General features: G+C 70.7%; 106 protein-coding genes (1 of these 106 running past the window's edge). 67 read left to right on the plus strand and 39 right to left on the minus strand.

The window, feature by feature from the left end:
- Window positions 1–1,277, minus strand: a 1,277-nt coding sequence (locus P0084_RS11700) for a hypothetical protein (RefSeq protein WP_308917036.1), incomplete at its 3' end; no start/stop codon positions are given.
- A 118-nt stretch (window positions 1,278–1,395) separates the two neighbouring features.
- On the opposite strand from P0084_RS11700, the gene P0084_RS11705 reads away from it, so the two are divergent.
- From P0084_RS11705 to P0084_RS11730, 6 genes are all read left to right on the plus strand, one after another.
- Window positions 1,396–2,079 (plus strand): thiamine diphosphokinase, encoded by a 684-nt coding sequence (locus P0084_RS11705; RefSeq protein WP_308917037.1) that lies wholly within the window; start codon window positions 1,396–1,398, stop codon window positions 2,077–2,079.
- Between the two features lie 39 nt (window positions 2,080–2,118).
- On the plus strand, window positions 2,119–2,907 hold the full coding sequence (rpiA, locus tag P0084_RS11710) for a ribose-5-phosphate isomerase RpiA (RefSeq protein WP_308917038.1): 789 nt from the start codon (window positions 2,119–2,121) through the stop codon (window positions 2,905–2,907).
- Window positions 2,908–2,951: 44 nt separating this feature from the next.
- The gene (gene gorA / locus P0084_RS11715) at window positions 2,952–4,313 is read left to right on the plus strand and encodes a glutathione-disulfide reductase (RefSeq protein ID WP_308917039.1); all 1,362 of its coding nucleotides are present in this window, start codon (window positions 2,952–2,954) and stop codon (window positions 4,311–4,313) included.
- A gap of 72 nt (window positions 4,314–4,385) precedes the next feature.
- The gene (hflK, locus tag P0084_RS11720) at window positions 4,386–5,570 is read left to right on the plus strand and encodes an FtsH protease activity modulator HflK (protein ID WP_308917040.1); all 1,185 of its coding nucleotides are present in this window, start codon (window positions 4,386–4,388) and stop codon (window positions 5,568–5,570) included.
- A complete protein-coding gene (gene hflC / locus P0084_RS11725; protein WP_308917041.1) occupies window positions 5,570–6,688 on the plus strand; it encodes a protease modulator HflC in 1,119 nt (372 codons plus the stop codon). The genes hflK and hflC overlap by 1 nt, the downstream gene beginning before the upstream one ends.
- Window positions 6,689–6,884: 196 nt before the next feature.
- The gene (locus P0084_RS11730; protein ID WP_374213645.1) at window positions 6,885–8,366 is read left to right on the plus strand and encodes a Do family serine endopeptidase; all 1,482 of its coding nucleotides are present in this window, start codon (window positions 6,885–6,887) and stop codon (window positions 8,364–8,366) included.
- A 91-nt stretch (window positions 8,367–8,457) separates the two neighbouring features.
- On the opposite strand, the gene P0084_RS11735 is transcribed toward P0084_RS11730, so the two are convergent.
- Complete coding sequence (locus P0084_RS11735; RefSeq protein WP_308917042.1) at window positions 8,458–9,267, minus strand: heparan-alpha-glucosaminide N-acetyltransferase; 810 nt, start codon at window positions 9,265–9,267, stop codon at window positions 8,458–8,460.
- Between P0084_RS11735 and P0084_RS11740 the strand changes: the two genes are divergently transcribed.
- From P0084_RS11740 to P0084_RS11750, 3 genes are read left to right on the plus strand one after another with little or no spacing between them, the layout of a single operon-like run.
- On the plus strand, window positions 9,254–9,577 hold the full coding sequence (locus P0084_RS11740) for a 2Fe-2S iron-sulfur cluster-binding protein (protein WP_308917043.1): 324 nt from the start codon (window positions 9,254–9,256) through the stop codon (window positions 9,575–9,577). The two genes, P0084_RS11735 and P0084_RS11740, sit on opposite strands and share 14 nt — an antisense overlap.
- 14 nt (window positions 9,578–9,591) lie before the next feature.
- On the plus strand, window positions 9,592–10,356 hold the full coding sequence (locus P0084_RS11745) for an FG-GAP repeat domain-containing protein (protein WP_308917166.1): 765 nt from the start codon (window positions 9,592–9,594) through the stop codon (window positions 10,354–10,356).
- A complete protein-coding gene (locus P0084_RS11750; RefSeq protein WP_308917044.1) occupies window positions 10,349–10,744 on the plus strand; it encodes a hypothetical protein in 396 nt (131 codons plus the stop codon). Before P0084_RS11745 ends, P0084_RS11750 begins: the two co-directional genes overlap by 8 nt.
- Here P0084_RS11750 and P0084_RS11755 read toward each other — a convergent pair.
- Together P0084_RS11755 and purD are read right to left on the minus strand one after the other, a co-directional pair.
- The gene (locus P0084_RS11755) at window positions 10,741–11,109 is read right to left on the minus strand and encodes a DoxX family protein (protein WP_308917045.1); all 369 of its coding nucleotides are present in this window, start codon (window positions 11,107–11,109) and stop codon (window positions 10,741–10,743) included. The genes P0084_RS11750 and P0084_RS11755 overlap by 4 nt on opposite strands.
- Complete coding sequence (gene purD, locus P0084_RS11760) at window positions 11,106–12,365, minus strand: phosphoribosylamine--glycine ligase (RefSeq protein ID WP_308917046.1); 1,260 nt, start codon at window positions 12,363–12,365, stop codon at window positions 11,106–11,108. Before purD ends, P0084_RS11755 begins: the two co-directional genes overlap by 4 nt.
- Window positions 12,366–12,464: 99 nt before the next feature.
- Between purD and xseA the strand changes: the two genes are divergently transcribed.
- Window positions 12,465–14,078, plus strand: coding sequence for an exodeoxyribonuclease VII large subunit (xseA, locus tag P0084_RS11765; RefSeq protein ID WP_308917047.1), 1,614 nt, complete (start codon window positions 12,465–12,467; stop codon window positions 14,076–14,078).
- A 13-nt stretch (window positions 14,079–14,091) separates the two neighbouring features.
- On the opposite strand, the gene P0084_RS11770 is transcribed toward xseA, so the two are convergent.
- Complete coding sequence (locus P0084_RS11770) at window positions 14,092–14,508, minus strand: hypothetical protein (protein ID WP_308917048.1); 417 nt, start codon at window positions 14,506–14,508, stop codon at window positions 14,092–14,094.
- 176 nt (window positions 14,509–14,684) lie between these two features.
- Here P0084_RS11770 and ftsY point away from each other — a divergent pair, with 176 nt between their 5' ends.
- A complete protein-coding gene (gene ftsY / locus P0084_RS11775) occupies window positions 14,685–15,818 on the plus strand; it encodes a signal recognition particle-docking protein FtsY (RefSeq protein ID WP_308917049.1) in 1,134 nt (377 codons plus the stop codon).
- Between the two features lie 110 nt (window positions 15,819–15,928).
- The gene (locus P0084_RS11780; RefSeq protein ID WP_308917050.1) at window positions 15,929–17,155 is read left to right on the plus strand and encodes a glycerophosphodiester phosphodiesterase family protein; all 1,227 of its coding nucleotides are present in this window, start codon (window positions 15,929–15,931) and stop codon (window positions 17,153–17,155) included.
- Between the two features lie 43 nt (window positions 17,156–17,198).
- On the opposite strand, the gene P0084_RS11785 is transcribed toward P0084_RS11780, so the two are convergent.
- The 4 genes from P0084_RS11785 to rbfA form a co-directional block, all read right to left on the minus strand.
- Window positions 17,199–17,687 (minus strand): hypothetical protein, encoded by a 489-nt coding sequence (locus P0084_RS11785; RefSeq protein ID WP_308917051.1) that lies wholly within the window; start codon window positions 17,685–17,687, stop codon window positions 17,199–17,201.
- A 494-nt stretch (window positions 17,688–18,181) separates the two neighbouring features.
- Complete coding sequence (gene truB, locus P0084_RS11790; protein ID WP_308917052.1) at window positions 18,182–19,108, minus strand: tRNA pseudouridine(55) synthase TruB; 927 nt, start codon at window positions 19,106–19,108, stop codon at window positions 18,182–18,184.
- A gap of 4 nt (window positions 19,109–19,112) precedes the next feature.
- Window positions 19,113–19,829, minus strand: coding sequence for a phosphodiester glycosidase family protein (locus P0084_RS11795; RefSeq protein WP_308917053.1), 717 nt, complete (start codon window positions 19,827–19,829; stop codon window positions 19,113–19,115).
- On the minus strand, window positions 19,826–20,239 hold the full coding sequence (rbfA, locus tag P0084_RS11800; protein ID WP_308917054.1) for a 30S ribosome-binding factor RbfA: 414 nt from the start codon (window positions 20,237–20,239) through the stop codon (window positions 19,826–19,828). Before rbfA ends, P0084_RS11795 begins: the two co-directional genes overlap by 4 nt.
- A 117-nt stretch (window positions 20,240–20,356) precedes the next feature.
- Here rbfA and dapB point away from each other — a divergent pair, with 117 nt between their 5' ends.
- The gene (gene dapB, locus P0084_RS11805; protein ID WP_308917055.1) at window positions 20,357–21,178 is read left to right on the plus strand and encodes a 4-hydroxy-tetrahydrodipicolinate reductase; all 822 of its coding nucleotides are present in this window, start codon (window positions 20,357–20,359) and stop codon (window positions 21,176–21,178) included.
- Here the strand turns inward: dapB and P0084_RS11810 are convergent.
- The gene (locus P0084_RS11810) at window positions 21,175–21,480 is read right to left on the minus strand and encodes a DUF1674 domain-containing protein (RefSeq protein ID WP_308917056.1); all 306 of its coding nucleotides are present in this window, start codon (window positions 21,478–21,480) and stop codon (window positions 21,175–21,177) included. The two genes, dapB and P0084_RS11810, sit on opposite strands and share 4 nt — an antisense overlap.
- A 45-nt stretch (window positions 21,481–21,525) precedes the next feature.
- Here P0084_RS11810 and P0084_RS11815 point away from each other — a divergent pair, with 45 nt between their 5' ends.
- The 9 genes from P0084_RS11815 to P0084_RS11855 all read left to right on the plus strand — a co-directional run bounded on the left by P0084_RS11815 (window position 21,526) and on the right by P0084_RS11855 (window position 29,525).
- Window positions 21,526–22,788: an RsmB/NOP family class I SAM-dependent RNA methyltransferase gene (locus tag P0084_RS11815; protein WP_308917057.1), complete on the plus strand. Its 1,263-nt coding sequence runs from the start codon at window positions 21,526–21,528 to the stop codon at window positions 22,786–22,788.
- Window positions 22,789–22,855: 67 nt separating this feature from the next.
- Window positions 22,856–24,424 carry a bifunctional phosphoribosylaminoimidazolecarboxamide formyltransferase/IMP cyclohydrolase gene (purH, locus tag P0084_RS11820; RefSeq protein WP_308917058.1) on the plus strand — a complete coding sequence of 523 codons (1,569 nt, stop codon included), beginning with the start codon at window positions 22,856–22,858 and terminating at the stop codon, window positions 24,422–24,424.
- A complete protein-coding gene (lspA, locus tag P0084_RS11825; protein ID WP_308917059.1) occupies window positions 24,424–24,921 on the plus strand; it encodes a signal peptidase II in 498 nt (165 codons plus the stop codon). Before purH ends, lspA begins: the two co-directional genes overlap by 1 nt.
- A gap of 37 nt (window positions 24,922–24,958) precedes the next feature.
- The gene (locus P0084_RS11830; RefSeq protein ID WP_308917060.1) at window positions 24,959–25,477 is read left to right on the plus strand and encodes a DUF3035 domain-containing protein; all 519 of its coding nucleotides are present in this window, start codon (window positions 24,959–24,961) and stop codon (window positions 25,475–25,477) included.
- A gap of 197 nt (window positions 25,478–25,674) precedes the next feature.
- A complete protein-coding gene (locus P0084_RS11835; RefSeq protein ID WP_308917061.1) occupies window positions 25,675–26,136 on the plus strand; it encodes a hypothetical protein in 462 nt (153 codons plus the stop codon).
- Between the two features lie 124 nt (window positions 26,137–26,260).
- Complete coding sequence (locus tag P0084_RS11840) at window positions 26,261–26,935, plus strand: cyclic nucleotide-binding domain-containing protein (protein ID WP_308917062.1); 675 nt, start codon at window positions 26,261–26,263, stop codon at window positions 26,933–26,935.
- Window positions 26,932–28,143 carry a patatin-like phospholipase family protein gene (locus tag P0084_RS11845; RefSeq protein ID WP_308917063.1) on the plus strand — a complete coding sequence of 404 codons (1,212 nt, stop codon included), beginning with the start codon at window positions 26,932–26,934 and terminating at the stop codon, window positions 28,141–28,143. The genes P0084_RS11840 and P0084_RS11845 overlap by 4 nt, the downstream gene beginning before the upstream one ends.
- Before the next feature lie 43 nt (window positions 28,144–28,186).
- Window positions 28,187–28,474 carry a DUF6958 family protein gene (locus tag P0084_RS11850; RefSeq protein ID WP_308917064.1) on the plus strand — a complete coding sequence of 96 codons (288 nt, stop codon included), beginning with the start codon at window positions 28,187–28,189 and terminating at the stop codon, window positions 28,472–28,474.
- A 64-nt stretch (window positions 28,475–28,538) separates the two neighbouring features.
- The gene (locus P0084_RS11855) at window positions 28,539–29,525 is read left to right on the plus strand and encodes a phosphatase domain-containing protein (protein ID WP_308917065.1); all 987 of its coding nucleotides are present in this window, start codon (window positions 28,539–28,541) and stop codon (window positions 29,523–29,525) included.
- 66 nt (window positions 29,526–29,591) lie between these two features.
- Here P0084_RS11855 and P0084_RS11860 read toward each other — a convergent pair whose 3' ends face one another.
- Window positions 29,592–29,921: a hypothetical protein gene (locus tag P0084_RS11860; protein ID WP_308917066.1), complete on the minus strand. Its 330-nt coding sequence runs from the start codon at window positions 29,919–29,921 to the stop codon at window positions 29,592–29,594.
- Window positions 29,918–30,472 carry an ActR/PrrA/RegA family redox response regulator transcription factor gene (locus P0084_RS11865; protein WP_308917067.1) on the minus strand — a complete coding sequence of 185 codons (555 nt, stop codon included), beginning with the start codon at window positions 30,470–30,472 and terminating at the stop codon, window positions 29,918–29,920. Before P0084_RS11865 ends, P0084_RS11860 begins: the two co-directional genes overlap by 4 nt.
- Window positions 30,473–30,571: 99 nt before the next feature.
- On the opposite strand from P0084_RS11865, the gene regB reads away from it, so the two are divergent.
- The 8 genes from regB (at window position 30,572) to trxA (ending at window position 42,430) form a co-directional block, all read left to right on the plus strand.
- Window positions 30,572–31,936, plus strand: coding sequence for a sensor histidine kinase RegB (gene regB, locus P0084_RS11870; RefSeq protein ID WP_308917068.1), 1,365 nt, complete (start codon window positions 30,572–30,574; stop codon window positions 31,934–31,936).
- A gap of 76 nt (window positions 31,937–32,012) precedes the next feature.
- Window positions 32,013–33,545, plus strand: a complete 1,533-nt coding sequence (locus tag P0084_RS11875) for a PAS domain-containing protein (protein WP_308917069.1) — start codon at window positions 32,013–32,015, stop codon at window positions 33,543–33,545.
- Between the two features lie 48 nt (window positions 33,546–33,593).
- Window positions 33,594–34,076 (plus strand): tRNA (adenosine(37)-N6)-threonylcarbamoyltransferase complex ATPase subunit type 1 TsaE, encoded by a 483-nt coding sequence (tsaE, locus tag P0084_RS11880; RefSeq protein WP_308917070.1) that lies wholly within the window; start codon window positions 33,594–33,596, stop codon window positions 34,074–34,076.
- Entirely contained in the window at window positions 34,073–35,038 is a 966-nt protein-coding gene (locus P0084_RS11885; RefSeq protein ID WP_308917071.1) for an aminoglycoside phosphotransferase family protein, read from the plus strand. The genes tsaE and P0084_RS11885 overlap by 4 nt, the downstream gene beginning before the upstream one ends.
- Entirely contained in the window at window positions 35,035–35,706 is a 672-nt protein-coding gene (locus tag P0084_RS11890; protein WP_308917072.1) for a nucleotidyltransferase family protein, read from the plus strand. The genes P0084_RS11885 and P0084_RS11890 overlap by 4 nt, the downstream gene beginning before the upstream one ends.
- A complete protein-coding gene (gene addB / locus P0084_RS11895; RefSeq protein ID WP_308917073.1) occupies window positions 35,703–38,636 on the plus strand; it encodes a double-strand break repair protein AddB in 2,934 nt (977 codons plus the stop codon). The genes P0084_RS11890 and addB overlap by 4 nt, the downstream gene beginning before the upstream one ends.
- Window positions 38,633–42,058 carry a double-strand break repair helicase AddA gene (gene addA / locus P0084_RS11900; protein ID WP_308917074.1) on the plus strand — a complete coding sequence of 1,142 codons (3,426 nt, stop codon included), beginning with the start codon at window positions 38,633–38,635 and terminating at the stop codon, window positions 42,056–42,058. The genes addB and addA overlap by 4 nt, the downstream gene beginning before the upstream one ends.
- A 51-nt stretch (window positions 42,059–42,109) precedes the next feature.
- On the plus strand, window positions 42,110–42,430 hold the full coding sequence (trxA, locus tag P0084_RS11905; RefSeq protein WP_308917075.1) for a thioredoxin: 321 nt from the start codon (window positions 42,110–42,112) through the stop codon (window positions 42,428–42,430).
- A 207-nt stretch (window positions 42,431–42,637) separates the two neighbouring features.
- Here the strand turns inward: trxA and P0084_RS11910 are convergent, their stop codons facing one another.
- From P0084_RS11910 to P0084_RS11930, 5 genes are all read right to left on the minus strand, one after another.
- On the minus strand, window positions 42,638–42,853 hold the full coding sequence (locus P0084_RS11910; RefSeq protein ID WP_308917076.1) for a hypothetical protein: 216 nt from the start codon (window positions 42,851–42,853) through the stop codon (window positions 42,638–42,640).
- A gap of 2 nt (window positions 42,854–42,855) precedes the next feature.
- Window positions 42,856–44,340: a hypothetical protein gene (locus tag P0084_RS11915; RefSeq protein WP_308917077.1), complete on the minus strand. Its 1,485-nt coding sequence runs from the start codon at window positions 44,338–44,340 to the stop codon at window positions 42,856–42,858.
- Window positions 44,340–44,843 carry a hypothetical protein gene (locus tag P0084_RS11920; protein ID WP_308917078.1) on the minus strand — a complete coding sequence of 168 codons (504 nt, stop codon included), beginning with the start codon at window positions 44,841–44,843 and terminating at the stop codon, window positions 44,340–44,342. Before P0084_RS11920 ends, P0084_RS11915 begins: the two co-directional genes overlap by 1 nt.
- A gap of 781 nt (window positions 44,844–45,624) precedes the next feature.
- Entirely contained in the window at window positions 45,625–46,971 is a 1,347-nt protein-coding gene (locus P0084_RS11925) for an ammonium transporter (protein WP_308917079.1), read from the minus strand.
- 22 nt (window positions 46,972–46,993) lie between these two features.
- Complete coding sequence (locus P0084_RS11930) at window positions 46,994–47,332, minus strand: P-II family nitrogen regulator (RefSeq protein WP_308917080.1); 339 nt, start codon at window positions 47,330–47,332, stop codon at window positions 46,994–46,996.
- Between the two features lie 248 nt (window positions 47,333–47,580).
- Between P0084_RS11930 and P0084_RS11935 the strand changes: the two genes are divergently transcribed.
- The 9 genes from P0084_RS11935 to P0084_RS11975 all read left to right on the plus strand — a co-directional run bounded on the left by P0084_RS11935 (window position 47,581) and on the right by P0084_RS11975 (window position 58,228).
- Entirely contained in the window at window positions 47,581–49,740 is a 2,160-nt protein-coding gene (locus tag P0084_RS11935) for a transglycosylase domain-containing protein (protein WP_308917081.1), read from the plus strand.
- A 101-nt stretch (window positions 49,741–49,841) separates the two neighbouring features.
- On the plus strand, window positions 49,842–51,584 hold the full coding sequence (locus P0084_RS11940) for a type I secretion system permease/ATPase (protein ID WP_308917082.1): 1,743 nt from the start codon (window positions 49,842–49,844) through the stop codon (window positions 51,582–51,584).
- The gene (locus P0084_RS11945; RefSeq protein WP_374213646.1) at window positions 51,581–52,966 is read left to right on the plus strand and encodes an HlyD family type I secretion periplasmic adaptor subunit; all 1,386 of its coding nucleotides are present in this window, start codon (window positions 51,581–51,583) and stop codon (window positions 52,964–52,966) included. The genes P0084_RS11940 and P0084_RS11945 overlap by 4 nt, the downstream gene beginning before the upstream one ends.
- Before the next feature lie 70 nt (window positions 52,967–53,036).
- Window positions 53,037–53,495, plus strand: a complete 459-nt coding sequence (locus P0084_RS11950) for a RidA family protein (RefSeq protein WP_308917083.1) — start codon at window positions 53,037–53,039, stop codon at window positions 53,493–53,495.
- Between the two features lie 31 nt (window positions 53,496–53,526).
- The gene (locus tag P0084_RS11955) at window positions 53,527–54,285 is read left to right on the plus strand and encodes a glycerophosphodiester phosphodiesterase family protein (RefSeq protein WP_308917084.1); all 759 of its coding nucleotides are present in this window, start codon (window positions 53,527–53,529) and stop codon (window positions 54,283–54,285) included.
- A 25-nt stretch (window positions 54,286–54,310) separates the two neighbouring features.
- Window positions 54,311–55,492 carry a GNAT family N-acetyltransferase gene (locus tag P0084_RS11960; protein WP_308917085.1) on the plus strand — a complete coding sequence of 394 codons (1,182 nt, stop codon included), beginning with the start codon at window positions 54,311–54,313 and terminating at the stop codon, window positions 55,490–55,492.
- A 26-nt stretch (window positions 55,493–55,518) separates the two neighbouring features.
- The gene (locus P0084_RS11965; RefSeq protein ID WP_308917086.1) at window positions 55,519–55,749 is read left to right on the plus strand and encodes a 4a-hydroxytetrahydrobiopterin dehydratase; all 231 of its coding nucleotides are present in this window, start codon (window positions 55,519–55,521) and stop codon (window positions 55,747–55,749) included.
- A gap of 49 nt (window positions 55,750–55,798) precedes the next feature.
- Entirely contained in the window at window positions 55,799–56,647 is an 849-nt protein-coding gene (locus tag P0084_RS11970; RefSeq protein WP_308917087.1) for a mechanosensitive ion channel family protein, read from the plus strand.
- A 3-nt stretch (window positions 56,648–56,650) separates the two neighbouring features.
- Window positions 56,651–58,228 (plus strand): gamma-glutamyltransferase family protein, encoded by a 1,578-nt coding sequence (locus P0084_RS11975; RefSeq protein ID WP_308917088.1) that lies wholly within the window; start codon window positions 56,651–56,653, stop codon window positions 58,226–58,228.
- 375 nt (window positions 58,229–58,603) lie between these two features.
- Here the strand turns inward: P0084_RS11975 and serA are convergent, their stop codons facing one another.
- On the minus strand, window positions 58,604–60,196 hold the full coding sequence (gene serA / locus P0084_RS11980; protein ID WP_308917089.1) for a phosphoglycerate dehydrogenase: 1,593 nt from the start codon (window positions 60,194–60,196) through the stop codon (window positions 58,604–58,606).
- 63 nt (window positions 60,197–60,259) lie between these two features.
- Window positions 60,260–61,384 (minus strand): phosphoserine transaminase, encoded by a 1,125-nt coding sequence (locus P0084_RS11985; RefSeq protein WP_308917090.1) that lies wholly within the window; start codon window positions 61,382–61,384, stop codon window positions 60,260–60,262.
- Between the two features lie 111 nt (window positions 61,385–61,495).
- Between P0084_RS11985 and serB the strand changes: the two genes are divergently transcribed.
- Window positions 61,496–62,359: a phosphoserine phosphatase SerB gene (gene serB, locus P0084_RS11990; RefSeq protein WP_308917091.1), complete on the plus strand. Its 864-nt coding sequence runs from the start codon at window positions 61,496–61,498 to the stop codon at window positions 62,357–62,359.
- Window positions 62,360–62,541: 182 nt separating this feature from the next.
- Here serB and rlmN read toward each other — a convergent pair whose 3' ends face one another.
- Both rlmN and P0084_RS12000 read right to left on the minus strand, forming a co-directional pair.
- Window positions 62,542–63,732 (minus strand): dual-specificity RNA methyltransferase RlmN, encoded by a 1,191-nt coding sequence (rlmN, locus tag P0084_RS11995; RefSeq protein WP_308917092.1) that lies wholly within the window; start codon window positions 63,730–63,732, stop codon window positions 62,542–62,544.
- 72 nt (window positions 63,733–63,804) lie between these two features.
- Window positions 63,805–64,320, minus strand: a complete 516-nt coding sequence (locus P0084_RS12000; protein WP_308917093.1) for an invasion associated locus B family protein — start codon at window positions 64,318–64,320, stop codon at window positions 63,805–63,807.
- Between the two features lie 138 nt (window positions 64,321–64,458).
- Between P0084_RS12000 and P0084_RS12005 the strand changes: the two genes are divergently transcribed.
- On the plus strand, window positions 64,459–65,424 hold the full coding sequence (locus tag P0084_RS12005) for an asparaginase (RefSeq protein ID WP_308917094.1): 966 nt from the start codon (window positions 64,459–64,461) through the stop codon (window positions 65,422–65,424).
- Window positions 65,425–65,443: 19 nt separating this feature from the next.
- Here P0084_RS12005 and P0084_RS12010 read toward each other — a convergent pair whose 3' ends face one another.
- On the minus strand, window positions 65,444–67,525 hold the full coding sequence (locus P0084_RS12010; protein WP_308917095.1) for an ATP-binding protein: 2,082 nt from the start codon (window positions 67,523–67,525) through the stop codon (window positions 65,444–65,446).
- 73 nt (window positions 67,526–67,598) lie between these two features.
- Window positions 67,599–67,925: a heat shock protein HspQ gene (gene hspQ, locus P0084_RS12015; RefSeq protein ID WP_308917168.1), complete on the minus strand. Its 327-nt coding sequence runs from the start codon at window positions 67,923–67,925 to the stop codon at window positions 67,599–67,601.
- Between the two features lie 92 nt (window positions 67,926–68,017).
- Between hspQ and P0084_RS12020 the strand changes: the two genes are divergently transcribed.
- Both P0084_RS12020 and P0084_RS12025 read left to right on the plus strand, forming a co-directional pair.
- The gene (locus tag P0084_RS12020) at window positions 68,018–68,899 is read left to right on the plus strand and encodes an AEC family transporter (RefSeq protein ID WP_308917096.1); all 882 of its coding nucleotides are present in this window, start codon (window positions 68,018–68,020) and stop codon (window positions 68,897–68,899) included.
- A gap of 83 nt (window positions 68,900–68,982) precedes the next feature.
- Window positions 68,983–69,564: a transglycosylase SLT domain-containing protein gene (locus P0084_RS12025; protein ID WP_308917097.1), complete on the plus strand. Its 582-nt coding sequence runs from the start codon at window positions 68,983–68,985 to the stop codon at window positions 69,562–69,564.
- A gap of 299 nt (window positions 69,565–69,863) precedes the next feature.
- Here P0084_RS12025 and P0084_RS12030 read toward each other — a convergent pair whose 3' ends face one another.
- A complete protein-coding gene (locus P0084_RS12030) occupies window positions 69,864–70,169 on the minus strand; it encodes a hypothetical protein (protein WP_308917098.1) in 306 nt (101 codons plus the stop codon).
- Between the two features lie 79 nt (window positions 70,170–70,248).
- Between P0084_RS12030 and P0084_RS12035 the strand changes: the two genes are divergently transcribed.
- Both P0084_RS12035 and P0084_RS12040 read left to right on the plus strand, forming a co-directional pair.
- Entirely contained in the window at window positions 70,249–71,640 is a 1,392-nt protein-coding gene (locus tag P0084_RS12035; protein WP_308917099.1) for a flagellar hook-length control protein FliK, read from the plus strand.
- A gap of 24 nt (window positions 71,641–71,664) precedes the next feature.
- Window positions 71,665–72,360 carry a flagellar hook capping FlgD N-terminal domain-containing protein gene (locus P0084_RS12040; RefSeq protein ID WP_308917100.1) on the plus strand — a complete coding sequence of 232 codons (696 nt, stop codon included), beginning with the start codon at window positions 71,665–71,667 and terminating at the stop codon, window positions 72,358–72,360.
- An 18-nt stretch (window positions 72,361–72,378) separates the two neighbouring features.
- Here P0084_RS12040 and ubiB read toward each other — a convergent pair whose 3' ends face one another.
- Together ubiB and ubiE are read right to left on the minus strand one after the other, a co-directional pair.
- Window positions 72,379–73,929 carry a 2-polyprenylphenol 6-hydroxylase gene (gene ubiB, locus P0084_RS12045; RefSeq protein ID WP_308917101.1) on the minus strand — a complete coding sequence of 517 codons (1,551 nt, stop codon included), beginning with the start codon at window positions 73,927–73,929 and terminating at the stop codon, window positions 72,379–72,381.
- Window positions 73,930–73,933: 4 nt separating this feature from the next.
- Window positions 73,934–74,686 carry a bifunctional demethylmenaquinone methyltransferase/2-methoxy-6-polyprenyl-1,4-benzoquinol methylase UbiE gene (gene ubiE / locus P0084_RS12050; RefSeq protein ID WP_308917102.1) on the minus strand — a complete coding sequence of 251 codons (753 nt, stop codon included), beginning with the start codon at window positions 74,684–74,686 and terminating at the stop codon, window positions 73,934–73,936.
- A 128-nt stretch (window positions 74,687–74,814) separates the two neighbouring features.
- Here ubiE and mutM point away from each other — a divergent pair, with 128 nt between their 5' ends.
- Together mutM and P0084_RS12060 are read left to right on the plus strand one after the other, a co-directional pair.
- Window positions 74,815–75,666, plus strand: a complete 852-nt coding sequence (mutM, locus tag P0084_RS12055; RefSeq protein WP_308917103.1) for a bifunctional DNA-formamidopyrimidine glycosylase/DNA-(apurinic or apyrimidinic site) lyase — start codon at window positions 74,815–74,817, stop codon at window positions 75,664–75,666.
- An 87-nt stretch (window positions 75,667–75,753) separates the two neighbouring features.
- Window positions 75,754–76,530 carry an enoyl-CoA hydratase-related protein gene (locus P0084_RS12060; protein WP_308917104.1) on the plus strand — a complete coding sequence of 259 codons (777 nt, stop codon included), beginning with the start codon at window positions 75,754–75,756 and terminating at the stop codon, window positions 76,528–76,530.
- 33 nt (window positions 76,531–76,563) lie between these two features.
- Here P0084_RS12060 and P0084_RS12065 read toward each other — a convergent pair whose 3' ends face one another.
- Window positions 76,564–78,399 carry an extracellular solute-binding protein gene (locus P0084_RS12065; protein ID WP_308917105.1) on the minus strand — a complete coding sequence of 612 codons (1,836 nt, stop codon included), beginning with the start codon at window positions 78,397–78,399 and terminating at the stop codon, window positions 76,564–76,566.
- 194 nt (window positions 78,400–78,593) lie between these two features.
- Between P0084_RS12065 and P0084_RS12070 the strand changes: the two genes are divergently transcribed.
- Together P0084_RS12070 and P0084_RS12075 are read left to right on the plus strand one after the other, a co-directional pair.
- Window positions 78,594–80,150 carry a GMC family oxidoreductase gene (locus P0084_RS12070; RefSeq protein ID WP_308917106.1) on the plus strand — a complete coding sequence of 519 codons (1,557 nt, stop codon included), beginning with the start codon at window positions 78,594–78,596 and terminating at the stop codon, window positions 80,148–80,150.
- Entirely contained in the window at window positions 80,150–81,358 is a 1,209-nt protein-coding gene (locus P0084_RS12075; RefSeq protein ID WP_308917107.1) for a glycosyltransferase family 4 protein, read from the plus strand. Before P0084_RS12070 ends, P0084_RS12075 begins: the two co-directional genes overlap by 1 nt.
- Before the next feature lie 12 nt (window positions 81,359–81,370).
- Here the strand turns inward: P0084_RS12075 and P0084_RS12080 are convergent, their stop codons facing one another.
- Both P0084_RS12080 and P0084_RS12085 read right to left on the minus strand, forming a co-directional pair.
- A complete protein-coding gene (locus P0084_RS12080; RefSeq protein ID WP_308917108.1) occupies window positions 81,371–82,795 on the minus strand; it encodes an oligosaccharide flippase family protein in 1,425 nt (474 codons plus the stop codon).
- A 17-nt stretch (window positions 82,796–82,812) separates the two neighbouring features.
- A complete protein-coding gene (locus P0084_RS12085; protein WP_308917109.1) occupies window positions 82,813–83,826 on the minus strand; it encodes a glycosyltransferase family 2 protein in 1,014 nt (337 codons plus the stop codon).
- A gap of 100 nt (window positions 83,827–83,926) precedes the next feature.
- On the opposite strand from P0084_RS12085, the gene P0084_RS12090 reads away from it, so the two are divergent.
- Genes P0084_RS12090 through P0084_RS12120 form a run of 7 tightly spaced genes read left to right on the plus strand, consistent with a single transcriptional unit; the run spans window position 83,927 to window position 92,131 of the window.
- The gene (locus P0084_RS12090) at window positions 83,927–84,913 is read left to right on the plus strand and encodes a UDP-glucuronic acid decarboxylase family protein (RefSeq protein ID WP_308917110.1); all 987 of its coding nucleotides are present in this window, start codon (window positions 83,927–83,929) and stop codon (window positions 84,911–84,913) included.
- Between the two features lies 1 nt (window position 84,914).
- Window positions 84,915–86,405: an NAD(P)/FAD-dependent oxidoreductase gene (locus P0084_RS12095; RefSeq protein WP_308917111.1), complete on the plus strand. Its 1,491-nt coding sequence runs from the start codon at window positions 84,915–84,917 to the stop codon at window positions 86,403–86,405.
- Complete coding sequence (locus tag P0084_RS12100) at window positions 86,386–87,843, plus strand: hypothetical protein (RefSeq protein ID WP_308917112.1); 1,458 nt, start codon at window positions 86,386–86,388, stop codon at window positions 87,841–87,843. Before P0084_RS12095 ends, P0084_RS12100 begins: the two co-directional genes overlap by 20 nt.
- 29 nt (window positions 87,844–87,872) lie before the next feature.
- A complete protein-coding gene (locus P0084_RS12105) occupies window positions 87,873–89,105 on the plus strand; it encodes a glycosyltransferase (RefSeq protein WP_308917113.1) in 1,233 nt (410 codons plus the stop codon).
- A 1-nt stretch (window position 89,106) separates the two neighbouring features.
- Window positions 89,107–90,237 (plus strand): glycosyltransferase family 2 protein, encoded by a 1,131-nt coding sequence (locus P0084_RS12110; RefSeq protein WP_308917114.1) that lies wholly within the window; start codon window positions 89,107–89,109, stop codon window positions 90,235–90,237.
- Window positions 90,237–91,229 (plus strand): glycosyltransferase, encoded by a 993-nt coding sequence (locus P0084_RS12115; RefSeq protein ID WP_308917115.1) that lies wholly within the window; start codon window positions 90,237–90,239, stop codon window positions 91,227–91,229. Before P0084_RS12110 ends, P0084_RS12115 begins: the two co-directional genes overlap by 1 nt.
- Window positions 91,226–92,131: a glycosyltransferase family 2 protein gene (locus P0084_RS12120; protein WP_308917116.1), complete on the plus strand. Its 906-nt coding sequence runs from the start codon at window positions 91,226–91,228 to the stop codon at window positions 92,129–92,131. The genes P0084_RS12115 and P0084_RS12120 overlap by 4 nt, the downstream gene beginning before the upstream one ends.
- A 3-nt stretch (window positions 92,132–92,134) precedes the next feature.
- Here the strand turns inward: P0084_RS12120 and P0084_RS12125 are convergent, their stop codons facing one another.
- From P0084_RS12125 to P0084_RS12145, 5 genes are all read right to left on the minus strand, one after another.
- The gene (locus P0084_RS12125; RefSeq protein ID WP_308917117.1) at window positions 92,135–92,974 is read right to left on the minus strand and encodes a carbohydrate ABC transporter permease; all 840 of its coding nucleotides are present in this window, start codon (window positions 92,972–92,974) and stop codon (window positions 92,135–92,137) included.
- Window positions 92,967–93,914 carry a carbohydrate ABC transporter permease gene (locus tag P0084_RS12130; RefSeq protein ID WP_308917118.1) on the minus strand — a complete coding sequence of 316 codons (948 nt, stop codon included), beginning with the start codon at window positions 93,912–93,914 and terminating at the stop codon, window positions 92,967–92,969. The genes P0084_RS12125 and P0084_RS12130 overlap by 8 nt, the downstream gene beginning before the upstream one ends.
- Before the next feature lie 67 nt (window positions 93,915–93,981).
- Window positions 93,982–95,304: an ABC transporter substrate-binding protein gene (locus tag P0084_RS12135; RefSeq protein WP_308917119.1), complete on the minus strand. Its 1,323-nt coding sequence runs from the start codon at window positions 95,302–95,304 to the stop codon at window positions 93,982–93,984.
- 48 nt (window positions 95,305–95,352) lie between these two features.
- Window positions 95,353–96,453, minus strand: coding sequence for an ABC transporter ATP-binding protein (locus tag P0084_RS12140; protein WP_308917120.1), 1,101 nt, complete (start codon window positions 96,451–96,453; stop codon window positions 95,353–95,355).
- Window positions 96,450–97,724 (minus strand): FAD binding domain-containing protein, encoded by a 1,275-nt coding sequence (locus P0084_RS12145; protein WP_374213647.1) that lies wholly within the window; start codon window positions 97,722–97,724, stop codon window positions 96,450–96,452. The genes P0084_RS12140 and P0084_RS12145 overlap by 4 nt, the downstream gene beginning before the upstream one ends.
- Window positions 97,725–97,833: 109 nt before the next feature.
- On the opposite strand from P0084_RS12145, the gene P0084_RS12150 reads away from it, so the two are divergent.
- Entirely contained in the window at window positions 97,834–98,805 is a 972-nt protein-coding gene (locus P0084_RS12150; RefSeq protein WP_308917169.1) for a LacI family DNA-binding transcriptional regulator, read from the plus strand.
- A 47-nt stretch (window positions 98,806–98,852) separates the two neighbouring features.
- Here the strand turns inward: P0084_RS12150 and P0084_RS12155 are convergent, their stop codons facing one another.
- Window positions 98,853–99,449: a hypothetical protein gene (locus tag P0084_RS12155; RefSeq protein WP_308917122.1), complete on the minus strand. Its 597-nt coding sequence runs from the start codon at window positions 99,447–99,449 to the stop codon at window positions 98,853–98,855.
- A 215-nt stretch (window positions 99,450–99,664) separates the two neighbouring features.
- On the opposite strand from P0084_RS12155, the gene rpsT reads away from it, so the two are divergent.
- From rpsT to gyrB, 6 genes are all read left to right on the plus strand, one after another.
- Window positions 99,665–99,937, plus strand: a complete 273-nt coding sequence (gene rpsT, locus P0084_RS12160; protein ID WP_308917123.1) for a 30S ribosomal protein S20 — start codon at window positions 99,665–99,667, stop codon at window positions 99,935–99,937.
- Between the two features lie 211 nt (window positions 99,938–100,148).
- Window positions 100,149–100,595 (plus strand): rhodanese-like domain-containing protein, encoded by a 447-nt coding sequence (locus P0084_RS12165; RefSeq protein WP_308917124.1) that lies wholly within the window; start codon window positions 100,149–100,151, stop codon window positions 100,593–100,595.
- Window positions 100,596–100,629: 34 nt separating this feature from the next.
- A complete protein-coding gene (gene dnaA, locus P0084_RS12170) occupies window positions 100,630–101,982 on the plus strand; it encodes a chromosomal replication initiator protein DnaA (RefSeq protein WP_308917125.1) in 1,353 nt (450 codons plus the stop codon).
- A 67-nt stretch (window positions 101,983–102,049) separates the two neighbouring features.
- Window positions 102,050–103,186: a DNA polymerase III subunit beta gene (gene dnaN / locus P0084_RS12175; RefSeq protein WP_308917126.1), complete on the plus strand. Its 1,137-nt coding sequence runs from the start codon at window positions 102,050–102,052 to the stop codon at window positions 103,184–103,186.
- Between the two features lie 15 nt (window positions 103,187–103,201).
- Window positions 103,202–104,302, plus strand: a complete 1,101-nt coding sequence (gene recF / locus P0084_RS12180) for a DNA replication/repair protein RecF (RefSeq protein ID WP_308917127.1) — start codon at window positions 103,202–103,204, stop codon at window positions 104,300–104,302.
- Window positions 104,303–104,399: 97 nt separating this feature from the next.
- Window positions 104,400–106,811, plus strand: coding sequence for a DNA topoisomerase (ATP-hydrolyzing) subunit B (gene gyrB / locus P0084_RS12185; protein ID WP_308917128.1), 2,412 nt, complete (start codon window positions 104,400–104,402; stop codon window positions 106,809–106,811).
- A gap of 89 nt (window positions 106,812–106,900) precedes the next feature.
- Here the strand turns inward: gyrB and P0084_RS12190 are convergent, their stop codons facing one another.
- The 4 genes from P0084_RS12190 to P0084_RS12205 form a co-directional block, all read right to left on the minus strand.
- On the minus strand, window positions 106,901–107,698 hold the full coding sequence (locus P0084_RS12190) for an IclR family transcriptional regulator (RefSeq protein ID WP_308917129.1): 798 nt from the start codon (window positions 107,696–107,698) through the stop codon (window positions 106,901–106,903).
- Window positions 107,699–107,702: 4 nt separating this feature from the next.
- Complete coding sequence (locus P0084_RS12195; protein ID WP_308917130.1) at window positions 107,703–109,070, minus strand: TRAP transporter large permease; 1,368 nt, start codon at window positions 109,068–109,070, stop codon at window positions 107,703–107,705.
- The gene (locus P0084_RS12200) at window positions 109,067–109,735 is read right to left on the minus strand and encodes a TRAP transporter small permease (protein ID WP_308917131.1); all 669 of its coding nucleotides are present in this window, start codon (window positions 109,733–109,735) and stop codon (window positions 109,067–109,069) included. Before P0084_RS12200 ends, P0084_RS12195 begins: the two co-directional genes overlap by 4 nt.
- 89 nt (window positions 109,736–109,824) lie before the next feature.
- Window positions 109,825–111,057, minus strand: a complete 1,233-nt coding sequence (locus tag P0084_RS12205) for a TRAP transporter substrate-binding protein (RefSeq protein WP_308917132.1) — start codon at window positions 111,055–111,057, stop codon at window positions 109,825–109,827.
- A 119-nt stretch (window positions 111,058–111,176) separates the two neighbouring features.
- On the opposite strand from P0084_RS12205, the gene P0084_RS12210 reads away from it, so the two are divergent.
- The 4 genes in view from P0084_RS12210 to P0084_RS12225 are tightly spaced (at most 28 nt apart) and all read left to right on the plus strand, a layout consistent with a single transcriptional unit that may run on beyond the window.
- Entirely contained in the window at window positions 111,177–112,820 is a 1,644-nt protein-coding gene (locus P0084_RS12210) for a GMC family oxidoreductase (protein ID WP_308917133.1), read from the plus strand.
- Window positions 112,821–112,848: 28 nt separating this feature from the next.
- Window positions 112,849–113,148 (plus strand): hypothetical protein, encoded by a 300-nt coding sequence (locus P0084_RS12215; RefSeq protein WP_308917134.1) that lies wholly within the window; start codon window positions 112,849–112,851, stop codon window positions 113,146–113,148.
- A gap of 9 nt (window positions 113,149–113,157) precedes the next feature.
- Window positions 113,158–113,373 carry a hypothetical protein gene (locus P0084_RS12220; RefSeq protein ID WP_308917135.1) on the plus strand — a complete coding sequence of 72 codons (216 nt, stop codon included), beginning with the start codon at window positions 113,158–113,160 and terminating at the stop codon, window positions 113,371–113,373.
- Window positions 113,366–114,272 carry the 5' portion of an HNH endonuclease gene (locus P0084_RS12225; protein ID WP_308917136.1) on the plus strand. The gene runs 104 nt beyond the window's last position, so only the first 907 of its 1,011 coding nucleotides appear in the window; it begins with the start codon at window positions 113,366–113,368; its stop codon lies off the right edge, out of view. Before P0084_RS12220 ends, P0084_RS12225 begins: the two co-directional genes overlap by 8 nt.

Raw genomic sequence — 114,272 nt, forward strand, 5'->3', positions numbered from 1 at the left:
GCGGCCGCCTCGATCAGGTCGTGCAGGCCCTTCGCGCCCAACTCGGCGGCGTAGGCGGGGAACGCGTCGTCGTCCCCGTCCCCGGCGGAAGCGCCGACGGCGGCCAGGATCTCGCGCTCCGCATCGTCGGATTCGGTGGCGCGGCGGACGCGCCGGGGCCGGATCGGTCCGTCGCCGTCCGCACGCTGTTCGGATACCAGCATCAGCGTGCCGGCGCGGTCGGGTTCCGCCCGCGGGGCGGTCGCGTCCCCGGCCCCGCCCTCCGGCGCGCCGCCGGGCACGCGGCGCACGACGCGGGCGGCGGCCCGGGGGCGGTCGCCGTCGCCGCCGGGCAGCGTGTCGCCGCCCACGTGGCGAGGCTGGATGCTGTGGCGCAGGTCGTCGCGATAGGATTGCTGTTCCGCGACATGCGCCCCGTCGAGGGACTCGTCGTCGCGCCGGGCGGCGACCACCGCCTTCATGCGCGAATGGCGGTCGCGGGCCTGGGCGTTGTCGTCGCCCGACAGGCGGCTGTCGGTGGCGGCGAAGAGGCGTTCGACGTCGTCCACGGGATCGGCGCCGTCCCCCGCGTCGTCGCCTTCGCCCCCGTCCGCGTCGCGGACCGCGACCGTGCGTGCGTTCGCAGATGTGTCGTCGTCCCAGTCGTCGTCGTCATCGTCCAGGACGTCGAGGATCGCGTCGTCGGCGTCGTCATCGTCATCATCATCATCGCGCGTGGCCCGCGCTTCGTCCTCCTCGTCGTCGTCCAGCGGCCGGCCCAGCACCAGCGTGTCCCCGGCATCCGCGTCCTGCGCGGGGTCGTCGGCGAACTCGATCGTATCGACGGGCTCGCGCAGGGCATCCTGGGGGCGGCCGTCGCGCACGGCGTCCAGCATCTGCCGCTCGCGCGCGGCCTCCGCGTTCCAGCGTTCGATGTCGTCGGCGTCCTCGTCGTCCCAGGCCTCGTCCGGCCGGGGCGCGTCGGGCCGGCTTTCGGTGACGGCGACGGGTCGCGGGGCACCGTCGCCGGTCGGGGCGTCCGCGGCGGGCGTGTCACCGGAGGGTTCCGCATCACGGGCGGCGTCCTCGGCGCGGAAGCGCGACAGGGCGGCGGAGACATCGTCGTCCGTATGGACCCCCGCGCCGGGCAGGGCGCCGAACCGGCGGTCCGCGGCGACGGTGTCGCGGAAGAAGGCCGCGACGCGGATCACCGCCTCCACGGGGTCGTCGTACCCTTCCAGCCTGCAGGTGAACGTCCCGTAGGAGACGGTCAGAACCTTGTTGGATCGTTCGGTCACGTCGCACCACCTTCCCCGTCACGGGGTCTGTTCACCGTTCCACCGATCCGGTTAACAGGGCAAATCCATTCGGATGTTGCCCGAAACGGGACCATTTCGGGAAGCGGAGGCCCCATTCTTGACAGAATCGCCGGGACCGGACCACTCCGCCGCGCCGGGGATCACCCTGGTCGGCGGGGGCCCTGCTGACACGTCCGCCCTTAAAGCGGCGTTAAGCCGCGCCCCCCGCGTGGTGGCCGCCGACGGGGGCGCCGACGCCTGCCTGGCGCACGGCCTGCGGCCCGCCGCGGTGGTGGGCGACATGGACAGCCTGTCCCCGGCGGCGCGGTCGGCCTTCCGGGACGTCCTGGTGCCCGTGGCGGAACAGAACAGCACCGACTTCGCCAAGGCCCTGCGTCACGCCGATGCCGATTTCGTGCTGGCCGTGGGTTTCCTGGGCGGGCGGATCGATCATGCGCTGGCCGTGTTCAGCCACCTCGCCGAGCGCGGGTCCGGGGCGCCCGCCGTCGTGCTGCTGTCGGCCGAGGACTGCGTCTGCCTGGCCCCGCGGCGCCTGGCGCTGGACCTGGCGCCCGGATGCCGCGTGTCGCTGTGGCCGCTGGGCCGGGCGCGGCTGCGATCCACCGGGCTGCGCTGGCCCCTGGACGGCCTGATGCTGGAGCCCGCGGGGCGGGTCGGGACGTCGAACCGCGCGACCGGGCCCGTGACGCTGCGCTGCGACGGACCCTGCCTGCTGATCGTCCCCCTGGATGCGTTGGACGCCCTGGCGTCGGGTCTGGGCATCGGCGCGGGGTTTGCATAGGGTCGCGGCCGAACCGACGATCCTGGACGCGCGACTGCCATGACCACCCCACCCGACCCCATCGACCGCGCGAAGGCCGTCGCCGCCCGGCGGGCCTGCGACTACGTCGAGGCGGGGATGCGCGTGGGTCTGGGCACCGGGTCCACCGCCGCGTGGATGGTCCGCCGCCTGGGCGAGCGCGTCCGCGCCGAGGGGCTGTCGATCACCGCCGTTCCCACCTCCGCCCGCACGGCGGACCTGGCGCGGGACTGCGACGTGCCCCTGACTACCCTGGAGGAGGCCGGCTGGCTGGACCTGACCATCGACGGGGCCGACGAGGTCGACGCCGACATGAACCTCATCAAGGGCGGGGGCGGCGCGCTTCTGCACGAGAAGATCGTCGCCGCCGCGTCCGACCGGATGGTCGTGATCGTGGACGACGCGAAGGTCGTGGACACGCTCGGCGCCTTTCCCCTGCCGGTGGAGGTGATCCCCTTCGGCCATCGCGCCACGCGGCAGCTGATCGAGGAAGGGTTGGAGGGGATGGACGTGGACGGCCACGCCATCGCCCTGCGCATGACGGGCGACGCGCCCTTCCGCACGGACGAGGGGAACCTCGTCCTGGATCTGTCGCTGGGCCGCATCGGCCGTCCCGGCCTCCTGTCGGCGATGCTGAACCGCATTCCCGGCGTGGTTGAGAACGGCCTGTTCCTGGACATGGCGGACGTCGTGGTGTCGGGACGCGACGACGGCACGGTCGAGATCCGCGACCTGAGCGACGGCAGCCTGCGCGAGGAGGGGGGCGACGTCACGGCCGCCGACCTGCTGTACGGCGAGCTGGAAGACTGAACCACGGCTGGACGGCGAGGCGCGCCGCGCGGGAGCATCATAACATGGCATCGTTCGACTACGACCTCTTCGTCATCGGCGGCGGATCGGGGGGCGTGCGCGCCGCGCGGCTGACCGCGCTGGACGGCCACAGGGTCGGCCTGGCCGAAAGCAGCCGGATGGGCGGCACCTGCGTCATCCGCGGCTGCGTGCCCAAGAAGCTGATGGTCTATGCGTCCGAGTACTGCGAATCGGCCGGCCTGGCACGGGAATACGGCTGGGACATGCGGGTCGGGGCGTTCGACTGGGGCCTGTTCCGCGATCACCTCAACGGCGAATTGGACCGGCTGGAGGAGACGTACACCACCAACGCGGAGAAGGCGGGCGTCACGATCCACAAGGCCCGCGCCCGCCTGACGGACCCCCACAGCATCGAGCTGGACGACGGAACGATCGTGACGGCGCGCCACATCCTCCTGGCGCTTGGCGGCCGGCCCAACGTGCCGGACATGACGAACGCCCATCTGGGCATCGTGTCGGACGACATCTTCCACCTCGACGCCCTGCCCCGGAAGATGCTGATCGTGGGCGGGGGCTATATCGGGTGCGAGTTCGCGGGCATCTTCAACGGGCTGGGCGTCGAGGTGCAGCAGTTCGTCCGCAAGGCGCAGATCTTGCGCGGCTTCGACGACGAGGCCCGAGGCCACGTCGCCGACTGCATGACGCAGCGCGGCATCACGATCCACACCGGCTGCTCGCCCACCGCGATCGAGGAACGCGACGGGCGGATCTGGGTGAAGGGCTCGAACGGGCACGAGGACACGTTCGACACGCTGCTCTGGGCCACCGGACGCAATCCGAACACGGTGGACATCGGCCTGGAGGAGGTCGGCGTGAAGCTGGACCGCCGCGGCGCCGTGCGCGTCGACGACCACCTGCAAACGGACGTGCCGTCGATCTTCGCGTTGGGCGACTGCATCGGTCGCGTCGAATTGACGCCGGTCGCCATCCGCGAGGCCATCGCCTTTCACAAGACCGTGTTCGGGGGCGAGCCTACGAAGATGGACTACGACCTGATCCCGTCGGCCACCTTCACCCAGCCGGAGATGGGCACCGTCGGCCTGACGGAGGAGGAGGCGGAGGAGCGCGGCCCCACCCTGGTCTATGCGACCGCGTTCCGCCCCATGCAGATGGCCTTCGCGGGCGGAACCGAGCGGGTGCTGTTCAAGATGCTGGTGGACCGCGACACCGACCGGGTGCTGGGCGTCCACATCGTCGGCCCCCATGCCGCCGAGATGATCCAGTTCGTCGCCGTGGCGTTGAAGATGGGCGCCACGAAGGCGGACTTCGACCGGACCTGCGCCGTGCATCCGACCATGGCCGAGGAGATGGTGACCCTGAGGGAGCCGGTGCGGACCCTCGCTTGAACGAGGGGGCGCCGACGCCATTTGTGGGTCAGAGGGAAGACACATGATTCTGAGAGACGAGGAACGGACCTGATGGCAGGACCCAGTGGCCCCTGGGGGGGTGGCGGCAATTCCAGCGGCGGCGGTGGCGGCGACGAGCGCCCGCCCCGCGGCGGACCGAACGGACCCGGCGGCCCGCGCCGTCCCAACCGGGGCGAGGGGATCCCCGAGATCGACGACCTGGTCCGCAAGGGTCAGGACCGCCTGCGCGTCCTGATGGGCGGCCGCGGCGGCGGCCCGAACCGTCCGAACGGCGGCGGGGGCAACGGCGGGTTCGAGATGAACCGCACCACCTGGGGCCTGCTGGGGGTGGCGGCGCTGGGCCTGTGGCTGTTCGCGTCCTTCTATACCGTGCGTCCGGAAGAACGTTCGGTCGAGCTGTTCCTCGGCGAGTTCTCGGACGTGGGCGATCCCGGTCTGAACTTCGCGCCCTGGCCCATCATCACCAAGGAGGTGATCCCCGTCACGACCGAGCGGTCCATCGACATCGGCGTGAACCGCGGCAACCGCGGCGAGCAGGGCTTGATGCTGACGGGCGACGAGAACGTGGTCGACATCGACTTCCAGGTCGTCTGGAACGTCCGCGATCCCGCACAGTTCCTGTTCAACCTGCGCGACCCGGACGCCACCATCCGCGCCGTGTCCGAATCCGCCATGCGCGAGATCGTGGCCCAGTCGCAGCTGGCCCCCATCCTGAACCGCGACCGCGGCATCATCGCGGAGCGCCTGGACGACCTGATCCAGTCCACGCTCGACAGCTACGACGCGGGCGTGAACATCCTGCGGGTCAACTTCGACCGCGCCGATCCCCCGCGCGAGGTGATCGACGCCTTCCGCGAGGTCCAGGCGGCCGAGCAGCAGCGCGACCGATTGCAGTCCGAGGCCGACGCCTATGCCAACCGCGAACTGGCCGGTGCGCGCGGTACCGCCGCGCAGGCGTTGGAGGAGGCGGAAGCCTACCGCGCCCGCGTGGTGAACGAAGCCCAGGGTGAAGCCAGCCGGTTCTCCGCCGTCCTGACCGAGTATTCGGCGGCCCCGGAAGTGACGCGCAAGCGGCTGTATCTGGAAACCATGGAGCAGGTCTTCGGTGACGTGGACAAGATCATCATCGACGACAACGTCGGCGGCGGCGGTGCGGGCGGCGGACAGGGCGTGATCCCGTTCCTGCCGCTCAACGAGTTGCGCGGCGGCCGATCCGCCCAAGGGGGGACCAACTGATGCGGAAATCCGCTCTCTATCTGATCGTGCCCGTGGTGTTGATCGTCGTCCTGGCGTTCACGTCGCTCTTCGTCGTGGACGAACGCCAGAAGGCGCTGGTCCTGCAGTTCGGGCGCGTGGTGGCGGTGAAGGAGGATCCCGGCCTCGCTGTGAAGATCCCGTTCATCCAGAACGTCGTGTACTACGACGACCGGATCCTGGCACGCGACGTCGAACCCTTGGAGGTCACGCCGTCGGACGACCGGCGCCTGGTGGTGGACGCCTTCGCGCGGTACCGCATCACGGACGTGGAACGCTTCCGTCAGGCCGTCGGCGTGGGCGGCGAGTTCGCGGCCGAGCAGCGGCTCGACTCGATCCTGCGGGCCGAGCTGCGCGAGGTGCTGGGTTCGGTGTCGTCGAACGAGATCCTGTCGGAGGACCGCGCCGCGCTGATGGCGCGGATCGCGGCGGGCGCCCGGGCCGACGCCCAGGCGCTGGGCCTGCAGATCATCGACGTGCGACTGATGCGCACCGACCTGCCGCCCCAGAACCTGGAGGCGACCTTCGCCCGGATGCGTGCCGAGCGCGAACGGGAGGCCGCGGACGAGATCGCGCGGGGCGAGGAGGCCGCCCAGCGGATCCGCGCCCAGGCCGACCGCACGGTGGTGGAACTGACGTCGGAAGCGCAGCGCGAGGCGGAGATCACGCGCGGTGAAGCCGACGCCCAGCGCAACAACATCTTCGCGCAGGCCTTCACGCAGGACCCGGAGTTCTTCGAGTTCTACCGTTCGCTGACGGCGTACCAGCGCGCGCTGCAGGGCAGCAACTCGACCCTGGTGCTCAGCCCGGATTCGGAGTTCTTCGACTACCTGAAGACGGACCGGCTGGACGGGGACCCGCTGAACGCCCGCCCGGTGCCGTCCAGCGTGCCGCAGGCCGCGCCCGCGGCCGCGCCGCCGGCGGACGACGCCGCGTTGCAGGCGCCGGCCGCGGACGGTGACGCGGCGGGCACCGACGATGCCGCGGCGTCGCAGGCGCCGGACTCGTCCGACGCCGGCGCGGCCCCCGCGGCGGTCGCGGCTGACGCATCCGACGGTGGCGCCGATAGCACGGGAACGATCGTTCCGATCGCGCAATAGGAACCCGCGGAGGCCCCCCCGGGGGCCTTCGCCGACCACCCGCGCCCGACGCGATGCGGGCGCCCGTGTGTCACGGCCATGTGAACGCACCCTCCGTTGAATGCCCCCGATCTGCGGCGGATATGCAACGGACGCCCGAACGGGCACGGACCGTCGAAACGACGGCCCCTGAACGAGATTCCTGGAGGGACGAGACTTGTTCGAATCAACCCCGACGATAACCCCGCTCCGCCGCCTCGCGGCGCCGGCCACGCTGGGGCTGGCCCTGGCGCTGACGCCCCTGGCCGCCGACGCGCAGAGCCGCCCCGACACGTTCGCCGACCTGGTGGACCAGGTGGACGACGCGGTCGTCAACATCACCACGACGAACACCGTGGCCGCCGGCGCCCGCGGGCCCAATCGCGGCAACCCCTTGGAGGACTTCTTCGACGAGTTCCGCCGCCGCGGCGTACCCGAGGGCGAGGAGCCCCGCCCCCGCACCCGCCGCGGGTCGGCGCTGGGGTCCGGCTTCGTCATCTCCGCCGACGGCTACATCGTCACGAACAACCACGTGATTGAGAACGCCGACGAGATCCTGATTGAGTTCTGGTCCGGCGAGGAGCTTCCGGCGGAGGTCATCGGCACCGATCCGAACACCGACATCGCGCTGTTGAAGGTCACCACCGATACGGACGACTTGCCCTTCGTGCCGTTCGGCGACAGCGACGACATGCGCACGGGCGACTGGGTCATGGCCATGGGCAACCCCCTGGGCCAGGGCTTCAGCGTCAGCGCGGGCATCGTGTCGGCGCGCGAGCGCGAGCTTCAGGGCGCCTATGACGACTACATCCAGACGGACGCGGCCATCAACCGCGGCAACTCCGGCGGTCCGCTGTTCAACATGGACGGCGAGGTCATCGGCGTGAACACCGCGATCCTGTCGCCCAACGGCGGCTCCATCGGGATTGGCTTCGCCATGGCGTCCAACGTCGTGACGAACGTGGTCGAGCAGTTGGAGGAGTTCGGCGAGACGCGGCGCGGCTGGCTGGGCGTGCGCATCCAGGACGTCGACCCCGAGCTGGCGGAGGCCCTGGGCCTGGTCGAGGCGCGCGGCGCCCTGATCACGGACGTCCCCGACGGACCGGCGCTGGACGCGGGCATCGAGCCGCGCGACGTCATCCTGACCTTCGACGGCGTCGACATCGCGGACACGCGGCAACTGGTCCGCACGGTCGGCAGCGCGCCCGTGGGCGAGGCCGTGCGCGTGGTCATCTTCCGCGACGGCGAGACGCAGACGCTGCGCGTCACCCTGGGCCGCCGCGAGGAGGCGGAGCGCGCGGTGCCCGCATCGTCGAGCCAGGAGGATCCGGCCGAGCAGACGCTTCTGGGCATGACGGTCGCCACGCTGAACGACGAGCTGCGCGAGCAGCTGGGCCTGGACGCGGACGCCGAGGGCCTGGTCGTGTCCGACATCGACGTCGATTCGCCGGCCTACGAGAAGGGCCTGCGCGCCGGCGACCTGATCGAGGAGGCGGGACAGGTCCGCGTCTCGACCATCGGTCAGCTGGAGGATCGGGTCGAGGAGGCCCGCGAGGCCGGCCAGACGTCCTTCCTCCTTCTGATCCGCCGCGGCGGCGACCCGCGCTTCGTCGCGCTGTCGCTGGAGGAAACGGACGCCGAGACGTCGAACGACGACTGATCGTCCCCCGACCGGACGGACCAGAACGGGCGCCCCATCGGGGCGCCCGTTCTTCGTTCGGCGCCCCCGCCCCGCACGGGGGCGTGCCCCGTCACGATGCCAGCCTCTGCCACGCCAGGATCGTTCCCACGATCATGGGTTGATGCACCAGATACACCGCAAGCGAATGACGGCCCGGCCAGCCCAGCCGGTCCCATCCCGGTCCCGCCGGGCGGCCGCGCAGGCGGTCCCACCACCCCGCCGGGTCCATCGCCTTCGCCACCCCCAACCCGAGCAGGAACGGCCCCGTCCAGGGGAACACCGGCTCCCAGTCCATCATCGCCGGCACGTCGCGGCCCAGGCCGATCACGACCTGCAGAACGGTCGGCAGGTCCACGGCGACCGTGGACCCGATCCAGACCATCGCGGCGCCGGCCCCGACGCAGCCCCAAGCGGGCACGCGGAGGAAGGCCAGCCCGATCACCGACGACAGCGCGATGGAATGGAGGATCCCGAACCGCACCCATTGCGCGGGGAACGTGGCCCAGGTCGCCAGCGACACCAGCGCCGCCGCCGCCAGCAGCATGCCCAACCGCCGCAGGAACGGCCCCCGTCGCAGGCCGCGCCCATGCCCCAGCCACAGGCTGACCCCCGCCAGGAACACGAAGCTGCCCGCGATCAGGCGCGCGGACCATTGCCAGGCGGGCGTGAAGCTGGATCCGGGCGCGGTCACGCCCATCACGTCCAGGTCGCGCCCGACGTGGAACACGGCCATCGCCAGCAAGGCGCCCGCGCGGGCCAGGTCGATCGCCGGTATCCGTCCTGCGGCCATGCCGTCCCCGCTGTTGAACCCCGGCCCGCCGGCCGCTACCTCTGCGCGGATCGAAGCCAGATGCCGGAGGCCCGCGATGCCCAAGATCACCTATATCGAGCATGGCGGGAAGGAACACGTCGTCGACGTACCCCTGGGCCTGACCGTGATGGAAGGCGCCCGCGACAACGGCATCCCGGGGATCGAAGCCGATTGCGGCGGGGCCTGTGCCTGTTCGACTTGCCACGTCTACGTGGACCCCGCCTGGACCGACAAGCTGCCGGCTAAGGACGCGATGGAGGAGGACATGCTCGACTTCGCCTACGAGCCCGACCCCGACCGGTCCCGCCTGACGTGTCAGCTGAAGGTGACCGACGACCTGGACGGCCTGAAGGTGCAGATGCCGGAGAAGCAGATCTGACCGCGTTGCGCGCCGTGGTCGTCGGGCTCACGATGATGGCCGGTCCGGCGATGGCCTGCATCGGCCAGGGCGAGGGCAGCCAGACGGGTGGCGTCCAGCTCCAGCCCGGACCAAGCGGTTTCTATGCTGCCTTCTATGGCTCACCTACCGACATCTACGGCCACGACGTGCTGGGCCGTGCACGCGACGGGCTGACATTGCACCTGCGCTTCGTAAGCTACGAAGGAGGATGCCGTGATTGGGTCGTGCAATCGGGAGACGGTCACGTATTCGAGGATACCCGTCCTCGGATCACGGATGTTGATAGCGATGGCCGCCCTGAACTGGTAGCGGTCCGGTCCTCGTTGACCCAGGGGGCACAACTGGTCGTATATCGGATCGACGACGACAGACTAACGCCTCTCGCCGCGACCCCCTACATCGGCACCCGCCATCGCTGGCTGGCCCCCGCCGCCTGGGGCGATCTCGACGGCGACGGTGCGTGGGAGGTCGCTTATGTCGACCGTCCCCACCTGGCGAAGGTGCTCCGGGTCTGGCGGCTGGTGGGCGACGAACTGCGACCGGTCGCAAGCCTCGAGGGCGTGACGAACCACGCCATCGGCCAGCCCTTCATCGAAGGCATCCAGGCGGACTGCCTCGATGGCGTCCGCTTCACCCTGCGCGACGCCGCCCGCACCCGCACGCTGTCCGTCGCCCTGCGCGGCGATGTGCTGGATGTCCGCGACCTGGGCACCGGTACGAATGGCCACGCAACGCTCGGGGACCCATGCGATGCGTAAGGTCGCCGCCCTGATCGCGTTGCTGGCCGCGCCTGCCGCGGCGCAGGAAACGCCGGTATCGCCAGCCGAATTCCTGAACCTGGCGGCGGGCAACACCTTGACCTTCGTGATGGCCGGGTCGGGCGACCTGGTAGGGATCGAGCGGTTCCTATCGCGCGAACGCTCCATCTGGACGCGCGCCGACGGCACCTGCGCCTATGGCGAGATCACGACCGACGACGCGCAGGTCTGCTTCCTCTACGACGACGATCCGCTGCGGCTCCATTGCTGGCTGCCGTTCGAGGCGGACGGCAGCACCTTCGTGCGCTCCACCGCCAACGCGGAGGTCCAGCGCATCGCGGAGGTCGGGCAGTCCCTCCTGGGCTGCGAGGGGGAGCCGATGTCCTAGCGGGCCTCCCGCCGGGTCGCGTCCCACGCCACCGCGAGCGCCAGGCACCCGCCCGCGATCGCCCAGTTCTTCACGAAGATCGACATCTGCCAGGGATCGTCCGGGATCAGGTGGAACACGCTGGTGACCGCGCAATAGGCCGCCAGCGACAGCGCCACGGGCGCGACCCTCCACCCCGCCAGCAACGCCAGGGCCGCCGCCGCGTTGTAGGCGGTCGCGGGCCAGACCAGCCAGTCGGGCAGGCCCCGGTCCGTCAGCAGACCCATCGCCCCGTCCGGGGACAGCGCCTTCTGGAACGTGCCCGCGGCGAACAGGGCCGCGATCAGGATGCGGGCCGCCAGCAGGGCGGTGCGGTGCCACGTCATCCCAGCGCCCGCCATCCGATGTCGCGGCGCACGAAGCCGCCCGGCCAGTCGATCCCGTCCACGATGCCGTAGGCCGCGTCGCGCGCCGCGCGCAGGTCGTCCCCCCGCGCCGCGACACCCAGGGTCCGACCGCCCGCCGACACGTATCCCCCGTCGCGCCGTTCGGTGCCCGCGTGGAACACCATGCGGCGGCTGTCGCCCTCGAACCCGTCCAGGCCGCCGATGGGCTCTCCCGTCGCGTACCGGCCGGGATAGCCGTCCGCCGCCATCACCACGCAGATCGCGTGGTCGTCCGCCCAGCGCACCTGCGCGTCCGCCAGCCGGCCTTCGGTGCAGGCGACGATCAGGTCCAGGACCTGCCCCCCCAGCCGCATCGTCAGGCACTGGCATTCGGGGTCGCCGAAGCGCGCGTTGAACTCGACCAGCGACGGAGCGTCGTCCTCGATCATCAGGCCGGTGAACAGGACCCCGCGGAAGGGCGTCCCCCGCCGGACCATCTCCGTCGCCACGGGCTGCACGATCTCGCGCAGGGCGCGGGCCTCCACTGCGGACGTCATCACGGGGGCGGGGGAATAGGCCCCCATGCCGCCGGTGTTCGGCCCCGTATCGCCCTCGCCCACCCGCTTGTGGTCCTGCGCCGTGCCGATGGGCAGCACCGTCTCCCCGTCGACCAGGCAGAAGAACGACGCCTCCTCGCCCCGCAGGACGGCCTCCAGCACCACCTCCGCCCGGCCGTGCGCACCGGCGAAGACGTCGCGCAGGGCGGCGCGGGCGGTCGATGCGTCCTCGGCCACCGTCACGCCCTTGCCCGCCGCCAGGCCGTCGGCCTTGACCACGATCGGGGCGCCGACGCGGGCGAGATGCGCCAGCGCCGCGTCGAGGGCGTCGAACCGGGCCCAGGCGGCGGTGGGGGCGCCCACGGCATCGCAGATCTCCTTCGTAAACGCCTTCGACGCCTCCAGCCGCGCGGCGGCGGCGGTCGGCCCGAAGCAGGCGATGCCCGCATCCGCCAGCGCGTCGGCCACGCCCGCGGCCAGCGGCGCCTCCGGCCCGATCACCACGAGGTCGATGCTCTCCTCGTCGGCGAAGGCCGCCACCGCCGCGCCGTCGCAGATGTCCAGATCCGCCAGGTCCGCGACGCGCCCGATGCCGCCGTTGCCCGGCGCCACGATCAGGCGGTCGCAGCGGGGGTTCTGCAGGATGGCCCAGGCCAGCGCGTGCTCGCGCCCGCCGGAGCCCAGGATCAGGATGTTCATGGCCACGCCTCCCCCGGTGTCGGCCGGTCCGCGATACGGCGCCGCCCCGCGCCCCGCAACCGCTGGCACCCGCGGAACGCCCGCGCTAGCTGTCGGGCCATGGACGACCTGATCGACGACCCCCGCCCCGGCGCGAACGAGCCGGAGTTCTCCGTGGCCGAGATCTCGGGCGCGGTGAAGAAGACGCTCGAAGGCACGTTCGGCCGCATCCGCGTGCGGGGCGAGGTCGGGCGCGTGTTCCGCGCCCGGTCGGGCCACCTCTACTTCGACGTCAAGGACGACCGCGCCGTCCTCGCCTCCGTCGTGTGGAAGGGCCAGATCCCCGCCCTGTCCGTCGTGCCGGAGGAAGGGCTGGAGGTCGTGGCCACCGGCAAGCTGACCACCTTCGGGTCGCAGTCGAAGTACCAGCTGACCGTGGATGAGGTGCAGGTCGCCGGCGAGGGCGCGCTCCTGGCGATGTTGGAGAAGCGGCGCAGGCAGTTGGGGGCCGAAGGGCTGTTCGACGATGCCCGCAAGAAGCCCCTGCCCTTCCTGCCCGACGTCATCGGCGTCGTGACCAGCCCCCAGGGCGCGGTGATCCGCGACATCCTGCACCGCCTGCGCGACCGCTTCCCCCGCCACGTCCTGATCTGGCCCGTGGCCGTGCAGGGCAAGAACTGCGCGCCGGAGGTGTCGCGCGCCATCCGGGGCTTCGACGCGATCCGGCCCGGCGGCCCCGTGCCCCGGCCCGACCTGGTGATCGTCGCCCGGGGCGGCGGGTCGATCGAGGATCTGTGGGGCTTCAACGAGGAAGCCGTCGTGCGCGCCGCCCACGACTGCACGATCCCCCTGATCTCCGCCGTGGGGCACGAAACGGACACGACGCTGATCGACCACGCCGCCGACCGCCGCGCGCCCACCCCCACCGCGGCGGCCGAGATGGCGGTGCCGGTGCGCGCGGACCTGGCGGCGCACGTGGCGACGCTGGGGATGCGGCAGGGGCGCGCGCTGATCGGCCTGACGCGCGCCCGGCGGCAGCGGCTGGGCGACGTCGCCCGCGCCCTGCCCCGCGCCGACCGCCTGCTGGACCGGCCCCGCACGCGCCTGGACCGATCCGCCGACCGCCTGCCCCAAGCGTTGCGCGCCCGTGCCGGGACCGCGCGCCTGGCGCTGTCGCGGCTGTCGGCGCGGGCCGGGCCGCAGGCGCTGCGGACGCGTCTGGCCCGGGCGCGGGGACGGCTGGACGGGCTGGCCACGCGCCTGGACCGGGCCCCCGCCGCGCGGCTGGACCGCGCGCGCGCGGCGCTGGACCGCCACGCCCTGCCGCGCCCCGCGCAACTGCTGGACCGCCCGCGCTTCCGCTTCCGCCAGACCGCCTCTCGCCTGACGGCGGTTCCCCTGCTGCGCCGGATGGACCGCGACGGCGACCGCTTGCGCGCGGCGCTGGCACGCCTGTCCCGGGCGGCGCGCGTGCGCCAGGACCGCCTGTCCGACCGCCTGGCGGCGCTGGACCGCCTGCGCCGGTCGCTGGGCCACGCCGCCACCCTGGAACGGGGCTATGCGGTCGTGCGCGGCGACGACGCGGTCGTCACCACGGCGAAGGCCGCGGGGGCCGCCGCCACCTTGGAGATCGAGTTCGCGGACGGTCGGGTGAAGGCGGGCGGCCCCGGCGGCGGCGGGGCGCGCAGGGCCGCGACGAAGGCGAAGGCCCCCGAGCAGGGCAGCCTGTTCTAGGGGGCGCGCGCCTTCAGACCCCCAGGTCGGGGGCCGGGCATTCCAGCGCCTCGTCCCCCCAGTCGCGGGCGACCAGGTCGGCTGTGGGATCGGCACCCTCGGCCCGGGCGTGGAACGCGCCGGACGGCATCTCCAGAAAGGTCCAGCATTGCGGCACGGGGTCGGAATCGTACACGAAGCAGATCCGGTCGGATCCGCCCGCGTACCAGATGCCCCGCTCGCACGCGCCGTCGTCGAAGGCCCAGATCACCCGGTTCCCGTCAAGGTACTGCTCGGCCCCATAGGGCGCGCCGAAGCGGTCGAACGTCACCGTGCGCCCCTCCACCATGCGGGCGAACGCGTCCGCGCTGACGGCCCGTTCCGCGGCGGCGGGCGCGGCGGCGACCAGGGCGACCAGGGCGACCGAAAGGCAGGCGGCGGCATGGCGCATGATAGGACCCCACGGATATCCAGCGACGACGCCCGGTATCCGACGCGGGGGCCGGATCGTCCAGCGGGTTTGCGTCCGGCGGGTTTGCATCCGCCGGAACCCGCGTCCGGCCTGCCGGCCCCCGGTCCCTTTTCCCCGTCCGCCGTGCCGGCTAGATGGACCCAAAGGGGTGCCCGATGTCGTTCTTCCGCAAGCTCAAGGACCGCCTGACGCGGTCGTCCTCCCGCCTGGAGGAGGGGTTGGAGGCCATCGTCGAGGATGCGCCCGACGACGCCCCGGACCCCGGCCCGGAAGCGCAGCCCCCCGACCCAGACCCCACGCCCGCGCCCACACCCCAGCCCGTCCCGACCTCGGCCCCCGCGCCGGCCCCGCCCGCGCCCGCCGCGCCCGACCCGGAACCGGCGCCCGCGAAGCCGGGGCTTCTGGGTCGCCTCCTGGGCCGGAAGGCCGACGACGCGCCCCGGCGCGTGCTCGACGACGACATGCTGGAACAGTTGGAGGATCTGCTCGTCGCCTCCGACATGGGGGTGGACGCCGCCACCCGCATCGCGGCCAACCTGGCCGAAGGACGCATGGGCCGCCGCCTGTCCGTGCCCCAGATCCGCGACCTCCTGACCGCCGAGATCGCGCGCGTGATGGAACCCGTCGCCAAGCCGATGCCCCTGTTCCCCCACAAGCCGCAGGTCGTCCTGGTGGTGGGCGTCAACGGGTCGGGCAAGACGACGACGATCGGCAAGCTGGCCAGCCAGTTCAAGGCGGCGGGCAAGACCGTCGTGATCGCGGCGGGCGACACGTTCCGCGCGGCGGCGGTGGAGCAGTTGAAGGTCTGGGGCGACCGCGCGGGCGTGCCCGTGCTGGCCGCCGACCAGGGCACCGACCCGGCCAGCCTGGCCTTCACGGCGCACGAACGCGCCGAACGCGACGGCGCCGACCTCCTGATGATCGACACCGCCGGACGGCTCCAGAACCGCGCCGACCTGATGGAGGAATTGGCCAAGATCGTCCGCGTCCTGCGCAAGCGCGACCCCGACGCGCCGCACAACACTCTGCTGGTCCTGGATGCGACGACGGGCCAGAACGCGCTGGAGCAGGTCAAGGTGTTCCGCCAGATCGCCGACGTCACGGGCCTGGTGATGACCAAGCTGGACGGCACGGCCAAGGGCGGCGTCCTCGTGGCGCTGGCCGACCGCTTCGGCCTGCCCATCCACGCCATCGGCGTGGGCGAGCAGATCGACGACCTGTCCCCCTTCGACCCGGAGGAGTTCGCGGTCGCCCTCACCGGCGCGGAAATCGGCGACCCCCCCGCCTGACGGTCCGAAGATCGCGCTTGGCGGATGTCACGGACGCGTCATACGCTCGTCACGCGATGTTCGTCCGCCGGGCGGACACGAACGCATCGCGACCCTGGGGGAGAGACCTGATGATCCTACGACCGACACTCGCAGTGCTGCTGGGCACCGGCGCCGCGCTGGCCGACGGCCACGCCGCCACGCAGGGCCTGACCTACGGGACGCGCCCCGCCTATCTGATCGACCAGATGGACGACGGCGCGCTGAAGGACACGCTGCAGGCCTGCCTGGGCCAGACGCCGCGCACGTCGAAGTTCTCCATCGGGCACCGCGGCGCGCCGCTGATGTATCCCGAGCACACGCGCATCTCGAACGTGGCCGCCGCGCAGATGGGCGCGGGCATCCTGGAATGCGACGTCACCTTCACCCAGGACCACGAGCTGGTCTGCCGCCACGCGCAGAACGACCTGCACACCACCACCGACATCCTGCTGACCGACCTGGCGGACACCTGCGTCACCCCGTTCACGCCCGCCTCCGGCGACGCGTCCGCGACAGCCGAATGCCGCACGTCCGAGATCACGCTGGACCAGTTCCGCACGCTGACGCCCAAGATGGACGCCGCCGACGGGGACGCCGAAACGGTGGAGGCGTATGTGAACGACGGCGTGGCCGACTGGCGGACGACGCTGTATTCCGCGGACAACGCGGGCCTGCTGACGCACGCGGAAAGCATCGCGCTCTTCGACACGCTGGGCGCCGACTTCACGCCGGAGCTGAAGTCGCCCTCGGTCGAGATGCCGCATGACGGGTTCAGCCAGGAAGACTACGCCCAGAAGCTGGTCGACGAGTACAAGGAGGCGGGGATCGACCCGTCCCGCGTCTGGCTGCAATCGTTCAACTTGGAGGACGTGCGGTACTGGATCGAGGCCGAGCCGGAGTTCGGGGCGCAGGCCGTCTATCTGATGGACGAGTACGACATCGACGGCTACTCGCCCATGGACCCGGACACCTGGCCCGACACGATGGAAGAGTTGGCGGGAATGGGGATCAACTACATCGCGCCGCCGCTCTGGATGCTGGTCACCACCGACGAGGTCGGCGAGATCGTGCCGTCCGTCCTGGCCGAACGGGCGAACGCCGCCGGGCTGGGGATCATCACCTGGACGCTGGAACGCTCCGGCCCGCTGGACGGCGGCGGCGGCTGGTACTTCCAGTCGATCGAGGAGGCGACCGACAACGACGGCGTCTACTTCGAGCTGCTGGACGTCCTGGCGCAGGACGTGGGCGTGGCGGGCGTGTTCAGCGACTGGCCCGCGACGACCACGTTCTACGCCAACTGCCTGGGGCTGGAATGATCGAGGCGCGGCGGGGGGTGCGGTTCCCCCGCCGCGCGACCCGTCAGGCGAAGGCCGCGTTCGCGTGGACCTTCGCCTGCGGCGACCGCCGCTCGATGATCGCAGCGGCGACCAGGGCGAACAGGACGTGGCCCCACAGCGCGACCCAGGTGATGCCGCCGAAGCCCAGGAAGGCGGGCATTCCGGCGACCAGATGCGCCATCACGTAGAGCGCGAAGACCCACAGGCCCACGCCGTAAGCTGCCGCCACCGCGGACCAGTGCAGGAAGGGCGTCACCTTCGCCGCGATCGGGCGCGCCACCAGGAGGTATCCCAGCGGATAGGCGATTGTCCCCGTCAGGATGTGCAGCGTGTCGGCCGCGCCTTTGGGCACGGAGCCGAACACGGTGCTCAACGTCGACTGCGCCAGACCCACCGGCGCCAGCTTGGCGAAGCCCAGCAGGGGCGACAATCCCTGGCCGAACAGGTCGAAGGCGATCGTGGCGAAGGCGCCGGCGGTCAGGACGGTGGCGGCGGTGCGGGCATGGGTCATGGGATGGCTCCGGTGATTGGTGCGGCGGGTCGTGCCGCGGTTGCGTTGCCCCACCCCTAGCCGGGGCCGCACCAGTCCAGGCAGCCCCCCTCACGCAGGGGTCACGCCGCGCGATAGAAGCGCACCGTTCCCGTGATCGACTGAAACAATCGACGGACCGGAAGGGGCATCGTGTTTCAGGCCAAGCGCGATCCGGTGGCCACGCCACCGCCACCAAGGCTCGGACATCGGCAGCGAATCGGGAAACCGTCCGACGCCGCGCAGACACGGAGCAGACGCATCGCAGACACGCCCCGCAAGGCCGCCATCCCGCCCCTGCGCCGCGACGGCGGCCCCCGGACCTCGCCGACGAAGGCCCCGGAACCCCAGGCCCCGTTGACCGAACGCCCCGGCTTGCACGTCCCCCATGCTCCCGGTCACACTATACCCGACGGCGCCTCCCACCGTCCCGACGTCGGAGAAACCATCGCCGCAGCGCAGCGAACGGCCCCCGGTCATCCCGGGGCCACGACGTCCCCCTCGTCGCGGACGAAGACCCGGCTGGGGTGGAGCGACCCGCCGCGATAGGTGCCCAGGGCGACCGCGCGACCGTCCTCGGACGCCCAGGCCTCCGTTCCCTCCGCGACGCCCCGCGTGACGGCGCCGGGGTTGCCGTGGCGCAACCGCGTGGCGCCCTCGGGGGTGCAGGGCAGTTCGGGCAGGCCCCCCAGCGCGACCTCCAACGGTCGCAGCAGCGCGTCCAGGTCGGGCGTTCGGGCCAGCCGCTCGACCGTGTCCAGCGCCACGCCGTGCTCGGCCCGGAACGGCCCCGACCACGTCCGCCGCAGCCAGGCGACGTGTCCCAGGCACCCCAGCGCGCGGCCCAGGTCGCGGGCGATCGACCGGACGTAGCCGCCCTTGCCGCACGCCATGCGCAGATCCGCCCAGTCCGGCCCGACCTCCAGCACCTCCAGCGACGCGACGTGCAGGGGCCGCAGGGCCAGGTCCACCGCGGTCCCGTCCCGCACGACGTCATAGGCCCGCCGCCCGTCGACATGCACCGCGCTGACCTGCGGGGGAACCTGCGCGATGTCGCCCCGGAAGGCGGGCAGCGCCGCCTCGATCGCCGCGCGGTCGGGACGCCCCCGCGACGTCGCGGTCACCGTCCCGGCGGCGTCGTCCGTCGTCGTCTCCGCCCCCCAGGTCACCCGGAAGTCGTAGCCCTTCGTCGCCTCCGCCAGCAGGGGGATCGTCTTCGTGGCCTCCCCCAGGGCCACGGCGAGCAGCCCGGTCGCGTCCGGGTCCAGCGTCCCCGCATGACCCGCCTTCCGAGCGTCGAGCGCCCAGCGGACCTTGCCCACCACGGCGGTGGAGGTGAGGCCGGCGGGCTTGTCCACGATCAGCCAGCCGTGGACCGCCCGCCCCTTCCGCCGCCGCGCCATGGGATCAGCGTTCCGTGACGGCCAGGATCGGCCCCATCGCCCGGCCCGGGTCGGACCGGCCCAGGGCGGGGGCGTGCAGGCGCGACACGCGCCCGTCGAGATACAGCGCGTCCCGCACCCCCAGCACGTCGCGGAACAGAGTCGCCATCTCATGGAACGTGACGCCGCGGTCGCTGATGACGAAGTGGACGATCCGGCCGTCCGGCGTGGCGCCGACCCCGTTGCGCACGTTCCGATACGGGCTGTCGGGGATGAACCGCGGATGCAGCGCCCCGTCGACCACCAGCATCGGACCCGACTGCGTGGCGTCCCGGCAGGCCGGCGGGTCGGCGGCGAAGGCGCGGCTCTCCCTCACGAAGGCCGCGTCGTCGCGGATGCAGAGCACGCCGTTCGGGCGCATCCCGAAGTTGCCCGGCCCCGCCCGCGTCACGACGGGGGTCCGCTGCACCCCGTCGCGCACGAACAGGCCCACGGGCGTGCGGTCGGGATGGTACATCCCCCCGTTCATCGCGAAGCGGACCGGCCCGTCCACCACCGCCTCCAGCCGGGCGAAGTCCCCCAGCACCGCGCCCGCCGGATCGGTCAGGTGCAGCGAGATCCGGTCGCGCGACAGGTCGGCGGTGCAGACCACGAAGCCCTGCCCCCGGTGGTCGACGGGCCGGCAATCGGCCAGGGCCGCCCCCGCCAGGATCGACCAGACCAGGGCCGCCAGACGGATCATCCGTCGGCGTCGTCGCGGCCCGCCTCGACGTCGCGGCGCACGTCGTCCTGGCCGAACAGGCGGCGGGTGGCGTCCATGCGGTCGAACGTCTCGTCGATGCGGAACCGCAGGTCGGGGGCGTATTTCAGCGTCATCTCGCGCGACACGGCGCGGCGCAGCTCGCCCTTGTTGCGGGACAGGGCGGCGATGGCCTCCTGCCGCTTGTCGCCGCCCAGCGGCAGGACCCAGGCGGTGGCGACCTTCAGGTCGGGGCTGACCGTGACCTCGCCCACGGTGATGGACATGGCGTTCAGCTCCGGGTCATGGACCTCGCCTCGGGTCAGGACGTCCGACAGGGTGCGGCGGATCAGTTCGCCCACGCGCAACTGCCGCTGCGACGGGCCGGGGCCGGTGTGACGGGGTCGGGCCATGGGGGGTCCTTCCTTGCGGGAAGGCGGCAGATAGGCCGGGCCGCAAGCGGACGCAAGTTGCGCGGCCCCGCCGATCGGGCCACAGAAGGGCACCGGACGGGAGGGGGGAGCGCGCGCATGAGCATCGGAATCGTCGTGGCGGGGGCGTCGGGCCGGATGGGGCGCATGCTGTGCGAGGTCGTCGCCGCCTCGGACGGCGCGCACCTGGTCGGCGCGACCGAAGGGCCGGGCCACCCTTGGGCGGGACGGGATCTGGCGCAGGTGGCGCCGGGCCTGCCCGCGGGCGTGCCCGTGACCGACGATCCGATCGAGGTCGTGCGCGCGGCCCAGGCCGTGATCGACTTCACCACCCCCGCCGCGACGGTGGCGATGGCGGAACTGACGGCGCAGGCCCGCGCGGTCCACGTGGTCGGCACGACGGGCCTGTCGGAGGCCGACATCGCGGCGCTGGGCCGGACGGCGCACCACGCCCCCGTGATCCGGGCGGGCAACATGTCCCTGGGCGTGAACCTGTTGACCACGCTGGTCCGGCAGGTCGCCGCCGCGCTGGGCGACGACTACGACGTCGAGATCGTGGAAAGCCACCACCGCCACAAGGTCGACGCGCCCTCGGGCACGGCCCTGATGCTGGGCCAGGCGGCGGCGGACGGCCGCGGGGTGGCGCTGGACGACGTGGCCGACCGGGCCCGCGACGGGGCCACGGGCGCGCGCACCCATGGCGCGATCGGCTTCCACGCCATCCGCGGCGGCGACGTGGTGGGCGAGCACGAGGTGATCTTCGCCGCCGAGGGCGAGCGCATCACCCTGGGCCACAAGGCCAGCGACCGCACCGTCTTCGCCCGCGGCGCCCTGCGGGCCGCCCTGTGGGGCCAGGACAAGGGGCCGGGGGCGTACGACATGCTGGACGTGCTGGGCCTGCGGGCCCTGCCGGGCGCCTAGAAGTCGATCGCCAGGCCCTTCAGCTCCCAGTCGCCATAGCGCACGGGTTCCGGCCCGTCGCGGCCACCCAGCTCCACCGGCATGGTGGCTGCCATGGCAGCGGCCTTGCGGGCCTCCGCCTCCTCCAGGGCGCGGCGGGCGACCTCCGGAAGGGCGGCGCGGCGGGCGGCCTCCGCCTCCGGAGACAGGCGCTGGGGGACGGGTCCCGTTCCGCGCGGCGCGGTGGGGCAGCCCGGCGCGTCATCGGCGGCCTGGGCCAGATCGGCGGGGTCGACCGCCATGCGGGGGGGTTGGTTGGTCATCGTCGCACCTTGCCGGTCACACCCCTTGGATATACGCGCACGCGGATGCCGAACAAGCCGCCCCCCCGCACCGAAAGCCTGGACGCGCGCGCCGATGCGCTGCGTCTGATGGCCCAGGTCACGCGCGATGGGCGGATGCTGTCGGACGCGTCTTGGCTTGACGGTCCCCGCGCCGCCCGCGCCTTGCGGCTGGCGGGACTGGCCCTGCGCCATGCGGGCCGGGCCGACGCCGTGCTGAAGCCCCTGGTCGACCGCCAACCCGCGCCGCGCATCCGCGACGTCCTGCGCCTGGCGATGGCCGAGATGTTCGAGGACGGGGCCGCCCCCCACGGCGTCGTCAACGACGCGGTGGCGCTGGCGCGCATGTCGCCCAAGACCGCCAAGCAGGCCGGTCTGGTGAACGCGCTGCTGCGGAAGATCGACGCCGCCGCATGGTCCGCCGCCCCGCCACCGCAACTGCCGAACTGGCTGCGCAAGCATGTGGGCCGGGCCTATGGCCAGGACCGCACCCGCGCCATCGAGGCGGCGCACCTGGCCGGCGCGCCGCTGGACCTGACCGTGGTGGACGACGCGGCGGATTGGGCCGAACGTTTGGGCGGCACGGTCCTGCCCACGGGCAGCGTTCGGCTGGCGGGGGGCCAGGTCAGCGCCCTGCCCGGCTTCGACGACGGCGCGTGGTGGGTCCAGGACGCCGCCGCCGCGGTGCCGGCCCGCCTGCTGGGCGACGTGGCGGGACGGCGCGTCCTGGACCTGTGCGCCGCACCCGGCGGCAAGACGATGCAGCTGGCCGCCGCGGGCGCGCGGGTCACGGCGCTCGATTCGTCGGACAAGCGCCTGCGTCGGCTGCACCAGAACCTCCGACGCACGGGGCTGGAGGCCGAGATCGTCGTCGCGGACGCGCTGGACTGGGACGGGGGGGCCTTCGACGCCGTTCTGCTCGACGCGCCCTGTACGGCCACCGGCACCATCCGCCGCCACCCCGACCTGATCCACCTGCGCGCCGCCCGCGACGTGGAAGCGCTGACGACGCTGCAATACAAGCTGCTGGACCGGGCCCTGACCCACGTCGTCCCGGGCGGCGCGCTGGTCTTTTGCACCTGTTCTCTGCTGCCGGTCGAAGGCGAGCATCAGATCGCCGCCGCGCTGAAGCGCCATCCCGCCGTGGTCGCGGAACCGCTCGACCCCGCCGATCACGGTCTGCCGCCCGAGGCCGCGTCCCCCCACGGCCTGCGCCTGACGTCCGAGATGTGGTCCGACCGGGGCGGGATCGACGGGTTCTTCATGGCCCGCCTGCGCGTGCCCGGCTGACCCTTCCCTTCGCGGCCACGGCACCGTAACCCCGCCCCGTGGCCAGCATGACCCCCGGAGCGACCCCATGCACGTCCCCCTGAAGCGCGCGCTGCTGTCGGTGTCCGACAAGACCGGGCTGGCCGATCTGGGCCGTGCCCTGGCCGCCCGCGGCGTCGCGCTGATCTCCACCGGGGGTACGGCACGCGCCCTGCGCGACGCGGGCCTGGATGTGACGGACGTGGCGGACGTGACCGGCCACCCGGAGATCATGGATGGCCGCGTCAAGACCCTGCATCCCCGCATCCACGGCGCGCTGCTGGGCCTGCGCGACGTCCACGCGGGCGAGATCGCGGAGCTCGGGATCGAGCCGATCGACCTCGCCGTCGTGAACCTCTACCCGTTCGAGGCCGCGGTTGCCCGCGGCGCGGACCCGGCGGAGGTGGTGGAGAACATCGACATAGGCGGCCCTGCCATGATCCGGGCGGCGGCCAAGAACCACCGCTGGACCGCGCTCGTCACCGACCCGCAGGACTACGACGCGCTGCTGGCGGAGCTGGACGCGAACGACGGGGCCACGACGCTGGGCTTCCGGACCACGCTGGCCGCCACGGCCTATGGCCGTACGGCGGCCTACGACGCGGCGGTCGCCGCGTGGATGTCGCGGGACGACCCCGCCCCCCGCCGCGTGGCCACCGCCGCCACCCTGCGCCAGCCGCTGCGCTATGGAGAGAACCCGCACCAGGGGGCGGCCTTCTACAGCGACGGCACCGATGCACCGGGCGTCGCAACGGCCACGCAGCATCAGGGCAAGGCGCTGTCCTACAACAACATCGCCGACACCGATGCCGCCTTCGCCGCGATCGCCGACCTGCCGCGGGACGTGCCCGCCGCCGTGATCGTGAAGCACGCCAACCCGTGCGGCGTGGCGGTGGGCAACACCTTGGCTGGGGCGTACGGGCGGGCCTACGACTGTGACCGGACCTCGGCCTTCGGGGGCATCGTCGCGCTCAACCGCACGCTGGACGCCGAGACCGCAGAAGCCATCGCATCCATCTTCACGGAGGTCGTGATCGTCCCCGACGCGACCGACGACGCACGTGCGGTCTTCGCGGCCAAGCCCAACCTGCGGCTCCTGACCACCGGCGGCCTGCCCGGCGGCGCCCCGGCCGGACGGGCATGGACGCAGGTGTCGGGTGGCTGGCTGGTGGGGGATCCCGACACGGCGAAGCTGTCCGACGACGCCCTGCGCGTCGTCACCAAGCGCCGGCCGGATGCCGCCCAGATGGCCGATCTGCGCTTCGCCTGGACCGTGGCCAAGCACGTCAAGTCGAACGCCATCGTTTATGCCAAGGACGGGGCCACCGTGGGCATCGGCGCCGGACAGATGAACCGACTCGATTCGTCGCGCATCGCAGCCCTCAAGGCCGCCGAGATGGGCGATCTGCTGGGTCTTCCCCATACCGCGGCGCGCGGCTCCGTGCTGGCGTCGGACGCCTTCTTCCCCTTTCCCGACGGCCTCCTCGCGGCGGCGGAAGCGGGCGCGAAGGCCGTGATCCAGCCCGGCGGTTCCATGCGCGACGCCGATGTCATCGCCGCCGCCGATGACGCGGGGCTGGCCATGGTCTTCACCGGCCAGCGGCACTTCCGCCACTGATGGGCCGCCTGTCCGCCGCTGCCCTGGCCGCCTTCGGCCTGGACCAGTTGTCGAAGGTCGTCGTCGTCCACCTGCTGAACCTGCGCGAGGTGCTGTTCCTCGACGTCTGGCCGCCGTTCCTGACCTTCCGCATGGGATGGAACACGGGCATCAACTTCGGCCTGCTGGCGGGGCAGGCCGAGCTGACGCGGTGGATCCTGGTGGCGCTCGCCGTGGCGGTCAGCGCGGGGCTGGCCTGGTGGGCCCGGCGGCTGGTCCGGCCCATCGCGCGGATCTCGGCCGGCTTGGTGATCGGTGGCGCGCTGGCGAACGCGCTGGACCGCGTGATCTATGGCGCGGTGGCCGACTTCCTGAACGTGTCGTGCTGCGGCATCCACAACCCGTTCGCCTTCAACCTGGCGGACGTTTTCATATTCGCGGGCGCAGCCGGCCTCGTGCTGTGGGGGGACGAGGGGCGGGGCGCGAAGGGTCGTGACCCCAAGCGGCGGACACGCTAAGGATGGCGCCGAGACCTTGGGACGCATGAGGGGCGCGATGTTCCGAAACCTGACCGTCGGCGCAGTGGCCGCCACCATCCTGGCGGGCTGCGGGGACGGCGACCCCACGCTGTTCAACCTGCGCAAGTCGGACCGGACGCCGGACGAGTTCTCGATCCTGCCGACCCGCCCGTTGGAACAGCCGCCCTCCTATGCCGCGCTGCCCGCGCCCCTGCCGGGGGCCGCCAGCCGCGCGGACCGACGCCCGGAGGAGGAAGCCATCGTCGCGCTGGGCGGCAACCCGGGCCGCGGCACGGGGGCCGACGGGGCGCTGGTGGCGTCGGCGACCCGCTATGGCGTGGCGGGCGGCATCCGCGAACGGCTGGCCGCCGAGGATCTCGCCTTTCGGCGCGCGAACGACGGCCGGCTGCTGGAGCGGATCGCCAACGTGAACGTCTATTACCGCGCCTACAGGCCGCAATCGCTCGACCAGCACGCGGAGTTGGAGCGTCTGCGCCGCGCAGGCATCCGCACCGTCGCCGCCCCGCCCGATCCCGCCCGGTTCCCCGACGACTGACGGGGGAGCCGCTGCGGGGGCCCGATCCCGACCGATACCGCATACCGGTCGTCCGGTCCTCCGGGCGTTCCGGCCCCGCATCGTGCGGTGAAAGGGGCGGCGCTCCGGATCGCGGGGGCGCCCGGCTTCCGGGGATGCGATGGGAACCACGACTCCCAGGGCTCGTTGGCATGGGCGAATGCAAGGAGCACACCCCCATGAGCGAGCACGACACCTGGCTGAAGAAGACCCTGGCCGACATCCTGGGCGAGGATCGGGGCCTGCCCGACTACACGATCCAGCGCCTGCGGGGCTTCCAGCCGGAGGACCTGGCCGAGCTTCGCTTGAACGAGCGGGACGCCGCGATGGGGGCCCTGAAGCGCGTCGCCCATCAGAGCAGGAACACCCGTCAGGCCACCAAGACCGAGGATGGGCAGCGCGTCCCCCCCTGGGTGGACGGCGACATCGACTGGGGCCTGCGCGCCGCCAAGTCCGCGTTGGAGGCGATCCCCGCGGGAGAACGCTCGCAGAAGGCCAACGAGCTTCTGGCCGCGTGCACATGCCCCGCGGCGACGGGCCCGAACCCGGGCATCGACGGCGGCAGCCACGCCTACGAGGATCCCAAGCCCGCGCTCGACCGGCCAGATCCCTATCGCCCCGAGAACCCCCTGCCCTACTGACCGCTCCCCCCTCCGGCGGGGCCACGGCGCCGTCCCAGCCCGCTTCGCCCGTGATCGCGGGCGGGCATCCGCGCATTGCATGGCGGCCCGCCCCGGGGTTACGAGGCGGGCGGGAGGACGATCCATGGCGCTGCTCCAGACGGTTCCGCCCTGGCTTTGGATCCAGGGGGCGCTGGCCTGCTACCTGTCCGGCTTCCTGTTCCGCGACGAGGTCGCCCTGCGCAGCCTGATCGTCGTCGGCTCGTCCTTCTATCTGATCTACTACGCGACGGTGGGCGACACGCCGCTGTGGGACGCGCTGCTGGCGAGCGTCGCGATCATCTCGGTCAACCTCGCCATGCTCCTGGTGATCGGGCGCGAACGCTCCCTCCTCGGCCTGTCCCCCCTGGGGCGGGAGGTCGTGGCGGCCACGGGCCTGGCCCCCGGGCAGGTCCGGGCCCTGCTCCGGCATGCGATGCCCGTGACGGCCGAGACCGATCTCGACCTGATCCGGGCGGGGCGGATGCCCGAAGCGATCTGGCTGGTGCTCTCGGGGCCGGTTGACGTCCGGCGGGACGGACGCACGATGCCGCTGCGACGGGGGAACTTCGCGGGCGAGCTGGCCTACATGCTGGACCGGCCCGCCACGGCGGACGTCGTGGCGCGTCCGGGCAGCCGCGCCGTCGGCTGGGAGGTCGGCCGCCTGCGCACCCTGTTGCGCCGCAGGCCCGTCCTCGACGCGCGGCTGACGGCGCTGATGGGCACCGACGTTGCCCGCAAGCTGGCCGCGCCCGCAGCGGTGCCGGGTGACGCGCGATGATCCGCGGGGCCGTCTTGGCGGCGATCCTGGGCGCGGCCGTCGCGGGATGCGCCCGCATCGACCGGGGTCCGCCCCTGTCCTGTCCCGCCTTCCTGCCGCCGGGGATGGCCACGACGGTGCTGTCGTCGCAGGGTCCGGCACCGGACGCGGCCGCCCCGCCCGATCCCGTCGCCATGACCGCCCGCATCCGCCGCGACACCGCGGCCCGGATCGAGGACGCGATCCTGCGGGACGCGCGCGCGACGCCGCCCGGCCAGCCCGTGCGCTTCCGCGTCCTCGCCCTGTCCGCGGGGGGCCAGTTCGGCGCCTTCGGCGCGGGCCTGCTTTCGGGCTGGGGCGCGGAGCGGGGCGCGTTCGACTTGGTCACGGGCGTCAGCGCGGGTGCGATCCTCGCGCCGGTGGCCTTCGCGGGGCCGGCGTTCGACGATGCGCTGTCCTTCTACGACGGGCTGGACGACACCGCGATCTATCGCCGCGACCTCCTGGGGGCGCTGACGGGCGCACCCGCCGTGACCGACGCCGCGCCCCTGCGCGCCGCCCTGCGCGCCCGCGTCACGCCCGCGCTGGTGAACGCCGTCGCCGCGCGCGGCGCGCGGGGCGGGCGCCTGCTGGTAGGCGTCACCAACCTGGAAACGACGGGGGGCGAGGTCTTCGACCTGACCGCCGCCGCGACGGGACCGAACGCGCGGGACTGCATCGTCGCCGCGCTGATGGCGTCGGCGGCCATCCCGGGTCTCCTGCCGCCGCAGAACGTGAACGGCTCGCTCTATGCGGACGGGGGGCTGCGTAGCCACGTCTTCCTGCAGGCGATCGACGACGCCCGCCGGGACGCGGCCCGCCGGACGGGGCGGCGCGTGGTGGTGGACGCCCACATCGTCGTCAACGGCGCGCTCGACCCGCCCCGAACCGGCACGGCGGACGCCACCCTCCTGGGGATCGTGGACCGCGCCGTGACCACCCTGGCCGACGAGGTGCTGCGCGATTCCATCGCCGAGGCCGTGACCTTCGCCGCGGACCGCCCCGGCTGGACCCTGCGCGGCATCCGCGCCCGCGCCGACCTGTCCGCCTGCGACGACGCCGACGCCACGGGGGGCTTCGACCCCTGTGTTACGACCCGGCTGTTCCGCCATGGGCAGAGGATCGGCGCGGCCGACCCGATCCCCTGGCTGGACGCCGACGACCTGCGCGCGCTTGCGGACGCGCTGTGATAAGGTGCTAGGATGGGGGTCGAACCGCATGGAAAGGCCGGCCATGACCGAAAGGACACCCTGCCGCACGCCCGCAGGCAAGAGCGCGACGAACATCCCCACCTGGAAGTTCGACGCCTGCCGCGCGGCGCTGCTGGCCGAATTGACCGGGGGCCCCGTCCCCGCGAAGGACATCGCCGCCCGGGCGGGGGAACGGCTGTCCGCCCCGGACCGCGACGCCCTGGGGGCGCTCGGCTGGCACATGACGACCGTGCGCCTGGAGATGGAGGTCCGCCGCGAGCTGGAACGGATCCCGGGCCAGACCCCCGTCACGCTCCGCCGACCCAGGTGACGCAACCGTTGCCCCGCCCCTTCCGTTGGGGTCGCGAACGATCGGACGGCCACGGAGACGACGGATGCTGAGACCCATCGCGATGCGCGCCGCGCGCTTGGTGGAACGCGGGCTGGAACGGATCGGCGACCGCGACGACGACGAGCCCGTCCTCGACCCCTATATCGGCTATGCCACCCCGGACGGCGTCGTCCTGAGGGGGCGCGTCCTGTCCCACCTGCGTCGCGCCGAACCCGACCCCCGGCAGTCGAGATGGACGAACCTGCGCCAGATGGCGAACCTGTTCATCACCGACGAGGTGCAGGGCGTCCGCGTCACCGCCCCGGGGGCGCAGGCCGTGTCGGATGCCGAAGGCTACATCCGTTTGACGGTCGCGGGCACCTTCGACCCCGGCTGGGTGGACGTGCCCGTCGCGATCGAAGGGCAGGCGCCCGTGCGCTTCCCCGCCCTGATCCCCTCGCCCGCTGCCGAATGGATGGTGATCTCGGACATCGACGACACGGTGATCCGGACGGGGGCCCACAACCTGGCCCGGAATCTGTGGACGACGTTCACCGGCTCCGCCCTGACGCGGCAGGCCCATCGCGACGCGGTGGCCCTGATGGACGCGATGGTCGACGGGGGCCGGAACCCCGTCTTCTACGTATCGAGCAGCCCTTGGAACCTGCACGACTTCCTGACCGATCTGTTCCTGAACGAAGGCATCCCCAGGGGTCCGAAGTTCCTTCGCGACCTGGGCGTCACGACGGAAGGCGTGGGCGAAAGCCACCGCACCCACAAGGGGGCGGCCATCGACGCGATCCTGACAGCGAACCCGGACTTGCCCGCTTGGCTGATGGGCGACAGCGGACAGAAGGACGCGCAGGTCTATCGGGCGGCGGTCGAGCGCCACCCGGGCCGGATCAAGGGCGTGGCCCTGCGCGAACCGGCGCCAGGGGCGGGCGCGGACGACGCCCGCTGCATGACCGCCATCGAGGCGCTGGGCGTGCCCTGCTATCACGGTCCGGACTTCGGGGGCGCGCTGGCCCATTGGGGCCTGGAACGCCCATAGGGCGGACATCGTCGTCCCCGCTACGCGGATCGACCGCCCCGCCACGGCGGGCATGGGGTGCCCGCCCTACGGACACTGTCGTCCGGCCGCCCCTCCCGCGGTTCGCCAACCGACGAAGGACCTGCCCTCGAACACCAGGATCAGCCCGCCGCCCGCGTCGAACGCATCGCGCCCGCCACCGCACGCGACCGGGATGGGCCTGCGCCCTGTCACCCGCGCGACGCTGTCGAGCGCGCCGGCGCGGTCGCGTCCGAAGCCAATCTGGCGCCCGCCCGACCCGTCCACGTCGAGCCCGTCCGCGGCGGGCACCAGCGCCAGACCGGGCAGGCCCGGGGGTGCGGTCGCCACGGCGCAACCCGCGACCAGCAGGACCGCCGCGACGATCGGCGCCTTCAACGCGGGGAACGCTTGGCCAGAATCCGCTGCAAGGTGCGCCGATGCATGTTCAGCCGCCGCGCCGTTTCCGACACGTTGCGGTCGCACAGCTCATAGACGCGTTGGATGTGCTCCCATCGCACGCGGTCCGCGCTCATGGGGTTCTCGGGCGGGGGGGGCATCTCCTCGTCGGAGCACAGGAGCGCGTCCATGACGTCGTTGGCGTCCGCGGGCTTCGCGAGATAGTCGGTCGCCCCGATCTTCACGGCGGCCACCGCCGTCGCGATGGCGCCGTACCCCGTCAACACGACGATGCGCGCGTCGGGGCGGCGTTCGCGCAGATGCTCCACCACGTCCAAACCGTTGCCGTCCTCCAGCCGAAGGTCGACCACCGCATAGGCCGCGGGCCTGGCGCCCACCTTCGCCACTCCCTCGGCCACGCTGCTGGCCGCCTGGACGTCGAAGCCGCGCTTCTCCATCGCGCGTTCCAGGCGGCGCAGGAACGGCTCGTCGTCGTCCACCAGCAGCAGGCTGTTGTCAGGTCCGATCTCGCGGCGCGCGCGTTCGCCCATCGTCTCTCTCCCGGTCGGTTCGTCTTTGGAAATGGGGTGCCGCGCCCCTGCGTCAAACCCACGCTTGCGGCACCGGGGCACGGTGCTAAGCCCGACGCCATGCCCGAACGCCTGTCCGAGTCCCTGCTGCCGCCCGGCCACGACCGGAACCACATCCGGCTCCAGACTCTCGTCAACGTCCGCTGGGCCGCCGTCATCGGTCAGACCGTCACCGTCCTGACCGCATGGCTGGTGCTGGGGCTGGACCTGCCGCTGATGGGGTGCTTCGCCATCATCGCCGCGATGGTGGCTGCCAACCTCTGGGCGCAGTTGCGCAACGCCCCCGGCTATCGCCTGCCCCAGCGGGAAGCGATCGTCTTCCTGGCCTTCGACATCGCGCAGCTGGCCGCGCTGCTGTACCTGACGGGCGGACTGAACAACCCCTTCGCCATCCTGATCGTCGGGCCCGTCACCATATCGGCCACGTCGCTGTCGCTGCGCGCCACGCTGGTGCTGGCGGGCTTCGCGCTGGCGCTGACGTCGCTCCTGGGAGGGTACCACGTGCCGCTGCACGCAGACGGGGGGCCCGATCTGAACCTGCCGCGCCTGCACCTTATGGGCTTCTGGGCGGCCATCGTCGTGGCCACCTTGCTGCTGGCCACCTTCGCCCTGCGCCTGACGCAGGAAACGCAGCGCATGTCCAACGCCCTGGTGGCCACCCAGACGGCCCTTGCGCGCGAGCAGAAGCTGCACGACCTGGGCGGGGTCGTCGCCGCTGCCGCCCACGAGCTCGGCACCCCCCTGGCCACGATCAAGCTCGTTTCCGCGGAGCTGGAGGACGAACTGGGCGACCGCCCGGAGCAGGCCGCCGACGCCGCGCTGATCCGCCAGCAGGCGGACCGGTGCCGCGACATCCTGCGGTCGATGGGACAGGCGGGCAAGGACGACCTGCACCTGCATGCCGCCCCCTTCCAGACCGTCGTCGCCGAAGCGGCGGAGCCCCATGCCGGCCGGGCGGCCGCGATCCTCTACGACTTCGCCCCGGAACAGGGCGCCGATCCCGCCCGCCCCCGGATCCGCCGCGCCCCGGAAACGATCCATGCCCTGCGCAACCTGATCCAGAACGCCGTCGACTTCGCGGCGCAGTCCGTTTGGATCGTGGGCCGCTGGGACGACGACGAGATCCGGCTGTCGATCACCGACGACGGCCCCGGCTATCCGCCGGAGATGCTGCGCCACCTGGGCGACCCGTTCCTGCGCACCCGGCCCGACGGGCGCACGGGCTATGCCGGCATGGGGCTGGGCCTGTTCATATCCAAGACCCTGCTGGAGCGTACGGGTGCGCGCATCGCCTTCGCCAACGGCGCGGGCAGGCCGGGGCGGCGGGGTGCCGTGGTCGAGATCGCCTGGCCGCGCGAGCGGATCGAGGACACCGATACGTCCTTGGGGGAAAATAAGCCCTTGATCGCCCTGGGCGCACGCTAGAAACTGCTATACACCTTCTGCGTGCACCGAAGCGCGGGTCGGCGCGCGCCATCCCCCCCTCCGTGCGGAGCCGCCCGTGACCCTGCCCGCCTCGATCGCCGTCGTCGTTGCCGCCGTCGTCGTCACGCTCGCCGTGCTGGCGCTGGTCCTGTGGATGCTGCCCGCCCGTGCCGACCGATCCGTTCCGGTCCCCGAATCGCATCCCAGGCCGCGCAGCTTCCGGTTCCGCCAGGGCTATCTGGTGTCGGCGAACGCGGGCGTGGGGTTCCTGCTGCCCGATCCCGTCGATCCCGTCACGGCCTGGGACGACCTCGCGGCGGCCCTGGCCGAGATGGTCCCCGGCATCGAGGACGCGCTCGACGACCTGAACCGCACCGGCCGGTCCTTCCACCTCGAAGGGCGCTTCGGCCGCGACCGCCTGCACGTCGTTGGGCTGCGCGACCGCGAGATCGTGCATGTCGGCGTCGCCACCGTGGCGCAGGGCGACGACGCCATCGCGCTCGACCGCGAGGCGTTGCTGGCGCTCGAAGGGGAATGCGCGCTCCTGATGGCGTCGCAGGATGCCGCGCCCACGCTGTCCTGGGCCCTGGACGAGGACGGGCGCGTCGTGTGGGGCAACGCGCGCTACAGGGCCACCGTGTCGCGGCATCTGGGCGTGGACCCTTCGGTCGTCTGGCCCCTTCCCGCGCTGTTCCCCTTCCCGGTGGACGCGCCCGCCGGATCGACCCGGCGCGACCTGGACACCGCCGATGGGACGAAGCGGTTCGAGGTCACGCTGGCCGCCCCGCGGGACGGGCTGCGCCACGCCCACGCGCAGCCCCTCGGTCGCCTCCTGGAGGTCGAGACCGCCCTGCGCGGCACCATCGAGACGCTGACCCACGCCTTCGCCGCCATGCCTTTGGGGGTCGCGGTCTTCGACACCGACCGCAGGCTTCTGGCGCACAATCCGGGGCTGACCACGATCACCGGGCTCGACGCGGGCTGGCTGACGGGGCGGCCGGGGCTGGGGCAGGTCCTGGACCGGATGCGCGACGCGGGCCGCCTGCCCGACCTGCACGACCCCGTCGCCTGGCGCGACCGGCTACTGATGACAGGCGAGACCCGCGACGGCAGCGGGGTTGAGCCGTGGTCCGAGACCTGGACCCTGGCCGACGGCCAGAGCCTGCGCATGAACGTGCGCACCCTGCCCGCGGGCGCCATCGTCCTGCTGCTGGAGGACATGACACGCGACGTCGCCCTGGCCCGGACCCGGCGGGACGAGCGCTCGACCCTGGCCGCCGTCCTGGACACCTCCCCCGACGGGGTGGCCGCGTTCGACGCGGACGGGCGCTGCCTGCACGCGAACGGCTCGCTCCGGCGCCTGTGCGGGCTGGACGAGGTCGCGGCGCCCGCCCTGGCCGAGGTGATCGACCGGCTGTCCGAACGCGGCGCCCCCCGCATTGAGGTGACGGACGGCACCGCCCGCGCCTTCGACCGCCGCTTCGCCTGGCCCGGGGCGCACGGGGCCGATGCCAGCCTGCGCCTCCTGCCCTTGGCGGACGGCGCGATGGCGCTGCGGGTGACGCTGCCGCCCAACGCGGGGCCCACCGTGGTGCGCGCGGCGAACTGACCCCGCGCGGTCGCTTGCGCCCCGCCCGGCGACGGGGATAGTCACAGGATGCCCCCGGCACCGGCCCCCCTTCGGATCGACCTTCCGGCGCCCCACGCGACCGACGCGCTTGGCGCCGCGCTCGCGCGCCATCTGGGCGCGGGCGACGCGGTGCTGCTGCACGGGCCCGTGGGGGCGGGCAAGTCGCACCTGGCGCGCGCCGTGATCGGAACGGCCCGGCGGGAAGCGGGGCTGCCGCCCGAGCCCGTCCCGTCGCCGACCTTCACCCTCGTCCAGACCTACCATGCGGGCGGGTTGGAGATCTGGCACGCCGACCTCTACCGTCTGTCGGACCCCGCGGAGCTGGCCGAGTTGGGGCTGGAGGACGCCTTCGCCGCGGCCCTGTGCCTGGTCGAATGGCCCGACCGCCTGGGCGACGCCCGCCCGCCGGACGCCATCGACCTGACGCTCGGGCCGGGCGCGACCGACGACGCCCGCATCGCGACGATCGCGCTGCCCCCGCGGCTGGTCCACCTGGCGGACCACCTGTGACGGATCGCATCGACGCCTTCCTGGCCCGCGCGGGCCTGGCGGACGGGCCGCGGCGCGTGCTGGCCGGCGACATGTCCACCCGCCGCTACCTCCGCGCGGGGGGGCGCATCGTCATGGACGCCGACCCCGCCGTCGCCCCGCCCGTGGAGCCCTTCCTCGACCGGGCCGCGCGGCTGGCCGGGGCGGGCCTGTCCGTGCCCCGGATCGAATGCGCCGACCCCGGGCGCGGCCTGATCGCCATGGAGGATCTGGGCGACGACCTCCTGTCCGCCGTCGCGGCCCGCGACCCGGGGGCGGAGGGGAGGCTCTATGCCGCCGCGGGCCGGGTCCTGGCCCGCCTCCAGGCGGTCCCCGCGGACGACCTGCCCGACCACGCGGACGACATGCCCGAACGCGCCTGCTGGGCGCTCGACTGGTACGCGCCCGAGAACCTGTTCCAACGCGCCCGGGCGAAGGACGCGGTCGCCGCCCTGATGGAAGACCTGCCCGGCCCCCGCGTGATGACGCACCGCGACTGGCACGCCGAGAACCTCGTCTGGCTGCCGCACCGCGACGGCGACGCGCGCATCGGCATCCTCGACTTCCAGGACGCGCAGCGCGGCCCCGCCGACTACGACCTGGCGTCGCTCGTGCGCGACGTGCGCCGCGACGTGTCGCCCGCCGCCGCCGAGGCCGCCCTCGACGCCTATTGCGACGCCTCCGGGCGCGACCGGGCGACGGTGGAGGCCGGCACCGCGCTCTGCGCCGCGCAGCGCAACATGCGCATCTTCGGCAACTTCGCCCGCGCCGCCGTCACCGCGGGCAAGACCCGCTACCTGGACCTCCTGCCGCGCCTCCACGCCCTGTGGTCCGCCGACCTGGCCCACCCCGCCCTCGGCCGCGCGGCGCCGATGCTGCGCGACCTGGTCCCCCCGCCCGACGCCGACCGCATCCGGGCCCTGCGCGCACGGGCTGCGGCATGACCCTGCCCGCCATGGTCTTCGCCGCCGGCCTGGGCACGCGGATGCGGCCCCTGACCGACGACCGCCCCAAGGCGATGGTTCCGGTCGCCGGGCGGCCCCTGATCGACCACGCGCTGGACCAGGTCGCGGGCTGCACGCCGGTGGTCGTCAACGTCCACCACCACCCCGCCCCCCTGCGCGCCCACCTCGCGGATCGCGACGTCACCGTGTCGGAGGAACCGGACCTCCTCGACACCGGGGGCGGCCTGCGCCATGCGCTGCCGCTGCTGGGCGGCGACCCGGTGTTGACGATGAACGCGGACGCCGCCTGGACGGGCCCGCGCGCGGCGGACACCCTGCGCGCGGCCTGGGACCCCGCACGGATGGACGGACTGATGCTGCTGACACGCCTGCCCCGACGGTTGGAGGCCGGACGCCGGGCCTTCGCGATCGCCCCGGACGGGCGGCTGTCGCTGGCCCCCGACGGGTACGACTACACGGGCGCGGGGATCTTCCGCACCGGCGGCCTGGCGGACCTGCCCCCCGGCCCCGTGTCGCTCCTGCGCCTGTGGGAAGGGATGCTGGCGGCGGGCCGCATGTTCGGCGTCGTCCATCCCGGCGGCTGGATGGACGTCGGCCGCCCCGGCAACGTCGCCGCGGCGGAAACGATGCTGGCACGGAACGCATGACCCTGTGGTACGAACCCCTGGGCGTCGACTTCTCGGCCGCCTTCGTGGACGGCGTGCTGGACCGTATGGCCGGCCGTCCGCCCGAAGCGATGGCCGCCCTGACCATCCTGCTGCCCAACCGCCGGATGCTCCGCCGGGTGGAGGAAACGTTCGCCGCCCGCGGTCCCACCCTCCTGCCGCGCCTGGGCACCGTGGCCGACCTGACGCCGCTCTGCCCGCATCGCGCCCTTCCCGCAGCGCGCAGCGCCCTGTCCCTGCGCCTGGAGATGGCGACGCTGATCGAGCGCGTGTTCGACGCCCGCCCCAACCTGCGCCGGTCCGGCGCCGCGTTCGAGTTGGCGGGCACGCTCGGCGCCCTGATCGACGAATTGCGCGAGGAAGCGGTCCCCCCCGGCACCCTCGAAGGGTTGGACGTGACCGACAGCGCGCAGCATTGGCAGGATGCGCTGCGCCTCCTGCGCATCGCCTCCGACCTGGCCGACCAGACCGGGGGCGCGGCGGACGCGCAGATGGACTGCCTGGCGCACCTCGAAGCCACGTGGCCCGACGCCCCACCGGCGGGCGGCGTGATCGTCGCGGGCAGCACGGGGTCGCGGGGGCCGACCCTGCGCCTGATGAAGCTGGTCGCGGCCCTGCCCGGCGGCGACGTCGTCCTGCCCGGCCTCGACACCGACATGCCGGACGACGCCTGGGACCGTTTGGGTCCCGACCAGCAGGACCACCCCCAGACCCGGCACCGCATGGTGCTGGACGCACTGGGACTGACACGCGCGGACGTCGCGCAATGGTCCGACGCGGCACGTCACGCCCCCGCCAACCCGGCCCGCAACCGCCTGGTGTCGCTGGCGCTGCGGCCCGCCCCCATCACGGACATCTGGCCTGCGGAAGGCGGCGACCTCGCGCACACGCTGCACGATGCCTGCGAGGACGTCACCCTGCTGGAAGCCGACACCCCCCTGCAGGAAGCCCAGGTCATCGCCCTGCGGATGCGCGCAGCCCTGCACGACGGTCAGCGCGCGGCGCTCGTGTCGAACGACCGCACCCTGTCGCGCGAGGTGGCCGCCTGCCTCGACCGGTGGGGGATCGTGCCCGACGACAGCGCGGGGCGCCCCCTGGATCTGACGCCGCCGGGCCGGCTGATGGTGCAGACCGCCCGGATGCGCGGCCGCCCGGTCGATACGGCGGCCTTCGTGGCACTGCTCAAGCACCCGCTGGTCCACACCGGATCGGCCCGCAACGAGCATCTGCGCCGGACCCGCGACCTGGAGCTCGGCTGGCTGCGCGGCGGCCCGCCCCGCCCCGATGCGGCGGGCCTGCGCGCCTGGGCCAGGGCCGAAAGGACGCGCGGAAAGGACGATGTCTGGACCGACTGGGTGGCCGACCTGCTGTCCGGCCTGAACGCCCCCGACGCGGAAACCGACTTGGCCACCCGCCTCGCTCGCCATCGCGCGGTGCTCGAGAACCTGTCCCGCGGGTCTGGCCTGGACGCCCATGGCGAATCCGAGCCCGGCCGCCTGTGGGAGGAGAAGGCCGGCGAGGACGCCCGCGCCGCGATGGACGAGCTGGCCGCCGACGCCGAAGGGGCCCGCGGCCTGAAGCTGCGCGCGCCGGACTACGCCCGCCTCGTCGCGTCCGTCCTGAACGGCAGGGACGTCCGCGACCCCATCGCAGCCCATCCCGACCTGATGATCTGGGGCGCGATGGAGGCCCGCGTCCAGGGCGCCGACCTCGTGATCCTGGGCGGGCTCAACGACGGCACCTGGCCCGACCTGCCCCCCGCCGACATGTGGCTGAACCGCCGGATGCGGCGCGACGCGGGCCTGCGCGCGCCCGAACGGACTGTGGGCCTGGCCGCGCACGACTTCCAGCAGGCGGTGGCGGGCCGCAAGGTGTGGCTGACCCGCGCCCGCCGCACGCTCGACACGCCCACCGTGCCGTCGCGCTGGGTCAACCGCCTGGTCAGCCTGCTCGACGGGCTGGGCGATCCGGGCCGGGCCGCCCTGGCCGCCATGCGGGGCCGGGCCGCCGCGTGGTCCGCCCGCGCGGGCGCCCTGTCCGCCCCGGATGCCCGCCATGCCGCCGCTCCGGCCCCGCGCCCCGCGCCCGTCCCGCCGCCCGACGCCCGGCCGCGCGAGCTGCCCGTCACGGGCGTCGAGACGCTGATCCGCGACCCCTATGCGACCTATGCCCGCTATGTGCTCGACCTGCGCGCGCTCGACCCGCTGGCGCCGATCACGGACGCCCGCCTGCGGGGCAACGTCGTCCACGACGCCCTGCGTGGCCTGGGGGAGGCCGAGCTGAACGCCGCCCAGCTGATGGACGCGCTGGAGCGCGAATTGGCCCGCGCCGTGCCCGGCCCCGCCCAGCGAAGCCTTTGGCTGGGCCGCTTCGCGCGCATCGCCGACACCTTCGCGACGCAGGAAGGCGAACGCCGCGCGACCGGCGCCCCCGTCCTGACCGAGCAGCAGGGCCGCCTGGACTTCCCGGATCTGGGCTTCACCCTGACCGCCCGCCCCGACCGCCTGGACCACGGGCCCGGGGGCATCGCGATCTATGACTACAAGACCGGCGAGCCGCCCGGAAAGAAGGACCAGGAGCGTTGGGCCAAGCAGTTGTGGCTGCAGGCCGTGATGGTCGCCGAGGGCGCGTTCGACGACCTGCCGGCCCGCGACGTCGCGGGCGCGTCCTATCTGCAGGTGGGCCGGGAATCGAAGGCGCGCGACGCGGACGGCCTCGACGCAGACGCCATCGCCGCCCATCGCGACGGCCTCGTCCGCTTGGTGGAGGCGTATCGCACGACCGCCCCGTTCTATGCCCGCCTGACGCCCGAATCCTTGAAGTACCCCTCCGACTACGACCACCTGTCGCGGCGCGGCGAATGGGACGACACGGCCCCCGCCGTGCCGCAACCCGTGGGGGCGCATCCGTGAACACCGACCCCTTCCGCAACGGACGCGCCGGGCGGGCGCCCCTGCACGACGATGCCACCCGCGCCCAGATCGGCGCCGCCGACCCGGCCGGATCGGTCTGGCTGCGTGCGAACGCGGGATCGGGCAAGACGCGCGTGCTGACCAACCGCGTGGCGTGGCTGCTGCTGAACGGCACGCCGCCCGACCGCATCCTGTGCCTGACCTTCACGAAGGCCGCCGCGGGCGAGATGCAGAACCGCCTGTTCGGCACTCTGGGGGCCTGGGCGCTCCTGCCCGACGACGCCCTGCGGGCCGAGCTGCGCCGCTTCGGCATCCCCGTGGGCGCGATCTCGACCGACGGGCTGCGCACCGCGCGCACGCTCTTCGCGTCGGCCATCGAGACGCCGGGCGGCCTGAAGATCCAGACGATCCACGCCTTCTGCACCTCGCTCCTGCACGCCTTCCCCCTGGAGGCCGGGGTCAACCCCGCCTTCGGCCTGCTCGACGACGTCGCGGGGGACCGCCTGCTGGCGCAGGTCATGGACGACATGGCCACGGATGCCCGCGACGCGCCCGCCGTGCGCGCCCTGGCGGAAGTGCTGGATCTGGGCGAGCCGAACGAGTTCCTCGCGACGATCGCGAAGAACCGCCGCGCCATGGCCGACCCCGCCGCGGAGGACGCCCTGCGCCACGCCCTGGACGTCCACGACCGCGACTGGCCCGGCATCTGCGAGGACGCGCTGACGGCGGACCACCTGCGCCTGATGGCGGACGTCATGACCCACATGCCGCGCGACAAGGGCGTCAAGGCGCAGGCGATGGTCCTCCACATGCGGGGCTTCGACGCCGCCTCACCGGTGCGGCGGGTCGAGACCCTGCTCGACCACCGCGCGCTCCTGTTCACCCAGAAGGGGGAGTTCGCGGCCAAGCCCTTCACCGCCGGCGTGTTGAAGGCCCTCGGGCTGGACGGGGACGATGCGGGCATCGCCGAGATGCGTGCCCGCCTGGCCGATCGCGCCGATCGCCGCCGGGGCCTGGCACTGCTGGCCCAGGCGCAGGCGGTCCACGCCTTCGCGCCCCGCTTCCTGGATCGGCTGCAGCACGCGAAGGACGCGCAGGGCTGGCTGGACTACGACGACCAGATCCTGCGCGCCCGCGACCTGTTGCAGGTCCGAGAAAGCGCGCAATGGGTCCTCTACAAGCTCGACGGCGGCGTGGACCACATCCTCGTGGACGAGGCGCAGGATACCAGCCCCGTGCAATGGGACGTCGTCCAGACCCTCGCGCGCGAGATGGGGGCCGGCGAGGGCGCGCGCGGCGCGACGGCGCGCACGCTCTTCGTGGTGGGCGACCGCAAGCAGTCGATCTACAGCTTCCAGGGCGCAGACCCCGACCATTACGACGCCATGCGCGGCACGCTGGGCGGCCTGCTGGGGGGCGGCCCGCCCCTGACCGACCACGCCCTGCGCCATTCCTTCCGTTCCGCGCCAAGCATCCTGTCGGTCGTGGACGCCGTCTTCGCCGAACCCTCCGGCGCGGGCGCGGACGTGGAGCACGTGGCGCACGACCCGGCGAAGCCCGGGCGCGTGGACCTGTGGCCCCATGCCTACGATCCCCCGGACGACGACCCGCCCGAATGGCACGCCCCCCGCGCCCGGCGGTCCCGCGACAAGGGCCGCACCGTCCTGGCCCGCCGCATCGCCGACGCGGTCGCCGCGATGATCCGCAACCGGACCCCCATCGCCACCCGCGACGGGCGCCGGCCCGTGCGCGCGGGCGACGTGCTGATCCTGTTCCGCTCCCGCGGGGCGCTGTTCGACGACACCATCGCCGCCTGCCGCGCCCGCGGCCTGCCCATGGCGGGCGCCGACCGGCTGCGGCTGACCGACGACCTGGCCGTCAAGGACCTGCTTGCGCTCCTGCGGGTGGCCGACACGCCGGAGGACGACCTGTCGCTGGCCGCCGTCCTGCGCTCCCCCCTCGGCGGCCTGTCGGAGGCGCAGCTCTTCGACGTGGCCCACGGTCGCGCCCCCCGGACGCTGCTGCGCGCGCTCCGCGACCATCCCGACCACGGCGCGGTCGCCGCGATGGTGGACGACGTGCTGTCGCAGGCCGACTTCCTGCGCCCCTACGAGATGCTGCAGCGCATCCTGATCCGCCACGACGGCCGCCGCCGCCTCCTGGGCCGCCTGGGGCGGGAGGCCGCCGAGCCCGTCGACGGCCTCCTGCACCAGGCCCTGGCCTACGAGACGCAAGCCGTGCCCAGCCTGACGGGCTTCCTCGACTGGATCGACACCGCCGACGTCGAGATCAAGCGCGAGGCCGCGTCGGGCGGAATCCGCATCATGACCATCCACGGCGCCAAGGGCCTGGAATCGCCCGTCGTGATCCTGCCCGATTGTGGCCCCCACAAGCCCAACGAGCGCGGCATCCACCTGCTGCGCGCGGGCACCGACGGTCCGTTCCTTTGGCGCGCCACGAAGGACGCCCGCAACGCCGCCCTCCAGGCCCTCGAGGACGACCGCAGGGCGCGCGAGGAGGCGGAGCGCGACCGCCTCCTCTACGTGGCCCTGACCCGCGCGGAATCCTGGCTCATCTGCGCCAGCGCGGGCGGCGAAGAACCCAAACCAGGCAAGCCCGGCGCCGACGAGGACCCGACCGCCTGGCGCAGCCGCATCCGCACCGCCCTGGACAGGGCGGGCGCCACCGACCTCGACTGCGGCCCCCTGGGCACCGGACTGCGCCTGCAGGACGGCGACTGGTCCCCCGTGCCGGATGCCGCCGCCCGGGACGCGGATCGCCACGCCCTGCCCCCCTGGCTGGAGGATCCGGCCCCCGCCCCGCCGGAGCCCGTTGCCCTGTCCTCCCCCTCCGACCTCGGCGGGTCCAAGGTCATGCCGGGCGAGGCCGGAACGGCGGAGCAGGCCGAAGGCGCCCGCCTGCGCGGCACCCTGATCCACTGCCTCCTGGAACACCTGCCGGGCACGGCGCCCGCCGACCGCGCGGACGTGGCGCGCGCCCTGTGCGACCGCAACGGCTGGTCCCCCCCCACGGAGGCCGAGCTGGCCGAGGTCGGCGCCGTGATCGACGCCCATCCCGACCTCTACGGCCCCGGCAGCCTGGCGGAGGCGCCCTTCGTGCTGCCCCCCGCGAACGGCCGCCCCGGCCTGCGGGGCACGATGGACCGCGTCGTTCCGGGCGCGGACGACGTGCTGGTCGTGGACTACAAGTCGAACCGCGTGGTGCCCGGCGACGTGGACGACCTGCCCGACGGCATCCTGCGCCAGATGGGCGCCTACGGGGCCGCGGCCGCCGCGATCTGGCCCGGCCGCCGCATCCGCTGCGCGGTCCTGTGGACCGCGACCAACGCCTTGATGGAGGTGCCCCACGACCGCGTGACCGCCGCCTGGGACGCCATTGACCCCGCGCCGGGGGGTGCCTAGGTTCGGCCTCCCCGCCCACGACCGGGCGCGAACCGACCATTGGAGGCCATCATGGGCACCGTCGCCGTCACCGACAGCACCTTCGACAAGGAGGTGAAGCAAGCCGACATCCCCGTCATCGTGGATTTCTGGGCGGAATGGTGCGGCCCCTGCAAACAGATCGGCCCCGCGCTGGAGGAACTGGCCGAGGAATACGCCGGCCGGGTCAAGATCGTGAAGGTCAACGTGGACGAGAACCCGCAATCCCCCGGCGCGATGGGCGTGCGCGGCATCCCCGCGCTCTTCATGTTCAAGGGCGGCGAGGCCGTCGACCAGAAGATCGGCGCCGCCCCGAAGGCCGCCCTGAAGGACTGGATCGACGCCGCGGTCTGAGGGGTTCAAGCGGAAGGGAAGAACCCCGCTCCGAGGCTCCGCCGTTCCGAAGACCCGCGCCCCGGGTCCGCTCCGGGGCCGCCCTCCGCAACTCCGGATGGTTCGGCCGGCCCCGTCACGGTCCCGGATCGATTGCGGGATCATGTCGCCCCCTGGGGTGGACATTCACGTCCGCCGTTCCCGGGCACCACCCGCCTTGCGACCTCTTCAAGCTTGGCCCGAGGCGACCTTGTAATTTCCGTCCTCGGCCCGGACGAGGTAACCGTCCGCCTCCATCTCGCCCAAATAAGACATCAGCGTATATCCGTCGTGGAATTCGCTTCGCGGCACGCGAAGCCGATGTTCCAAGGCGTACCACCCCATTGGACCACGCTCGGTCAGAACCTTCAAAATCTCGTCGCAGACAGGGTCGGGGTGATGCATGGTCAAAGGCCCCACGTATCTGGATGGTACAGGGTCGAGTTCTTATCCGCGTCTACTTCAGAAATGCCGTAGTCTTCCAGAGTCGCGGTATGCGCGTTGTTCCACACATCGTACCCGGGGTCCACGTCGTCCGGAACGCCGAGGTTCCTGTACCGCTCCAACTCCCGGCGCTCGTGGGTATAGTATCGCAGATCGTAGTCGGTCGGTTCGAGTTCGCCCCTGGATATGCGTTCCAGTCTTTCGACCATCGCGGCGTTTGGTGGATAGTCTCCGAAACGATCCGTGTGCAGGCGCACGTCGGCTACGCCGTCTCGATCGATCGTCGCAGTACGCCAATCGGATCGCCTGATCGGCCCGCCAGCCGCATCCGGATCGTACCTCCGACCGCTCGCCGTCCCCCTCCCGGAATGGTAGGAAAGGCGCTCGGGGTTCTGCTTGTGCTGCCGCACCACATGCGGATCCGCGTTTCGCGTGACAGCCTGCCGGATCCGCGTCATGCCTGCCGCGATGGTGGCGAACAGACGGCGTTGCAGATCCTCGGCGGCCTCCCGAAGACGGGCCGGGGCCTCGGCGCGGAAGGCGGCGACGTGCTCCAGGCCCTCGTCCAGACGACTGTACCAACCGGTCAATCGGCCTAGCCGCGTCTTCGCGCGGTTCATTCCGGCAACGACGCGATCCATCATGTCGTCCAGCAGGCTCAGCGCAGTATCTAGGTGTCGACCGGTCAGGTCGTGGGCGAAGTTGACCAACCAGCGATGCGCGTTGCCCCGCATGAAGAAGTTGAAGATCCCATAAAGGGCGCGCAGCGCACCGGAATCTGCGACCCGGCGCAGGACCAGCTTCAGGATGCCTTTGGCCAGCGACCCTAGCGTCGGAATTAGTCCGATCAGCGTTATCACCAGAATGATCCAGTGCATCGGCACGTTCCATTCCCGCTTCCAAACGAGGCGGTAGAGTACGTTCACGATGTCCTGCCCATCGGCCAACTGGTCGACACCGGGGATCATGGTCAGGATCATGCGCGCTATGATCTGGCTTGTGGACGGATCCTCCTCGAAATCGCCTTTCAGAACGCCCCAGATCCAGTCGCCTGCATCGGTGATGTTATCCCAGAGCCTGGCGAAGAAGCCGGGGGACGGCTCTCTTAACGGAACGGTCGCCTCGGGATCCTCGTAGGAGTCCGACCCTGGATCATCATGGAAATAGTAGACGACCTGGTCGTGCCCGTCGGGTAGCGAAACATGGGCCTCGCCGTTCTCGTCGGTCACCCCTTCCGCCAGGACGCGGCCCATCGGCTCATCGTCGGTGGGCACCATTCCGACGACGTAGTTCGCGCCACCGACGCCTGTCCCGTCCTCGTACTCGTACCGGATCTTGATCCAGTTGGTCAGGCAGGACGCGCAGACCGTGCCGATGGGCTCCGCGCCTTGGGCCGCTGCCCCGTCGGTCGCAGCCTCGAAGGTCGATGGGTACTGGGGGCTACCCATTAACCGTCCGCCTCGAGATAGATCCGGCGGATGTCCGCAGCCAGCCGCGCGGGCTCCGCCCCGGACGCGACCGCTGCAGCCAGACGAGGATACTGCGGATCGCTCGGCCATTGCGGTCCATGCACCAGGGCGCAGGCCATATAGGCCAGGTGACGTGGCCCGCCGTCGCGGAACGGCGCCGGGGTCACCCTATCCAGCCAATCGAAAAGTTGGTCGTTCTCGGCAGCGGACAGGACACGCCGATGGCCGGGCAACACACGGAGCAGAGTAGACGTCCGTGGCCCCTCGCCACCATCCATTCCATTAGCGAGACGATCCGCGAACCCGCATAGATCGTCGTCGAGCCAAAGCGCGCGCAGCCAAGCCTTCGTCTCGCGGATCATGGCGCCCGCACGCCTGTCCGCCGGCCTGCCCGTCGCCATTGCGGCAGACACGCGGCTGCGAAGCCGGGGGTCTTGCCAGAACCGATGCCCAAGCGCCGCCGCGACGTGGGACAAGCGCATCAGGTCGGCCCCGCCATCGATGCCATGCCGCTCCGCCCACCCGACCGTAGCCTGCACGACGCATAGGAGATTATCCGCCGATGCACCGTGCGCGACGTAGTGCATCCTGTAGGCCCGAAAGAGATCCCGCGCCGCCGAAGCGCACCAACGGTTCCGGGCTCGGCCTTCGAAGACTGCGAACTGTTCAGGAGAAAAACTGACGACCACGCGTCCACCCCAAAGACAGGCCACATGTATCATGGTTCCGGTAAAATGTCTGTACGCCTGCCGACCACACAGGAACTGCCATTCATCGGCCGAACCGGTCTCGGCCCCCGGTGCGGTCGACTCTGGACCAGCGAACGGCGAGGACGTGCGGTCCCTCGGCTCCCCCAGGCAGGGGGAACGCCGTAAGGGTTACCCCTTCTGGCACCCCGTCACTCGAGGCGGCGCGCATTCCGGTTCGGCCTCGGCGGTGCAGACCTCGGGACTTCGACGCAAGACCTTAAGCCGGCACCGCACGGCATCGAACCTTTCTTTCCCCAACCCCCTTTCCACCATCCTGCGCAACATCAACCGCGCGGTGCCGTTGCGCCGCCCGATATTCGGGCATCGTGCCGCCCCCGTCGGGGTACCGGGCGGGCCGCCGACCCGTCGGCGGCGGCCCCGCGTATGCACGGGGGGTGTACGGGGGGTGTACGGGGGGTGCCCCCTCCCCGCCGGAACGAATCGGCCCCGGACGTCTCCGCCCGGGGCCTTCCTTTTCGCGCAGGTCCCCCCCGAGGGAGGACGGGGGGTTCGCCTACCCGCGCGAGAATTCGGGATACGCCTCCATTCCCAGCTCCGCGGTGTCGAGGCCCGTCATCTCGGCCTCCTCGGACACGCGGATGCCCACGGTGGCCCGGAAGATCAACCAGATCACCAGGCTCGCAACGAAGGTGAACACACCATAGGCCGCGATGCCGATCAGCTGCGTGATCAGGTTGGCGTCCGAGTTGTAGAACACCACCGCGATCGTGCCCCAGATGCCCGCGAACAGGTGCACCGGGACGGCGCCGACGACGTCGTCGATCTTGAACTTGTCCAGCATCGGCACCGTGAAGACCACGATCACGCCGCCCACCGCGCCGATCCACAGCGCGCCGAACAGGCTGGGCGCCAGGGGTTCGGCCGTGATCGACACCAGCCCCGCCAGCGCGCCGTTCAGCACCATGGTCAGGTCGGGCTTCTTGTACACGATCTGCGTCAGGATCAGCGCCGTCACGGCACCCGCGGACGCGGCCATGTTGGTGTTGGCGAAGATCCGGCTGACGTCCGACACGTCGCCCACGGTGCCCATGGCCAGCTGCGATCCGCCGTTGAAGCCGAACCAGCCCAGCCACAGGATGAACGTGCCCAGCGTCGCCAGGGCTAGGTTGCTGCCCGGCATCGGCGTGACGCGCCCGTCCTTGGCGTACTTGCCCAGGCGCGGCCCCAGCACGATGGCGCCCGCCAGCGCGGCCCAGCCGCCGACCGAATGGACGACCGTGGACCCCGCGAAGTCCGAGAAGCCCATCTCCGACAGCCAGCCGCCGCCCCACTGCCAGGACCCGCTGATCGGGTACAGCACGCCCGTCAGCAGCACGACGAAGGCTAGGAACGGCCACAGCTTGATCCGCTCCGCCAGGGCGCCCGACACGATGGATGCGGTCGCGGCCACGAAGACCAGCTGGAAGAAGAAGTCCGATCCGACGGACGCGTAGTCCAACGCCGCGTCCGCGGCCGCCACGCCCACGGGGTCCAGCACGGTGGTGTTGAAGAACCCGCCGACATAGCCGTTGAACTCGCCCGGATACATCAGGTTGAAGCCGATCATCCAGTACATGATCGCCGCCACCGAATAGAGCGCGATGTTCTTCGTCATCTGCATCGTGACGTTCTTGGACCGCACCAGCCCGCCTTCGAGCATCGCGAAGCCCGCGGCCATGAAGAAGACCAAGAAGCCCGCCATGCAGAACAGCAGGGTCGTCATGATGTAGGGACCGATCTCGTCGAAGGACGGGGCCGCGGCGGCGGCGTCCTCCACGACGACGACGGTCTCCTGCGCGAAGGCGGGCCCGGCCAGCAGGCCCAGCGCCACGACGGCAGGAAGGAGCTTCGGGTAATGCATTCTCTCGTTCCCCTCTGGTGGATCAGATCGCGTCGTCGTTCAGCTCGCCCGTGCGCACGCGGACGGCCTGGTCCACGTCCAGGACGAACACCTTGCCGTCGCCGATCTTGTCGGTCTTGGCCGTGCTCACGATGGTCTCGACGACCTGGTCGGCCATCGCGGCGGCGACCACGATCTCCAGCTTGACCTTCGGCACGAAGTTCACGGCGTACTCCGCGCCGCGGTAGATCTCGGTGTGGCCCGACTGGCTGCCGAACCCCTTGATCTCCGTCACCATCATGCCGCGCACGCCGATGGCGGTCAGCGCTTCGCGCACCTCCTCCAGCTTGAACGGCTTGATCGCTGCTATGATGAGTTTCACGGCGATTCCCCTTGCTGCGGCGCGAACGCCAGTGGCGGCAGGTCAGGCGGGGGACCCCGCGAACGCAACGCATCGCCACGCCGCGCCGAACGGGCATCGGCGGGTTTGCCGATAATTGTGCCTATTTTTAGGGCGCTGCCTGGAATTTAGCCGTTTGTCGAAGCGTCGATTTCGGGCCGGGGGGCGTGCAAACGCCCCCCGAGAGCGCGTAAGGGTTCGTCGGACCGGATCGGGACGCGGGCAGGACGATGGCGAAGAACACGGCACGACGGCGGCTGGTGGCCGAACGGCGGACGCAGCCGAAGGCCCCCAAGCGCAAGGCGCCCACCCGGCGCCGCAAGGCCGCCCCGCCCAGGCGGCGGGGCCTGGCCTATTGGCTGACCTGGCCGCTCCGGTTCCTCCTGCGCCTGACCTGGTACGCCGCGACCCGGGGCGCGCTGGTGGGCCTGCTGATCCTGGGCGTCGCCGTGGCCTACGACTACCTCCGGATCCCGGACCTGGCGACGCTGGCGGACGGTCGGGCGCGGGGATCGGTGACCTTGCAGGACCGCGAGGGCACCGTCTTCGCCTGGCGCGGGGACCAGTTCGGCGGCCTCGTCACGACCGACAACGTGTCCCCCCGCCTGGTGCAGGCCGTCGTCGCGGCGGAGGACAAGCGCTTCTACCGCCATCCCGGCGTCGACCCGATTGGCATCGCCAGCGCCATCCGCATCAACCTGCGCGAAGGCCGCGGGCCGCTCTCGGGCAACGGCGGCTCGACCATCACCCAGCAGGTCGCCAAGCTGCTGTGCCTGGGCGTCGACTACGACCCGTCGATGGGCATGACCGAAGCCCAGTTCGAGGCCGATTGTCGGCGCGGAACCGTGTGGCGCAAGCTGAAGGAGATCCCCTACGCGCTGGCGCTAGAGCTGAAGTTCACGAAGGACGAGATCCTGTCGATCTATCTGAACCGCGCCTATCTCGGTGCGGGCGCGCGGGGCTTCGCCGCGGCCAGCCAGCGCTACTTCGGCCGGAACGTGGCCGACCTGGACGCCTCGGAGGCCGCGATGCTGGCGGGCCTCCTGCCGGCACCGTCCTACTATGCGCCCACGGGCAACCTGACCCGCGCCCGCGAGCGCGCGGCCACCGTCCTGCGGTTGATGAACGACCAGGGCTATCTGACGGACGCCGCCTTCGCGCAGTCGCTCGACGCGCCCGCGGGCCTGTCGGTCGCCGCGCGCCAGGACGTCGGTGGGTACTTCGCCGATTGGATCGTCACCGACGCCCCCGACTTCCTGGGCGAGGACACGACCGAGGACGTCATCATCGCCACCACCCTCGACCAGAGCATCCAGCGCGCTGCCGAAGACGCGTTGGAGGTCATCTTCGACACGAAGGTCCGCCCGGGATCGGAAGCGCAGGCCGCCATCGTGGTGATGGACGCCGATGGCGCGGTGCGCGCGATGGTGGGGGGCCGCAACACGCGCGGGGCGGGCCTGTTCAACCGGGCCTATCAGGCACGGCGCCAGACCGGCAGCGCGTTCAAGCCCTTCGTCTATGCCGCGGCACTTGACCTTGGATACCGCTGGGACAGTCCCGTCCTCGACGCGCCCCTGTCGATCCAGGTGCCCGGATCGGGAACCTATTCGCCGGAGAACTATTCCCGCGACTATTACGGCGAGGTGACGTTGACGGAATCGCTGGCGCGGTCCCTGAACACGTCCACCGTGCGCCTGTCGGAGGCCGTGGGCCGCGACGTCGTGCGCAACGTGGCGACCGATTTCGGCATCGTCTCCGACCTCGCCGCGGGGCCCGCCCTGGCGCTGGGGGTCAGCGAATCCACCCTGCTGGAGATGACGGGCGCCTATGCCGGCATCCTGAACGGCGGCACTTCCGTCACGCCCTATGGCCTGACGTCCATCACGCTGCGGGGCGACACCGATCCGCTCCTGGACCGCGAGGGCGGTCTGGGCGAGCGCGTGATCTCGGAGGCGGCGGCGCGGCAGCTGACCTACATGATGTCGCGCGTGATCGCGGCGGGCACGGGGCAGCGGGCGCAACTGCCCGGCGGACGCCCGGCCGCGGGCAAGACGGGCACGACGCAGGCCGCCCGCGACGCCTGGTTCGTGGGCTTCACCGGCGACTACGTCGCGGGGGTGTGGATGGGCTACGACGACAACACCCCCCTGTCGGGCGTGACAGGCGGCGGCCTGCCGGCCGAGATCTGGCGCGAGGCGATGGCCCGCATCCACGACGGCCGCCCGGTCACGCCCCTGCCCGACTTCGATCCGGGCGCAGACCGCGTGCGCCGCGAACGCCAGATCGTCGTCCAGGTGCCCGAAGCGGTCCAGCCCGTCCCGCCGCCTTCCGACAACCTGGCGGAGCGGATCCTCACGGACGTGCTGGGCAGCCTGTTCGGCGGTCGCTGAGCCGGCGGTCTTCATCCTTCGTTGTCACCCCGCCCGCTAGGTGGTCGCATCCCCCGACGGGACGGGGTATCACGCCCCCGGGCACGATTGGACGACGCGACATGGCACTCAGGACGGGCAATCCGCACGACGGCGCGGCCGAGGTCGCGGACCTTCGGCGCAAGGGGACCACCCTCCTGGTGATGGCGTTCCTGTTCTCGGTCGTCGTCAACGCGCTGATGCTGACCGGCCCGATCTACATGCTGCAGGTCTATGACCGAGTGCTGTCGTCCCGGTCGGAGGCGACGCTGATCGCCCTGACCGCGCTCGTGACGTTCCTGTTCCTGATGATGGGCGTGATGGACCACCTGCGCGGACGGGTGATGGCCCGCTTCGGGGCGCGGTTCCAGGACGGGTTGGACAGCCGCGTCTTCCAGGCCCACCTGAAGCGCGCCGCCTTCGCGCAGGGCGGTCCCGGCGGGCGCAACCCCCTGCGCGACGTGGAAGCCGTGCAGCGCCTGCTGGCCTCGCCCGTGTTCCTGGCGCTGTTCGACGCACCCTGGACGCCGTTCTTCCTGGCCGCGATCTTCATCTTCCACCCGCTGCTGGGCCTGCTGGCCGTGGGCGGGGGGCTGGTGCTGATCACGGTCGCCATCCTGAACCAATGGCTGACCTCCGGCCCCATGGCGCAGGCCAACCAGGCCAGCGCGCGGGCCGAGCTGACGGCCCAGCAGCTGGCGTCGGATGCCGAGCTGGTCCATTCGCTGGGGATGCGCGGATCGGCCTTCCGACGCTGGCAGACCGCGCGGGGCCAGTCGCTTGAGGACGGGGTGACCTATTCCGACCGCTCCGGGCTGTTCACGGTCACCACGAAGACGCTGCGCCTGTTCCTGCAATCCATGATGCTGGGCTTGGGCGCCTGGCTGGTCCTGCAGGAGCAGCTGACCGCGGGCGCCATGATCGCGGGCTCGATCCTGCTGGGCCGGGCGCTCGCGCCGTTGGAATTGCTGATCGGGCAGTGGCAGCTGGTCCAGGCCGCGCGCAAGGGCCGCTCGGCGGTGGTCGAGCTCCTGTCCGAGATCCCGCCGGAGCGCGAACGCCACCCCCTGCCGCGGCCTCAGGCCCATCTGGTCGCCGAGAACCTGACCGTCTTTCCGCCCGGCGCGCAGCAGGCGACCCTGCGCGGGATCGGCTTCGCGCTGAAGCCCGGTCAGGCGATGGGCGTGATCGGCCCGTCGGGCGCGGGCAAGACGACGCTCGCCAAGGCGCTGACCGGCGTGTGGCCGCCGGCGGGCGGCAAGATCCGGCTCGATACCGCGACGCTGGACCAGTACGACGCCGACGTGCTGGGCGGCTATGTCGGCTATCTGCCGCAGACCGTCACGCTGTTCGACGGCACCATCGCCGAGAACATCGCCCGCCTTTCGACCGACCCCGACCCCGCCGCCGTCGTGGCCGCCGCGAAGAAGGCCGCCGCGCACGAGATGATCACGGCCCAGCCGCAGGGCTACGACACCCCCGTCACCGCGGTGGGCGGGCGGTTGTCGGGCGGCCAGATCCAGCGCATCGGACTGGCGCGCGCGATGTACGGGGATCCGGTCCTTCTGGTCCTGGACGAGCCCAACAGCAACCTCGACAACGAGGGCACGGAAGCGCTGAACCGCGCCATCGCCGCCCACAAGGACCGGGGCGGGGCGGTCATCATCATCGCCCACCGCCCCGCCGCCATCAAGGAATGCGAGGTTCTGCTGATGTTGCGCGGCGGCATGCGCGTGGCCTTCGGCCCGCGCGAGGAGGTGCTGCGCGACATGGTCAAGAACCACGCCGCCATCACGCAGACGCAGGACGCCGGGGGCGTGACATGAACCAGATGCCGATGCAGCCGCCGAAGCCCGAAGCGCCCGTCCCCGCGCCGGCGGGCCGGCCGGTGGCGGTCCAGCCGCCCGCCGCGCCGCCCAAGCGGACCTGGACCGCGAAGCGCCACATCACCATGGGGGTGCTGGCGCTGACCGTCCTGCTGGGGGGCTTCGGCACCTGGGCCGCGACGGCCAACATCTCGGGCGCGATCATCAGCCCGGGCCGCGTGGCGGTGGAAAGCAACCGTCAGGTCGTGCAGCACCCCGACGGCGGCGTGGTGGCCGAGATCCGCGTCCGCGAAGGGTCCCGCGTGGCCGAGGGGGACACCGTCATCGTCCTGGACGACAGCACCCTGCGCGCCGAGAAGACGATCATCGACGACCAGCTGCTCGAGATCGCGGCCCGCACCGCGCGCCTGACCGCGGAACGCGACGAGGCCCTTGCCATCGCCTTCTCCGACGCCCTGCTGCGGGCCGCCGAAACGGAGGCCGAGATCGAGGACGCGGTCGCGGGCCAGCGCAACCTGTTCGCCGCCCGCCGCGAATCCACCGCCACCCAGGTCGAGCAGCTGGAACGCCGCAAGGGCCAGATCGACAGCCAGATCGAGGGGATCACCGCCCAGCAGCAGGCGCTGACCCGTCAGCTGTCCTTCATCGAGGAGGAGCTGACCGCCCAGCAGAGCCTGCTCGACCGCGGCCTGGCGCAGGCCCCCCGCGTCCTCGCCCTGCAGCGGGAGGAGGCCCGCCTGCTGGGCTCCGTGGGCGAGCTGACGGCCTCCGTCGCCGAGTTCGAGGGACGCATCACCGAGATCGACCTGGAGATCGCCCGCCTGCGCGCCCAGATCCGCGAAGCGGCCATCACCGAGCTGCGCGACCTGCGCTTCCGCGAGGTCGAGCTGGCCGAACGGTCGCGCGCCCTGGCCGAACGGCTGTCCCGGTTGGAGATCACGACCCCCGTGTCGGGCGTCGTCTACGACATGCAGGTCTTCGCGCCGCGCGCCGTGATCCGTCCGGCGGAGCCCGTCCTCTACGTCATCCCGCAGGACCGTCCCCTCGTGATCCGCACGGAGGTCGAGCCCATCCACATCGACCAGGTCTTCCCCGGCCAGGAGGTGACGCTGCGCCTGCCCGCCTTCGACGCCCGCACCACGCCCGAGCTGAAGGCCCAGGTGGTCCGCGTGTCGCCCGACGCCTTCACCGACGAGGCGACGCGGCGCACCTACTATGCCGCGGAGGTCCTGCCCAACGAGGGCGAGATCGCGCGGCTGGACGGCCAGCCCCTCCTGCCCGGCATGCCGGTGGAGGCGTTCCTGCGCACGGAGGATCGCACCCCGATCGAGTATCTCGTGAAGCCGCTGTCGGACTACTTCGTGCGCGCCTTCCGCGAATGAGGCGCACCCCGCGTTGCGCTCCGCCCGGGGCTTGGGCAATGTGAGGGCATCGTTAACGGAGTTTCGTCCCATGACCATCGACGCCAAGCTGGCCGAACACGGCATCGACCTGTCCGTGCCGCCCGCCCCCGCCGCCAACTACGTCCCCCATGTCCGCGCGGGCGGCCTGCTGTTCGTGTCGGGCCAGATCAGCCGCGACGACGATGGGCTCATCACGGGCGTGCTGGGCGACGAGATGTCGGTCGAGGACGGGGCCCGCGCCGCGCGCACCTGCGCGATCGCCCTGCTGGCGCAGGTCAAGGACGCCTGCGGCGGGGACCTGTCGAAGCTGCGTCGCGTCGTGAAGCTGACGGGCTTCGTGAACTCGACGAAGGACTTCGCGGACCAGCCGAAGGTCGTCAACGGCGCGTCCGACCTGCTGGTCGAGCTGCTGGGCGATGCGGGGCGCCATTCCCGCTCCGCGGTGTCCGCGGGCGCCCTGCCGCTGGGCGTCGCGGTCGAGATCGAAGGCATCTTCGAGATCGAATGATCCGGCCCGTCCCGCGACGGGGGGCGCGGTGATGCCCCTGCTGCCCCGTACGTTCCTGAACCCGGGCCATATCGCCCATCGCGGCCTGCACGGCCCCGGCATTCCCGAGAACTCCGCATCGGCGTTCCGGGCGGCCATCGCGCGCGGCTATGCGGTCGAGATGGACGTCCAGCCGTCGCGCGACGGGGTGCCGATGGCGTTCCACGACGATGCGCTCGACCGTCTGACCGCACGGGGCGGCCTGGTCGATTCCCTGTCCGCCGCCGAGCTGGCGGACCTGCCCCTGACCGGATCGGACGCCGCGGAAGGGGTGCCGACCCTGCGCGGGGCGCTCGACCTGATCGCGGGCCGCGTCCCCGTGGTCGTCGAGCTGAAGGACCGCGACGGCGACATGGGCGACCGCGTCGGCCCGCTGGAGGACGCCGTGGCGGAGGTCCTGCGCGGCTATCGCGGCGACCTGGCGGTGATGTCCTTCAACCCGCACACTGTGGGACGCCTGGCCGACCTGCTGCCCGAAGTGCCCCGCGGCCTGGTCACGTCCGACTTCCGGGCCGGGCAATGGCCCGGACTGTCCCCCGCCACGCGCGAGCGGCTGGCCGGGATACCGGACTTCGACCGCGTCGGCGCCTCGTTCGTCAGCCATCAGGCGGACGCGCTCGCGATGCCGCGGATCGCCGCGCTGAAGGCGCGGGGCGTGCCGATCCTGTGCTGGACCATCCCCTGCGCGGGCCTGGAGGCGATGGTCCGTCGGGTCGCGGACGCGGTGACGTTCGAAGGCTACTTGCCTTGACGCGAAGCCCCCCCAAGTCGGGGGGATGACGACCGACCTGACGATCGAGCTCCGCGACGGCGTCGCCTCCGTCGACGCGGCGGACTGGGACGCCTGCGCCTGCCCGGAGGCGGCGGAGGGCGGACGTCCGAACGACCCGTTCACGACGCACCGCTTCCTCGCCGCGCTGGAGGACAGCGGATCGGTCGGCCGGGGCACGGGCTGGGGCCCCCAGCCGATGGTGGCGCGCCGGGGCGACACGTTGATCGGGGTGGCGCCGCTCTATGCCAAGGCGCACAGCCAGGGCGAGTACATCTTCGATCACAACTGGGCCCATGCCTGGGAGCGTGCGGGCGGCGACTACTACCCCAAGCTGCAGATCGCGGTGCCGTTCACGCCGGCCACCGGCCGACGTTTCCTGACCCGCCCCGACGACGCCGACGCGTTCGACGCCCTGATCGCCGGCGCCGTCCAGGTCACCGAAACGAACGGCCTGTCGTCCCTGCACGCGACGTTCTGCACACGGGCCGAACGCGATGCGGGCGAGGCGATCGGCCTGTTGGGCCGGTCGTCGCAGCAATACCATTGGCTGAACGACGGCTACGCCGACTTCGACGCCTTCCTGGCCGCCCTGTCGTCGCGCAAGCGCAAGAACATCCGCAAGGAACGCGCGCAGGCCCAGGGCTTTGGCGGCACGATCCACGCCCTGACCGGCGACGCGATCCGGTCCCACCATTGGGACGCGTTCTGGCGGTTCTATCAGGACACGGGCGCGCGCAAGTGGGGCCAGCCGTACCTGACGCGGGCCTTCTTCGACGCCGCGCAGGAATGTCTGCGCGACGACATGCTCTTGGTCCTGGCCGAACGCGACGGAACCTTTGTGGCGGGCGCGCTGAACTTCATCGGGCGGGACACCCTGTTCGGCCGCTATTGGGGATGCACCGAGCACCACCCCGCCCTCCACTTCGAGTTGTGCTATTATCAGGCCATCGACTTCGCCATCGCGCAGGGCCTGTCGCGCGTGGAGGCGGGCGCCCAGGGCGAGCACAAGCTGGCGCGCGGCTATCTGCCCGTGACCTGCCATTCCCTGCACCACATCCCCAACGAATCGTTCCGGGACGCGGTGGCGCAATTCCTGCGCGCCGAATCCCGCGCCGTGGAACGCGACATCGAGGTCCTGACCGGCTATGGCCCCTTCCGGCGGGTCGAAATCGAGGAACAGCAGTGATCCCGGGTTCCATCCCCGATGGCTGGATGCTGGACGGCGACGCGATCGTGCGCCGCTACGTCTTTTCCGGCTTCCCGGCGGCCTGGGCGTTCATGTCCCGTGTCGCGCTGCTGGCCGAACGGCACGACCACCATCCCGACTGGCGCAACTCGTGGAACCGGGTCGAGATCCGCCTGACGACCCACGACACGGGCGGCGTGACGGCTCGCGACCTCGACCTGGCCCGTGCCATCGATGCGATCCCCGCCACTGGATAAGCGTACGTCGCCGGTCTAGTCCCTGGCTGCGGACAACGACGGGACGACGATGCGCGAACTGCTTTCCACCGAGATCTATGCCGGGCGCACGCTGGGCGACTTCCTGAGCCTGGAATTCCTGGCAGGCCTTCTGGGCGACGTCCTCGCGGCCATCCTGATCATCTTCCTGGCCTACGTCATCTCCAGCTGGGTATCGCGGCGCATCAAGCGGTTGGCCGAACAACACGCGCGGCTGGATCAGACGCTGTTCGACTTCCTGTCCAACATCGCCCGCTACGCGATCCTGGCGCTCGCGGTCGTGGTCGTGCTGAACACGTTCGGCATCCAGACCACGTCGATCGTCGCGGTCATCGGTGCCGCGGGCCTGGCGATCGGCCTCGCGCTGCAGGGGACCCTGTCGAACGTGGCGGCGGGCGTGATGATGATCATCTTCCGGCCCATCAAGCTGGGCGACTTCGTGACGATCAACGGCCAGATGGGGACGGTCCGGTCGATCAACCTGAACTTCACCGAACTGGCCAGCATCGGCAACTTCCAGATCATCATTCCCAACAGCCAGGTCTGGGGGAACACCATCGTGAACTATTCCGCCTACGACACGCGGCAGGCGGAATGGATCATCGGCGTGGCCTACGACACGGACCTGCACTTGGCGACGCAGATCATCAGGGACGCGATCACCAGCGATGCGCGCTTCCTGCCCGATCCCGAACCGACCGTCCTGGTCGACAAGCTGAACGACAGCAGCGTGGATTTCCTGGTCCGCGCCTGGGTCAAGCGGACCGATTTCTTTGGATACTGGAAGGACATGAACCGCGACATCAAGATCGCGCTGGAAGGCGCGGGCATCCAGATCCCCTTCCCCAACCGCACCATCACGATCGCACGCGAGGACTGAACCATGCGCGACTTCCACCTGCCCGGCCGGTCCGCCACCTATGCGGCGAACGGCATGTGCGCCACGTCGCATCCCCTCGGCGCGCTGGTCGCGATCGACACCCTGCGCCGCGGGGGCAACGCCGCCGACGCGGCCATCGCGGGCGCGATCGTCCTGGGCCTGTGCGAGCCGCAGATGACGGGACTGGGCGGCGACATGTTCGCGCTGGTCAAGCCGGCCGGATCGGACGACGTCGCGGCGCTGAACGGGTCGGGTCGCGCGCCCGCGGGCGCCGACGCCTCGGACCTCCGGGATGCGGGTCACGCCGTGGTCCCGCCGGATGGTCCCGCCGCCGTCACGATCCCCGGCGCGGTGGACGGCTTCTGCGCCCTGTCGGACCGCCACGGCGCGTTGGGCCTGCAGGACACGCTGGGCCCCGTGATCGCGGCGTTCGACGCGGGCGTCCCGGTCGCGCCCCGCGTGGCCTTCGACTGGGCGGTCGCGGGCGGCACGCCGCAGGGATCGGCGCGCGCCGTCTATCTGAAGGACGGCGCCCCGCCGCGCGCGGGCGACCCGTTCGCCCTGCCCGGGCAGGCGGAGGTGCTGCGCCGGATCGCGAAGGACGGTCGCGACGGGTTCTATGCGGGCGAGGTCGCGGACGACATGACAGCCTCGCTGCGGGCGGCGGGGGGCGTCCACACGGAGGACGACTTCGCCGCCACGCGCGCCGATTGGGCCACGCCCCTGTTCGGGCGCTACGGCGGACACGACCTGATCGAGCATCCGCCGAACGGCCAGGGCGCGACCGCGATCCTGATGGCCGACATCCTGTCCCATACGGACTATGCCGACGCCGACCCCCTGTCCGCCCGTCGCGTCCACCTGGAGGCGGAGGCCGCGCGCTTGGCCTACGACGCGCGCAACCGCTTCGTCGCCGACCCCGACCATGCCGCGGGCGCGGCCGCCATGCTGGACGCGGACGTGGCCCGGCGGCTGGCGGCGCTGATCGATCCGAACCGCGCGAGCGCCACCCTGGTCCAGGGAGCGGAGGCCGTGCACCGCGACACCATCTACATCACCGTGGTGGACCGCGACCGCATGGCCGTTTCGCTGATCTATTCGATCTTCCACAGCTTCGGCAGCGGCATCGCGTCGGACCGCTTCGGCATCCTGTTCCAGAACCGCGGCGCGGGCTTCACGCTGACGCCGGGCCACCCGAACGAGTTGGGACCGGGCAAGCGGCCGATGCACACGATCATCCCCGGCATGCTGGCCCGGGACGGCGTGGTGCATACGTCCTTCGGCGTGATGGGCGGACAATACCAGCCCAACGGTCACGTCCGCTTCCTGTCGAACGTCGCGGATCACGGCATGGACGTGCAGGCGGCCATCGACGCGCCGCGCGCCTTCGCCGACGGGCCGGTCCTGAACGTCGAGCGCGGCTATGGCGACGACGTCCGCTCGGCGCTGTCGGACATGGGCCACGACGTCCGCATCCCCGAGACCGCCATCGGCGGCGCGCAGGCGATCGTGATGGACCCCGCCGGTCACCTGATCGGCGGCAGCGATCCCCGCAAGGACGGCTGCGCGCTGGGATACTGACGCCTGACGGATCGTCCCCGGGGATCCATTCCGCCACCGGCACCGGGACCGGCCGCGCGAGCGGCGGGACGGTCCGGGGGACCGTTCCGAGGTCCGAAGCGCGACCCGCCCCGGGGCGCCGGATCACCCCCCCGTCTCGGAACGCTGCGTTCTGTCAAGACGGCCGCAACGCGCGCTGTCTCATCTGCACTGCGTATGCACGGGGGGTGCACGGGGGGTGTACGGGGGGTGCATGTGTCATATTCGCCGAAACGGACTGCCGACGATTCGACCGACCCGCGCAACACCGTTGTTATCGCTGGAAAATTCTCCGATCGGAACGATCCGAACGATTTCCCCTGCCTCCCAGGCCCCGCTCGGCGTTACCACTCGGCATCACATCTCGAACCGCAAGGGCGACACCGACTGGAACAGGCCCGTCGCCTTCAGCTTGTCCAGCACGGACGCGGGCGGCTGGTCGTCGAGGTACAGCAGCGCGATCGCCTCCTTTCCCCGGTCCGACCGGCCCAGGGTGAAGTTCGCGATGTTCACCCCGTTCTCGCCCATTGTCTGTCCCAGGGCGCCGATGATGCCGGGCATGTCCTCGTTGGTGGTATAGAGCATATGCGCCCCCACCTCGGCGTCGATGTTGATGCCCTTGATCTGGATGAACCGCGGCTTGCCGTCGCTGAACACCGTGCCCGCGACCGACCGTTCGCGCGTGGGCGTGCGGACGATCAACTTGACGTATCCGTCGAACACGCCCGTCTTGTCCTGACGGGTGGTCGAGATCTCGACTCCCCGTTCCCGCGCGATGACGGGGGCTGACACCATGTTCACGTCGGGGTTCACGACCTTCATCAAGCCCGCGATGGCAGCGCAGTTCAACGCCTCCAGGTTCATCGCGGCCACGGACCCGTTGTAGACGATCTCGATCGCCTCGATCGAATCCTGCGTCAGCTGTCCGGCGAAGGCGCCCAGATGCTCGGCCAGCTTCAGCCAGGGACCCATCACCTTGGCCTCCTCGGCGGTGACGGACGGCATGTTCAGCGCGTTCGACACGGCCCCCGTCAGCAGATAGTCGGCCATCTGCTCGGCCACCTGCAGGGCCACGTTCTCCTGCGCCTCGGTCGTGGCGGCCCCCAGATGCGGGGTGCAGACCACGTTCGGCAGACCGAAGAGCGGGCTGTCCGTCGCGGGCTCCTCCGCGAACACGTCGAAGCCCGCACCCGCGACGTGACCGGATCGCAGCAGGTCGGCCAGCGCGGCCTCGTCCACCAGACCGCCCCGCGCGCAGTTGACGATGCGCACGCCCTTCTTCGTCTTGGCCAGGTTCTCGGCCGACAGGATGTTTCGCGTCTGATCGGTCAGCGGCACGTGCAGCGTGATCACGTCCGCCCGCCCCAGCAACTCGTCCAGTTCCACCTTGCGGATGTGCAGTTCCGTCGCGCGCTCCTCGGACAGGAAGGGGTCGTAGGCCACGACCTTCATGCCCAGGCCCACGGCCTTCTGGCAGACGATGCCGCCGATGTTGCCCGCGCCGATCACGCCCAGCGTCTTGCCGGTCAGCTCGACGCCCATGAAGCGCGCCTTCTCCCACTTTCCGGCCTGGGTGCTGGCATCGGCCTCGGGGATCTGACGCGCGACCGCGAACATCAGCGCGATGGCGTGTTCGGCGGTCGTGATCATGTTGCCGTAAGGCGTGTTCATCACGATCACGCCGCGCTTGCTGGCGGCCGGCTTGTCGACGTTGTCCGTGCCGATGCCCGCGCGGCCCACGACCTTCAGATTGGTCGCGCGGTCCAGCAGCTTCTCCGTCACCTTGGTCGCGGACCGGATCGCGAGGCCGTCGTAGTTGGCGATGACGGCGGCCAGCTTCTCCTTGTCCTTGCCCAATCCGGGATCGAAGGTCACGTCGATGCCGCGATCCCGGAAGATCTGCACGGCGGTTTCGGACAGCTTGTCGCTGACCAGCACTTTGGGGGCCATCTCGGGCTCCTTCTGGGAAATGCACGAAGTCCGAAGCGCGGTCTGCACGCTCCGTACGAGAAATCAGGCGGTCGCCAACTCGGACTGATAGGCCCATTCGACCCACGGCATCAGCGCCGCCACGTCGTCAGGCTCGACCGTCGCACCGCACCAGATGCGCAGGCCTTCGGGCGCGTCGCGGTAGGATGCGATGTCGAAGGCCACGCCCTCGGCCTCCAGCCGCTTGGCCATCCGCTTCGCCAGCCCCTCCGGCGCGCCGACCAGCTTCAGGCAGACCGACGTGGTGGACCGGGTCGCCGGGTCATCCGCCAGGTTCGCGATCCAGTCGTGGCGGTCGCAGAAGTCCCAGATGTGCCGGGCGGACACATCGCAGCGCGCGACCAGACCGTCCCGGCCCACGCCCTCGGCCCAGGTCAGCGCCGATAGGCAATCCTCGACGCACAGCATCGACGGGGTGTTGATCGTCTCGCCCCGGAAGATGCCGTCGATCAGCGCGGCAGCCTTCGTCAGGCGGAAGATCTTGGGCAGGGGCCGCGGCGGGGTGTAGGATTCCAGCCGTTCCACCGCGCGGGGCGACAGCACGACGACGCCATGCGCCCCCTCGCCGCCCAGCGCCTTCTGCCAGGAGAACGTGGCAACGTCCAACTTGCCCCAGGGGAGCGGCATGACGAAGGCAGCCGACGTCGCGTCGCACAGGGTCAGGCCCGCACGGTCCGCCGGGATCCAGTCGCCGTCGGGGACCCGCACGCCGGACGTCGTGCCGTTCCAGGTGAAGCAGACGTCGGTGTCCCAATCGATCGATGTCAGGTTCGGCAGGCGGCCATACGGCGCCTGCAGGTCCACCATGTCCAGGTCCAGCAGCTTGGCATCCGTGACCCAGCCCTTGCCGAAGGATTCCCAAGCCAGCATCGTCACGGGACGCGCGCCCAGCATCGTCCACATCGCCATCTCGTAGGCGCCGGTGTCGGAGGCGGGTACGATGCCCAGCCGGTAGTCGTCGGGGATGCCCAGCAGCGCCGCCATGCGGTCGATCGCATCCCGCAGCCTGGCCTTGCCGACCGCTGCGCGGTGCGAGCGGCCCAAGGGGGCGTCGGACAGGGTGTCGAGGGTGAAGCCCGGATGCTTCTTGCACGGCCCGCTGGAGAAGCGGGCATCGCCCGGCCGCACGGCCGGTTGGGTCGGTCCCATCGTGGTATCCTTCCAGATATGTGCGCCCCGTTGGGGGGGCGTGTCCCGCCGGCGGGGCTAGCGGCACCGCGGGGGTCGCGCAAGAACAATCACCGCGCTAAGGGCGCGGGCATGTTCACCACCGTCCTGACCTGCGATCCTGAGCGCCCCGTCCTGGACGAGGCCATCTGCACGGCCCTCCGCAATGCCTGGGGCGGCGGCGACATCCGCTGGCTGGCCGGAGGGGCGGCAGCGGAGTTCGACATGCCGGACCGTCGGGACGTCGCAGCGGCGCGGGACGGATCGAGGGTCCTGGGCGTGGACGTGAACGTCGTTCCCACAGGGGGCAGGCGCAAGCGACTGCTGCTGGCGGACATGGACAGCACGATGATCCAGCAGGAATGCATCGACGAACTGGCCGCCGAAGCCGGCCTGGGCGATCGCGTCGCTGCGATCACGGCCCGCGCCATGAACGGCGAGATCGGGTTCGAGGGCGCCTTGCGCGAACGGGTCGGCCTGCTGGCGGGGCTGCCCGTGGACGTGATCTACCGGGTCATCAGGGACCGCATCACCTTCATGCCCGGCGGCGCGACCCTTGTGGCCACGATGAAGGCGCACGGCGCCACGGCGGTGCTGGTCTCGGGCGGGTTCACCGCCTTCACCGCCCATGTCGCTGCCACGCTCGGTTTCGACCACCACCGCGCGAACACGCTCGCGGTGCGGGACGGGCACCTGACCGGCGAGGTCGGCGAGCCCATCCTGGGCCAGGACGCGAAGGTCGCGGCCCTGCACGACTTGGCGGAGGACGCCATGGATGCCCTGGCGGTAGGCGATGGCGCGAACGACCTGGGGATGCTGCGCGCGGCGGGGATGGGTGTCGCGCTGCACGCCAAACCGGCGGTCCGAGCGAAGGCGGATCTGGTCGTGGATCACGGGGACCTGACGGCGTTGCTGTATCTCCAGGGCTACAGACAGGCGGAGTTCCGCGCGCCCTGACGCGTGGCGGAACCGAAGTGCCGCGCGGACGTCATGGACGTGTCATGCCCGCGGCCTAACTCGCGGGCATCGAACGCCAGAATCAGCCTGCGGAACCATCGCCATGACCGAGTTCGACCCGATTCGTTTCATCCTGGACGTGTTCCTGCCCCGCCGCAGCCGCAAGCTGCGCTGAACGGCGGCTAGCGCGACGCTTCCACCTCGGCCGCGATCCGGGCGCGCGACTTCCGGGCCCGTTCGGTCGCCGACTTCAGCTGGCCGCAGGCGGCCATGATGTCCTCGCCGCGCGGCGTCCGGATCGGGCTGGCATAGCCGGCCTGCATCAGGATCGTCGCGAAGGCCCGGATGCGGTTGTTGCTGCTGCGCCGATACGGCGCCCCAGGCCATTCGTTGAACGGGATCAGGTTCACCTTCGCCGGAATCCCGTCCAGCAAGGACACCAGCCGATGCGCATCGGCGTCGCTGTCGTTGACGCCGTCCAGCATCACGTACTCGAACGTGATCCGCTCCGAGTTGCTGACCTTTGGATAGGTCCGCAGCGCATCGAGCAGGGTCTCGATGTTCCACCGTCGGTTGATCGGGACCAGAACGTCGCGGACGTCGTCCGTCGTCGCGTGGAAGCTGACGGCCAGCAGGCATCCGATCTCGCGCGCCGTGCGCGCGATCTCCGGCACGACGCCCGACGTGGACAGGGTGATCCGCCGTCGACCGAGGGCGATGCCCTCGCCGTCCATGACCACGTTCATCGCGTCGCGGACGTTCTCGAAGTTGTAGAGCGGCTCGCCCATGCCCATCAGCACGATGTTGGACAGAAGCCTCGGCCCGCCCTCCCCCGTGCCGGTCCCGGGTTCGGGCCATTCGCCCAGATCGTCGCGCGCCAGCATGACCTGGCCCACGATCTCGGCGGCGGACAGGTTGCGGACCAGCTTCTGCGTCCCGGTATGGCAGAACGAGCAGGTCAGCGTGCAGCCGACCTGGGACGACACGCACAGGGTCCCGCGGTCCGTTTCGGGGATATAGACCACCTCGACCTCGTGCCCGCCCGCGATGCGGACCAGGTACTTGCGTGTCCCGTCCGCGCCGACCTGCCGCGTCACGACCTCCGGCAGGGCGATGACGAAGTTGTCGCGCAGGGTCGCGCGGAAGGCCTTGGACAGGTTGGTCATCGCATCAAAGTCGCGCACGCCCCAATGGTACAGCCACTGCCAGACCTGCCCGGTGCGCATCTTCGCCTGCCGCTCCGGCACGCCCACGGACAGCAGGGCGTCCCGCAGCCCGTCGCGCGTCAGCCCGATCAGGTTGCGCGGGCCGTCGGCTTCCCGCCGCGGCATCGTCAGGACGTCCTGGGTCACGGGGGCGGTCGGACCGGTCATGGGGGGAACTCCTGGAACGAAAACGGGCGCCCCATATAGGGACGCCCGCGCGGGAATGCCAACGGAACCGGGTCAGCCGGAACAGCGCCCCTCCGCATCCTCGAGCGCGGCGGTGAAACCCAGCAGGCTGAACGTGTCCTCCGTGCGGGTGCCGCGGCCCGACACGCCGACGACGACCGCCTGCGCGCCGCGCCGCATCGCGGCGGCGATGCGGGCGTCCTCCTCCGGGGACGCGGCCCAGGCGAACTCGCCGTCGGTGAACAGCTCGAACGTGTCCGATCCGATGGTCATCGTCACGGTCGATCCGTCCCGATAGGGATAGCCGCCGGTGACGCTGACCTCGCCGGAATCGCTCTCGCCCGGCCAGAAGCTGACATAAAGGCGGATGTCGCCGCGTCGCGCCGTGACCTCCTGCCCGTCGCGGGTGTTGCGGATCTGCTTGGGAGGGGTGACGATCCAGCATTGCGTCGGGTCGTCCTCGACGAAGACGGACCAGTCCGTCTCGATCCCGACGCGATTGTCGCTGTCCTGTGCCAGGACGGGGTGGGCCAGCGCGGCGACGCACAGGGCCAGCACGAATGGGCGCATGTCTTACTGCCTCTGCCTGCGGGCGGCTGTCCGGTTCGATCCGATCATGCCGCGGTTTTCAACGGTGCGATCCTTAGTTAATGCCAAACCGGGTCGGGGCGGAAGGCCGCCGCGGCGCTTTTTCACACGGAGAAAACCATGGCGGGCGATGCCGAACTGGTCCGGGTCATCCGCGGCGACCATATCGAAAGCGTGCATCGCGGCCACGCCGTGATCTGCGATGCGTCCGGCATCCGGGAATCCTGGGGCGATGCGGACGTCGCGATCTTTCCCCGGTCCAGTTGCAAGATGGTGCAGGCCCTGCCCCTGGTCGAAGCGGGGTTGGAGCGCGATCCCCGCCGTCTCGCGCTGGCCTGCGCGTCCCATTCGGGCGAGGCGGCGCATGTCGACCTGGCCCGCGGATGGCTGTCCGAACTCGGGCTGGGAGACGAGGACCTGCGATGCGGCGCCCACTGGTCGACGGAGCGGGAGGCACGCGATGCGATGGTCCGCGACGGCCGCACGCCGTGCCAATGCCACAACAACTGCTCGGGCAAGCATGTGGGGTTCCTGGCCCTGTCCCGCCACCTCGGCGGGGATCCCGACTACGTCGACATCGACCACCCGGTGCAGCGGACCGTGCTGCGGACGTTCGAGGAGGTGACGGACCTCGACAGTCCCGCCCACGGCATCGACGGTTGTTCCGCCCCCAACCCCATGACGCGGCTGAGTGCGCTGGGTCGCGCGATGGCGCGCTTCGCCACCGCCGGGGACGACGCGCGGGGCCGCGCGATGACGGCGCTGCGGGACGCGATGGCCGCCCATCCCCATCTGGTCGCGGGCACCGGTCGCGCCTGCACCGACCTGATGGCCGCCGCGACCGGCGGAGCGGTCGTCAAGACGGGGGCCGAGGGCGTCTATGTCGGCATCCTGCCCGAACGGGGCCTGGGCATCGCGTTGAAGATCACGGACGGCACGACCCGCGCGGCGGAGGCCGTCATCGCGACGCTGCTCGTCCGATCGGGCGCGCTGGAGGAGGGCGCCCCCGTCGCGCGCAGGCTTGCCCACGGTCCGATCCGCAACTGGCGCGGCATCGTAACGGGGCACATGCAGACTATGGTCTGACGCGCGGACGATCGGGGCCTCAGGTCCGGGGCGGAGCGCCATCCATCAGCCGTGCGATGACGGCCAGCAATTCGGGCTTGCGGATGGGCTTGACCAGGACTGCGTCGAACCCGGCCGCGCGGATGTCCGCGACCTCCGCGTCGTCGGCATGGGCCGTCAGGGCGATCAGGGGCACGGCCGCCCCGCCGGGCAGCGCACGGATCTGGCGTGCGGCCTCCCGCCCGTCCATGCGGGGCATGGAGATGTCCAGGAGCACGACGTCCGCGGGGTGGGTGGCGAACATCGCGACGGCATCGTCCCCGTCCTCCGCGACGTCCAGGACGTCCGCGTCGTCTCGCAGCATCTTGGACAGAAGCAGGCGGTTGGTCGACACGTCGTCCGCGCACAGGACGCGGCGGACCCGGACCTCCGGCGGCGGGACGGGTGGAACGTTCCTGCGCCCGAGTGCCGCGATCAGGTCGGCTCCGGCGCAGGGATCGGGCAACACCTCCGCCGCCACGTCGATCAGTCCGGGCACGGCATCGCGCGCGGCGCCCAGAAGGATCGCCCCCGTCGCCGCGCCGCCGTCGCGAAGGGCCATCTGATCGTCCGGGGCCAGATCCAACGGCACGACCAGCGGCGCGGCCGCATCGTCGCCCGGCCTGCCCAAGCTGGACCCGGCGGCGCGCAGGCGGGCGGCCAGGGTGCGACGGCCCAGCGTATCCCCGTCCGGCAAGCGCACCATCCGGGGCACGGACGCCCGCGGACCGGGATCGCCGTCCAGCGCGAGGGAGCAGGACAGGCGGAACCGCGCACCGGGCGCATCCGCCGACGGGTCCAGAAGGCGCACATCGCCGCCCATCAGCCGCGCGAGATCCCGTGCGATCGACAGGCCCAGCCCCGTGCCTTCGACCCCGGTGGCGCCCAGGCGCGCGAACTCGCCGAACAACTCCGCCTGGCGGTCGGGCGGGATGCCCGGGCCGGTGTCGCTGACTTCGATCGCGAGGTTGACCGACGACGCGCCCTCCGGACGCGTCAGGGTCACCGCGACCGTCACGGTGCCACCGGCCGCGAACTTGACGCCGTTGCCCACGAGGTTCGTCACGATCTGCCGCAGGCGATCTGCATCGCCCACGACGCGCGTCGGTCCATCCAGCGGATAGCGCAACGCGATGCCCCGCGCGGCGCCCTTGGATGCCGCCGCCAAGCGCACGACCTGCATCAACGCGGCCTCCAGGTCGAAGGGTGCCACGGTCAGCTCTATCCCGCCCGCCTCCACCTGTGCCGCATCCAGCACGTCGTTCACGATCGTCAGCAGAGACAGGCCGCTGTCGCGGATGGTGCGCGCGTTCTCGTGGCTTTCCGCATCCAGCGGCGCGTCGAGGAGCAGATCCGCCATGCCGATCACGCCGTTCATGGGCGTGCGGAACTCGTGGCTCATGCGGGCCAGGAAGCGGGACTTCGCGGCGCTGGCATCCTCCGCCTTCTGACGCGCGTCGGTCAGGGCCGCCTCGCGCTCCAGGTCGGCGGTCACGTCGAGCGCCAGGCTGACCACGTCGCCGTCCTGCGTGACCGTATCGCGCAGTCGGATCGAGCGCCCGTCGAACAGCCTCAGGATCACGGCCTCCGCATCGGCTTCCGGATCCGCGCGACGGTCCAGCATCGCGTCCACCCATTCCTCGGCATCGGCGTCACCCACATCGATCACGCCTTCGTCCACGGCCGCCGCCAGCAGATCGCCATAGGCGAGGCCCGGTTCGGCATCCACGCATCCGTCGAACATGTCGATATAGGGTGCGTTCGCCTGCACCAGCGTCCCGTCGGGCCCCCACAGGGCGAAGCCGTCGCGGATCGCCTCGATGGCGTGCCACAGGCGCCGATCGGCCCGGTCGGCCCGGTCCACGGCCGCGCGGCGCTCGGCCGCGACATGCGCCGCCCGTCCACTCAGGGTGCGGCGGCGGTCCCGTTCGCGCAGGTAGTCCTGGGTGATCCGCTCCAGATGCTCGGACAGGGAGCGGTGCGCCGCGATCATCTCGGTGCGGACGTGATCCAGCATCCGTTCCGCGGCGAGGCGCAGACGGCGTTCCGCATGGCTCGTTTCCGGCAGGCGCGCCCCATCCATCGCCGACTCCTTCCGAGTCGACGTAATGGGCGCGGTGTCGTGAAGGCGCGGTTAACGCGCGTCCACGCTTCCGTCAGTTCATCGCGAAGTGGAGCGGGTACTGCCGCCCGTCGAACGACCCGAACAGATCCCCCAGGTCGGGATGCTCGATGGGTTCCCCCGTGGCGTCGCGCACGAGGTTCTGCTCGGAAACGTAGGCGACGTAGTAGCTGTGCTCGTTCTCGGCCAGCAGGTGGTAGAACGGCTGGTCCTTGCGCGGACGGGTGTCCGGCGGAAGCGACTGGTACCATTCTTCCGAATTGGAGAACTCGGCGTCGATGTCGAACACGACGCCGCGAAACGGGTGCGACCGATGCCGCACCACTTCCCCCAACCCGAACTTCGCGGCCGTCGCTCGCATCGTCATCGCGTTGCCCTTCCCCATGCCCGTCCCTAGACCACGGAGCGGGGCGGATGTCCATGCGCCCGGCCCCGAATCGTTGGAAACACACCGTGACCCTGGCCCTGACAGTCCTGCAGATCACGGCCCCCGTGTTCCTGCTGGCCGGCATAGGCTTCGTCTGGGTCCGCCTGGGCCACGCCTACGACACGGCCTTCGTCACGCGGCTGGCGATGACCCTCGCGGTGCCCGCCCTGATCCTGACCGCGCTGGCTGGGACCGACCTGGATCCGGCTGCGGTGGGGCGCCTGGCCCTGGCCACTCTGGCCGCCTATGCCGCCGCGCTCGGGCTGTTCCACCTCCTGTGCCGCGCCCTGCGCCTGGAGGTGCGGACCTATCTGGCGCCGCTGGCCTTCGGCAACACCGGAAATCTGGGCCTGCCGCTGTGCCTGTTCGCCTTCGGCGAGGCGGGGCTGGCACTGGGCGTCGTGGTCTTCGCGGTGACGGCGATCGGCAGCTTCACGCTGGGCCTGTGGATCGTGGCGGGCGGCGGATCCCCCCTGCCCGCCCTGCGCGAACCGATGGTCGGCGCGACGATCCTGGGCGGGATCATGCTGGCCCTGGGGTGGGAGCTGCCCGCGGTCGCGGCCAACGCGTTGGGGCTGGTCGGGCAGATGGCGATCCCCTTGATGCTGATCACGCTGGGCGTCGCGGTCGCGCGGCTGCGGCCGTCGGGCATGGGGCGCGTCGCGGGTCTCGCCGCGACGAAGCTGGTCGCGATGACGGCGATGGGCTGGGGCATGGCCCGGGCCTTCGGCCTGGACGACGTGGCGGCGGGCGTCCTGATCCTCCAGATGGCGACGCCGGTCGCAGTCACCTCCTATCTGCTGGCCGCGAAGTACGGCGCCGACGCGGAACGCGTGGCGGGGCTGGTCGTGGTGTCCACGCTGATGGCGATCGCGGCATTGCCGGCACTGCTGACCGTCCTCGTGTGACGGCGGGCTTGGCGGATGGCGCCGGGACGGCTAACCTTCCCCCTACGGTCACCAAGAACCGATTCCGATCGAGCAGGTCAGACATGATGAAGCATCTCTTCGTGGCGGCGGCGCTGGCCGCCCTGGCGTCCTGTGGCGGCGGCGGTTCCGGACAGGCGCCGCGCCTGCTGGACGACGCCTGCGCCATCCTGGACCAGCGCGCGGGCTATCTGTCCGCGTTCCGCGCGACCGAACGCAAGTGGGGCGTGCCCGTCCATGTGCAGATGGCGACGATCCATCAGGAATCGAAGTTCATCTCGGACGCGCGCACGCCGCTGCGCTATGCGCTGGGGGTCATCCCGGTGGGACGGCAATCGTCGGCCTTCGGCTACAGCCAGGCGCTCGACGGGACGTGGAAGGAGTACCTGGTGGAGCAGGGCCGCCTGCGCGCGCGCCGCGACCGCATCCGCGACGCGACCGACTTCATGGGCTGGTACATGACCCAGACCCGCGACGAGTTGGGCATCCCCCTGTCGAACGCCCGCCACCAGTACTTGGCCTATCACGACGGGCGGAACGGTTACCGGCGGGGGACGTGGAAGCGGAAGGGATGGCTGATCGCCGTGTCCGGCCGGGTCGAGCAGCGGGCGGAGATGTACCGCCAGCAACTGCAGCGCTGCAGCTAGGGCCCGCCCCGGAACCACGCGGAGGATAGGCGGGCCGTCCGGTGGACGATCCGTCATGCCGCGCTGCGGCGAAGGATCCTTCCGGTCAGGGCCGGGCCGGACCGTCCCGGTGCCACCAGTCTGCGTCCGAGCGGGGCGCGGTGCAACCGGGGTGATTTCCAAGGAAACAAGGGTCGTGGGTGGGCCCCGGGACGCGGGGGGCGGGCCGGGACGGGCCGATCGGGACGGCGCGGCGCGTGTCTGCGATCCGTCTGCCCCGCGTCGGACGAATTGGTGATTCGGTCAACGGGCGGGGCGCGTCACCGGTCGCCGGCCGCGTCCTTCAGTTCCCGGTAGAGCTGCGCCGCCAGGCTGCCGTCGCCTCGGCCGGCCAGCGCCTCCGCCTGGTGCTTGCGCAGGAAGCTGTCGAACTGCTTGGACGGCCCGTCCTGCGATCCGCCGCCGGCGGGCGACAGGGAGCCCATGCCGGACGCTTCCAACATCTGCTCGAACAGGAGCGACTCCAACTTGACGGCCTGCTGCCAGAGCGGGTCCGCCCGGTCGGGACGCGCGCGGGGCTGCGAGGGGGACGCGGGGTTCGGGGGAATGGGTGCGGTGGGGTCCATGGCAAGTCTCCTTCGCCGCCCCGTTTGAAGGGGACGTCGTAAACATTTCCTCAACGAACGCGCCCTAGGGCTGGCGGCGATGACACCGCTTCCCTTTCCCGATGCCGCGGGCACGACCACGCCCGGGCCCGCCCGCAAGGCGATCCCGGCCGCGTCCGGCACCGTCGAACCGGTCAATGCCCCGACGGCCCCGGACGCGACCCTGGCCTTCGCCCGCGAACTCGCCGCCCTCGCGGGCGATCCGCAGCCCGGCGGGGAGGGCGACCCGGACGCGGATGCGGATTCGGAAGACCCGGACGTGCGGGACGGCACGGAAGCGCCCGCACCGGAGGGGACATCCGAACCGGATGCTCCCGACCCCGCCATCGTCGCAGGGGCCGAGCCGGTCGAGGACCGCGCGGATTTCGACCCCCCGCAGCCGGACGCCGTTCCGGTCGCGCCGGTGCAGCCGGACGTTCCGATCCCCGAGGCGCCCCCTGCCCCGCAGCGAACCGATGCCCCCGAGCCTGCGGCCGTGGCGGACGCACCGTCCCCATCGCCCGAGGGCGGGGTGGGGCCCATGTCGTCCGCGCGGATGCGCCCCCTTTGGGCCGTTCCGGTCGACGACGCGCCCGTCCCCGCAGGGGATCGGGCGGGTGCCGAAATCGCCACGACCGCCGAGCGCGCCACGGCGCAGGCCGCTGCCGCCGCCACCACGACGCCCCCACGGGACGGCGCGCCGGTCCCGCAGGCCGCCCCCGTCGCGCCCGTGCGCGTCGAACCCACGGCCCCCGACCCTACGCGAACCGCGACGGCGCGGATCGACGCGTCGCAGACCCCGTCGGCCGGCACCGCGCCCCCGCCGGACGTGCCGCCGCAGACGTCGCCGGCCCCGACCTGGACCCCGCCGCAGGGTTGGGCCGCCGCGCCGGTGGCCCCGGCCAATGCCAACGCCCCGACATCGCCGCAGCCTGACATCCCCGCCATGCCCGTCGGGTTGGGCGACGTGCAGGTCACCACCCAGCGCGCGGATGCCCCCGCCGCCGCGGCGGCGCCCCCGCCGCAGCCCCCCGTCCCCTTGGCCCAGTTGCCCCAAGCCCTGTCCGCGCGCCTGCAGCAGATGACCGCGCCCCCCGTGACCGAGACCCGGACCGAGATCACCCTGGCGCCCGCCGAGCTGGGACGGGTCACCATCGCCATCGCACGCGACGGCGACGGCATCGCGATCACCCTGACCGCCGATCGACCCGAAACGCTGGACCTGATGCGGCGCCATGCCGATGCGTTGGAACGCAGCGCGTCGGACGGTCCCGTCCGCCTGCGCATGGACCTGTCCGCCGACGGCGGCGCCGGGAACGGCGGCCCCCGCGGCGATCCCGCCGGCGGACAGGATCCGGGAACGACCCCGGCGCAGGGGGGCGAGCCGTCGGACATGGCCCCCCCGTCCCCGCCGCGACCCACGACACCGGGCCGCCTCGACGTCCGCGTCTGACCGCCAGAACCACCGGAGCACCCCATGGAACTGCTGACCCCCAACGAGCCGCCGCAATCCGCGAAGGACGCCGTGCGCCATGCCAACGCCGTGGCCGGCACCGCGAAGGAGGACCGCGGCGATGGCGGGATCTCGCAGGATTTCGACACGTTCCTGAAGCTTCTGACCGCGCAGATGCAGAACCAGGACCCCCTGAACCCCACCGACGGCACGGAATACGCCAGCCAGCTGGCGACGTTCTCGAACGTCGAGCAGGCGGTGCGGACCAACACGCTGCTGGAATCGCTGGTCGCCAAGACCGACCAGGGCCAGTTGGGGCAGCTCGCGTCCTGGATCGGGATGGAGGCGCGCACGACGGAGCCGACCGCCTACGACGGCGGGCCCGTCACGCTGACCGCCCCCATCCCGACCCTCGCCGACACGGCCGAACTGGTGGTGTCCCGCCCCGACGGCACGGTCGTCACGCGCATGGTCCTGGACCCCGACGCGCCCAGCCACACGCTGACGCCGCGCACGGCCGACGGCACCGAACTGGTGCCGGGCACGTACCGGTTCGCCGTGAACTCCGCCTCCGGCGACACGCCGCTCGATCCGGTGGAGGCGGCCCGCTACGTCCCCATCCGGGAGGCGACGATGGATGGCGGCGCCACCACCCTGGTCCTGGAGGGCGGCGTGCGCCTGTCGGCGGACGATGTCACGGGGCTTCGCCCGGGGGCGTGACCCGCATCCGGGGTCCGGTCAGACCACCGCCGCCAGAAGCGCCAGGGCCCCCGCCGTCACGGCGCCCGCGACGAACCACAGCGGTCCCCTCGCGAGGCCACGCTCCAACCGGGGCACGCTGACCTTCAGCGCGGGACGGGCCCCGGGCCGCTGGGCCCGCAGCGCGGCTTCGAGCGCTTCGGGCAGGTGGGGACCGAAGCGGGCCAGGACCCGCGCGGTGCGGATCAGGTCGCGGGCGAAGGCCTTGGGTCCGAGGGATTCACGGACATAGGCCTGCACCTCCGGGCGCGCGGCCTCCCAGATGTTCATGTGGGGGTTCAGCGTTCGCGCGACGCCCTCGACCACGACCATGGTGCGCTGCAGCAGGATCAGCTCGGTGCGGGTCTGCATCCCGAACCGTTCCGTGACCTCGAACAGATAGGTCAGCAGGCGGCCCATCGAGATCCGGCTCGCGTCCATTCCGAAGATCGGCTCGCCCACGGACCGCAGGGCCTGCGCGAACAGGTCCACGTCGCGGTCGGGGGGGACGTATCCAGCCTCGAAGTGGACCTCCGCGACCCGGCGGTAGTCCTTGCGGATGAACCCCATCAGGATCTCGGCATAGACCCGCCGGGTGTACTCGTCCAAGCGACCCATGATGCCGAAGTCCAGGGCGACGATGTCGCCGCCCGGTCCGACCCGCAGGTTCCCCTGGTGCATGTCCGCGTGGAAGTAGCCGTCCCGCAGGGCGTGGCGCAGGAACATCTGCATCAGGCGTTCGGCCAGGGCGGCGCGGTCGTGGCCGGCCGCGTCGATGGCGTCGAGATCGCCCATGGGGATCCCTTCGGCCCAGTCCATGACCATCACCGACCGACCCGACAGGTTCCAGTCGACCGCGGGCACCGCGAAGCCCGCATCCCCCGCCGTGTTGGCCGCGAACTCGCCCGCCGCCGCGGCCTCCGTCCGCAGGTCCAGTTCCTGGGCCACCGTCTCGTCGAAGTGGCGCACCACGTCCATCGGGCGCAGGCGGCGGGTGGCGGGGCTGACCCATTCGATCAGGCGGGCGGCCAGGTAGAAGGCATCGATGTCCTTGCGGAACGCGCGCGCGATGCCCGGGCGCAGCACCTTGACGGCCACGCGCCGTCCGTCCCCGGCCCGCACGGCCCGGTGGACCTGCGCGATGGAGGCCGCGGCCACGGGAGCGGAGAAGTCCTCGAACACGGTGTCGACGGGCAGGCCCAGATCCTTGGCCACCGTCGCGCGCGCCACCTCCGTCGGGAAGGGCGGCAGCTTGTCCTGGAGCACGCGCAGCTGGACCGCCAGGTCGTTGCCGATGAAATCCGGCCGCGTCGACAGGATCTGCCCGAACTTGATGTAGGCGGGGCCCAGCGCCGTGATGGCGCGGGTCACGGGCGGCAGGTCCGGGTCACCCTTGTAGCCCAGCCAGGCGAACGGCTTGCCCAGCGTGCGGGCCAGGAGCCGGAGCGCGGGCGGCGCGTCGATCTGGTCGAGCACGACCTTCATCGCGCCCGTGCGCTCGAACGTCGCCCCGGTGCGGGCGAGGCGCAGGATGTTGTGGGGTCCCCTCACGCGGTCACAGCTTCCAGCCCGAATGCAGCGCCGCGATGCCGAAGCTCAGGTTGCGGTACTTCACGTTCCCGAACCCGGCCGCCTGCACCATCTCCGCGAAGGCGTCCTGGTCGGGAAAGCGCCGGATCGATTCCACGAGATACCGGTAGCTGTCGCGATCGCCCGCGATGGCCTGCCCCATGCGCGGAATCACGTTGAACGAATAGAGGTCATAGGCGCGCTGCATCAGCGGATTGGGGAGCTGGCTGAACTCCAGCACCATCAGCCGCCCGCCGGGGCGCAGGACGCGGTGGGCCTCCACCAGGGCCGCGTCGATCCGCGTGACGTTCCGGATGCCGAACGCGATCGTATAGGCGTCGAACGTGTTCGCCCCGAACGGCAGCGCCATGGCGTCGCCCGCGACCCAGTCCAGCCGATCGGCCAGGTCGGCGGCCTCCGCCCGCGCGCGGCCCGCGACGAGCATCCCTTCGGTCAGGTCGCAGACGGTGGCGGTGGCGTCCGGCGCGCGGTCCAGGAAGCGGAACGCGATATCGCCCGTGCCGCCCGCCACGTCCAGCAGGCGCTGGCCCGGCCGGGGCGCCAGCCAGTCCATCATCGCGTCCTTCCACAGCCGGTGGATGCCCAGCGACATGGCGTCGTTCATGACGTCGTACTTGTTCGCGACGTTCGTGAACACGCCGTGCACCCGGCCCGCCTTCCTGTCCTCGGGAATCTCCTCGAACCCGAAATGGGTGGTGCGGCCGGTGTCGGAAGGCATGGATTCGTCCTGTCGGTGGTTCGGTTGAGGTATAGGGCGCCGCCGGTCGGGCGGAAGGGGCGGCGGCGGGTCCCGTTGCTGCGCCCCGCCCCTTCCGCCGCGCCCCTGGGCGTCCCATATCCCGCCTCATGCCCGAACTGCCCGAAGTCGAGACGGTCCGCCGCGGCCTGGCGCCGGCGCTGCAGGGCGCGCGGCTGGTGCGGGTGGACGTGAACCGCCCCGACCTGCGCTGGCCCTTCCCGGAGCGCATGGCCGAACGATTGACCGGCGCGACCGTGATCGCGCTGGACCGGCGGTCGAAGTACCTGCTGGCGCATCTCGACACCGCCGAAACGCTGATCGTGCATCTGGGCATGTCGGGGCGCATGGTGGTCGACGACGCGCTCCGGCCCGGTGCGTTCCACCGCGACGCGGGCTGGCATCCCCGGCACGACCACGTCGTGCTGCACACGGACGCGCACCGGGTCACCTTCAACGACGCCCGGCGCTTCGGGTTCTGGGACCTGGCGCCCACGGACGCGCTGGACGCCACGCGCCATTTCGCGCGCATGGGGCCGGAACCGCTGAGCGACGGCTTCCACGCGGACCACTTGATCGCCGCGTTCCGCCGCAAGGCCAGCCCGGTCAAGGCGGCCTTGCTGGATCAGCGCGTCGTTGCGGGCTTGGGCAACATCTATGTCTGCGAGGCGCTGCACCGCGCGGGCATCAGCCCCACCCGCAAGGCGGGGCGCATCGCGCCCCGGCGCGTGGCCACCCTGGTCCCCGTCATCCGCGACGTCCTGGCGGAGGCCATCGAGGCGGGCGGATCGTCCCTGCGCGACCACCGGCAGGCGGACGGGTCGCTGGGCTACTTCCAGCACGGGTTCGCCGCCTACGACCGGGAAGGGCAGCCCTGCCCCCGCGACGCCTGCGACGGCACGATCCGGCGCATCGTCCAGGGCGGACGGTCGACGTTCCATTGCCCCGTCTGCCAACGCTGACGTCGCCCCCGGCGCCGCGACAATCCCCCCCTTGCGCGCCCCCGCGTCCCGTTGCACCCCTCTGACTTCGTCCACCCGGAGGGACCGATGGGATACCAGAACCTGAACGTCGAGGTCGCGGACCACGTCGCCCTGATCCGGCTGGACCGGCCCGACGCGATGAACGCCCTGTCCGCCGACCTGCTGGAGGAGCTGGTCCGCGCGCTGGGCAAGGCGCAGGCCGACGACAAGGTGCGCTGCATCGTGCTGACGGGGTCGGACAAGGCGTTCGCCGCGGGCGCCGACATCGCCGAGATGGCTGAGACGTCCTTCGCCGAGGCCTTCATGGGCGATCTGTTCGGGCAGCAGGCGGACGCGATCCTGCGCATCCGCAAGCCCATCGTCGCGGCGGTCGCGGGCTATGCGCTGGGCGGGGGGTGCGAGCTGGCGATGATGTGCGACATCGTCATCGCCGCGGACACCGCCAAGTTCGGCCAGCCGGAGATTAACCTGGGGATCGTCGCGGGCATGGGGGGCACCCAGCGCCTGACCCGCGCGGTGGGCAAGGCCAAGGCCATGGACATGCACCTGACGGGCCGCTTCATGTCCGCCGAGGAGGCCGAGCGGTCGGGCCTCGTCAGCCGCGTCGTGCCCGCGAAGAAGGTGGTCGACGAGGCGCTGGCCGCCGCGGCCAAGATCGCGGAGAAGTCGATGGTCACCGCCACCGCCGTCAAGGAGGCCGTGAACGCCAGCCAGGAGATGCCGCTCGCGCAGGGGTTGCTGTTCGAGCGTCGCCTGTTCCACGCGCTCTTCGCGACGGAGGATCAGGCGGAGGGGATGTCCGCCTTCGTCGACAAGCGCGAGGCGCAGTTCAGGGACCGGTGACGCGACCGGAGGACCGCGGCCTTCCCCGTCGCGTCACAGCGCGCCCTGCGCCCGCAAGGCGTCCAGCTTCCCGCGATCCAGCCACCAGGCTTCCACGTTGCGCATGAAGTCGTAGGGGGCGGGCGCCGGGGGCATGCCGAAGACGTCCCAGACGGCGATGCGGTGCGTGCCGGAATGCCAGTTGGGCACCCAAAGCCGCTTGGACCGCAGCACGCGGTCCAGCGCGCGGGCCGCGACCTCCAGGGTTTCGCGGTCCCGGGCGTCCACGACCGCTTCGATCAGCGCGTCCACCACCGGATCGGCGATGCCGCTGAGGTTGTTCGATCCGTCCGCCCCCGCCGCGTCCGACCCGTAGAACGCGCGCAGCTCCGCCGCCGGGGTGACCGCGACACTCCAGGCGCCGACGATCAGGTCGAAGTCGAACTGGCGCCGCCGCTCGGCCTGGGTGGCCGCATCGGTCTGCGCGATGCGGAGGTCGATGCCCAGCGCCTCCGCGTTCTCCTCGATGGGGGTCAGGACGCGCAGCATGGTCTGGCTGTCCTCCGGCAGGTGCAGCGTCAGGAGCGCGCCATCTGCGTCCCGCCGCATCCCGTCCGCGCCCACGACCCACCCGGCCGCGTCGAGGAGCCGTCCGGCGGCGCGCAGGCCGCGGCGGTCGCGGGCCGTCGCCGCCCCCGCATAGGGAACGTGCGCGGGTTCGGTGAACACCTCCGGCGGGAGTTGGTCGCGAAAGGGCTCCAGCAAGGCCAGCTCGTCGCCGGTGGGCAGCCCTTCCGCCTGCATCGACGTGTTCTCGAAGAAGCTGTCCGTCCGCCTGTAGGCGTCATAGAACAGCGTCGCGTTCGTCCATTCGAAGTTGAACAGGTACTCCAACGCCTCGCGCACCCGGATGTCCTGCAGGTGGGGCCGTCTGGTGTTGATCCAGATGCCCTGCGCGTTGGCGGGCCTGCCGTCCGGCAGCTCGATCTTCCTGACCCAACCGTTCCGCGCGGCCGGAAAGTCGTAGCCCGTGGCCCAGGACGCCGACCGGAACTCGACCCGCATCAGGTACTCGCCGGCGGCGAACGCTTCCAGGCCCACGGTGTCGTCGGTGAAGTACTCGTAGGCGAAGCAGTCGAAGTTGTTCCGGCCCGCGTTCACGGGCAGGTCGGCGCCCCAATAGTCCGGAGCGCGGCAGAACCGGATCGTCCGCGGGGCGTCGATCGTCTCGACGACGTAGGGCCCCGATCCCAGCGGCGCGGCGAGCCACGTCTCGTCGAACGGGTTCTCGTCGTAGAAGTGCTCCGGCAGCACGGGCAGTTGCGCGATGTCGGCGGGCAGCGCGCGCCCCGCCCCCGGCGTCAGGTCGAAGCGCACGCGGTGGGGGCCTTCGGCGACCATCGCCTCCACGTTCCCCAGCAGGTTGCGATAGAACGGGTGCCCCTGCGTTCTGAGCGCCTCCACCGTGAAGATCACGTCGGACGCCTCCACCGGGGAGCCGTCGTGGAAGCGCGCTTCGGGCCGCATCTCGAACGCGACGTAGGACAGGTCTTCGGGATACTCGATCGTCTCCGCGACCAGGCCATAGACGGCGTCGGGCTCGTCGTTGGCCCGCACCATCAGGCTGTCGTAGACGTGGTGCTGGACCTCCGGCGCGGTGTCGCCCTTGATGATGAAGGCGTTGAGGCTGTTGAAGGTCGGCGTGCCGTAGAGCTGCCGCTGGCTCATCGTGCCGCCCTGCGGTGCGTCCGGATCGGCATAGTCGAACCGCGTGAAGTCCGGCCCGTACTTCAGGTCGCCGAAGGCCGAATAGCCGTGGCTGACCGTGACGTCGGCCGAGGCCTGGCCGGCCAGCGCCAGGGCGAGGATGACGGGAAGAAACGGCTTCATGGGACCCTCCGAACGCAGGCCTCCAGGAGGCATCGGTCCGGGCCCGGCCGTCAAGGGTCGAAGGGTCGCGGGGCCGGCGCACCCGCATGGACCGCCGCCGCGGCGGCGGAACGGGACGGGGATTGGTTCCCCCCGCCCGATGCCCTAGTCTGCCGTCCGGGGCGCGCGAGCGCGCGCGGGTTAGGACTTACGCGATGATCACCGACATCTCCGACTTGGCGGGCCACGACGATCCCGTCGCGCAGGTCGTCGTCGTGGGGACGGGCATCGCGGGCGTCACCGTCGCGCTGCACCTGGCGCGCCGGGGTGCCGAGGTGATCCTGCTGGAAAGCGGGCGGGAAGCGTTCGACCCCGCGATCCAGGCGCTGAACGAGCTGGACTTCGCGGGCAAGCCCCACCGCACGGTGGATCCGGACGCCCCGTATCACCGCTATCTCGACCCGGCCCTGCGCGGCATCAGCCGTTTGCGGCGGTTCGGCGGGACCAGCATGGCCTGGACGGGGAAGTGGAAGTACCTTCAGCGCAGCGACTTCGAGCCGCGACCCTGGGTGCCCGACAGCGACTGGCCCATCGATCTGGACGAGCTGCTGCCGCACTACCGCGCCGCCGCGCGCGAATGCGGCTTCGGCGACCTGGAGGCCGCGGAACACCGCCCCGCGGTCGCGGCACTGCGCCGGACCGTGGCGGACCACGGCCTGAAGCTGTCGAGCTTCTATTGGGAGGCGGAGCCGATGCGCACCGCCACCCGCTTCGGCGACGAGATGCGGCGGATGCCGAACCTCCACGTGATCCTGGGGGCGACGGCGACCGAGTTGCTGTGCTCGCCCGACGGGCGCCGGGTCGAGGGGGTGCGCTGTGCCGACCTGGATGGCCACCGCATCACCGTGCGGGGCGATCAGGTCGTCCTGGCCGCCGGCGCCCTGGAGACCGCCCGCCTGATGCTGGCGTCGGACGCGGTGACGGAGGGCGGCGTGGGGAACGCGAACGGGCTGGTGGGCCGGTTCTATACGGACCATCCGAAGCACCATTTCGGCACGCTCTGGCCGGGTCCGGTCCTCGCCGCCAACGCGGCCCTGTTCCAGTACGCCCCCAAGCCGCGCTTCTGCCTGTGCCTTTCGCTCGACGATCGCACGCAAAGGGCCGAGGGGCTGCTGGAGCACGTCATCTACCTGAAGCCGATCTACGAGAACCGGCTGGAGGCGGCGCGCCGCCTGCTGCGCGGGGGGCGTGCCGTGCGCGACGGAAACGGGCGTGCGCCGTTCTATCGCATCAAGTTCGTCACCGAGCAGGCGCCCCACCGCGACAGCCGGGTCCGCCTGGGCGCGGAGGTCGACGCGCTGGGCGTGCGTCGCGCGGTGCTGGACTGGCGGTTCACGGATCTGGACGCCCGATCGATGGCCCGCGTCGTCGCCCTGTCGGAGGATCGGATCGAGGCCTGCGGCCTGGGGCGCGTCGATTGGGGCGACGACCCGCCCCGACTGGACGGCATGACCGACGCGGCCCACCAGATGGGGACGACCCGGATGGCGGCGCGCCCCGAGGACGGCGTCGTCGACCCCCATTGCCGCGTATGGGGGACGGCCAACCTGCATGTCGCCGGGTCCGCCGTGTTCCCGACGGGCCCCTCCTATTCGCCCACCTTCACCATCCTCGCCCTGGCCCGGCGCCTGGGCGACCGCCTCGCGTCGGGGATGGGGCTTCCCGAACGGAGCGGCGATGCGATCCCGGAGCCGATGCCGCGGACCGGCTGATGTCGGACGGCCCGCGCATCGAGTATTTCCACCGCGCCTCCGTGCCGGGGCCGACGGCGGGGGCGATCCAGATCCTGCGGACCGGCGCGGCCCTGGCCGCGGCCGGCGTCCCGTTCCGGTACCACGCGATGGCCCCCGTCGCGGACAGGGATGCGATCGCGGCGGCCTACGACCTCGACCGTCGGCACGACTGGGCGGTCACGGCCCTGTTCCCGCGGCCCGGCTGGACGGGTCGGCCGCGGGGCGTGGCCCTGCCGTTCCGGCTGGCCCGGCTGCGGACCGAAGGCGGGCGTGCCGTGTGGATTGCGCGGGGCGGGGCGGCGGACCCCGTGGTGGACGCCCTGCGACGGGGGGGAGCCCCCGTCACGTTCCTCTACGAGATGCACAACCTCGCCCATGTCCGCGCCGTCGAGCGGGATCTCGGCCGGAGGGCGGACGCCGCCGACCTGGACACCGACCGGGCCCGGACCGCCAAGGCCCGCGAGGCACGGCGCGTGGCGGCGGCGGACGGGTTGGTGTTCCTGTCCGACGGCGTGGCGCGCGCCGCGCGCGATGCCTTCGCCTGTCGGGCGCCGAGCCTGATCCTGCCCAGCGGGACCGACGTCCCGGCCCGGCTGCCCGAGCCATCGGGACCGCCGGTCGACGTGGTGTATGCGGGCAAGCTGGAACGGCGGAAGGGCGTGGGCCTGCTGCTCGACGCGTTGCGCCTGCTGCCGGGCCGGACCGCGGCCCTGGCGGGCGGACCGGATGCGGCCGCGAGCGATCTGCGGGACGCCATCCGGGCGGCGGGCCTGGACGAGCGCGTGCATGTCGCGGGACCCCTTCCCGCCGCGGAGGTGCCCGCCTTCCTGATGCGCGGCGCGGTCGCCTGCTGCCCCCTGCCCGCCGGCGTGGACCGGGTGTCGGACGAGTTCAGCAGCCCCATGAAGCTGCTGCAGGCGATGGGCCTGGGGCGGCCCGTCGTCGCGACGGGGGTCGGGCCGGTCCGGGCCGTCGCCTCGGACGGGGCGGATGCGTTGCTGGTGCCCCCCGACGATCCGCATGCCCTGGCCGCGGGCATCGAGCGTCTGCTGTCCGACGCACCGCTGGCCGCCCGGCTGGGGCGCGCGGCCTGTCGGCGTGCCGGGGACTTCACCTGGGATCGCAGGGCCGCGGCGCTGCTCGACTTCGCCGCATCCCTGTCAGCAGTGCGGACCGGGTCCCGATAGCCGCGCCGCGGTTCAGACCCCCAGCAGCCGCCGCGCCTGCACCAAGAGGGGATGACGCGTGAGCATGGCGCAGACCGACCATCCGGCGGCCGCCGCAGCACCCCCCAGGGCCAGCGTCGCCACGGGCCCGGCCACGCCGCCCGCGGTCAGAACGGCGGGTCCGAGGGCCGCCGCCGCGGCCAACGCCGCCGCCCGGGCCTGGATGCGCCGCATCGCGCCGGGATCGTAGGGGGTCAGGCTCCGCACCGCCCGCGCGATGCGGAACGCCTTGATCCAGGCTGCGGCGACCAGGGCCACGCAGACCGCCTCGATGGAATGGAACGCCGCGCCCGCGACCAGGGCGAAGCCGATGACCTGCTGCACGATCTGGATCCGCAGCATCACGCCCTCCTCCCCGATGGCGGCGAAGAACTTCGTGCTCATGCGGGTGAACGGATAGGCCAGGATCGCCAGCGCCAGGATGCGGACCAGGGGGACCGTGTCCGTCCACCCCGTCCCCAGCAGGACCTCCACCAGGGGTTCGGCCAGGATCGCGATGACGATCGCCGCCGGCCACATCACGGCGACGAGGTGGTCGACCTTCGTCAGATAGACCCGCGCGCCGGTGCCGCCCTCGCGGAGGGCGGCGGCCATGACCGGCAGGACCATCGGCTTGATCCCGTCCACCATCGCCGTGTCCGCCAGCCGCGACAGCGTCTGGGCCCGGTTCAACAGGCCAAGCGCCGCGGGCCCCGCGACGGAGGCCAACAGCATCGTGCGCAGCATCACCGAAGCGCGTGGCAGCAGGCCCGTGGCGGTGTAGGTCCCGCCGAAGCGGAACGCCGCGCGCCATTCGGTCAGGCGCGGCCGCAGGGCGGGACGGTCGGGATGACCCACCAGCAACAGCAGCAGCCGCGCCACCGTGCTGGCGAACAGGCCCCCGATCAGCGCCGCGGCGCCTGCCCCCCAGACCGCGAGCGCGATGGCGCCCGCGACCTGGATGGCCGCGCAGGCCAGGTCGATGCGCACGATCAGCGCCGTCTGCAGGTCGCGGCGCAGGCTCGCCTCCAGGATCAGGATCGGGGGCAGGACGGCGACCGTTCCGGCCACGATCGCCAACAGGGGCGTCAGATCGGAAAGCAGGTCCAGGGACGTGAAGGTCGCCGCCGTTCCCAGCAGGATGGCCACCGCGACCAGGGCCGTGGCGACCGATACGCCCAGCGCGGTGGCGAGGGCGTCGGGCGCGAGGGTGACCGCCCGTCCGCGGATCAGATGGGCGTCCTGGCCGAACTGCACCAGCACGGCGGCGAACTGGAAGACCGTGAAGGCGATGGCGTAGAGGCCGAACGCCTCCGCGGGAAGCAGGCGCGCCGTGACCATCAACCCCGCCACGTTGATCGCCAGGACGCCCTGATGCCAAATCGCCGTCTGCGCCAGCGCCCGGACGGATCGCCCCACCGGGGCCCGATGCGTCGTCACCCGGCGAGGCCCAGCCGGACCTTCGCGTATCCCGCCAGGGCCGCGACGTAGTGCAGGGCATGCCAGGGAACGGCCCGTGCCGCGAAGCCCGGCCCGCGCATGCTCGCCAGATCGGACAGGAAGGGCCAACTCGCTAGAAGGAACACCGACGCCCCCGCCAGGAGAGCGGCCGCCCCCAACGGGAACGCCACGAGCGCGAGGACGACCCCGAGGCAGGCCAGCGCCACGCCGAAGGCCGCGGTTCGATGTCGCGCGTCCGTGTTCAGCCGACCCGCGTGCAGGCGCCCGTCCCGCAGGAGCCGCGTCCATGGAACCGCGCGACCGTCCATGTCGGTTCGGAACAGCGAGCCGGGCGTCCAGACCTTCAGGTGCGTGCCCTGCAACCGCGGATCGAGGACGATCCGGCCCCCGTCCTCGGTCAGGCGAAGCCCGAACTCGACGTCCTCGATGTTCTCCCATTCGGGACGCAACCCGCCCGCCGCCTCGAAGGCGTCGCGGCGGACCGCCCCGATGCCGGTCCAGAACGTGTCCGACGCGCCGGCCCCCCGCTGGTGGACCCAATGGTGCAGCAGGTTCCGATAATCGCTGACGACGCTGCCCCCGTCCGCCCTGTCGTCGTAGCTGCCGATCACCGCGGTCACGTCCGGGTCCGCGAAGTGCCGCGCCAGCGCGCCGCGGACGTCGCCATGGACGACCACGTCGGCGTCGACCATCAGGACGACGTCCGGTGGTTCGGGACCTTCCGACAGCGCGGCCATTCCGCGGTTGCGGGCCCGGGCCGGACGCAGCGGGTCGGGGTTGCACAGGACGCGCACGCCGTGCGCGCGCGCCACGTCCGCCGTGCCATCGGTCGAGCCGTCGTCGACCACCAGGCAGTCGCCCGCCGCGAACCCGGAATCCAGTATCCCCGCGGGGCACGGACCCAACGTATCCTCGGCCTGATGGGCGGGGACGAGCACCGCGATGGCCGGTCGCGACGAAGCGGAGATCTCTTGCGTTCTCAAATCCATACCTCGCCCTATCTGGTCCGGAGCCGCGAAGAATTCCGTCGCATAGCCGTTACAATCCCCAGGGAAATTGTTTAACTTGTCGGTCAGGAGGACAACAGTGTTGAAACGTGTTCTGGTTTCCGGCGGGGCGGGCTTCTTGGGAAGCCATCTCTGCGATTATCTGGTCCGGGAAGGCCACGATGTCCTGTGCGTGGACAACTATTCTTCCGGTGCCAAGAAAAACATCGCCCATCTGCTCGGCCGGCCCAACTTCGAGGCGATCCGTCACGACGTGACCCATCCGCTGCACGTGGAGATCGACCGGATCTACAACCTGGCCTGCCCGGCGTCGCCGCGGGACTATCAGCTGGATCCCGTGCAGACGATGAAGACGAGCGTGATTGGCGCGATCAACATGCTGGGATTGGCCAAGCGGACGGGCGCACGGATCCTGCAGACCTCGACCTCGGAGGTGTATGGCGAGCCGTTGGAGCATCCGCAGACGGAAACATACACGGGCAACGTCGACATCCTGGGGCCGCGCGCGTGCTACGACGAAGGCAAGCGCTGCGCGGAGACGCTGTTCCACGATTATCGCCGCCAGCACGGCGTCGACATCAGGATCGTGCGGCTGTTCAACACATATGGCCCGCGGATGCGGGCGAACGACGGGCGCGTCGTCTCCAACTTCGTGACGCAGGCCCTGGCGGGCGATGCGCTGACGATCCATGGGGATGGAACCCAGACACGGTCCTTCTGTTACGTCGATGACATGATACGGGGGATCGTGGGCGTCATGGAGGCCCCGGACGACGAGGGCGAACCCATCAACCTGGGCAACCCCGAGGAGGTGACGATCGCCGAGCTCGCGCGCCGGGTCGCGGACCTCGCGGGCGTGGCGCTGCGGATGGTCGAGCAGGAACGGCCCGCGAACGACCCGTCCCGGCGGCGACCCCATATCGGGCGTGCCGACGCCCGCATCGGCTGGCGGCCGACGGTCCCCTTGCAGGACGGTCTGACCCGGACCATCGCTTATTTCCGCGGCGACGACGCCGCCAACATCACGCCCCTGTCCGCCACGTCGGGGCTGGCCCATGCGGGGGAATGACATGACGGACACGCAATCGACCGACGTCGCCGTCATAGGCGCGGGACCGGCGGGATTGACGACTGCCTACGAGTTGTCGCGCATCGCGCCCGATCTGGACGTCGCCACGTTCGAAGGATCGTCGGAGATCGGCGGAATCTCCCGCACGGTGGTGTACGATGGATACCGCGTCGACATCGGCGGGCATCGCTTCTTCACCAAGATCGAGGAGGTCAAGCAGGTCTGGCACGAGATCCTGGGCGACGAGTTCCTGCGCCGCCCGCGCAAGAGCCGGATCTTCTATCGCGGCAAGTTCTACGACTATCCGCTGCGCATCTTCAATGCGCTGGGGAACATCGGCGCGTACGAATCCGCGCGCATCATGATCAGCTATCTTAAGTGGCAGGTCCGCCCGCACAAGGTGGAGGACAACTTCGAGGAATGGGTGATGAACCGCTTCGGCGGGCGCCTCTACATGCATTTCTTCCGCTCCTACACGGCGAAGGTGTGGGGGATCGATCCCAAGCACATCCAGGCCGACTGGGCGGCGCAGCGGATCAAGTCGATGACGCTGTGGAGCGTCGCGATGAAGGCGCTGACCGGACGTTCGGAGGAGACCAGCCTGATCGAGGAGTTCGATTATCCCCGTCACGGTCCCGGTCAGATGTGGGAACGCTGCGTCGATATCCTGCGCGAGCGCGGGCAATCCGTCCGCATGGAGGCTTGGGTCGACCGGATCGAGCGGGACGGCGACCGCGTGACGGCCTTGCGCGTGCGCACCCCGGACGGCGACCTGCGCGTGGAGGCGGAGCACTTCGTCAACAGCATGGCCGTGCGCGACCTGATCCATGCCTTCGACCCGCCCCCGCCCCCCGCGGTGGTCGAGGCGGCGGACCGGCTGAAGTACCGCGACTTCCTGATCGTCGCGCTGGTGCTCGATACGCCGGACCCGTTCGACGACAACTGGATCTACATCCATTCCGACGACGTCCGGGTCGGGCGCATCCAGAACTTCCGGTCCTGGTCCGAAGCCATGGTCGCCGATCCCGCGCACAGCTCCATCGGGATGGAGTACTTCTGCAACGAGGGCGAGGACCTGTGGTCGATGGACGACGATGCGCTCGTCGCCGCGGCCGGCCAGGAGCTGGAAGCCCTGGGCCTGGCCCGGTCCGGGTCCATCCTGAAGGGCAAGGTGATCCGCCAGAAGAAGGCCTATCCCGTCTACGACACCGCCTATCGGGACGCGCTGGACGTCGTGTCCGACTGGCTGAAGGGGTTGGAGAACCTCCAGACCGTCGGGCGCAACGGGCTGCACCGCTACAACAACCAGGATCATTCGATGCTGACCGGCCTTTACGCGGCCCGCAACATCACCGGCGCCACGCACGACCTTTGGGACGTCAACGTCGAGCGATCCTACCACGAGGAGATGCAGGTTCCGGACGACAAGGAGTCGTCCGCGCAGGACCTGCCCGACGAACGCGACGAGTCGCATGACGCGAAGGCAGCCTGACGGGGGACGGGTGCCGGACGGCGCCCCGCTCGTGGGCGGTCGCGGTGCCGCCCTCGCCCTCGGTCTGGCGGTGGCGTTGTGCTGGCCGATGTGGCTGACGGGGACGGCGCTGCGGTTCCCGGACACCGATGGCTACCTCAAGGCGGGAGAGGCGATCTGGTCCTATGCCGATGCTCTGTTGCTCACAGCTCAAACCGGCGTCGAACCGGTGGCGGATACCGTCGGGGGATCGGTACGAGACGAGGCTGGCCAAGCGGCGACGGGGCGGAGCCTGACCTATTCAGCCGTGGTCCATGCAATGCGCGAGACCGGCGGCGTCTGGGTGGCTGCAATCGTCCAGACCTGGGTCGTGATCTTCGTCGCGTTGGCCCTGGTAACGTCGGCCGCCCTGGCGCATCCGCGGATGCTCACGACTGGCGCGGTCGCGCTCGGGACCGTCACGCCACTTCCCTTCCACGCCGTCTTCATCATGCCGGATTTGCTGGCGGCGGTGCCGATCCTGTTCGGCGCGATCTTGGCGTGGCGCTGGGACGACCTCACCCGGGGACAGGCCATGCTGATGACGGCATTCGCGATCTTCGCGGCGTCAGCGCATTACGGCAACGTGCCCCTGATGGCCGGCTGCGTAGGTGGGGCCGTCATGCTTCGCCTGCTGACGCGCCGCAGGCTCACGGCGGGACTGGGAGCGGCGGCGTTGGCCGCCGTGGCCGTGGCTCCGCTGACGAATGTCGGCGCATCGAGGGCGGCGCTGGACGAACCGAGCATCGCGCCGCTTCGCCTGCCGATCCTGCTCGCCCGTTCGATCGAGGACGGACCTGCTCGCTGGCATCTGGAGGCCAACTGCCCCGATGCGGCGCCCGCCACCTGCGCCATCCTCGATGGCTATGTCCCCGACGACGTGGGCGAGTTCCTGTGGTCCGGCGATGGCATCGCCCGGATCTCCGCCGAGGAGATGGCCGCGATCCGGTCGGAGGAGGCGCGGATCCTGATCGGCGCGTTCCGGGCCCATCCAATGGCACAGACGACGTCCATTCTGTCGAACGCTGCGCGACAGACCATCACGATCGGAACCGGCAACCTAGTTCCGGCAGACATAATCGACGCGACCGAAGCGCAGGATCCGGACGCCGCGCGGGCGTTGCTCGATCGGTTCGACGCCGTCACGGTCTGGGGCACGTGGATCCTGTCGGGCGCGGCCCTGGTCGGCTTCGCCCTGGCGCGGCCCGGACCCGGTCCCATCCTCGCGGTGGTGGCCATCGCGGGCGGCCTGATCGTGAACGCGGGCATCTTCGGCGGCCTGTCCGCGCCCGTGGAACGGTATCAGTCCCGGGTGATCTGGACGCTTCCCTTCGTCTTGATGGTCGCCGCCACGCATGCGCGTGCGACGACGGTCGCGATCCCGTCTCCGGGGCGTCGTGCCAGGAGCGTGACGTCGTGATGGCCGCCGGGGGATCGGACGCGTTCCGCATGGAGCCTGACACGTGGCGCGTGGGCCTGCTGGTCGACGACTTTCCGAAGCTGTCGGAACGGTTCGTGGCACTTCTGGCATCCGCCCTGGTGGAGCGGGTCGACGACCTCCGCATCCTGACGACCGCGCCGCGGCCCGAGCCTCCGCCCCATCATGCCGTCGTCGCGCAGGCCGGTCTGCTGGACCGTGTGCACAACGCGCGGTGGTCCGGTCGGTTCGATCCCCGCCTCGCCTGGAAACTGGGACGGGGCACGGGGCGCGTCGGACTGCTGGGATTGGCGGCGATGGACGCGGCGCTGCCCCGCAAGCCCATGGCCGTCACGCGCATGATGGCCCGCCAACCGGCCTTCGACGTCTTCCATGCGCAGTTCGGATACATGGGCAAGAAGGCACTCCGCCACCGCCGCTACGGCACGCTTCGGACGCGGGCGCTGGTGACGCATTTCCGGGGGTCGGACATCACCCGACACGTGCGGGACCACGGACCCGACTACTACGCCGATCTCATGCGGGGCGGCGACGGCTTCATCGCGAACTGCGAGCACTTTCGCCAGATCGCCATCGGCCTGGGCTGCCCGCCGGAGCGCATCTCGGTCGTCGGCTCGCCCATCGACACGGACCAGTTCCAGCCGCCCCCCCACCGGGAGCCGTACCGCGACCGGCCCCTGCGCCTGGTGGCGGTCGGTCGGCTGGTGGGCAAGAAGGGCCTGCCTGACGCGGTCGACGCGATGGCGCGCCTGGACGGATTGGACGCGACCCTGGACATCTATGGCGAGGGGCCGTTGCGCGAGGATCTGGAACATCGGATCGCCACGCAGGGGTTGGGGGACCGGGTCGTGCTGCACGGGGCCGCGACGGGCGAGCAGGTGCTGCGCGCGCTTCACGGCGCCGATGCGAAGCTGGCGCCCTCGGTCACGGCGGAGGACGGCGACGCGGACGCGCCCGTGAACACGCTGAAGGAAGCGATGGCCACGGGCCTGCCGGTGATCGCCACACGCCATGGCGGCATTCCCGAACTGGTGGTACCCGGCCGGAACGGATACCTCGTCCCGGAACGCGACCCGTCCGCGCTGGCCGCCGCTATCCGCGAGCTGGCATCCTGCCCGGACGACTGGACCCGCATGGGCGAGGCAGGACGCGCCGACGTGATCGACGCCTATGCGATGACACGCGTGACCGAGAAGACCCTGGCCGTCTATGACGCGGCCATCCGCAGAGCCGAAGGAGGCTGACATGGACGACCAGACCCAAGCGACCTCGACCCCGGAGGCGACGACGCCCGCGGCGGAGCGCTGCACCGTGATCGTGACGCAGCGCGAACGCTTCGGCATGACGGCCGAATCCCTCGACAGCCTGTTCGAGCATACGCCGGGCGTGCGCCTGGTCTATGTGGACGGGAACAGCCCGGACCGATGGCGCACGTACCTGGCCGAACAAGCGGAGGCGCGGGGGTTCACCCTGGTCCGGACGGACCATTTCCTGACCCCGAACCAAGCCCGCAACATCGGCGTGCGCCATGCGGAGACGGAGTTCGTCGCCTTCTGCGACAACGACGTGATCTATTCGGACGGCTGGCTGGACCGCCTGATCGCGTGTGCGGACGAGGAGGGCGCGGACGTCGTCGCACCCCTGACCTGTCAAGGCCTCCCCGCGCATACGGAGATCCACCACGCGGGTGGCGACTATGCCGCGGGGGGGGACATGGCCGGGTTCTTCGCGGGGAACCCCGACCTCGGTCGGGCCTTCGACGAGGTGATGCACGGCCACGGCGACAAGGTCGCGGACTGGCAGGGCAAGCTGACCCGGCAGGAAACCGGGATGTCGGAGTTCCATTGCGCGCTGACCCGGCGCGACGTGTTCGATCGGATCGGCCCCTTGGACGAGGGGATGCTGTCCACCAAGGAGCATATCGACTTCTGCATGATGGTGAAGGCGGCCGGGGGATCGGTGTGGTTCGAGCCGTCCTCGGTGGTCACCTATGTCTTTCCGTGCCGCGCGCGGCCCATGTCGCCGGAGGACTGGCCTTTCTTCTCGCTTCGCTGGTCGAACGCCTATGGTCTGCGATCGCTCAATCACTTCATCGCCAAGTGGAACCTGTCGGTGCCGGACGGCTACGTCGCGCGCAAACGGCAGATCTACGTCCTGCGGCGCCTGCAGGGGATCCTGACGCCGATGATGTTCCGCGTGCCGGGCCTGCGCGCGAAGCCGTCCCTGGCCAAGCGGGCGGCACGTGTCACGATGTTCCCGGAACGCATCGTCAACCGCATCCTGGTGGAACGCCAGGACCGCCGGGCCCGCAAGGTCGGCGCGGCGCCGGTCATGGGACCGCCCCCGATGGCGTCCCGGGGCCACGCGGACGCGTGATGCGGGGGTACGGCGAAGCGGCTGCGGGCGGGCCGACCGTCAGCGTCGTGCTGCCCGCCTACGACGTGGAGCCGTTCGTGGCGGAGGCCGTGGATACGATCCACGCGCAGACCTGGCCCGACATCGAGTTGATCGCCGTCGACGACGGATCGCGCGACGGGACCGCGGGGGTCCTGGACGCGCTGGCCGACGGGTGGACGGAACCCGGACGGCGGATGACCGTCCTGCATCAGGCGAATGCCGGCGCGGGGGCCGCGCGGAACGCGGCGCTGGCGCGGACGACCGGGCCCTTCGTCGCCTTCGCGGACGCGGACGACCGATGGCATCCGGACCTGATCGCCCGGTCGGTCGCCCTGCTGTGGGACGACCCCTCGCTGGCCTATACCTTCCCGCTATGCCGCTACATCGACGCGGATGGCAACGTGACCGGATTGCGGCCGCCCGTGTCGCAAGACCGGTTCGCCGCCATCGACATCCTGGTGGCGAACCCGATCCACACCGGGACGGGCATCGTCGCACGACGATCGGCGGTGGACCGGGTCGACGGATTCGATCCCGACCTGACGTCGTGCATCGACATGGACTATTGGATCGCGCTGGCGGGCGAGGGCGAGGGCCGGGTCGGTTGCGTTGCCGACCATCTGGTCGACTATCGCAGGCGATCGGGGCAGATCACCGCGGACCTGTCCCGCATGCGCCGCGGCCACGATCAGCTCGTCGCGAAATGGGATCGATTGGGCCTGCGGCCCAGCCGGGCGCAGCGGCGGCTGATGCGGGCTCGCTTCGCCCTCTATTGGGCGACGGTGGCCTATCAGACGGGGGACCATCGCGCGGCCCGGCGTCACGTCCTGTCCGCCCTGGCCCACGACCCGCGCGCGATGGCGAAGGACCCGCTGTGGCGCGTCCGTCTGGCCGCCTGCGCCGCGACGCTGCTTCCGCCTCCGCTGCACGACGGCTTGCGGTCCTGGTTCAACGGCCGCGCCACGACGTGACCGAGCCACAGGCGACGATCGTCCTGCCCAGCTTCGGGCGGCCGGCGCATGTCCGCGACTGCCTCGCCGCGCTCGGGGCGCTTGATGGTGGCCCCTACCCCGTCGTGGTGGTGGACGATGGCAGCCCCGAACCCCTTGCGCCCGTCTGCGCGCCCTTCGGCGACGCGGTCCGCTGCATCCGACAGGACAATGCCGGTCCGGGCGTGGCCCGCAACCGGGGCGTGGCGGAAGCCCGGACCCGACTGGTCCTGTTCATCGACGACGATTGCCGCCCCGAGCCGGGCTGGGCCCGCGCGCTGATCGAAACACAGGCGGGCGACCCGGACGCGCTCGTCGGCGGGCTCGTCGTGAACGGGTTGGACCGCAACGTCTGGTCCGACGCGGCCCAGGCGATCCTGACCTACAGCTACGGCGCGTTCGGGGGCTTCGACGGGCGCTTGGCCTTCTTCACGACCAACAACCTGTGCGTGGACCGCGACCGGTTCCTGGACCTCGGGGGGTTCGATGCGTCCTATGCCTTCGCGTCGGAGGATCGGGACCTGTCGTTCCGGTGGAAGGCGGCGGGGGGCCACTTGCGACACGCGCCGGATGCGGTGGTGACCCATCTGCACGCCATGACCGGCGCGGGCTTCCTGCGGCAGCAATACGCCTATGGCCGCGGGGCGCGGCGGTTCCACGGGCGCGTGCGCGACAGCGGGACGGGATCGGTCGAGATGGGCGGCAAGGCGTTCTATGCCGGCCTCCTGCTGCACCCGCTCCGCCGTCCGACGCCACGCGCGGTCGTCCGTTCGGTCCTGATCGGGACGGCGCATGCGGCGATGCTGGCCGGCTACCTGCGCGAACGGCGGGCCGAGGGGTCGGGTGGACCGAGGCGGCCGACGGGTGACGGCCGCGACGCGTGACCGTCAGCCCTTCACCGCGCCGGCCGTCATGCCCGCGATGATCTGGCGGGCCGCGAAGAAGGTGAACAGGAGCGGCGGAATGACGATCAGTGTGCCCATCGCCATGATGCGTCCCCATTCGACCCCCGTGTCGGTGATGTAGCCCGCGGCCGCCACGGGCAGCGTGCGCGTGCGACGGCCCGTCAGCAGCAACGCCAGGATGAACTCGTTCCAGGCGATGCGGAACGTGAAGATGGCGGCGACGGCATAACCCGACTTCATCAGCGGCAGCAGGACGCGGAAGAAGACCTGCAGGGGCGACGCGCCGTCCACGATGGCGGCCTCCTCCAGCTCCACGGGGATCTGCTTGTAGAACCCGAAAAGCAGCCAGATCGCGAAGGGCAGGTTCAGTGCTGTGTAGAGGACGGTCAGCACCACCAGGTCGTTCTCCACCCCCGAGGCCAGGACGAAGGCGAAGGCCGGCACGGCCAGCACGGCGGGCGGCACCATGCGCACCAGCAGCGTCGAGTTCGCCATCAGCTGCCGCCCGCGGAAGCTGGTGCGCGCCAGGGCATAGGCGCAGAACCCCCCCAGCAGCAGCGTCATCGCCGTGGATGCGGTCGCCACGATGGCGGAGTTGGTCAGGTACCGATCGAACCGCCCCCGGTCGAGGATGTGGGCGTAATTGTCGAGCGTGGGCACGAAGAAGAACCACAACGGGGTGGAATCCTGGACCAGCACCTCGTTCTTGAACGACGTGGCGATCATCACCCAGATCGGCGCCAGCGCGAAGGCCGCCAGGATCAGAAGCGCCACGTAATGGCCCAGTTGGCGCAAGGCATCGTCCCGGACCCGGTCAGACATCGGAACGCTCCCGCATGGGGTTGGCCAGCAGCAGGATCGCCGCCGACATGCCGAACACGATCAGGATCAGCAGCACCGATATCGCGGAGGCATAGCCCAGTTGCTGCGTCTCGAACGCGCGGTTGTAGATGTGCAGCGACAGGAGCTCGGTCGACCGCCCCGGGCCGCCGCCCGTCATGATGAGCATGACCTCCAGCCCCCGGAACACGTCGATCAGGCGCATCAACAGCGCGATGACCAGGATCGAGCGGATCATCGGCAGCTTCACGAACAGGATCTGCTGCCACCACGTCGCGCCGTCGATCGTGGATGCCTCCACCACCTCCGACGGCAGGGCCTGCAGGCCGGCCAGCACGATGATGAAGATGAAGGGCGTCCACTGCCAGATGTCCACGAAGACGATGGCGAAGAAGGCCAGTTGCGGGTCGCCTAGCCAGATCTGCGGCTCGATCCCGAACCAGGCGCCAGCGTAGTAGTTGATCCAGCCGACACGCGCGTCGAACAGGTACCGCCAGATCAGCCCCACCACGACAGGCGACACCATCAGGGGCAAGATGAAGATGGTGCGAAAGACCGATGCGCCGCGGATCGGCTTCTCCAGCAACAGCGCCAGGGCGATGCCCAGCGTCATCTCGATGGTGATGGTCCAGAAGCCGAACCGGATCGTGACCCAGAGCACCTCCCAGACCTGGTGGTCGACCAGCATGCGTCCGAAGTTGGTCAGCCCGACGAAGGGCGCGTCCTCCAACTCCAAGCCGATCTGCCAGTCGTAGAAGGACAGGTAGAACGCCATCACGACCGGATAGAGGAGCCCCGCAGCCATCACGACCAGCGCGGGTCCGATGAACGCATAGGGCGTCAGGAACCCCGCTTCGAACCGCGGACGCGGCGTCGGCGCGGGCAACGGGCGCGTCAGCGGATCGGTCGTGCCGTCGGTCATGGGGGTTCCGTTCGCGGAGGGCGCGGGATGGGGGGCCCCGTGACGGCGCCCCCCGGCGGCAGACCGATCAGTCGGCGGACTGCCAGACGTAGTAGCCCTCGCGCTCCATGATCGCGCGGGCCTTCTCGTTGGCGGCGTCCATGATGGGCTGGATCGGACCATCGGTCGTGATGACCTCCGTCAGGGCCTGGCCCAGGACGTCGATGTTCAGCTCGTTCCATTCGGGGATCAGCGGGCGCCAGTCGGGATCCGCGCAGGGCAGCTGCTCCAGCACCACGGGGTACTCGTCGAAACCTTCGGTGTTGGCCTCCAATGTGGACATGCGGATCGGATCGCCCCCCAGTTCGACCATACGCTGATCGCCGGCCTTGTCCGTCATGTACTGGATGAACAGGAACGCGGCCTCCGGGTTGGGCGCGTTGGCGGGGATGCCCAGCGCGAACCCTCCGGTCTCGGCCCCGCAGCGCGACCCTTCGGGATGCAGCGCATAGCCCACGTTGCCGTCGATCTGCGACAGGTCCGGGTCCCGCGACATCGCCGCGATCTTCAGCGTGTCCAGGTGCATCGCCGCCTCGCCCTGCAGGAACGCCGCCGCCGCCTCGCCGAAGCCGAAGGTGGGGATGCCGGTGGGGCCGGTCTGCACGACCTCGCGCAGGACCTCCGCCGCTTCCACGGCCTCCGGCGAGTTGATGACGGGGTTCCACTGGTCGTCGAAGATCTTTCCGCCCAGGGGGGCCAGATGCATCAGCCAGGCCGCCGTGACCTGGTGGCCGGTCGAGCCGCGCGACGTCATCGCGGGGACGCCGGCCGCGTCCAGATCCTGCATCACCTGGCGCAAGGCGTCGTAGGTCTGGGGCACCTCGACGCCCTGCTCCTCGAAAATGTCCGTGCGATAGGCCAGGATCGACGTCTCCGCGCCGAACGGGATGCCGTAGAGCGCGCCGGACACGCCGGGCAGGTATCCCTTGTCGCCACCGACCACGCCGCCGTTCTGCAGGTACGCATCGGCGATGTCGTCGATGTCGTAGTCGGGATCGACCAGTTGCGGGCGGGCGAAGAACTGCGACAGGGGCGTCAGCAGCCCCTTGGAGGCGTATTCCCCCTTCCACATCACCACCCACGACACGACGTCGTACTCGCCCTCGCGCTTGGACATCTCCAGCAATTGGCGGTCGCGCAGGGACAGGTACTGTAGCGCGTCGATCTCGACGTCGATACCCGTCTCCTCCATGAACTCCTCCACCAGCGTTTCTGCCTTCTGGAAGTGGCTGAGCGCGGGCCAGGACACGACGATCGTCTGTCCTTCGTACGGCGCGTACGGATTCGCGAAGGCCGCCGTCGCGGCTAGGATCGCCGTCGTGGCGAGGGGCGTGGTCCTTGTCGTGCACATGCTGTCGTCCTCCCTAGATCGTGGCATGGTCGTGTCGTTCCGCGCGGATCACCCCGCACGGGTCAGGCTGTCCCCCGTCCTGCGGTCGAAGAGGTACAGTCGCTGCGTGTCGAAATGGTACGTGCCGGCGGTCAGGCGGTCGGCCTCGGGGCCCACCTCCACCGCGGCGGTGATGTCATGGGAGCCCATGCGCGCCGCCAGGTACTGGCTTGACCCGATGTATTCGGCGACCTTGACGTCCAGGTGGACCGGCGCGTCGTCCTGGCCGCGCGGCGTGGCGGCGAAGTGCTCCGGCCGCAGGCCCAAGGTCACGCCGCGCGACGCGGCCCGGCGCGCGGCCGCCTTCAGACGGTCCGGCAAGGGCAGCGCGAAGCCGTCCCCGCGCGCGACGACGCGCCCGCCCTCCTCCGACAGGTCGGCGGGCACCAGGGTCATCGCGGGCGACCCGATGAAGGTGGCCACGAACGTGTTGACCGGATCGTTGTAGACCGCCTTCGGGGTGCCGACCTGCTGGATCCGCCCGCCGTCCATGATGACGATGCGGTCGGCCATGGTCATCGCCTCGATCTGATCGTGCGTGACGTAAATCATGGTCCGGTCCAGCCGCTGGTGCAGCAACGCCAGTTCGGTGCGCATCGACGCGCGCAGCTTGGCGTCCAGGTTCGACAGCGGTTCGTCGAACAGGAACACGTAGGCGTCGCGCACGATGGACCGGCCCATGGCGACCCGCTGGCGCTGGCCGCCCGACAGGTCCTTGGGCTTGCGGTCCAGATAGGGTGTCAGCTCCAACATGTCGGCGGCGCGGTGGACGCGGTCCTGGACCTCCGCCTTCGGGGTGCCAGCCAGGCGCAGCGCGAAGGACATGTTCTCGGCCACGTTCATGTGCGGGTAGAGCGCGTAGGACTGGAACACCATCGCGATGTCTCGTTCCTTGGGCCGGGTCCATGTGACGTCCCGCCCGGCGATGGCGATCTGGCCGGAAGACACCTTCTCCAACCCCGCGATCATGCGCAGGGTGGTCGACTTGCCGCAGCCCGACGGACCGACGAGCACCACGAACTCGCCCTCGGCGATGTCGAGGCTGAGATCCGGGATCACCTCCACCGAGCCATAGCTCTTGCGGATATGCGCCAGTTGCACGCCGCTCATTGCGCGGCCTGCGCTGGGCGGGCGAGCGAGGGATCGAAGTAGCTGAATTCCGGCGCGATGCGCAGAGCGTCGTCGAACCAGGCCCGCGCCTCCGCCTCACCCGCGGTCGCCAAGTCGATCGTGTCGTAGAGGAACGCGCGCTCCATCTGATGGCCCATCTCCAGCATCGCGTCGGCCAGGACCATCTGTCGGTCGGACCAGCCGTCCAACGCGGCATCCAGGTCGGATGGCCCGTCGCCCGACAACGCCCGGCCAAGCCCGGTCGCATTCTCGTATCCCTTGAACAGGCCCGCCCCCGTCAAGGGCGGCACCATCGCGCCGGCATCGCCCAGGAGGCACATCCGCCCCTTGCGATAGGCGGGGGGCCGCGCGGTGTAGATCAACTGGATCTGGTTGTCCCGCGACGCGGCGGCCATGTCCGCGAAATAGGTCGGCAGCGCGCGGCGCATCCGGTCCTTGAGGGCGGCATCCTGTTCGGGACGCATGTGCCCGGCCGGGATCGTGCCGGTCCGCGCCCGTCCCGCGGCGTCGATCATGAAGTCGTCCAGTTCCGCCTCCGGCAGGTCCAAATAGACCGCCCAGTTCACCAGCCGCCGCCCGGGATGCAGGCTGCCGTCGCGATCGTGGATCACGTAGGAGATGAAGCTGCCGCGCCCGTCGCGCAGCGAGATGCGGGGATGCTGCTCCAGGATCGGGTCGGTGCCGATGTCGGCTTCGCTGACGACGCCCCGCCAGACCAGATAGTCGCGATAGACGAGCGCCGTCTGCGGGAACATCGCTCGTCGCCCCTGCGAGGCATAGCCGTCCGCGAAGCAGACCAGATCGGCCCGGGCCCGCGTGCCGTCCTCGAAGGACAGCATCACGCTATCGCCCGTATCCTCCGCCCGGTCCAGGGCCATCCCATTGTGATAGGCATCGTCAGGCACGCGTTTGCGGATGTTCTCCCACAGCCCGGACCAATGCAGGCAGTGCATGGCCAGCGGCAGGCGGAGAGGGCATCGGCCATAGCGGTCGTCCGGTCCCACGGCCTTCGACAGAAGGATCTCGGTATAGGGGGCGGACGGGAAGTCACGGTCGATCAGACCTTGGCCCTTCAACCCGTCGAGCACGGCGCGCGACGTCGTGACGCCGCCGCCCCGGCCGACCAGCCCCGCGCGCGAACGCTCGTACACGGTGACGTCGTGCCCGGCCCGGCGCAGAGATACCGCCGCCATGCACCCTGCCAGGGAGCCGCCAACGATCGCGATGTCCAGCCTGCGTGACGGGTTCATGGCCACGACGCTAGACCCGCGGTCCGCGCCAGATCTACTGTTAGATTGTCGGCCGCTAACAATTGGGTGAACGATCCTGACCAAGTCCAGGCGGAACACGTTGCGCGACGTGGCGGAGGCGGCGGGCGTCTCCGAGATGACCGTCAGCCGCGTGCTCAGCGGCAAGGGCGTCGTGTCCGCACGGACGCGGGACCGCGTAATGGCGGTCGTCGCGAGGACGGGATACGTGCGCAACCGGTTGGCCGGCTCTCTGGGGCGATCGCGGTCCGATCAGGTGGCGGTCGTGATCCCGTCCCTGGGGAACGCCATCTTCGACGAGGTCGTGGACGGCATCGGGGTCGAGTTGAGCCGCAAGGACTACAACCCCGTCCTGGGCATCTCGGACTACGACGAGCGGCGCGAGGAATCGCTCTTGCAATCCATGCTATCGTGGCGGCCGGCAGGCGTGATCCTTCCGGCCATCGGCCATACCGCACGGGTCGAGGCGATGCTGCGCAACGCGGACGTGCCGATCGTCGAGATCATGAACACGGGACGCCGCCGAGCCGGGATTGCCGTGGGGATCGATCAGCATGGCGCCGGACGCGCGTCGGCCCGCCATCTGATCGACCGCGGCAGGACGCGCATCGCCTGGATCGGGTGGGACCCGCGCGACCTGTCGGCGGCGGCGCGCCTCGATGGGGCGCGCGCAGTGGCGGCCGAGCGTGACGTCGTGCTCGTCGAGCCACGGGCGCCGTCCGCCGGCGCCGTCACGCTTCTGGACGGACGGCGCGACTTGGCCGCCCTGCTGGCGGCGGACCCGGCGATCGACGCGGCGATCTTTGCGAACGATACCGCCGCGGCGGGCGGCATGATGCATTGCCTGGCGGAAGGCGTCGACGTGCCGGGCCGCGTCGCCCTCATGGGATACGGCGACACGGTCGGCGGCCGCGTCCTCCCCCGCAGGTTGACCACGATCAGCCCGCCCCGCCGCGCGATCGGACGCATTGCGGCCCGCTGCATCTTGGATACGATGAGGGGCGTCGCGGTGGGGCCGGTGATCGACGTTGGATTCGAGTTGGTCACGGGGGAAACCAGTTGAGCGACGGGTGCCCTCCCCGCCGATCGGTACCTACCGTTCCAGGCCGGTCAGACGCCGATGCGGCGCTTCAGTTCCGCCACCAGGGCATCGGGATCGTACAGCATCGGGATCGGTTCCGGGTCGCCCCCGCGATCCAGCAGAAGCGTCGGGAACGCCCGGATCCCCCGTGCCCGCCCTTCCGCGAAGGCCGCATCCTGCGCGGCCGGGTCGTGCAGATCGGGCAGCGTCACGTCCGGCGCGTGTCGGTCCAGCAGCGGCGCGTAGGCGTCGGGATCGTTGGGATCCATTCCATCGACGTAATGTGCTTCCGTGACCGCATGGGCGAAGGGCAGGACCGCGCCGGGCCGGACCCGCCGCACGGCATCCACCGCCACCGCGGGCGGGCCGGACGCGGCGACGGCATCGGGATGCCTCATCCAAGCGTAGAACGCCGGCGATGGGGCCCGGCCCGTCACCGCGCGCAGCCGCTCGGCGGCGCCCCGGACATAGCCTTCCATCGCGGCGGCCGGAGCGACGCGTGGTCCCGTGACCAGTCCCGCCATTACCAGACGGACGGGCATCACCCCCGCGGCGGCGCGAATCGCGGGTGCGGCGCCGAAGCACCACCCGCAGATCGGGTCGTAGCCATAGATCAAGGTCGTCATGGATTGGCCCCACCTTCCCGACCCCTCGATGCCGTGAGTGTGACGGTGCGTCCACCCCATGTTGACCTGTCTGCCACCCTGTCCTAGACGGCGGCCGATCATGCGCGTGAGGCCCGCTTCGGCCGGAACGACCGGTTCGTGAACCCGGTGTCGGCCCGCCCGCGCGCTTTGGCGATTCTCTGCCCATACGGGCACCGGCACGAAGGAACCGACCCATGGCCAACTCCCCCCAGGCGAAGAAACGCGCACGCCAGAACGCGGACCGCTTCACCGTCAATCGCGCCCGCCGCTCGCGCATCCGCACCTATCTGCGCAAGGTCGAGGAGGCGATCGCCGCCGGCGATCAGGACGCGGCCCAGGCTGCCCTGCGGGAGGCTCAGCCTCACCTGATGAAGGGCGTTACGAAGGGCATCGTCCACAAGAACACGGCGGCTCGGAAGATGTCTCGGCTGTCCAGCCGGGTGAAGGGCCTCGGCGCCGGGGCCTGAACGGGAGTCCGGCGCGAAAGCAACAGACGACCAAGCGGCGGCGCGTCCTTTCGGGCGCGCCGCTTTCCATTTGATGCGCCACCGTTTTCTGCGGGTGCGACAGATTCGTGTCACTGCATTTGCGAGTCAACAACGAAGAGTCGTTGAAGCCCCCGCGGCCGGGACGATATCCCCATCCACAGCGAGTCAGATCGCACTTATGGGGACGTTCATGAGCACGAACGACGGACCCGACGTCGACGAGGTGGGGCCTCTCGACGCCTGGGACATCTTGTCGAAAGACGACGGCGTCGTGCTCGTGGATGTCAGGTCCGCCGCGGAATGGGATTTCGTCGGTGGCCCCGATCTGTCGGAGCTCGGTCGGGACGCTGTTCGCGTCCAATGGAAGACCTGGCCCGGCATGTCCCCGAACCCGGCTTTCGCCGGTGAGGTGCTGGACGCGATGCAGGGTCTGCCAACCCGCATCCTGTTCCTGTGCCGATCCGGCGTACGGTCGCTGCATGCCGCGCGAGCGGTCGCCGAACACTCCACTGCCATGGGGTCGCCGGTCAGGTGCACGAACGTCGCCGAAGGGTTCGAGGGCGATCTGGATGTGCTGCGTCACCGTGGGGGCCACAATGGTTGGAAGGCCCGGGGTCTGGCTTGGCACCAGTCCTGACCATGCAGAGCAGATAAGGATATGGGGGCCGCCAGTGACCATCGAGACGTGGGACGCCGTTAAGGGCGAGATCGAGAAATCCGTGGGCGCGAACAACTTCGCGGCCTGGATCAAGCCGCTGGAGTTCCAGTCCTGCGACGACCGCACGCTGGCGTTGAACTCGCCGACCGACTTCATCGGACGCTGGGTCGTGCAGCACTTCGCCGACGTGATCCTGCGGCATGCGGGCGAGGCCGGCGTCGACGCGACGCGTCTGATCTGCTCCGCGCAGATGCCCGGCACCAAGCCCCGCATCCTGACGGGCGATACCGACCTGTCGCCCGCTCAGAAGGCCCGCGCAAAGCCACGCCCGGTAGATGGCCTGGACCCCCGTTTCACCTTCGAGACGTTCGTGGTCGGCAAGTCGAACGAGCTGGCCCACGCCGCCGCGAAGCGCGTGGCCACCGGGGCGGCCGTCACGTTCAACCCGCTGTTCCTGCATGGGGGCGTCGGCCTGGGCAAAACGCACCTGATGCAGGCCATCGCCTGGGAGCTGCGCCAGCGCCGCCCCGATTGCAGCGTCCTGTTCCTGTCGGCCGAGCAGTTCATGTACCGCTTCGTGCAGGCCCTGCGCGACCACAACACGATGTCCTTCAAGGCCATGTTCCGGTCCGTCGACGTCCTGCTGGTCGACGACATGCAGTTCATCGCAGGCAAGGATTCCACGCAGGAGGAGTTCTTCCACACATACAACGCCCTGGTGGACAACGGAAAGCAGGTGGTCCTGTCCGCCGACCGCAGCCCGGCCGAGATCTCGGACGTGTCCGAACGCATCACCTCGCGGTTGCAATCCAGCCTCGTGATCGACCTGCACCCCGCCGACTACGAGCTGAGGCTCGGGATCATGCAGCACCGCTATGCGCAGTACCGTGACATGCAGCCCGACTTCGTTCTGGCCGAAGGCGTGCTGGAGTTCCTCGCCGCCCGCGTGTCGCAGTCGATCCGCGTCCTCGAAGGTGCGATTACGCGGCTGTTCCACTATTGGGAGCTGATCCGCCGGCCCATCCACACGGAACAGGTGGGCGAGGTCCTGACCGATCTCCTGCGCGCGTCGGGGCGCAAGCTGACGATCGACGAGATCATGAAGAAGACCTGCGAGCACTACAACCTGCGGATGTCGGACATGACCTCCGCCCGTCGCACGCGGTCCGTCGCCCGCCCCCGCCAGATGGCCATGTATCTCGCCAAGAAGCTGACCCCGCGATCCTATCCCGAGATCGGGCGCAAGTTCGGCGGCAAGGACCACACCACCGTCCTCTATGCCGTGCGCAAGATCGAGGAGTTGATGCGCACCGACAGCCAGTTGGCCGAGGATGCCCAACTGCTCCAGCGCAAGCTGGAAGGCTAAGGGAACAAGGCTTGCGCGGACCGTCGGGTCGGCTATCCTGCCGGTCCGCAACGGCCCCGGGGGACCCATGAAGTTCAGCATCGAGCGCGCCGCGCTCCTCAAGGCGGTCTCGCAGGCCCAGTCGGTGGTCGAACGCCGGAACACGATCCCGATCCTGGCCAACATCCTGCTGGATGCCGAAGGGGACACGATCCGGTTCCGCGCGACGGACCTGGACATCGAGGTGATCGACCGCGCCCCCGCGAAGGTCGACCGCGCGGGCGGCGCGACCGTCAGCGCGCAGCTGTTCCACGAGATCGTGCGCAAGCTGCCCGACGGCGCCCTCGTCGCCGTCGAGGAGGACGGTGCCAAGGGGCGCGTCAGCATCGCGGCCGGGCGGTCGCGGTTCGAGCTGGCGACGCTGCCCAAGGACGACTTCCCCGCCATGGCGTCCGAGGACTTCGCGGCCACCTTCACCTGTCCCGCACCCACCCTGCGCCGGCTGTTCGACAAGTCGCGCTTCGCCATCTCGACGGAGGAGACGCGTTACTATTTGAACGGTGTCTACCTGCACGTGGCCGAATCGGACGACGGGCGCGTCCTGCGCGCCGTGGCGACCGACGGGCACCGCCTGGCCCGCGTCGACGCCGCCCTGCCCGAGGGGGCGGAGGAACTGCCCGGCGTCATCGTGCCCCGCAAGGCGGTCGTCGAGATCCGCAAGCTGCTCGACGACGACGAGGCGGACATCACCGTGTCCGTGTCGGAAACGAAGATCCGCTTCGCCACCGAGTCCGCAGAGGCAGGAACCGGCATCACCCTGACGTCGAAGGTGATCGACGGGACCTTCCCGGACTACGCCCGCGTGATCCCCGCCGCCAACCCCCGCAAGCTGGAAGTCGACGCGGCCGAGTTCGCCCGCGCGGTGGACCGGGTCGCCACCGTGTCCTCCGAACGCTCCCGCGCGGTGAAGCTGTCGCTGGACGAGGACCGTCTCGTGCTGTCGGTGAACGCCCCCGATTCCGGTGCCGCGGAGGAGGAGCTGGCCGTCGCCTACGCCGACGAGAAGCTGGAGATCGGGTTCAACGCCAAGTACCTGCAGGAGATCGCGCAGCAGGTCGACCGCGAGAACGCGGTCTTCATGTTCAACAACGCGGGCGACCCCACCCTCATGCGCGAGGGCGACGACCCGACCGCGATCTACGTCGTGATGCCGATGCGCGTCTGACGGCGAGGCTGCGTCTTGGCCCACGTCGCGTCGCTGACGCTGTCGCACTTCCGGTCGCACCGTCGCACCCGCCTGGACGTGACCGGCCCCGTGGTGGCGGTCCACGGCGACAACGGCGCGGGCAAGACCAACCTACTCGAAGCCGTGTCGTTGCTGTCACCCGGGCGGGGCATGCGGCGTGCCACCATCGACCAACTGGCCCGCCGTCCCGAAAGCGTCGGCTGGCGCGTGGCCGCCGACGTGATGGGCGAGCGCCCTCACGAGGTCGAGCTTCGGGCCGAACCCGGACAGTCCCGCACCACCCGCATCGACGGGCAGGCCGCCCCGCAGGTGGCCCTGGCGCGCATCATGCGTGTGCTGTGGCTGGTGCCCGCGATGGACCGGCTGTGGCTCGAAGGGCCCGAAGGACGCCGCCGGTTCCTGGACCGCATGACCCTGACCTTCGCGCCCGATCACGCCGATGGCGCGCTGGCCTACGAGCGCGCGATGCGCGATCGCAATCGCCTGCTGAAGGACGGGGTCCGCGACGCGGGCTGGTACGACGCGCTGGAGCATCAGATGGCCCGGGCGGGCGCTGGCATCGCCGCGCGGCGGCGCGACGCCCTGGCGCGATTGCAGGCGGCGCAGGACACGGATGGCCCCTTCCCCGCCGCCCGCCTGTCGCTGATCGGCCCCGATGGGGACGACATGCCCGAAGGGGCGGACAGCTTGCGCGACGCCCTGGCGCGGGGCCGCCGCCGGGACATGGCCGCGGGACGCACGTTGATGGGCCCCCACCGGGTCGATCTGGTGGGGGTTTATGCGACCAAGGCGATGCCTGCGGGGGCGTGCTCGACCGGCGAGCAGAAGGCGTTGCTGATCTCCCTGGTGCTGGCCAACGCCCGCGCGCTGGCCGACAGCCCCGACGGGCCACCCGTCCTGCTGCTGGACGAGGTGGCAGCCCATCTGGATGCGGGCCGCCGCGCCGCGCTCTATGGCGAACTGGGGTCCCTGGGGGCGCAGGCATGGCTGACCGGCACGGGGCCGGAACTGTTCGCCGGGCTTGATGGGGCGCAGCACGTTCGCATCCGGGACGATGCCGGGGAAAGCGTCCTGGAGGACGCCGCTGCGCCATGACGGTCAACGGGTCGCAACCCCCCAAATGTTGTGGCGATCGCGTGACAATCGACGCTCGGATGAGTATATCTTGCGCAAGCGAGAGGACGAGCGAACCATGGCAGACCAAGCCCCCCGGACCGACGAGTACGGTGCCGATTCCATCAAGGTCTTGAAGGGGTTGGAAGCCGTGCGCAAGCGTCCCGGCATGTATATCGGCGACACCGACGATGGGTCCGGCCTGCATCACATGGTCTACGAGGTCGTGGACAACGGCATCGACGAAGCGCTGGCCGGTCATGCCGACCGCGTGACGGTCACGATCCATGCCGATTCCAGCGTGTCGGTGGGCGATAACGGGCGCGGAATCCCCGTGGGCATCCACGAGGAGGAAGGCGTCTCCGCGGCCGAGGTCATCATGACCCAACTGCACGCCGGGGGGAAGTTCGACCAGAACAGCTACAAGGTGTCGGGTGGCTTGCACGGCGTGGGCGTCAGCGTCGTCAACGCGCTGTCGAACTGGTTGGAACTGCGCATCTGGCGGGAGGGCAAGGAGCACGTCGCTCGGTTCGAGCATGGCGACACCGCCGAGCACTTGCGCGTCGTGGGCGATACCGACCGCACCGGTACCGAGGTGCGGTTCCTCGCCTCCACCGACACGTTCAGTAACCTCGACTACAGCTACGAAACGTTGGAACGCCGCCTGCGGGAGCTGGCCTTCCTGAACAGCGGCGTACGCATCGTCCTGCGCGACGAGCGCCCTGCGGAGCCGTTGGAGCGCGAGCTCCATTACGACGGCGGCGTGCGCGAGTTCGTGCGCTGGCTGGACCGGTCCAAGACGTCGGTGATGGACGACCCGATCCACTTCGAGGGCGAACGCGACGGCATCGGGGTCGAGATCGCGATGTGGTGGAACGATGGCTACAACGAAATGGTGCTTCCGTTTACCAACAACATTCCGCAGCGCGACGGTGGCACGCACATGGCCGGCCTCCGGGGCGCCCTGACCCGCACGATCACGCGCTACGCACAGGAGTCCGGCATCGCCAAGCGCGAGAAGATCAGCTTCGCGGGCGACGACGCGCGCGAGGGGTTGACCTGCGTGCTGTCGGTCAAGGTGCCCGACCCGAAGTTCTCCAGCCAGACGAAGGACAAGCTGGTCTCCTCGGAGGTGCGCCCCGCGGTGGAGAACCTGGTGAACGAGAAATTGGCCGAATGGTTCGAGGAGCATCCCCAGGAGGCCCGCACCATCATCGGCAAGATCGTGGAGGCCGCGCTCGCGCGCGAGGCCGCGCGCAAGGCGCGGGAGCTGACGCGCAAGAAGGTCGGCAGCGACGTGGCCAACCTGCCCGGCAAGCTGGCCGAATGCCAGGAGAAGGATCCTGCCAAGCGCGAGCTGTTCCTGGTGGAAGGCGACAGCGCGGGCGGGTCCGCCAAGCAGGGGCGCAGCCGCGCGAACCAAGCCGTGCTTCCGTTGCGGGGCAAGATCCTGAACGTGGAACGCGCGCGTTTCGACCGGATGCTGTCCAGTCAGGAGATCGGGACCCTGATCACCGCGATGGGTACCGGCATCGGACGCGACGAGTTCGACCTGGACAAGCTGCGGTACCATAAGATCGTCATAATGACCGATGCCGACGTGGACGGCGCGCATATCCGCACCCTCCTGCTGACCTTCTTCTATCGTCAGATGCCGCAGATCATCGAGGGCGGGCACCTCTACATCGCGCAGCCGCCCCTGTTCAAAGTGGCACGTGGCAAGTCCGAGGTCTATCTGAAGGACCAGTCCGAGTTGGAGAACTACTTGATCGCACAGGGCACCGAGGGCGCGGTCCTGCGCTTGAAGGGCGGGGAGGAGATCGCGGGACGAGACTTGGACCGCGTGGTGCAGAGCGCGCGCCTCTTCCGCCGCATCCTCGAAGCGTTCCCGACCCATTATCCTCGCCATATCCTCGAACAGGCCGCCCTGGCCGGGGCTTTCGATGCGGGGAACCTGAACGACCTCCAGGGTGTCGCCGATCGCGTGGCCGAACGGCTGGATCAGGTGGCCGTGGAATACGAACGGGGCTGGCAGGGGCGGATCACCCAGGATCACGGCATCCGTCTGGCCCGCGTCCTGCGTGGGGTGGAGGAGGTGCGTACGCTCGACGGCGCCGTTCTGCGGTCGGGCGAAGCGCGGCGCCTGAACGACGTGTCCACCGACACGCGCGACACGTTTCGCGATCCGGCCATGCTGCATCGCCGCGACCGCGAGACGATCATTCACGGTCCGGTCGACCTGCTGGAGGCCATCCTGACGGAGGGTGAGAAGGGGCTCACTTTGCAGCGGTACAAGGGCTTGGGCGAGATGAACCCCGACCAGTTGTGGGAAACGACCCTCGACCCGGAAGCCCGCACGCTCCTGCAAGTCCGCGTCGAGGACGTGACGGAGGCCGACGATACCTTCACCAAGCTGATGGGCGATCTGGTCGAGCCCCGCCGCGAGTTCATCCAAGACAACGCCCTGAACGTCGAGAACCTGTCGGTCTGAACCGCTACCATCTGGACGTTCGGGATCGCTCGGACGTCCCATGGATCGGGATCGCCTACGAGACGCGAGGCGCGCGTCCGGATGGCCCTTCAGAAATGGCCTTCGCGCGTTGTCATGTCGTCCGAGACCAGGCGCGACAGGTCCGAGGCGGCGGCCTGCAAGATGCCCAAATGGCCCAATGCCATGTCCGTGCTCAACCGCATGGTGGGTGCGTGGATCGACAGCGTGGCCAGCAAGCGGCGATGGGGGTCCTGGATCGGCACGGCGACCGCCGTCATGTCGTCCATGAACTCCTCCCGGTCCACCGCATAGCCGTCGGTCCGGATCCGGTCGAGTTCCGCGGACAGGGCCTCGGGCGTGGCGAGGGTGTTGGCCGTCCGCGCGACCAATGAGCTGGCGGCGAGGTACCGTTCCAAATGCACCCGCGACAGGGTCGACAGGTACATCTTGCCGCTCGCCGTACAGTAGAGTGGCACCCGCGTTCCGATGGGCAACTGGATCCGCAGCGGCCATTCCGTTTCCAACCGCTCGATATAGATCATCGCCGTGCTGTCTGGCAGCGCGATGTTGCATGTCTCTCCCACCCGATCGGTCAAGCGCTTCAGGATCGCCCGGCGTGCGGTCCGGATGCGCTGCGACGACAGGACCCCGCCAGCCAGCCGCCGAACCCGACGACCGGGCGCATAGGTCCGGCCGTCCATCTCGCGTTGCAGGAACCCTTCCGCCTCCAGGGTGGCGAACAGGCGGTGGATGGTGGGCTTGGGCAGGCCGAGCTCGATGTTCACCTCCGTGGGCGTGACCGGAACCCCCGCCCGCGCCACCGCCTCCAGCACCAGCAGCAGACGCAGGTTCGTGGGGATGGTCCCGCCGGTGTCGCCGTCGTGCACGGTCCTACCGCTGCGGCAGCAGGAGCGTCGACAGCTCCGGCACCAACGCGATGGCCAGCCAGGAACCGATCAGCGCGATCAGATAGGGCACGATGTAGCGCAGCAGGCGGAAATAGGGCACGCCCGTCACACCCGACGCGACATACAGGTTGAGGCCATAGGGCGGCGTGATGAACCCGATCGACGCGCCCACCAGGAAGATGACCGCGAATTGGATCGGATCGACGCCGACGCTCGCCGCGATGGGGGCCAGGATCGGAGCCAGGATGATCGTCACCGGCAGCGATTCCAGCACCATCCCCGACACGAAGACGATGGCCATCGCGGTGAACAGGACGGCATAATAGCCCCCCATCGACGTGACGAAGTCGGTGATGACTTCCTGCGCGCCCAGGACGGACAGCATCTGCTGCATGACGACCGACACCGCGATCAGCGGGGCCAGGATGCCGGTGATCTGGGCGGATCGCATGGTGATGGACGGCAGCTCCAGCGGTCCGAAGCCGCGGACGACCAGCATGTCGGCGAAGCTGCGCCGTTCGATCGGCGTCTCCTCCTCGTCGCGGCCGCGATGCACGGCGCGATAGAGGGGCAGGCAGACGAAGCCCACGATGATGCAGAAGCCTACCGTGACCCCCGCCGCCTCCGTCGGACTGAACTGACCCGTATAGATGCCCCATAGTACCAGTCCGATCGCGAAGAAGCCCAACCACGCGCCCAGTGCGGTCTTGACGATGCGGGCGGGCGACAGACCGATCAGATGACCCCATCCGTTACGCCAGCAGACCACGAAGCACGCCGTCATCATGGCCAGCGCCATCAGCATGCCGGGCAGGATGCCCGCCACGAACAGGTCGCTGATCGGCAGGTTCAACAGGAATCCATAGACGATGAAGATGATCGACGGCGGGATGATGATGCCCAGCGTGCCGCCCGCCGCGGCCGTGGCGGCGCTGAAGCGTTCGTCGTAGCCGCCCTTCGTCATCTCCGGATGCAGCATCGAACCGATCGTCGCCGTCGTGGCCGAGTTCGATCCCGAGATGGCCGCGAACAGGCCGCACGCCGCGATGGATGCCATTGCCAAGCCGCCCCGGATCCAACCCAGGCAGGCATAGGCGAAGTCCGACAGCCGCCGCGCGATGCCCGACCGGTTGATCAGGTCGCCCGTCAGGATGAACAGGGGCATCGCCAGAAGGGCGAAGCCGTCGGTGAACACGTCGCCCAAAGCCGCGCCGATGTTCACCAGGGGCAAGCCCAGGACGAAGGACATGCCGATGACCCAATAGCCGATCACCAGGAAGACGGGGACGCCCAGCATGAACAGGACCGTCACCCCGATCGAGATCAGCGTGACCCAGGTACCGTCGGTCATGCGTCGCCCCCGATCACGGCTTGGCGGATCAGCGGATCGCCGCGGCGCAGGTTGCCAAGATCCTCGAACAGGTTCTCGAATGCGCGTCCCGCCAGAAGGACGAAGGCCAATGGCACGGCGGCCAGGAACCACCATTGCATGACGTCGTCGGTCCCCAGCATTATGGCGAAGTTCGCCGCGGCGCGGATCGTCTCCTGCGTGGCGGTGACGACGACGACCCAGGCGAAGCCGATCCACAGGACTGCGTCGAGCGTCAGGCAGGCCATCTGCATCGGCCGCGGCATAACGCTGCGGAACTCGTTGAAGGCCAGGTGCGTGCGCAACTTGACGTTGTAGCTGGCGCCGAACCAGGTCATGATCAGGAACAGGAAGGGCGGCAGCGTCGTGGACCAGGACGGCTGGCCGTTCAGAAAGAACCGTTGCACGACGCCCGCGAAGATGATGCCGCCGATGGTCAGATAGGACACCACCATGACGACCGGCTCCAACAGGCGATCGAGGATCGGAACGAAGCGATAGGCGATGGCCACCAGGATGCCGCCGAGGATCGTGGCGGCCAAGCCCAGCGTCCAGGCGGCGGGCGCGCGCATGGCGCTCTGCAGCATCCACAGATCGCCGGACAGCATGGCCTGGATCAGGCTGCCTATTCCATCGAACCAACCCATGACGTCCCCCTCCCAAGGACCGGCGATCCCGGTCGCCGCATGGTCCGGGCGCGGGCGCCCGGACCGGTGCTCGGATGCCTAGACGGCGATCAGGACTTCCACCAGCGCCGCGGCTCGACGTTCTCGGGCAGCGTGTCCGCGGGGATCGTGCGGACCTCGTCGTAGATCGCCTGATAGGTGTCGATGCCGCCGGCCCAGCCGTTGATCCGCTCCCGCCATTGCGCCCAGGGCTCGGGATTGAACTCGGGCGAGCACATCTCCTCCGCCTTGCGGATCTCCTCCGGCGGCAGGTCCGCGACGCGGACGTCGTTCTCCGCGAAGATGGTGCCCGGTAGCTGCGGGTTCGAGAATCCGACCGTCTTGACCAGCGCGGCTTCGTTGGCGGCCTGGACATGCACCTGCGCCAGATAGGCGGACTCCATCACCGCGTCCTGCAACTCTTCCGAGAGACCGTCGAACGCACGGGCGGACATGGCCGTATGCTCCGTGCCGCAGAAGAACCGAAGATCGACCGACTGCGTCACCACGGGCGCCATGTTCGCATAGGCCACGGCGGACGCCCAGGTCTCCGCGCCGTCGATCAGGCCCTGCTTCAAGCCGTCCAGCGTCTCCTCCCAGGCAACGGGGACGGGGTTGAGGTTCAGCAGCTGCATGGCGATGCGTCCGAGCTGCGTGCCCGTGACGCGGTTCTTCGTGCCGAACAGCTCCTCGATCGACGTCACCGTCGGCCTGTCGGCGAACGACGAACCCGTTTGGATGCCGCGAAGCTCCGCATGGGTGAACAGGAACTTGAGGCCGTGCATCCGCTCGAACGGGTCGCGCAGGGTGCGCACCGATTCGGGGCTGTAGAAGTAATGGTACTGGTCCGCGCGCGACCGGAACATGTAGGCATAGTCCAACACGTTCAGATAGGGCGCGCCGCCCGCGCTGTTCTGCGTCGACGCGGCGTACATGTCGACGATGCCCTGCTGCGCCTTCTCCACGCAGTTGAGCTGCCCGCAGATCTGGTTGTCGCCGATGAACTCCACCCGGATCTCGCCATCCGTACGGCTCTCGAGGTCGCGGGCGAACTCCAGCACGCCGGCCCGCTCGATCAGCAGGTTGCGCTCGTTGAAGCCGGCGGCGCCCAGGCGGAACGTGTGCTTTGGCTCGTTGGCGAAGCGCTTCTCGTAGCTGGACTGCGCAGCGCGCGCCAACTCGGGCAGCGTGGCGGCGGCGCCGAACGCGCCCGCGCCCATCAGAACCGAGGACATGCCGTACTGGCTGGACAGCTTGAACAGATCCCGGCGCGAAATCCCGCTTAGGGCTTTCGAAACTTTCATATGACCCTCCCTAGAAGCCATTTTGAGACTTGTGGTCTCGATATTGAGCGATCTATCGTCGAAATAGCAAGCGCAAATCGGGGCGGTGTCCTGTTTCGCCGCCGGGGAGGATCAGGGGCATGGAGGGGCTGGAAGCTGATTACGTCGTCGTAGGGGCCGGATCGGCCGGATGCGTCCTGGCCAACCGCCTGTCCGCCGACCCGTCCGTGCGCGTCCTGCTGTTGGAGGCCGGGCCACGCGACTGGAACCCCTGGATCCATATTCCCGTCGGCTACTTCAAGACGATCCATAACCCGTCCGTCGATTGGTGCTACAGGACCGAACCCGATCCCGGACTGAACGGACGTTCCATCGAATGGCCCCGCGGCAAGGTGCTGGGCGGGTCGTCGTCGCTCAACGGGCTGCTCTACGTCCGGGGTCAGCCGCAGGATTATGACCGGTGGCGGCAGATGGGAAACGCGGGCTGGGGTTGGGACGACATCCTGCCCCTGTTCAAGCGGGCGGAGAACAACGAGCGCGGCGCCGATGAGTACCACGGCGACGGGGGCCCTCTGTCGGTGTCGAACATGCGCATCCAGCGCCCCATCACCGACGCCTGGGTCGCGGCGGCGCAGGCCGCGGGCTACAGGTTCAACCCCGATTACAACGGGGCCGATCAGGAAGGCGTCGGCTACTTCCAGTTGACCACCCGCAACGGTCGGCGCTGCTCGGCGGCGGTCGCCTACCTGAACCCGGTCCGCAAGCGGCCGAACCTGCGGATCGTGACCGGCGCGCAGGCCGACCGCGTGGTGATCCAAGGCAGGCGTGCGACCGGCGTGGCGTTCCGGGGCACGGACGGGATCGAACGCATCGCGCACGCATCCGCCGAGGTCGTGCTGTGCGGGGGCGCGATCAACTCGCCGCAGCTGCTGATGCTGTCGGGCATCGGCGATCCCGACCACCTGTCGGATCATGGCATCGCGCCTCTCCTCGCCCTGCCCGGCGTGGGCCGGAACCTGCAGGACCACCTGCAGGCGCGCCTAGTCTACAAGTGCAACGAGCCCACCTTGAACGACGAAGTGTCGACGCTGATGGGCCAGGCCCGGATCGGACTGAAATATGCGTTGTTCCGATCGGGTCCGATGACCATGGCCGCGAGCCTCGCGACCGGTTTCCTGAAGACCCGGCCGGAGGTGGCGACGCCCGACATCCAGTTCCACGTGCAGCCCCTGTCGGCGGAGAACCCGGGCAAGGGCGCCGACCGGTTCAGCGCCTTCACCATGTCCGTCTGCCAGCTGCGGCCCGAATCGCGCGGCGAGATCCGGCTGGCTTCAGGCGATCCCCGGACCTATCCGAGGATCATCCCCAACTACCTGTCTACCAGGACCGATCGCGACACCGTGGTCGCGGGCGTGAACATCGCGCGGACCATCGCGCGCCACGCCCCCCTGACGTCGAAGATATCCGAGGAGTTCCGCCCAAGGCCGGACCTGCCGATGGACGACTACGAGGCGACGCTGGACTGGGCGCGTGACAACACGGCGTCGATCTATCACCCGACGGGCACGGCCAAGATGGGCCCGACAGACGACCCATCGGCCGTGGTCGACCCCCGCCTGCGCGTCCACGGGATCGAAGGTCTGCGCGTCGCCGACTGCTCGATCATGCCCGAGATCGTGTCCGGCAACACCAACGCCCCCGCCATCATGATCGGCGAGAAATGCGCGGACATGGTGCTGGAGGATCGGCGGGCGGGGGCAGGGCGGATGACCGGGGGCCCCTAAGGGCGCATGGGCGGGGGCCGGGAACGGAATGCGGGATCTCGCCGATCGACAAGTTCTGGGCGCGGTCGACCTTTTGCTTCGACTGCTCCTCGCCATGAGCCCACGCAGTTTCTGGAGGCATTTTCCGATGGTCCGGCTTTCGCGCGAGCAGATGTCCCTTCCCAGCCTGCAGTCGGACCAAGCGTTCGGCGATTGGTACGTCGATGTCTGGATGGCGGCCGAGATGCCGGAACTGTGCTACCGTCAAGACCCGGCTATGCTGAAGGAAATGACCATCAGTGCCCGCGGCTATGCACGTCGGCTGGGCATAGACGACGTCGAGAGCTAAGCCGTCTTCGTGGATTTGTGCTGGGAGGTCGGCCCGGGCTTCTTCCTCTGGCCTGGGTTCAGGGAGATCGCGATCGACCTGAACCTGACGGGCAAGCAGAAGGTCGCGGCCTTCGAGGAGGTCGAGGAAGAACGCGCCGTCGACGCGATCGTCGGGCGTGACAGCTCGCTCTGGTTCGATGCCCCGATCCCGACAGCGGATGATTGGGCGGTCCCCGATGGGTAGGATCGAGAACGAAGCCCTGACGGGCTGGGGCAACGCGAAGGTCAACCGCGCGCAGCAGGAATTGGACGATCTCAACGCTCAGATCGCCGAGGTGGGGACCGACATCGCGCTGACGGCCTGTTCCTCGGTGCCGGGGGTCGGGATCGCCTGTGACTTCGCATCGCTCGGCATATCGGTGTCCCGCGGTGATTGGCTCGGTGCGGCGCTCGACCTCGTCGGCTTCGTTCCCGTCATCGGGGACGGTATCAAGGGGGGCGTCAGGGGCGGACGGATTCTGCAGACGTCCAACGACTTGCGCCGCGCCGTCGGCGTGGCGCAGGATGCGGTCAACGCGTCGCGCCGTGTCGTCGATCAGGGCCTCGGATCCCTGCGGACGGCAGCGCGGCAGGCAGGCATGCTGTCCCCGATCCGTTGTCAATCTGCCAGGCGGTATTGGGCGGCGAACCGGCGCGACAAGCTGGCGAAGCTACGCCGCGAGTTGAGGGAATGCGACACGGAAGCCTGCCGGCAGCGGGCACGGGACGCGATCCAGGATCACTTTCGGAATCCCTGGGGCACCCGTCTTCCAGAAGCCGGACCTGGAAAAGGAGCATGGGGCGGTCAACCCGGCAACAGCCGCTTCGTGCCGGAAGCCGGCACCCCGATGGCGAATGCAATCGCAAGATACAACAGAGCGAATGGGACCAACCATTCAGGCGTGCGGTTCAGGGAGGGCTTCCCGGATTTCGGTCAATATCGCAGCACGAGCGTCGAGATCCCGAACATGCGCGGGAACTACGACGATGGTCGCCGCAGCACTCCGGACGATCTCGGTGATTTCGGACAGGCGCGCCAAGCCATGGCCGACCGCAATGGCGGTCGCTGGACCCGCAGCATGGAGAACGGGCAGACGTGGCACC

Source organism: Jannaschia maritima (assembly GCF_030973515.1).
Taxonomy (GTDB): Bacteria; Pseudomonadota; Alphaproteobacteria; order Rhodobacterales; family Rhodobacteraceae; genus Jannaschia; species Jannaschia maritima.

Coding starts and splice junctions, on each gene's coding strand:
- P0084_RS12130 (WP_308917118.1), bottom strand. CDS start 93,914: ATGACCGACGGCACGACCGATCCGCTGACGCGCCCGTTGCCCGCGCCG.
- P0084_RS12205 (WP_308917132.1), bottom strand. CDS start 111,057: ATGAAAGTTTCGAAAGCCCTAAGCGGGATTTCGCGCCGGGATCTGTTC.
- P0084_RS12040 (WP_308917100.1), top strand. CDS start 71,665: ATGGAACTGCTGACCCCCAACGAGCCGCCGCAATCCGCGAAGGACGCC.
- gorA (WP_308917039.1), top strand. CDS start 2,952: ATGGCATCGTTCGACTACGACCTCTTCGTCATCGGCGGCGGATCGGGG.
- xseA (WP_308917047.1), top strand. CDS start 12,465: ATGGACGACCTGATCGACGACCCCCGCCCCGGCGCGAACGAGCCGGAG.
- rpsT (WP_308917123.1), top strand. CDS start 99,665: ATGGCCAACTCCCCCCAGGCGAAGAAACGCGCACGCCAGAACGCGGAC.
- P0084_RS11835 (WP_308917061.1), top strand. CDS start 25,675: ATGAGCGAGCACGACACCTGGCTGAAGAAGACCCTGGCCGACATCCTG.
- hflC (WP_308917041.1), top strand. CDS start 5,570: ATGCGGAAATCCGCTCTCTATCTGATCGTGCCCGTGGTGTTGATCGTC.
- purH (WP_308917058.1), top strand. CDS start 22,856: ATGCACGTCCCCCTGAAGCGCGCGCTGCTGTCGGTGTCCGACAAGACC.
- P0084_RS12085 (WP_308917109.1), bottom strand. CDS start 83,826: ATGGATTTGAGAACGCAAGAGATCTCCGCTTCGTCGCGACCGGCCATC.
- P0084_RS12125 (WP_308917117.1), bottom strand. CDS start 92,974: ATGTCTGACCGGGTCCGGGACGATGCCTTGCGCCAACTGGGCCATTAC.
- P0084_RS12000 (WP_308917093.1), bottom strand. CDS start 64,320: ATGCGCCCATTCGTGCTGGCCCTGTGCGTCGCCGCGCTGGCCCACCCC.
- P0084_RS11925 (WP_308917079.1), bottom strand. CDS start 46,971: ATGCATTACCCGAAGCTCCTTCCTGCCGTCGTGGCGCTGGGCCTGCTG.
- P0084_RS11940 (WP_308917082.1), top strand. CDS start 49,842: ATGGCACTCAGGACGGGCAATCCGCACGACGGCGCGGCCGAGGTCGCG.
- ubiE (WP_308917102.1), bottom strand. CDS start 74,686: ATGCCTTCCGACACCGGCCGCACCACCCATTTCGGGTTCGAGGAGATT.
- hspQ (WP_308917168.1), bottom strand. CDS start 67,925: ATGCGAGCGACGGCCGCGAAGTTCGGGTTGGGGGAAGTGGTGCGGCAT.
- gyrB (WP_308917128.1), top strand. CDS start 104,400: ATGGCAGACCAAGCCCCCCGGACCGACGAGTACGGTGCCGATTCCATC.
- rbfA (WP_308917054.1), bottom strand. CDS start 20,239: ATGGCCCGACCCCGTCACACCGGCCCCGGCCCGTCGCAGCGGCAGTTG.
- dapB (WP_308917055.1), top strand. CDS start 20,357: ATGAGCATCGGAATCGTCGTGGCGGGGGCGTCGGGCCGGATGGGGCGC.
- P0084_RS12110 (WP_308917114.1), top strand. CDS start 89,107: ATGGACGACCAGACCCAAGCGACCTCGACCCCGGAGGCGACGACGCCC.
- P0084_RS11955 (WP_308917084.1), top strand. CDS start 53,527: ATGCCCCTGCTGCCCCGTACGTTCCTGAACCCGGGCCATATCGCCCAT.
- P0084_RS11785 (WP_308917051.1), bottom strand. CDS start 17,687: ATGACCCATGCCCGCACCGCCGCCACCGTCCTGACCGCCGGCGCCTTC.
- P0084_RS11945 (WP_374213646.1), top strand. CDS start 51,581: ATGAACCAGATGCCGATGCAGCCGCCGAAGCCCGAAGCGCCCGTCCCC.
- P0084_RS11830 (WP_308917060.1), top strand. CDS start 24,959: ATGTTCCGAAACCTGACCGTCGGCGCAGTGGCCGCCACCATCCTGGCG.
- rpiA (WP_308917038.1), top strand. CDS start 2,119: ATGACCACCCCACCCGACCCCATCGACCGCGCGAAGGCCGTCGCCGCC.
- P0084_RS12210 (WP_308917133.1), top strand. CDS start 111,177: ATGGAGGGGCTGGAAGCTGATTACGTCGTCGTAGGGGCCGGATCGGCC.
- P0084_RS11970 (WP_308917087.1), top strand. CDS start 55,799: ATGCGCGAACTGCTTTCCACCGAGATCTATGCCGGGCGCACGCTGGGC.
- P0084_RS11910 (WP_308917076.1), bottom strand. CDS start 42,853: ATGCATCACCCCGACCCTGTCTGCGACGAGATTTTGAAGGTTCTGACC.
- P0084_RS12030 (WP_308917098.1), bottom strand. CDS start 70,169: ATGGACCCCACCGCACCCATTCCCCCGAACCCCGCGTCCCCCTCGCAG.
- P0084_RS12035 (WP_308917099.1), top strand. CDS start 70,249: ATGACACCGCTTCCCTTTCCCGATGCCGCGGGCACGACCACGCCCGGG.
- P0084_RS11855 (WP_308917065.1), top strand. CDS start 28,539: ATGCTGAGACCCATCGCGATGCGCGCCGCGCGCTTGGTGGAACGCGGG.
- truB (WP_308917052.1), bottom strand. CDS start 19,108: ATGGCGCGGCGGCGGAAGGGGCGGGCGGTCCACGGCTGGCTGATCGTG.
- trxA (WP_308917075.1), top strand. CDS start 42,110: ATGGGCACCGTCGCCGTCACCGACAGCACCTTCGACAAGGAGGTGAAG.
- P0084_RS11740 (WP_308917043.1), top strand. CDS start 9,254: ATGCCCAAGATCACCTATATCGAGCATGGCGGGAAGGAACACGTCGTC.
- P0084_RS12025 (WP_308917097.1), top strand. CDS start 68,983: ATGATGAAGCATCTCTTCGTGGCGGCGGCGCTGGCCGCCCTGGCGTCC.
- P0084_RS11755 (WP_308917045.1), bottom strand. CDS start 11,109: ATGACGTGGCACCGCACCGCCCTGCTGGCGGCCCGCATCCTGATCGCG.
- P0084_RS11865 (WP_308917067.1), bottom strand. CDS start 30,472: ATGGGCGAACGCGCGCGCCGCGAGATCGGACCTGACAACAGCCTGCTG.
- P0084_RS11985 (WP_308917090.1), bottom strand. CDS start 61,384: ATGGGACCGACCCAACCGGCCGTGCGGCCGGGCGATGCCCGCTTCTCC.
- P0084_RS12005 (WP_308917094.1), top strand. CDS start 64,459: ATGGCGGGCGATGCCGAACTGGTCCGGGTCATCCGCGGCGACCATATC.
- P0084_RS11810 (WP_308917056.1), bottom strand. CDS start 21,480: ATGACCAACCAACCCCCCCGCATGGCGGTCGACCCCGCCGATCTGGCC.
- P0084_RS11950 (WP_308917083.1), top strand. CDS start 53,037: ATGACCATCGACGCCAAGCTGGCCGAACACGGCATCGACCTGTCCGTG.
- P0084_RS12155 (WP_308917122.1), bottom strand. CDS start 99,449: ATGACGACCTTGATCTATGGCTACGACCCGATCTGCGGGTGGTGCTTC.
- addB (WP_308917073.1), top strand. CDS start 35,703: ATGACCCTGTGGTACGAACCCCTGGGCGTCGACTTCTCGGCCGCCTTC.
- lspA (WP_308917059.1), top strand. CDS start 24,424: ATGGGCCGCCTGTCCGCCGCTGCCCTGGCCGCCTTCGGCCTGGACCAG.
- dnaN (WP_308917126.1), top strand. CDS start 102,050: ATGAAGTTCAGCATCGAGCGCGCCGCGCTCCTCAAGGCGGTCTCGCAG.
- purD (WP_308917046.1), bottom strand. CDS start 12,365: ATGAACATCCTGATCCTGGGCTCCGGCGGGCGCGAGCACGCGCTGGCC.
- P0084_RS12070 (WP_308917106.1), top strand. CDS start 78,594: ATGATCACCGACATCTCCGACTTGGCGGGCCACGACGATCCCGTCGCG.
- ftsY (WP_308917049.1), top strand. CDS start 14,685: ATGTCGTTCTTCCGCAAGCTCAAGGACCGCCTGACGCGGTCGTCCTCC.
- P0084_RS12115 (WP_308917115.1), top strand. CDS start 90,237: ATGCGGGGGTACGGCGAAGCGGCTGCGGGCGGGCCGACCGTCAGCGTC.
- P0084_RS12145 (WP_374213647.1), bottom strand. CDS start 97,724: ATGAACCCGTCACGCAGGCTGGACATCGCGATCGTTGGCGGCTCCCTG.
- regB (WP_308917068.1), top strand. CDS start 30,572: ATGCCCGAACGCCTGTCCGAGTCCCTGCTGCCGCCCGGCCACGACCGG.
- P0084_RS11920 (WP_308917078.1), bottom strand. CDS start 44,843: ATGCGCTTGTCCCACGTCGCGGCGGCGCTTGGGCATCGGTTCTGGCAA.
- P0084_RS12095 (WP_308917111.1), top strand. CDS start 84,915: ATGACGGACACGCAATCGACCGACGTCGCCGTCATAGGCGCGGGACCG.
- P0084_RS11780 (WP_308917050.1), top strand. CDS start 15,929: ATGATCCTACGACCGACACTCGCAGTGCTGCTGGGCACCGGCGCCGCG.
- P0084_RS11975 (WP_308917088.1), top strand. CDS start 56,651: ATGCGCGACTTCCACCTGCCCGGCCGGTCCGCCACCTATGCGGCGAAC.
- P0084_RS12075 (WP_308917107.1), top strand. CDS start 80,150: ATGTCGGACGGCCCGCGCATCGAGTATTTCCACCGCGCCTCCGTGCCG.
- P0084_RS12065 (WP_308917105.1), bottom strand. CDS start 78,399: ATGAAGCCGTTTCTTCCCGTCATCCTCGCCCTGGCGCTGGCCGGCCAG.
- P0084_RS12135 (WP_308917119.1), bottom strand. CDS start 95,304: ATGTGCACGACAAGGACCACGCCCCTCGCCACGACGGCGATCCTAGCC.
- mutM (WP_308917103.1), top strand. CDS start 74,815: ATGCCCGAACTGCCCGAAGTCGAGACGGTCCGCCGCGGCCTGGCGCCG.
- serB (WP_308917091.1), top strand. CDS start 61,496: ATGTTCACCACCGTCCTGACCTGCGATCCTGAGCGCCCCGTCCTGGAC.
- P0084_RS11915 (WP_308917077.1), bottom strand. CDS start 44,340: ATGGGTAGCCCCCAGTACCCATCGACCTTCGAGGCTGCGACCGACGGG.
- P0084_RS12060 (WP_308917104.1), top strand. CDS start 75,754: ATGGGATACCAGAACCTGAACGTCGAGGTCGCGGACCACGTCGCCCTG.
- P0084_RS11845 (WP_308917063.1), top strand. CDS start 26,932: ATGATCCGCGGGGCCGTCTTGGCGGCGATCCTGGGCGCGGCCGTCGCG.
- P0084_RS12140 (WP_308917120.1), bottom strand. CDS start 96,453: ATGAGCGGCGTGCAACTGGCGCATATCCGCAAGAGCTATGGCTCGGTG.
- P0084_RS11815 (WP_308917057.1), top strand. CDS start 21,526: ATGCCGAACAAGCCGCCCCCCCGCACCGAAAGCCTGGACGCGCGCGCC.
- P0084_RS11850 (WP_308917064.1), top strand. CDS start 28,187: ATGACCGAAAGGACACCCTGCCGCACGCCCGCAGGCAAGAGCGCGACG.
- hflK (WP_308917040.1), top strand. CDS start 4,386: ATGGCAGGACCCAGTGGCCCCTGGGGGGGTGGCGGCAATTCCAGCGGC.
- P0084_RS12215 (WP_308917134.1), top strand. CDS start 112,849: ATGCGGGATCTCGCCGATCGACAAGTTCTGGGCGCGGTCGACCTTTTG.
- P0084_RS11795 (WP_308917053.1), bottom strand. CDS start 19,829: ATGATCCGTCTGGCGGCCCTGGTCTGGTCGATCCTGGCGGGGGCGGCC.
- P0084_RS11960 (WP_308917085.1), top strand. CDS start 54,311: ATGACGACCGACCTGACGATCGAGCTCCGCGACGGCGTCGCCTCCGTC.
- P0084_RS11965 (WP_308917086.1), top strand. CDS start 55,519: ATGCTGGACGGCGACGCGATCGTGCGCCGCTACGTCTTTTCCGGCTTC.
- P0084_RS11890 (WP_308917072.1), top strand. CDS start 35,035: ATGACCCTGCCCGCCATGGTCTTCGCCGCCGGCCTGGGCACGCGGATG.
- P0084_RS12195 (WP_308917130.1), bottom strand. CDS start 109,070: ATGACCGACGGTACCTGGGTCACGCTGATCTCGATCGGGGTGACGGTC.
- P0084_RS11770 (WP_308917048.1), bottom strand. CDS start 14,508: ATGCGCCATGCCGCCGCCTGCCTTTCGGTCGCCCTGGTCGCCCTGGTC.
- P0084_RS12165 (WP_308917124.1), top strand. CDS start 100,149: ATGAGCACGAACGACGGACCCGACGTCGACGAGGTGGGGCCTCTCGAC.
- tsaE (WP_308917070.1), top strand. CDS start 33,594: ATGCCCCCGGCACCGGCCCCCCTTCGGATCGACCTTCCGGCGCCCCAC.
- P0084_RS11750 (WP_308917044.1), top strand. CDS start 10,349: ATGCGTAAGGTCGCCGCCCTGATCGCGTTGCTGGCCGCGCCTGCCGCG.
- P0084_RS12100 (WP_308917112.1), top strand. CDS start 86,386: ATGACGCGAAGGCAGCCTGACGGGGGACGGGTGCCGGACGGCGCCCCG.
- P0084_RS11935 (WP_308917081.1), top strand. CDS start 47,581: ATGGCGAAGAACACGGCACGACGGCGGCTGGTGGCCGAACGGCGGACG.
- P0084_RS12010 (WP_308917095.1), bottom strand. CDS start 67,525: ATGGATGGGGCGCGCCTGCCGGAAACGAGCCATGCGGAACGCCGTCTG.
- P0084_RS12200 (WP_308917131.1), bottom strand. CDS start 109,735: ATGGGTTGGTTCGATGGAATAGGCAGCCTGATCCAGGCCATGCTGTCC.
- rlmN (WP_308917092.1), bottom strand. CDS start 63,732: ATGACCGGTCCGACCGCCCCCGTGACCCAGGACGTCCTGACGATGCCG.
- P0084_RS11840 (WP_308917062.1), top strand. CDS start 26,261: ATGGCGCTGCTCCAGACGGTTCCGCCCTGGCTTTGGATCCAGGGGGCG.
- P0084_RS12105 (WP_308917113.1), top strand. CDS start 87,873: ATGGAGCCTGACACGTGGCGCGTGGGCCTGCTGGTCGACGACTTTCCG.
- serA (WP_308917089.1), bottom strand. CDS start 60,196: ATGGCCCCCAAAGTGCTGGTCAGCGACAAGCTGTCCGAAACCGCCGTG.